The 115,343-nt window shown below is 30.7% G+C and carries 119 protein-coding genes and 1 tRNA gene (2 of these 120 cut by a window edge); 54 read left to right on the top strand and 66 right to left on the bottom strand.

Features of this window, described 5'->3' with window-relative positions; translation table 11 throughout:
* Nucleotides 1-156, top strand: partial view of an SRPBCC family protein gene (locus ACU4C5_RS10610; RefSeq protein ID WP_446844187.1) — the end only. The gene continues 309 nt to the left of window position 1, outside the view; only the last 156 of its 465 coding nucleotides appear in the window; its start codon lies beyond the left edge, outside the window; it ends in the stop codon at nt 154-156.
* Nucleotides 140-1,462 carry a cryptochrome/photolyase family protein gene (locus ACU4C5_RS10605; RefSeq protein ID WP_446844186.1) on the top strand — a complete coding sequence of 441 codons (1,323 nt, stop codon included), beginning with the start codon at nt 140-142 and terminating at the stop codon, nt 1,460-1,462. Before ACU4C5_RS10610 ends, ACU4C5_RS10605 begins: the two co-directional genes overlap by 17 nt.
* Nucleotides 1,463-1,528: 66 nt before the next feature.
* On the opposite strand, the gene murA is transcribed toward ACU4C5_RS10605, so the two are convergent.
* From murA to ACU4C5_RS10590, 3 genes are all read right to left on the bottom strand, one after another.
* Entirely contained in the window at nt 1,529-2,845 is a 1,317-nt protein-coding gene (murA, locus tag ACU4C5_RS10600; RefSeq protein ID WP_446844185.1) for a UDP-N-acetylglucosamine 1-carboxyvinyltransferase, read from the bottom strand.
* Between the two features lie 6 nt (nt 2,846-2,851).
* The gene (locus tag ACU4C5_RS10595) at nt 2,852-3,514 is read right to left on the bottom strand and encodes a DUF4290 domain-containing protein (RefSeq protein ID WP_446844184.1); all 663 of its coding nucleotides are present in this window, start codon (nt 3,512-3,514) and stop codon (nt 2,852-2,854) included.
* Between the two features lie 105 nt (nt 3,515-3,619).
* Nucleotides 3,620-3,913: a DUF493 family protein gene (locus ACU4C5_RS10590; RefSeq protein WP_446844183.1), complete on the bottom strand. Its 294-nt coding sequence runs from the start codon at nt 3,911-3,913 to the stop codon at nt 3,620-3,622.
* 68 nt (nt 3,914-3,981) lie between these two features.
* On the opposite strand from ACU4C5_RS10590, the gene ACU4C5_RS10585 reads away from it, so the two are divergent.
* From ACU4C5_RS10585 to ACU4C5_RS10565, 5 genes are all read left to right on the top strand, one after another.
* Nucleotides 3,982-4,521 (top strand): AAA family ATPase, encoded by a 540-nt coding sequence (locus tag ACU4C5_RS10585; RefSeq protein WP_446844182.1) that lies wholly within the window; start codon nt 3,982-3,984, stop codon nt 4,519-4,521.
* A gap of 2 nt (nt 4,522-4,523) precedes the next feature.
* Nucleotides 4,524-6,428 (top strand): RecQ family ATP-dependent DNA helicase, encoded by a 1,905-nt coding sequence (locus tag ACU4C5_RS10580; protein WP_446844181.1) that lies wholly within the window; start codon nt 4,524-4,526, stop codon nt 6,426-6,428.
* On the top strand, nt 6,425-7,375 hold the full coding sequence (fmt, locus tag ACU4C5_RS10575) for a methionyl-tRNA formyltransferase (RefSeq protein WP_446844180.1): 951 nt from the start codon (nt 6,425-6,427) through the stop codon (nt 7,373-7,375). The genes ACU4C5_RS10580 and fmt overlap by 4 nt, the downstream gene beginning before the upstream one ends.
* Nucleotides 7,376-7,487: 112 nt before the next feature.
* Nucleotides 7,488-7,847, top strand: coding sequence for an HU family DNA-binding protein (locus ACU4C5_RS10570; RefSeq protein ID WP_446844179.1), 360 nt, complete (start codon nt 7,488-7,490; stop codon nt 7,845-7,847).
* Nucleotides 7,848-7,975: 128 nt separating this feature from the next.
* Nucleotides 7,976-8,533, top strand: coding sequence for a YqgE/AlgH family protein (locus ACU4C5_RS10565; protein WP_446844178.1), 558 nt, complete (start codon nt 7,976-7,978; stop codon nt 8,531-8,533).
* On the opposite strand, the gene ACU4C5_RS10560 is transcribed toward ACU4C5_RS10565, so the two are convergent.
* Both ACU4C5_RS10560 and ACU4C5_RS10555 read right to left on the bottom strand, forming a co-directional pair.
* Nucleotides 8,530-9,375, bottom strand: a complete 846-nt coding sequence (locus tag ACU4C5_RS10560) for an aminotransferase class IV (RefSeq protein ID WP_446844177.1) — start codon at nt 9,373-9,375, stop codon at nt 8,530-8,532. The two genes, ACU4C5_RS10565 and ACU4C5_RS10560, sit on opposite strands and share 4 nt — an antisense overlap.
* Before the next feature lie 55 nt (nt 9,376-9,430).
* Nucleotides 9,431-9,823 (bottom strand): START-like domain-containing protein, encoded by a 393-nt coding sequence (locus tag ACU4C5_RS10555; protein ID WP_446844176.1) that lies wholly within the window; start codon nt 9,821-9,823, stop codon nt 9,431-9,433.
* 136 nt (nt 9,824-9,959) lie between these two features.
* Between ACU4C5_RS10555 and ACU4C5_RS10550 the strand changes: the two genes are divergently transcribed.
* Nucleotides 9,960-10,033 (top strand) — tRNA-Met (locus tag ACU4C5_RS10550).
* A gap of 391 nt (nt 10,034-10,424) precedes the next feature.
* Here ACU4C5_RS10550 and ACU4C5_RS10545 read toward each other — a convergent pair.
* From ACU4C5_RS10545 to ACU4C5_RS10450, 20 genes are all read right to left on the bottom strand, one after another.
* A complete protein-coding gene (locus ACU4C5_RS10545) occupies nt 10,425-10,676 on the bottom strand; it encodes a hypothetical protein (RefSeq protein WP_446844175.1) in 252 nt (83 codons plus the stop codon).
* 627 nt (nt 10,677-11,303) lie between these two features.
* Nucleotides 11,304-11,525, bottom strand: a complete 222-nt coding sequence (locus ACU4C5_RS10540; RefSeq protein ID WP_446844174.1) for a hypothetical protein — start codon at nt 11,523-11,525, stop codon at nt 11,304-11,306.
* A gap of 127 nt (nt 11,526-11,652) precedes the next feature.
* Nucleotides 11,653-12,018 carry a YkvA family protein gene (locus tag ACU4C5_RS10535; RefSeq protein ID WP_446844173.1) on the bottom strand — a complete coding sequence of 122 codons (366 nt, stop codon included), beginning with the start codon at nt 12,016-12,018 and terminating at the stop codon, nt 11,653-11,655.
* A gap of 86 nt (nt 12,019-12,104) precedes the next feature.
* Nucleotides 12,105-12,362 (bottom strand): hypothetical protein, encoded by a 258-nt coding sequence (locus ACU4C5_RS10530; RefSeq protein ID WP_446844172.1) that lies wholly within the window; start codon nt 12,360-12,362, stop codon nt 12,105-12,107.
* A 7-nt stretch (nt 12,363-12,369) separates the two neighbouring features.
* Nucleotides 12,370-12,951: a hypothetical protein gene (locus ACU4C5_RS10525; protein WP_446844171.1), complete on the bottom strand. Its 582-nt coding sequence runs from the start codon at nt 12,949-12,951 to the stop codon at nt 12,370-12,372.
* 165 nt (nt 12,952-13,116) lie between these two features.
* On the bottom strand, nt 13,117-15,222 hold the full coding sequence (locus ACU4C5_RS10520; protein ID WP_446844170.1) for a leucine-rich repeat domain-containing protein: 2,106 nt from the start codon (nt 15,220-15,222) through the stop codon (nt 13,117-13,119).
* A gap of 11 nt (nt 15,223-15,233) precedes the next feature.
* Nucleotides 15,234-17,024, bottom strand: coding sequence for a GmrSD restriction endonuclease domain-containing protein (locus ACU4C5_RS10515; protein WP_446844169.1), 1,791 nt, complete (start codon nt 17,022-17,024; stop codon nt 15,234-15,236).
* A 24-nt stretch (nt 17,025-17,048) separates the two neighbouring features.
* Complete coding sequence (locus tag ACU4C5_RS10510; RefSeq protein ID WP_446844168.1) at nt 17,049-18,245, bottom strand: PD-(D/E)XK nuclease family protein; 1,197 nt, start codon at nt 18,243-18,245, stop codon at nt 17,049-17,051.
* An 11-nt stretch (nt 18,246-18,256) separates the two neighbouring features.
* A complete protein-coding gene (locus ACU4C5_RS10505) occupies nt 18,257-20,164 on the bottom strand; it encodes an AAA family ATPase (RefSeq protein WP_446844167.1) in 1,908 nt (635 codons plus the stop codon).
* Between the two features lie 304 nt (nt 20,165-20,468).
* Nucleotides 20,469-20,789: a DUF6804 family protein gene (locus ACU4C5_RS10500; RefSeq protein ID WP_446844166.1), complete on the bottom strand. Its 321-nt coding sequence runs from the start codon at nt 20,787-20,789 to the stop codon at nt 20,469-20,471.
* Entirely contained in the window at nt 20,758-21,300 is a 543-nt protein-coding gene (locus ACU4C5_RS10495) for a hypothetical protein (RefSeq protein ID WP_446844165.1), read from the bottom strand. The genes ACU4C5_RS10500 and ACU4C5_RS10495 overlap by 32 nt, the downstream gene beginning before the upstream one ends.
* Nucleotide 21,301: 1 nt before the next feature.
* Entirely contained in the window at nt 21,302-23,074 is a 1,773-nt protein-coding gene (locus tag ACU4C5_RS10490) for an AAA family ATPase (RefSeq protein WP_446844164.1), read from the bottom strand.
* Nucleotides 23,075-23,773 carry a cell envelope integrity TolA family protein gene (locus ACU4C5_RS10485; protein ID WP_446844163.1) on the bottom strand — a complete coding sequence of 233 codons (699 nt, stop codon included), beginning with the start codon at nt 23,771-23,773 and terminating at the stop codon, nt 23,075-23,077.
* 2 nt (nt 23,774-23,775) lie between these two features.
* Nucleotides 23,776-26,325: an Hsp70 family protein gene (locus ACU4C5_RS10480; protein ID WP_446844162.1), complete on the bottom strand. Its 2,550-nt coding sequence runs from the start codon at nt 26,323-26,325 to the stop codon at nt 23,776-23,778.
* Between the two features lie 10 nt (nt 26,326-26,335).
* On the bottom strand, nt 26,336-27,271 hold the full coding sequence (locus tag ACU4C5_RS10475) for a hypothetical protein (RefSeq protein WP_446844161.1): 936 nt from the start codon (nt 27,269-27,271) through the stop codon (nt 26,336-26,338).
* Nucleotides 27,271-28,968, bottom strand: coding sequence for a CFI-box extended C-terminal domain-containing protein (locus tag ACU4C5_RS10470; RefSeq protein WP_446844160.1), 1,698 nt, complete (start codon nt 28,966-28,968; stop codon nt 27,271-27,273). Before ACU4C5_RS10470 ends, ACU4C5_RS10475 begins: the two co-directional genes overlap by 1 nt.
* Nucleotides 28,969-29,098: 130 nt before the next feature.
* Complete coding sequence (locus tag ACU4C5_RS10465) at nt 29,099-29,296, bottom strand: hypothetical protein (RefSeq protein ID WP_446844159.1); 198 nt, start codon at nt 29,294-29,296, stop codon at nt 29,099-29,101.
* Nucleotides 29,297-29,737, bottom strand: coding sequence for a hypothetical protein (locus tag ACU4C5_RS10460; protein ID WP_446844158.1), 441 nt, complete (start codon nt 29,735-29,737; stop codon nt 29,297-29,299).
* Nucleotides 29,738-29,743: 6 nt separating this feature from the next.
* Nucleotides 29,744-30,139 (bottom strand): hypothetical protein, encoded by a 396-nt coding sequence (locus tag ACU4C5_RS10455; protein ID WP_446844157.1) that lies wholly within the window; start codon nt 30,137-30,139, stop codon nt 29,744-29,746.
* A 120-nt stretch (nt 30,140-30,259) separates the two neighbouring features.
* Entirely contained in the window at nt 30,260-30,418 is a 159-nt protein-coding gene (locus ACU4C5_RS10450; RefSeq protein WP_446844156.1) for a hypothetical protein, read from the bottom strand.
* Nucleotides 30,419-30,758: 340 nt separating this feature from the next.
* Here ACU4C5_RS10450 and ACU4C5_RS10445 point away from each other — a divergent pair, with 340 nt between their 5' ends.
* Nucleotides 30,759-31,499 carry a hypothetical protein gene (locus ACU4C5_RS10445; RefSeq protein ID WP_446844155.1) on the top strand — a complete coding sequence of 247 codons (741 nt, stop codon included), beginning with the start codon at nt 30,759-30,761 and terminating at the stop codon, nt 31,497-31,499.
* A gap of 25 nt (nt 31,500-31,524) precedes the next feature.
* Here the strand turns inward: ACU4C5_RS10445 and ACU4C5_RS10440 are convergent, their stop codons facing one another.
* Both ACU4C5_RS10440 and ACU4C5_RS10435 read right to left on the bottom strand, forming a co-directional pair.
* A complete protein-coding gene (locus ACU4C5_RS10440) occupies nt 31,525-32,220 on the bottom strand; it encodes an LrgB family protein (protein ID WP_446844154.1) in 696 nt (231 codons plus the stop codon).
* The gene (locus ACU4C5_RS10435) at nt 32,217-32,582 is read right to left on the bottom strand and encodes a CidA/LrgA family protein (protein ID WP_446844153.1); all 366 of its coding nucleotides are present in this window, start codon (nt 32,580-32,582) and stop codon (nt 32,217-32,219) included. The genes ACU4C5_RS10440 and ACU4C5_RS10435 overlap by 4 nt, the downstream gene beginning before the upstream one ends.
* 272 nt (nt 32,583-32,854) lie before the next feature.
* On the opposite strand from ACU4C5_RS10435, the gene ACU4C5_RS10430 reads away from it, so the two are divergent.
* From ACU4C5_RS10430 to ACU4C5_RS10340, 19 genes are all read left to right on the top strand, one after another.
* Complete coding sequence (locus ACU4C5_RS10430; RefSeq protein WP_446844152.1) at nt 32,855-33,451, top strand: DUF6134 family protein; 597 nt, start codon at nt 32,855-32,857, stop codon at nt 33,449-33,451.
* A gap of 61 nt (nt 33,452-33,512) precedes the next feature.
* Complete coding sequence (locus tag ACU4C5_RS10425; protein WP_446844151.1) at nt 33,513-34,280, top strand: patatin-like phospholipase family protein; 768 nt, start codon at nt 33,513-33,515, stop codon at nt 34,278-34,280.
* A 38-nt stretch (nt 34,281-34,318) separates the two neighbouring features.
* On the top strand, nt 34,319-34,708 hold the full coding sequence (locus ACU4C5_RS10420) for a hypothetical protein (protein ID WP_446844150.1): 390 nt from the start codon (nt 34,319-34,321) through the stop codon (nt 34,706-34,708).
* Between the two features lie 256 nt (nt 34,709-34,964).
* Nucleotides 34,965-35,972 (top strand): AI-2E family transporter, encoded by a 1,008-nt coding sequence (locus ACU4C5_RS10415; protein ID WP_446844149.1) that lies wholly within the window; start codon nt 34,965-34,967, stop codon nt 35,970-35,972.
* Between the two features lie 135 nt (nt 35,973-36,107).
* A complete protein-coding gene (locus ACU4C5_RS10410) occupies nt 36,108-36,749 on the top strand; it encodes an NADPH-dependent F420 reductase (RefSeq protein ID WP_446844148.1) in 642 nt (213 codons plus the stop codon).
* A gap of 46 nt (nt 36,750-36,795) precedes the next feature.
* Nucleotides 36,796-37,095: a hypothetical protein gene (locus ACU4C5_RS10405; protein WP_446844147.1), complete on the top strand. Its 300-nt coding sequence runs from the start codon at nt 36,796-36,798 to the stop codon at nt 37,093-37,095.
* Nucleotides 37,096-37,223: 128 nt separating this feature from the next.
* Entirely contained in the window at nt 37,224-37,553 is a 330-nt protein-coding gene (locus ACU4C5_RS10400) for a YtxH domain-containing protein (protein WP_446844146.1), read from the top strand.
* Nucleotides 37,554-37,904 carry a hypothetical protein gene (locus ACU4C5_RS10395; RefSeq protein ID WP_446844145.1) on the top strand — a complete coding sequence of 117 codons (351 nt, stop codon included), beginning with the start codon at nt 37,554-37,556 and terminating at the stop codon, nt 37,902-37,904. It abuts the gene before it with no gap.
* Nucleotides 37,901-38,107: a DUF6327 family protein gene (locus ACU4C5_RS10390; RefSeq protein WP_446844144.1), complete on the top strand. Its 207-nt coding sequence runs from the start codon at nt 37,901-37,903 to the stop codon at nt 38,105-38,107. Before ACU4C5_RS10395 ends, ACU4C5_RS10390 begins: the two co-directional genes overlap by 4 nt.
* 268 nt (nt 38,108-38,375) lie before the next feature.
* Nucleotides 38,376-38,825: a ferritin-like domain-containing protein gene (locus ACU4C5_RS10385; protein WP_446844143.1), complete on the top strand. Its 450-nt coding sequence runs from the start codon at nt 38,376-38,378 to the stop codon at nt 38,823-38,825.
* Between the two features lie 202 nt (nt 38,826-39,027).
* Entirely contained in the window at nt 39,028-39,189 is a 162-nt protein-coding gene (locus ACU4C5_RS10380; RefSeq protein WP_446844142.1) for a DUF1328 family protein, read from the top strand.
* A gap of 69 nt (nt 39,190-39,258) precedes the next feature.
* The gene (locus tag ACU4C5_RS10375; RefSeq protein WP_446844141.1) at nt 39,259-39,450 is read left to right on the top strand and encodes a hypothetical protein; all 192 of its coding nucleotides are present in this window, start codon (nt 39,259-39,261) and stop codon (nt 39,448-39,450) included.
* 69 nt (nt 39,451-39,519) lie between these two features.
* Complete coding sequence (locus ACU4C5_RS10370; protein ID WP_446844140.1) at nt 39,520-39,864, top strand: hypothetical protein; 345 nt, start codon at nt 39,520-39,522, stop codon at nt 39,862-39,864.
* 240 nt (nt 39,865-40,104) lie between these two features.
* Nucleotides 40,105-40,647: a helix-turn-helix domain-containing protein gene (locus ACU4C5_RS10365; RefSeq protein ID WP_446844139.1), complete on the top strand. Its 543-nt coding sequence runs from the start codon at nt 40,105-40,107 to the stop codon at nt 40,645-40,647.
* A 24-nt stretch (nt 40,648-40,671) separates the two neighbouring features.
* The gene (locus ACU4C5_RS10360; protein WP_446844138.1) at nt 40,672-41,118 is read left to right on the top strand and encodes a response regulator; all 447 of its coding nucleotides are present in this window, start codon (nt 40,672-40,674) and stop codon (nt 41,116-41,118) included.
* Nucleotides 41,119-41,261: 143 nt separating this feature from the next.
* Nucleotides 41,262-43,817, top strand: coding sequence for a PAS domain-containing sensor histidine kinase (locus ACU4C5_RS10355; RefSeq protein WP_446844137.1), 2,556 nt, complete (start codon nt 41,262-41,264; stop codon nt 43,815-43,817).
* Between the two features lie 199 nt (nt 43,818-44,016).
* A complete protein-coding gene (locus ACU4C5_RS10350) occupies nt 44,017-44,163 on the top strand; it encodes a hypothetical protein (protein WP_446844136.1) in 147 nt (48 codons plus the stop codon).
* Nucleotides 44,164-44,182: 19 nt separating this feature from the next.
* Nucleotides 44,183-44,329, top strand: a complete 147-nt coding sequence (locus tag ACU4C5_RS10345; RefSeq protein ID WP_446844135.1) for a DUF5670 family protein — start codon at nt 44,183-44,185, stop codon at nt 44,327-44,329.
* Nucleotides 44,330-44,349: 20 nt separating this feature from the next.
* Nucleotides 44,350-45,381 (top strand): helix-turn-helix domain-containing protein, encoded by a 1,032-nt coding sequence (locus ACU4C5_RS10340; protein ID WP_446844134.1) that lies wholly within the window; start codon nt 44,350-44,352, stop codon nt 45,379-45,381.
* A 156-nt stretch (nt 45,382-45,537) separates the two neighbouring features.
* Here ACU4C5_RS10340 and ACU4C5_RS10335 read toward each other — a convergent pair whose 3' ends face one another.
* From ACU4C5_RS10335 to ACU4C5_RS10325, 3 genes are all read right to left on the bottom strand, one after another.
* A complete protein-coding gene (locus ACU4C5_RS10335; RefSeq protein ID WP_446844133.1) occupies nt 45,538-46,656 on the bottom strand; it encodes a DUF748 domain-containing protein in 1,119 nt (372 codons plus the stop codon).
* 16 nt (nt 46,657-46,672) lie between these two features.
* Entirely contained in the window at nt 46,673-48,010 is a 1,338-nt protein-coding gene (locus ACU4C5_RS10330; protein ID WP_446844132.1) for a hypothetical protein, read from the bottom strand.
* Between the two features lie 121 nt (nt 48,011-48,131).
* Nucleotides 48,132-48,572 carry an arsenate reductase family protein gene (locus ACU4C5_RS10325; RefSeq protein WP_446844131.1) on the bottom strand — a complete coding sequence of 147 codons (441 nt, stop codon included), beginning with the start codon at nt 48,570-48,572 and terminating at the stop codon, nt 48,132-48,134.
* A 141-nt stretch (nt 48,573-48,713) separates the two neighbouring features.
* On the opposite strand from ACU4C5_RS10325, the gene cls reads away from it, so the two are divergent.
* Complete coding sequence (cls, locus tag ACU4C5_RS10320; RefSeq protein ID WP_446844130.1) at nt 48,714-50,138, top strand: cardiolipin synthase; 1,425 nt, start codon at nt 48,714-48,716, stop codon at nt 50,136-50,138.
* 21 nt (nt 50,139-50,159) lie between these two features.
* Nucleotides 50,160-50,762, top strand: a complete 603-nt coding sequence (locus ACU4C5_RS10315; RefSeq protein WP_446844129.1) for a hypothetical protein — start codon at nt 50,160-50,162, stop codon at nt 50,760-50,762.
* A gap of 15 nt (nt 50,763-50,777) precedes the next feature.
* Here the strand turns inward: ACU4C5_RS10315 and ACU4C5_RS10310 are convergent, their stop codons facing one another.
* Nucleotides 50,778-52,301: a GH3 family acyl-acid amido synthetase gene (locus ACU4C5_RS10310; RefSeq protein ID WP_446844128.1), complete on the bottom strand. Its 1,524-nt coding sequence runs from the start codon at nt 52,299-52,301 to the stop codon at nt 50,778-50,780.
* A gap of 341 nt (nt 52,302-52,642) precedes the next feature.
* Here ACU4C5_RS10310 and ACU4C5_RS10305 point away from each other — a divergent pair, with 341 nt between their 5' ends.
* A complete protein-coding gene (locus ACU4C5_RS10305) occupies nt 52,643-53,701 on the top strand; it encodes a PAS domain-containing sensor histidine kinase (RefSeq protein WP_446844127.1) in 1,059 nt (352 codons plus the stop codon).
* A 109-nt stretch (nt 53,702-53,810) separates the two neighbouring features.
* Here ACU4C5_RS10305 and ACU4C5_RS10300 read toward each other — a convergent pair whose 3' ends face one another.
* From ACU4C5_RS10300 to ACU4C5_RS10280, 5 genes are all read right to left on the bottom strand, one after another.
* A complete protein-coding gene (locus ACU4C5_RS10300; protein ID WP_446844126.1) occupies nt 53,811-54,266 on the bottom strand; it encodes a pyridoxamine 5'-phosphate oxidase family protein in 456 nt (151 codons plus the stop codon).
* Between the two features lie 100 nt (nt 54,267-54,366).
* Nucleotides 54,367-55,260 carry a mechanosensitive ion channel family protein gene (locus tag ACU4C5_RS10295; RefSeq protein WP_446844125.1) on the bottom strand — a complete coding sequence of 298 codons (894 nt, stop codon included), beginning with the start codon at nt 55,258-55,260 and terminating at the stop codon, nt 54,367-54,369.
* A gap of 14 nt (nt 55,261-55,274) precedes the next feature.
* Nucleotides 55,275-55,571, bottom strand: coding sequence for a chaperone modulator CbpM (locus ACU4C5_RS10290; protein WP_446844124.1), 297 nt, complete (start codon nt 55,569-55,571; stop codon nt 55,275-55,277).
* Nucleotides 55,572-55,573: 2 nt separating this feature from the next.
* Nucleotides 55,574-56,467: a DnaJ C-terminal domain-containing protein gene (locus ACU4C5_RS10285; protein WP_446844123.1), complete on the bottom strand. Its 894-nt coding sequence runs from the start codon at nt 56,465-56,467 to the stop codon at nt 55,574-55,576.
* Nucleotides 56,468-56,680: a hypothetical protein gene (locus ACU4C5_RS10280; RefSeq protein ID WP_446844122.1), complete on the bottom strand. Its 213-nt coding sequence runs from the start codon at nt 56,678-56,680 to the stop codon at nt 56,468-56,470.
* 214 nt (nt 56,681-56,894) lie between these two features.
* On the opposite strand from ACU4C5_RS10280, the gene ACU4C5_RS10275 reads away from it, so the two are divergent.
* Entirely contained in the window at nt 56,895-57,785 is an 891-nt protein-coding gene (locus ACU4C5_RS10275) for a phospholipase A (RefSeq protein ID WP_446844121.1), read from the top strand.
* Nucleotides 57,786-57,905: 120 nt separating this feature from the next.
* Nucleotides 57,906-60,812 carry a hypothetical protein gene (locus ACU4C5_RS10270; protein WP_446844120.1) on the top strand — a complete coding sequence of 969 codons (2,907 nt, stop codon included), beginning with the start codon at nt 57,906-57,908 and terminating at the stop codon, nt 60,810-60,812.
* Here ACU4C5_RS10270 and ACU4C5_RS10265 read toward each other — a convergent pair.
* The 3 genes from ACU4C5_RS10265 to ACU4C5_RS10255 form a co-directional block, all read right to left on the bottom strand.
* Complete coding sequence (locus tag ACU4C5_RS10265; protein ID WP_446844119.1) at nt 60,809-61,669, bottom strand: endonuclease/exonuclease/phosphatase family protein; 861 nt, start codon at nt 61,667-61,669, stop codon at nt 60,809-60,811. The two genes, ACU4C5_RS10270 and ACU4C5_RS10265, sit on opposite strands and share 4 nt — an antisense overlap.
* Before the next feature lie 232 nt (nt 61,670-61,901).
* A complete protein-coding gene (locus tag ACU4C5_RS10260; protein ID WP_446844118.1) occupies nt 61,902-62,567 on the bottom strand; it encodes a DNA-binding response regulator in 666 nt (221 codons plus the stop codon).
* Between the two features lie 2 nt (nt 62,568-62,569).
* Nucleotides 62,570-64,228 (bottom strand): tetratricopeptide repeat-containing sensor histidine kinase, encoded by a 1,659-nt coding sequence (locus ACU4C5_RS10255; protein ID WP_446844117.1) that lies wholly within the window; start codon nt 64,226-64,228, stop codon nt 62,570-62,572.
* 217 nt (nt 64,229-64,445) lie between these two features.
* Between ACU4C5_RS10255 and ACU4C5_RS10250 the strand changes: the two genes are divergently transcribed.
* The 4 genes from ACU4C5_RS10250 (at nt 64,446) to ACU4C5_RS10235 (ending at nt 67,874) form a co-directional block, all read left to right on the top strand.
* Entirely contained in the window at nt 64,446-64,994 is a 549-nt protein-coding gene (locus ACU4C5_RS10250) for a GRAM domain-containing protein (RefSeq protein ID WP_446844116.1), read from the top strand.
* A gap of 55 nt (nt 64,995-65,049) precedes the next feature.
* The gene (locus ACU4C5_RS10245) at nt 65,050-66,666 is read left to right on the top strand and encodes an AMP-binding protein (protein WP_446844115.1); all 1,617 of its coding nucleotides are present in this window, start codon (nt 65,050-65,052) and stop codon (nt 66,664-66,666) included.
* 96 nt (nt 66,667-66,762) lie between these two features.
* Nucleotides 66,763-67,452 carry a hypothetical protein gene (locus tag ACU4C5_RS10240; RefSeq protein WP_446844114.1) on the top strand — a complete coding sequence of 230 codons (690 nt, stop codon included), beginning with the start codon at nt 66,763-66,765 and terminating at the stop codon, nt 67,450-67,452.
* 20 nt (nt 67,453-67,472) lie between these two features.
* On the top strand, nt 67,473-67,874 hold the full coding sequence (locus ACU4C5_RS10235) for a hypothetical protein (RefSeq protein WP_446844113.1): 402 nt from the start codon (nt 67,473-67,475) through the stop codon (nt 67,872-67,874).
* Nucleotides 67,875-68,030: 156 nt separating this feature from the next.
* On the opposite strand, the gene ACU4C5_RS10230 is transcribed toward ACU4C5_RS10235, so the two are convergent.
* Nucleotides 68,031-68,426 (bottom strand): hypothetical protein, encoded by a 396-nt coding sequence (locus tag ACU4C5_RS10230; protein ID WP_446844112.1) that lies wholly within the window; start codon nt 68,424-68,426, stop codon nt 68,031-68,033.
* A gap of 150 nt (nt 68,427-68,576) precedes the next feature.
* Between ACU4C5_RS10230 and ACU4C5_RS10225 the strand changes: the two genes are divergently transcribed.
* The gene (locus ACU4C5_RS10225; protein ID WP_446844111.1) at nt 68,577-69,569 is read left to right on the top strand and encodes a hypothetical protein; all 993 of its coding nucleotides are present in this window, start codon (nt 68,577-68,579) and stop codon (nt 69,567-69,569) included.
* Nucleotides 69,570-69,636: 67 nt separating this feature from the next.
* Here the strand turns inward: ACU4C5_RS10225 and ACU4C5_RS10220 are convergent, their stop codons facing one another.
* The 10 genes from ACU4C5_RS10220 to ACU4C5_RS10175 form a co-directional block, all read right to left on the bottom strand.
* Complete coding sequence (locus tag ACU4C5_RS10220; RefSeq protein ID WP_446844110.1) at nt 69,637-70,272, bottom strand: response regulator; 636 nt, start codon at nt 70,270-70,272, stop codon at nt 69,637-69,639.
* Nucleotides 70,273-70,277: 5 nt separating this feature from the next.
* A complete protein-coding gene (locus ACU4C5_RS10215) occupies nt 70,278-72,218 on the bottom strand; it encodes a tetratricopeptide repeat-containing sensor histidine kinase (RefSeq protein WP_446844109.1) in 1,941 nt (646 codons plus the stop codon).
* Nucleotides 72,219-72,270: 52 nt separating this feature from the next.
* Entirely contained in the window at nt 72,271-74,520 is a 2,250-nt protein-coding gene (locus tag ACU4C5_RS10210; protein ID WP_446844108.1) for a tetratricopeptide repeat protein, read from the bottom strand.
* A complete protein-coding gene (locus ACU4C5_RS10205; protein WP_446844107.1) occupies nt 74,517-75,176 on the bottom strand; it encodes a DUF1266 domain-containing protein in 660 nt (219 codons plus the stop codon). Before ACU4C5_RS10205 ends, ACU4C5_RS10210 begins: the two co-directional genes overlap by 4 nt.
* A 3-nt stretch (nt 75,177-75,179) precedes the next feature.
* Nucleotides 75,180-77,669 carry a hypothetical protein gene (locus tag ACU4C5_RS10200; RefSeq protein WP_446844106.1) on the bottom strand — a complete coding sequence of 830 codons (2,490 nt, stop codon included), beginning with the start codon at nt 77,667-77,669 and terminating at the stop codon, nt 75,180-75,182.
* 56 nt (nt 77,670-77,725) lie between these two features.
* The gene (locus ACU4C5_RS10195; protein WP_446844105.1) at nt 77,726-78,787 is read right to left on the bottom strand and encodes an SMI1/KNR4 family protein; all 1,062 of its coding nucleotides are present in this window, start codon (nt 78,785-78,787) and stop codon (nt 77,726-77,728) included.
* An 89-nt stretch (nt 78,788-78,876) separates the two neighbouring features.
* Nucleotides 78,877-79,281 (bottom strand): hypothetical protein, encoded by a 405-nt coding sequence (locus tag ACU4C5_RS10190; RefSeq protein ID WP_446844104.1) that lies wholly within the window; start codon nt 79,279-79,281, stop codon nt 78,877-78,879.
* A gap of 54 nt (nt 79,282-79,335) precedes the next feature.
* Entirely contained in the window at nt 79,336-80,469 is a 1,134-nt protein-coding gene (locus ACU4C5_RS10185) for an adenylosuccinate synthetase (RefSeq protein ID WP_446844103.1), read from the bottom strand.
* A complete protein-coding gene (locus ACU4C5_RS10180) occupies nt 80,470-81,333 on the bottom strand; it encodes a hypothetical protein (protein ID WP_446844102.1) in 864 nt (287 codons plus the stop codon). It abuts the gene before it with no gap.
* Between the two features lie 2 nt (nt 81,334-81,335).
* Nucleotides 81,336-81,686, bottom strand: a complete 351-nt coding sequence (locus ACU4C5_RS10175) for a hypothetical protein (protein WP_165730891.1) — start codon at nt 81,684-81,686, stop codon at nt 81,336-81,338.
* 157 nt (nt 81,687-81,843) lie between these two features.
* On the opposite strand from ACU4C5_RS10175, the gene ACU4C5_RS10170 reads away from it, so the two are divergent.
* The 11 genes from ACU4C5_RS10170 (at nt 81,844) to ACU4C5_RS10120 (ending at nt 91,158) form a co-directional block, all read left to right on the top strand.
* Entirely contained in the window at nt 81,844-82,746 is a 903-nt protein-coding gene (locus ACU4C5_RS10170) for a DUF6892 domain-containing protein (RefSeq protein ID WP_446844101.1), read from the top strand.
* A 171-nt stretch (nt 82,747-82,917) separates the two neighbouring features.
* On the top strand, nt 82,918-83,559 hold the full coding sequence (locus ACU4C5_RS10165) for a putative DNA-mimic protein (protein WP_446844100.1): 642 nt from the start codon (nt 82,918-82,920) through the stop codon (nt 83,557-83,559).
* A 45-nt stretch (nt 83,560-83,604) separates the two neighbouring features.
* Nucleotides 83,605-84,861, top strand: a complete 1,257-nt coding sequence (locus ACU4C5_RS10160; protein WP_446844099.1) for a hypothetical protein — start codon at nt 83,605-83,607, stop codon at nt 84,859-84,861.
* A gap of 56 nt (nt 84,862-84,917) precedes the next feature.
* Nucleotides 84,918-86,045 (top strand): hypothetical protein, encoded by a 1,128-nt coding sequence (locus ACU4C5_RS10155; RefSeq protein WP_446844098.1) that lies wholly within the window; start codon nt 84,918-84,920, stop codon nt 86,043-86,045.
* A gap of 182 nt (nt 86,046-86,227) precedes the next feature.
* Nucleotides 86,228-87,388: a hypothetical protein gene (locus tag ACU4C5_RS10150; RefSeq protein WP_446844097.1), complete on the top strand. Its 1,161-nt coding sequence runs from the start codon at nt 86,228-86,230 to the stop codon at nt 87,386-87,388.
* A 351-nt stretch (nt 87,389-87,739) separates the two neighbouring features.
* A complete protein-coding gene (locus tag ACU4C5_RS10145) occupies nt 87,740-88,495 on the top strand; it encodes a DUF2314 domain-containing protein (RefSeq protein WP_446844096.1) in 756 nt (251 codons plus the stop codon).
* A gap of 36 nt (nt 88,496-88,531) precedes the next feature.
* Nucleotides 88,532-89,137 carry an SMI1/KNR4 family protein gene (locus ACU4C5_RS10140; protein WP_446844095.1) on the top strand — a complete coding sequence of 202 codons (606 nt, stop codon included), beginning with the start codon at nt 88,532-88,534 and terminating at the stop codon, nt 89,135-89,137.
* 67 nt (nt 89,138-89,204) lie between these two features.
* Nucleotides 89,205-89,627: a hypothetical protein gene (locus tag ACU4C5_RS10135; protein WP_446844094.1), complete on the top strand. Its 423-nt coding sequence runs from the start codon at nt 89,205-89,207 to the stop codon at nt 89,625-89,627.
* Between the two features lie 99 nt (nt 89,628-89,726).
* On the top strand, nt 89,727-90,185 hold the full coding sequence (locus tag ACU4C5_RS10130) for a hypothetical protein (RefSeq protein ID WP_446844093.1): 459 nt from the start codon (nt 89,727-89,729) through the stop codon (nt 90,183-90,185).
* An 11-nt stretch (nt 90,186-90,196) separates the two neighbouring features.
* Entirely contained in the window at nt 90,197-90,706 is a 510-nt protein-coding gene (locus ACU4C5_RS10125) for an endonuclease V (protein WP_446844092.1), read from the top strand.
* A 20-nt stretch (nt 90,707-90,726) separates the two neighbouring features.
* Nucleotides 90,727-91,158, top strand: a complete 432-nt coding sequence (locus ACU4C5_RS10120) for a hypothetical protein (protein WP_446844091.1) — start codon at nt 90,727-90,729, stop codon at nt 91,156-91,158.
* A gap of 82 nt (nt 91,159-91,240) precedes the next feature.
* Here ACU4C5_RS10120 and ACU4C5_RS10115 read toward each other — a convergent pair whose 3' ends face one another.
* The 8 genes from ACU4C5_RS10115 to ACU4C5_RS10080 form a co-directional block, all read right to left on the bottom strand.
* Nucleotides 91,241-92,011, bottom strand: a complete 771-nt coding sequence (locus ACU4C5_RS10115; RefSeq protein ID WP_446844090.1) for a hypothetical protein — start codon at nt 92,009-92,011, stop codon at nt 91,241-91,243.
* Nucleotides 92,012-92,172: 161 nt separating this feature from the next.
* Complete coding sequence (locus ACU4C5_RS10110; RefSeq protein ID WP_446844089.1) at nt 92,173-92,547, bottom strand: hypothetical protein; 375 nt, start codon at nt 92,545-92,547, stop codon at nt 92,173-92,175.
* A 93-nt stretch (nt 92,548-92,640) separates the two neighbouring features.
* Complete coding sequence (locus ACU4C5_RS10105) at nt 92,641-93,264, bottom strand: hypothetical protein (protein WP_446844088.1); 624 nt, start codon at nt 93,262-93,264, stop codon at nt 92,641-92,643.
* A gap of 194 nt (nt 93,265-93,458) precedes the next feature.
* Nucleotides 93,459-94,073 (bottom strand): DUF1444 family protein, encoded by a 615-nt coding sequence (locus tag ACU4C5_RS10100; RefSeq protein WP_446844087.1) that lies wholly within the window; start codon nt 94,071-94,073, stop codon nt 93,459-93,461.
* 185 nt (nt 94,074-94,258) lie between these two features.
* The gene (locus tag ACU4C5_RS10095; protein WP_446844086.1) at nt 94,259-94,774 is read right to left on the bottom strand and encodes a GNAT family N-acetyltransferase; all 516 of its coding nucleotides are present in this window, start codon (nt 94,772-94,774) and stop codon (nt 94,259-94,261) included.
* A gap of 283 nt (nt 94,775-95,057) precedes the next feature.
* Nucleotides 95,058-96,656: an MFS transporter gene (locus tag ACU4C5_RS10090; RefSeq protein ID WP_446844085.1), complete on the bottom strand. Its 1,599-nt coding sequence runs from the start codon at nt 96,654-96,656 to the stop codon at nt 95,058-95,060.
* Nucleotides 96,657-96,668: 12 nt separating this feature from the next.
* On the bottom strand, nt 96,669-97,727 hold the full coding sequence (locus ACU4C5_RS10085; RefSeq protein ID WP_446844084.1) for an HlyD family secretion protein: 1,059 nt from the start codon (nt 97,725-97,727) through the stop codon (nt 96,669-96,671).
* Nucleotides 97,728-99,065 carry a TolC family protein gene (locus ACU4C5_RS10080; RefSeq protein WP_446844083.1) on the bottom strand — a complete coding sequence of 446 codons (1,338 nt, stop codon included), beginning with the start codon at nt 99,063-99,065 and terminating at the stop codon, nt 97,728-97,730.
* 98 nt (nt 99,066-99,163) lie between these two features.
* Here ACU4C5_RS10080 and ACU4C5_RS10075 point away from each other — a divergent pair, with 98 nt between their 5' ends.
* Entirely contained in the window at nt 99,164-99,982 is an 819-nt protein-coding gene (locus ACU4C5_RS10075; protein ID WP_208889562.1) for an AraC family transcriptional regulator, read from the top strand.
* A 52-nt stretch (nt 99,983-100,034) separates the two neighbouring features.
* Here the strand turns inward: ACU4C5_RS10075 and ACU4C5_RS10070 are convergent, their stop codons facing one another.
* The 5 genes from ACU4C5_RS10070 to ACU4C5_RS10050 form a co-directional block, all read right to left on the bottom strand.
* Complete coding sequence (locus tag ACU4C5_RS10070; protein WP_446844082.1) at nt 100,035-100,766, bottom strand: SIMPL domain-containing protein; 732 nt, start codon at nt 100,764-100,766, stop codon at nt 100,035-100,037.
* Nucleotides 100,767-100,829: 63 nt separating this feature from the next.
* Nucleotides 100,830-101,315: a phosphoribosylaminoimidazolesuccinocarboxamide synthase gene (locus ACU4C5_RS10065; RefSeq protein WP_446844081.1), complete on the bottom strand. Its 486-nt coding sequence runs from the start codon at nt 101,313-101,315 to the stop codon at nt 100,830-100,832.
* Between the two features lie 86 nt (nt 101,316-101,401).
* A complete protein-coding gene (locus ACU4C5_RS10060; RefSeq protein ID WP_446844080.1) occupies nt 101,402-101,725 on the bottom strand; it encodes a hypothetical protein in 324 nt (107 codons plus the stop codon).
* A gap of 19 nt (nt 101,726-101,744) precedes the next feature.
* On the bottom strand, nt 101,745-102,158 hold the full coding sequence (locus ACU4C5_RS10055; RefSeq protein WP_166382363.1) for a hypothetical protein: 414 nt from the start codon (nt 102,156-102,158) through the stop codon (nt 101,745-101,747).
* Between the two features lie 284 nt (nt 102,159-102,442).
* Nucleotides 102,443-107,449 (bottom strand): DUF4132 domain-containing protein, encoded by a 5,007-nt coding sequence (locus tag ACU4C5_RS10050; RefSeq protein WP_446844079.1) that lies wholly within the window; start codon nt 107,447-107,449, stop codon nt 102,443-102,445.
* A gap of 221 nt (nt 107,450-107,670) precedes the next feature.
* Here ACU4C5_RS10050 and ACU4C5_RS10045 point away from each other — a divergent pair, with 221 nt between their 5' ends.
* The 3 genes from ACU4C5_RS10045 (at nt 107,671) to ACU4C5_RS10035 (ending at nt 112,776) form a co-directional block, all read left to right on the top strand.
* Nucleotides 107,671-109,362, top strand: coding sequence for a leucine-rich repeat domain-containing protein (locus tag ACU4C5_RS10045; RefSeq protein ID WP_446844078.1), 1,692 nt, complete (start codon nt 107,671-107,673; stop codon nt 109,360-109,362).
* Between the two features lie 170 nt (nt 109,363-109,532).
* Nucleotides 109,533-110,177 carry a leucine-rich repeat domain-containing protein gene (locus tag ACU4C5_RS10040; protein ID WP_446844077.1) on the top strand — a complete coding sequence of 215 codons (645 nt, stop codon included), beginning with the start codon at nt 109,533-109,535 and terminating at the stop codon, nt 110,175-110,177.
* A gap of 79 nt (nt 110,178-110,256) precedes the next feature.
* Nucleotides 110,257-112,776, top strand: a complete 2,520-nt coding sequence (locus ACU4C5_RS10035) for a leucine-rich repeat domain-containing protein (RefSeq protein WP_446844076.1) — start codon at nt 110,257-110,259, stop codon at nt 112,774-112,776.
* 98 nt (nt 112,777-112,874) lie between these two features.
* Here ACU4C5_RS10035 and ACU4C5_RS10030 read toward each other — a convergent pair whose 3' ends face one another.
* Nucleotides 112,875-113,051: a BF3379 family histone-like protein gene (locus ACU4C5_RS10030; protein ID WP_446844075.1), complete on the bottom strand. Its 177-nt coding sequence runs from the start codon at nt 113,049-113,051 to the stop codon at nt 112,875-112,877.
* A 292-nt stretch (nt 113,052-113,343) separates the two neighbouring features.
* On the opposite strand from ACU4C5_RS10030, the gene ACU4C5_RS10025 reads away from it, so the two are divergent.
* Nucleotides 113,344-113,964: a toxin-antitoxin system YwqK family antitoxin gene (locus ACU4C5_RS10025; protein ID WP_446844074.1), complete on the top strand. Its 621-nt coding sequence runs from the start codon at nt 113,344-113,346 to the stop codon at nt 113,962-113,964.
* Between the two features lie 4 nt (nt 113,965-113,968).
* Here the strand turns inward: ACU4C5_RS10025 and ACU4C5_RS10020 are convergent, their stop codons facing one another.
* On the bottom strand, nt 113,969-115,012 hold the full coding sequence (locus tag ACU4C5_RS10020) for a flavin-containing monooxygenase (RefSeq protein WP_446844073.1): 1,044 nt from the start codon (nt 115,010-115,012) through the stop codon (nt 113,969-113,971).
* Between the two features lie 97 nt (nt 115,013-115,109).
* Nucleotides 115,110-115,343, bottom strand: the 3' portion of a protein-coding gene (locus tag ACU4C5_RS10015; RefSeq protein ID WP_446844072.1) for a hydrogen peroxide-inducible genes activator. The gene runs 690 nt beyond the window's last position; 234 of the gene's 924 nt are visible here — the last part of the coding sequence; its start codon lies off the right edge, out of view; its stop codon occupies nt 115,110-115,112.

Below are 115,343 nucleotides of genomic sequence, written 5' to 3'. Positions count from 1 at the left end.
GATGGCGGCGTGGAGATGGAAGATATTATAGATTATAAACTTCCCTTCGGAATTTTAGGCCAACTCGCACATCCTATTATTGTAAAACCTAAACTTGAAAGTATTTTTGAATACAGACAACATAAACTTATAGAACGCTTTGGAAACTTTAAATAACACAAAACAATCGGTAAACATATTTTGGTTTAGGCGCGATTTAAGATTAGATGATAATAAAGCCCTTTTTGAAGCCTTAAAAAGTGATAAGAAAGTATTACCAATCTTTATTTTTGATAAAAATATTTTAGAAAACTTAGCTAAAGATGATGCCCGTGTAAATTTTATACATGAAACACTTCAGGAAATAAACCGTACGCTGCAAAATTCTTACGGAAGTAGTATAGCGATGTTTTATAATGAGCCTAAAACCGTTTTTAAAACCCTTGCCGAAACGTATAATATTGACACTGTTTTTACCAACAGGGATTATGAACCTTACGCTAAAACTAGAGATACCGAAATAAACACACTGCTTAATGCTTATAATATTGAATTAAAAACCTACAAAGATCATGTGATTTTTGAGACTAATGAAGTTACCAAGAAAGATGGTAAACCTTATTTAGTGTACACACCGTTTATGAAAACGTGGAAAACCAAATTCAGCACCATTACACTCGATAACTTTGATACTTCAGCCTATTTTAATAATTTAATTGAAGACACAAAACAACCAAATTTAAGTTTAGAAGCTATTGGTTTTTCAAAATCTAATCAGAAAATAGCCCCTTACAAAGTCACTTCAACACTAATACAAGATTACGAAGCTAAACGAGATTTTCCTGCAAAAGATGCCACATCAAAACTAGGAACTCATTTGCGTTTTGGTACGGTTAGTATTCGTAAAATGGTTGCAAAAGCTATAGCTGAAACTAATGAGATATTTTGGCAAGAATTAATATGGCGTGAGTTTTTTACACAAATATTATGGCATTTCCCTGAAACGCTTACATATAGTTTTAAACCTAAATACGACGGAATTAAATGGCGAAATAATGAAGCAGAATTTCAATTATGGTGCGAAGGTAAAACGGGGTATCCGTTAGTGGATGCAGGAATGAGAGAACTTAATACTACAGGATTTATGCATAATAGAGTACGCATGCTTGTTGGTAGTTTTTTATGTAAACATTTATTGATTGATTGGCGTTGGGGAGAAGCTTATTTTGCCGAAAAACTTCACGATTACGAAATGGCAAGTAATGTTGGTAATTGGCAATGGGTAGCCGGTTGCGGTGTGGATGCAGCACCTTATTTTAGAATTTTTAATCCTACAACACAAATTAAGAAGTTTGATAGTGATTTGGCATACATAAAAAAATGGGTTCCAGAGTTTCAAGAACTTACCTATCCTACGCCAATGGTAGATCATAAAGAAGCTAGAGAACGCTGCTTAACAACCTACAAAGCGGCATTAAACTAAAAAGCTCAATAAAAAAAAGCCTTGATACAATATCAAGGCTTTTATATTTTATAATGAAAACTGAGATTAATTACCTTCTACTCTAGTAATTTTAGCGCCAATAGCTCTTAATCTTTCGTCTATATTTTCGTAACCTCTATCTATTTGTTCAATATTATGAATTGTAGATGTGCCTTTTGCAGATAATGCAGCAATTAAAAGAGATACACCCGCTCTAATATCTGGCGATGTCATGGTTGTTGCTTTTAATTGTGATTGGTAATCATGCCCAATAACACTAGCTCTATGCGGATCACAAAGAATAATTTTTGCCCCCATGTCAATTAATTTATCGACAAAGAATAAACGGCTTTCAAACATTTTTTGATGAATAAGCACACTTCCTTTTGCCTGTGTAGAAATCACTAAAACAATACTTAATAAATCTGGAGTAAACCCTGGCCATGGCGCATCTGCAATAGTTAAGATTGACCCATCAATATAATTTTGTATTTCGTAACCATCTTTATGAGCAGGAATGTAAATATCATCACCTCTTCTTTCAATAGTAATCCCTAGTTTTCTAAACACATCAGGAATTTGCCCTAAATCATCCCAACTTACATTAGTAATAGTTAGTTCACTTTTAGTCATAGCCGCAAGACCAATCCAACTTCCAATTTCAATCATATCAGGAAGCATACGATGCTCTGTTCCGCCTAAATGATCAACACCTTCAATAGTTAACATATTAGATCCTACACCAGAGATTTTGGCTCCCATGCGATTTAACATCTTACATAATTGTTGCAAATAAGGTTCGCAAGCGGCGTTGTAAATAGTTGTAGTACCTTCAGCTAAAACAGCAGCCATAACAATATTTGCTGTTCCTGTTACTGAAGCTTCATCAAGAAGCATGTAAGTTCCTTGTAATTTATCGGCTTCAACACCGTAAAAATAATCTTCACGATTATATCGGAATTTAGCGCCTAATTTTATAAAACCTTCAAAGTGCGTATCCAAACGACGACGTCCTATTTTATCACCTCCTGGTTTTGGGATATACCCTTTTCCAAAACGTGCTAATAAAGGGCCAACAATCATAATTGAACCTCTTAATCCTTTTCCGTCTTCTTTAAACTCTGCAGATTCAAGATATTTTAAATTAACCTCATCAGCTTTAAAAGAATATGATCCTTTACCGAGTTTGCTAATTTTTACACCTAGTTTTTTTAGTAATGCTATTAATTTATTAACATCAATAATATCTGGGATATTGTTAATGATTACCTCTTCAGGTGTTAATAAAACAGCACATAAAATTTGTAATGCTTCGTTTTTTGCGCCTTGAGGTTGTATTTTACCTTTTAATTGGTGACCTCCTTCTATTATAAATGTAGCCATATAATGTTAGTAGCGTTTTCTATTATTATTAGTATTACGATTAGTGTTGTTGCTTTTCTTATGAACTGGTTTTTTAGTATTTGAAGTATACTTTTTCTTTGATTTAAGCAAGCTTGTAGCGTCAGATAAGTCTTCTTCTCCTTCTTTTAAGTTGATTTTACCATCAGACAGTTCAAATAAATGATTAAAAATCACCGCATCTTCTACGGTGTCTTTATTCCAATTTAAGAAACATTTTTTCATATGATTAGCAATAGTAAACACCAATGCCTCTTTAAGATCTCCATCTTCCCATGTATTAGCAACGTCAATCATCGTCTTAATATTGTTTCCGTAAAAACGATATTTCGGATAACTTTGCGGGTACTCTAAAGGTTCAGGACTTGCTTGAATTTGTTCTCTAGAAGGTTTATCGTATGGTGAATCTACATCAAGATCAAAATCAGCCATAATAAATAGCTGATCCCAAAGTTTATGTTGAAAATCGGGAACATCACGTAAATGTGGTTGCAAATTCCCCATCACAGCAATAATTGCTTTCGAAACCTTATTACGTTCTTCTTTGGTCTCTTGCGCTTTTGCATAATTAATCATCTTCTGCAAATGTCTTCCATACTCAGGAATAATTAAATGCTCGCGCTCTGTATTGTACTCTAAATTGTCTATCAAAATAAAAAAATGTGTAGTATTTGTGTTTAATGCATGTAGTAAGTTATGCATTAGGTGTGCAAAATACAAAAAAAAATGAATAGTTGAAACTATTCGCCTATAGGATTATAAGCTAATTACACCTTCAACATTAGCACTCACTTCTTGATATTTTTCAACAACGGCTTCTGGATCTTTCATCGTTACATCAATAGAAATACTTGTATACTTCCCATTTTTTGATGGCATCGTTTTAATTACAGCTCCCATATCATTAAATAAACCTTCAATTTCGGCTATTTTATGAGAGTCTGTTTTTACTATAAATTTATATAAATACTCTGACGGCCAAGTCGCTGTATCGTATAATTGACTTTTTAATTTTTTATAAAATTCTTCGGCTTTATTATTATCTGACATTGATTTTTTTTTAGGAGTGTAAAGATACATTTTTAAATTACTACTTTTACAGCTAAAATCTTGCCAAATTGAGTACACATAAAATTGTCATAACAGGAGGACCAGGAACGGGGAAATCTTCTATTATAAATGAATTAAAACATAGAAAGCATTTTTGCTTTGATGAAATATCGCGTCAAGTCATCCTAGATGCTAGAGAAAACGGAACAGAGCAACTCTTTTTAACAGAGCCGCTTTTGTTTAGTCAACGCCTTTTAAAAGGAAGAATAGATCAGTATGATGCGGCTGAAAAAAGCACTTCTGAAATCGTGTTTCTAGATCGAGGAATTCCTGATATTATTGCATACATGGATTATATTGGTGACACCTATCCTGATGAATTTGTTGCTGGATGCTCCGAAAAACCTTATACACAAGTGTTTATTTTAGCGCCTTGGGAAGACATTTTTGTTAGCGACTCTGAGCGTTATGAAAACTTTGAACAAGCCGTTGAAATTCACAAACATTTAGTGGCCGCCTACAAGCGTTTTAACTACCATTTAGTTAATGTCCCCTTTGGAACTATTGAAGAACGTACCAACTTTATTTTAGAATCGCTAAATTTATAGTGATGCAACATCCTATACAAGTTTTAGAACAATACTTTAATCACACCTCTTTTAGACCGCTACAAGAAGACATTATCAATGCGGTTTTGGCAAACGAAGATACTTTTGCTTTGCTACCTACAGGAGGAGGAAAATCAGTATGTTTTCAAATTCCAGCACTTATAAAAGAAGGAATTTGTATTGTAGTGTCACCATTGGTGGCATTAATGAACGATCAGGTAAATCATTTAAACGAAAAAGGCATTAAAGCTATGGCGCTTACTAGCGGACTTTCGTTTGACCGTCTAGATACCCTTTTAGACAACTGTATTTATGGTAATTATAAATTTTTATACTTATCACCAGAACGTTTGCAACAACAACTTGTACAAGATCGCATACAACAAATGAACGTTAACCTTATTGCGGTTGACGAAGCGCATTGTATCAGCCAGTGGGGAAATGATTTTAGACCCGCTTATAAAAACATTTCTATTTTAAGAGAATTACACCCTACAGTAAACGTTATTGCACTTACAGCAACCGCAAAACCTGAGGTAGTTACCGAAATTATTAAAGAATTAGATTTTATAGCTCCAAAAATATTTAGAGCCTCTTTTACACGACCAAATATTGCCTATATTGTTTTAGAAACCGAAGATAAAAACTACAAGTTACTTCAAATTTTAAAAGTACATAAAGGCCCTTCTATTATTTATGTTAGAAATAGAAAAGCCACCATTGAAATCAATAATTTATTGAATGACAAAGGATTTTCGAGCACTTTTTTTCACGGTGGAATAAATACAAAAGATAAAGAAGAACGTTTACACCAATGGACCAATAACCAAAAAGAAATCATGGTAGCCACTACCGCTTTTGGAATGGGAATTGATAAACCTGATGTAAAAACGGTAATTCATATAAACTTACCCGAAAGCTTAGAAAGCTACTACCAAGAAGCCGGAAGAGCAGGTAGAAATAACGAAAAAGCATTTGCGGTTATTCTGAAAAATAAATCGGATGACGACCATTTAAAACATCAGTTTTTAAACAGCTTACCATCTATTGATTATTTAAAACTCATTTACCGAAAGCTCTGTAATTATTTTCAGATTTCTTATGGTGAAGGTGCCCAGGTTTCTCAACAATTCAACTTTATTGATTTTTGTAAAGTCTATAAATTTAAACCTGCCATTACATATAATGCGCTGCAATTATTAGATAGAAATAGTATTATCTCTTTATCTCAACAATTTAATTACAGTAGTAAATTACAGTTTATAGTGAGCAATAAAGCATTGTTTAGCTATATGGAAACACATCAGCAGTTTTCGGTAATTGTAAAATCTATTTTAAGAACCTATGGGGGAATTTTTGAGCATTTACTGAAAATTAATATTTCGTTAATCGAAAAAAAAGCAGGCGCTAGCGAAAAGCAAATTATTGGTGCCTTACAACAATTAGAAAAAGATGAGATTGTAACCTTTCAGTTTTCTAATACAGATTCTGAAATCACCTTTTTACAACCTCGTGAAGACGAAAAAACCATCAATAGAATTGCAAAAAACGTGGTACAACAGCACGAACTAAAACACAATCAAATACAAGCTGTAATTTCTTACACAAGTAATAACGAGCTGTGTAAAAACATTCAAATACTTAACTATTTTGGAGAAGAAAGCAATGTAAATTGCGGGATATGTTCGGTCTGTCTTTCAAAAGAGAAACAAAAAAACAATGTTGATTTCAAAACAATTAAAAACAGCATAATCGTTGCCCTACAATCACAACCATTAACTTCAAGGCAACTTATTGAAACCTTATCCTATAACGAAAAAGAGGTATTACACATCATAAAATTACTGGTAGAACACCAAATATTAGACATTACACCAACAAACACTTATAAATTAAAACACACATGACAGACGGCTTAAAAATTATTTTTATGGGAACTCCAGATTTTGCTGTAGACACCTTAAAAACGCTCGTTGAACACAACTATAATGTGGTTGGAGTTATTACTGCTCCCGATAAACCTGCAGGACGTGGGCGAAAATTAAACGAATCTGCGGTAAAAAAATACGCACAATCGCAAAATTTAAACATCTTACAACCTACCAATTTAAAGGCTGAAGAGTTTATTGAAGAATTAAAAGCTCTAGAAGCCGACTTACAAATTATTGTAGCCTTTAGAATGTTACCAGAAGTGGTATGGCGCATGCCTAAACAAGGTACATTTAACCTACACGCCTCTTTACTCCCACAATACAGAGGAGCAGCACCAATACATTGGGCCGTTATTAATGGCGAAACAAAAACAGGAGTCACCACCTTTTTTATTGATGATAAAATTGATACGGGAGCTATTATTTTACAAAAAGAAATAGACATCACTCCAAACGAGACCGTAGGAACGCTTCACGATAAATTAATGACGCTTGGTAGCGCTTTAGTAATTGAAACCGTAAAACGTATTGAAAATGGTAACATCACCACCTCAGTACAACCACAAAATAGCGATTTAAAAACAGCTTACAAATTACATAAAGAAAACACTAAGATTGATTGGTCGCAACCTTTAGATACCATTTACAATAAAATACGTGGCTTAAACCCGTTTCCCTCTGCTTGGTGTGAGTTAAAAAACAACGATGACACGTTGAATGTGAAAATTTTTGGTATTGAAAAGGAAATAGAATCACATAACCATGAAACTGGAAAAATTATAGCTGATAAAAATGAGTTAAAAATTTCAGTACAAAACGGTTACATTGTTGTAAAAGAAATACAACTACCTGGAAAACGAAAAATGGAGGTGAAATCATTATTAAATGGCTTTAATTTTTCAGACGATGCCAAAGTGCTCTAAACCCTCACTATCACTGAGATGCTAAAAAAGCTACAAAAAAACACACTCTTTATTAACAAACAACAAAAGTTATTAACAATAATCCGAATTTCCCACGCTATTACTTGCATGATTGAATAATCCTTATAATTTTGTAGGAGGATATAACAAAAAACAAGTTAAACCGACAAATCATTTAATAATCAAAAAATACAATTTTATGAACAAAACAGATTTAATCAATGGAATGGCAGAAAATGCAGGAATCACAAAAGCTGCAGCAAAAAAAGCTTTAGATTCTTTATTAATTGATATTGAAGGTGCTTTACAAAAAGGAAACAGAGTATCTTTAGTAGGTTTTGGTTCTTGGTCAGTATCTAAAAGATCTGCAAGAGAAGGAAGAAACCCACAAACAGGTAAAACAATACAAATCAAAGCTAAAAACGTAGTAAAGTTTAAAGCTGGATCTGATTTAAGTAATGCTGTAAACTAATTACACGTTATTTCACATAAAAAAAACCCACTTATTTAAGTGGGTTTTTTATTTTCTTAACGATATGTTAAAAAAATGTTTGGTTTTTTAACATATATGTTTTAGTTTTAGTTGAAATAACCAACGATATGATAACAACACACCCTAAAAAAGGTCATTTATTGATTGCAGAACCATCAATAATTGGCGATATGTCGTTTAATAGATCAGTGATTTTACTTGCCGACCATACCCAAGAAGGATCTATAGGATTTATACTAAATAAACCTTTAAAATACACATTAAAGGATCTAATTGAAACCTCATCAGAATTTAAAATTTTTAATGGCGGCCCTGTAGAACAGGATAATCTTTATTTTATACACAAAGTCCCACACTTAATACCTAATAGTATTGAAATATCTAAAGGTATATACTGGGGTGGTAACTTTGAAGTTGTTTTAGATTTAATTGAATCGCATAAAATAACTGCTGCAGACATTCGCTTTTTCTTAGGATATTCTGGTTGGGAACCTTCTCAATTAGATGAAGAGCTAGAATCTAACGCCTGGGTAGTTTCAAAAAATAGTTATAAAAATGATTTAATTGAAAAAAGCTGCCAAACATTTTGGAAAGAAAAAATGCTAGAATTAGGTGGCGATTACAGCATATGGTCTAATGCGCCAGAAAATCCTAGCTATAACTAAGACAACCTTACGGCAACATTTAATTTCTTTAATAATAATTGCGCAACATCTGTTTCAAATGTCTTTTTACGATATTTTGTAATGGGTTGAATTCCTACAATAATATTTGTTGTGAATAACTCGTCGGCTTTTTGCAATTCAAAAGGAGAGATTGAAGTTTCTTCAATTTCAAAACCTTCTAATTTTTCAATAGCTTCAATGATTTGTTTTCTTAAAATCCCTTTAATGCAACCATCTTCTAATGGCGGGGTCTTAATAAGATGACCTTTAACTAGAAATATATTTCCATTTAAAGCCTCTATAACGTTTTTATTGGTATTAAGCAGTAAACAGTTATCTAACTTGTTTTCTTGCGCGTAAATACTACCTAAAACGTTTATGATGCGGTTGTTTGTTTTCAATGTACTTAACAATCCTGGAGCAACATAAAAATCTTTAAACAAATCTACCGTACAGTCTGCCGAATCTATACTATAAAAATCACTTTCTAAAGCAGATACCACAATACTATAGTTGATGGTTTTAGCAATAGGCATGTATTTTCCACCTTCTCCTCTATCAATATTAAGGCGTACACGAACGGTACGTTTTGATAGGTTATTAGCTGCAATAGTTTTTAATATTTCACTTTGAAGTATTTCCATAGTGAACGACATTGGTATCTCCATTCGTAAAATACGCATTGAAGACATAAGTCTAAAATAATGATCCTCCCAAAATAAAATTTTACCATGTACCACTTTAAGAGTTTCAAAAAGTGCATCACCGTATTTATAGCCTCTATTATCTGTAATTGAGGCGTTGTCGCTTGTTGTAAGGATATCTCCGTTTAAATTAATCATAAAAAAAGTCTCGATTAAAAATCGAGACAAAGATATAATTTATATTAAAGTAAATCTAGGCAGAACCTAAAACTTGCTTTAAACTTGAAACTTGGTTTTCCCAAAGCATCTTAGCTTCGTCTACCTCATCGTCATCAGCGTAATCTGTAATCACCAAAGAAACATCTTTTGTAATCTCATCCACCTGAATTTTTATTTCGAAAAAACAACTTTCACCATCTTCATCATCAGCAAGCCATCTAAATTTTATGCGTTCGCCACTCTTTTTGCTTAGCATTTTAGCTGTTTCTTCGCTTCCATCCCAAATAAAAGTGTACATCTCTCCTCTTGAGTTAACGTTGTCTGCAAACCATTCAGAAAGACCTGAAGGTGTTGATATATATTGATATAATAACTGCGGTGAGGCGTGTATTGGGAATTCTACTTCGAATTTTATTTTATCGTCCATGTGTAACTTTATTATGAGGCTCAATATATACATTAATTATTGAGTTTTAAACTTATTTCATTAAAAAATATTTTTATTGTTTTTTGTTTGTGTAATACAAAATAGTTTATATCTTTGCACCCGCAGAAATGCATATGGCGAGGTAGCTCAGCTGGTTAGAGCGTCGGATTCATAACTCGGAGGTCATGGGATCGTGCCCCATTCTCGCTACATTTATAATCAGTTAAAATTAAACGGTTTAGTTCACTCTAAACCGTTTTTTTATGCTTACACTTAACGCTTTTGTGACTATTTAACGGAATTTGGCACATAATTTGGTACGCAAAAAAGATTTTTCACCGGCTAAAATTTATACTACTAAAGGCCATTTTTAAAAAAGCTCATATCTTTATTTTGCTTTTTGAGACCTAAAAACAGGCAAACTTAAACGTTAAAAAAAATATTTATAGCAAAATCAATACTATAAAAAAGACCTTTTATCTCCTTACCGAAGAAAACTTTTAAAATTATTAAATACTGGCTATAATCCGCATTTTGATAATACTGTTTTATACCAAGATTAAGCAGGCTATTACAGACTTCAACGGATAATGAGCTTACATCATCCTATCCACCCGTATCGCGAAGTATTCCAACAAAAAATAAACCTAATACTAATAGACCATTCAGCTAATTCTTTATTGAATTTGGCTATTATTTCATTATATGTTTTTCCTTCAATAAAATAACCCTCGTTCATTTTTAAGCTACCAAAATTCCATTTCTCAAACTCCTTAAACGCATAACTAATAGCAGTATCTTTTTTATGACTTTCTAAATAAAATACAAGAATATAAGACGTTAACTTCTGCATGTCCCTAAAATTAACTGATAGTTTTTATGATTCTAAAAAACATGTATTCTTTCATTCCATATTACACTTGGAGCGTCATCAAAATTAACAACATCATTCCATACATTTTTCCAATTATCAATAAAATTTTCTTTACAATCTCTTAACGAAGGTATTTCTACAATAAATCTTAAAATTCTATCTAAAAAATCAAGATCTAATTTATTATTTCTAAGGTTTTGAAAACTATTATTACCAGCAGCTATTAATCTAAAGTTTGTTTTTCTGGTTCTAATGATCCTAACGGATAGTAATGCCCTGTTTGTAATACCTATATCAAATTACGCTGAAGTGATTTAGATAAACCTTGTACTTCATCTAAAAACAAAACCCCACAATTTTTAAAATTTGATAAAATTCCTTCTTTATCATTATCATCTGGTTTTTGATGCAACTTTATGTTTTCTAACAACTTTATCGCTGCATAATATTGCGGAAATAACGACACACAATTTTATAAATATTGTTATCTAATTCTGAATAATCAATAAGATGAATATACAAGTCTTTTTGAGAACGGTCTTCTCGCTCTAACTGGAAGCCATTACAAACCAGTTTAATTATTTATTTATTAGACTCGTACAAATCTTAAGCACTGAAAACCTCTTGCTTTCTAACAATGCTTTTAATTTCATTATTGGTTAGGTTATCGGCTTCGTATTGACTTTTTAGATAACTTTTAATATCTGCTTTTATAAGCGCTTCGTTTTCTTGGCGCACAATAGTATTCCCTAAAACATGCGGAATCCCTTCATTATCTAATAACTCAATAAAAACGTTTTCTAACTGTGCTTCTGTGAACTTGTTCATTAGTTTAAACTAATTGGCTATGTTTTTTAATTTTATATAACAAAATTCCAATTTACAATTTCTTTTATAAAAAAAACACCCAATTATATATTATAATCAGGTGTTTAATGGTCTAAATTAAATTTTATTATTTACTAAATTTCCATTTTTTATATTCATCAATTTCAATATGAACAAATTTTAAACATAATGCCATCACTGCTGCATCATCTACATAACCAACTATTGGGATAATATCTGGTATGGCATCAATAGGTGATAATACATAAAGTAATGTTGAACCTACAGCTGCTATTATATACCAAGGAACAACCGTATAATCTCCTTTAAAATAATCTCTACTCATATTGAAAAGCAATTTAAATTCGTTAAGAAACTTTTTTAATTTTCCTTGCTTTTCAAACTTTTCATTTAAATCGTTGTAGTTGTTTAATACGTCTTCTAGGTTTTTTTTGTCAAAATCTTTTCTGTTTTTGTTAAATGTGTTTTTCATCTGTTTTTAATTTTTAGGTTTAATACTATTTTTATGTTTTTTAGTCAAGGTTTTCAGGCATAGAAAAAGACCTTTAACTTTTAAACTTATTTTAAATTATAATTGTTTAGTACTTTCCAAACATATACTTCAGGCCTGTAGGTATCTAATATCAAAAAAGCATTTTCATACTCTTTTCTTTTCATATAATAATTATAAGCTTGTCTAATAATTGTGTTGACTGCTAAGCCACCAACAGTAATTTTAAAATCTGTAGTTTCATTTAAATAAACTGCCAATTCTATTTTATCTGTTTTGGTATTATTTTTTGAATGAAGCAATACCGCTTCATATACTCTCTTCATATTTTATTTATTTAGTTGTCATTAATACTTTTAATTTTAATTCTCCACCAATCATTCTTAAATAGCAATACTGTAAAAGTTCTGGGAAATCCCTTTTTAATTTCTGATACATACCTTCACTATTTTTAGGCAGCGTTTTAGTTTTTAAATATTCTTTAAGGGTTATTATTTCCTTTTTTAAGATTTGTTGTGGTAATGTTGAAACAAACTCTCTCCAAGTCCATTTAATTTCTTTTAAGGTTATAGACAACAACTTACCAGATAGCTCTACATAAGAATTGTTTAGCATAAATTGTAAGTCTGCTTTTCTAATCGCTAAATCTATTGCTGTAAATGGCGCATAAGCCACCATTTTTAATTCACCAGCTTTTTCTTTAAATAACATGACAGAAATAAGTTTATCATTTTTAAATGTTAATCTCCAAACCGGAATACTTTTCAGCATATCATCTGCATCTTTAAAACCATTGGCTAGATTAATACCTCCACAAGTAGAATAGGCTTCTTTTAAATGACTGTAAACTGCCATAGCGTATTGTGCTTTTTCCTTATTGTTTTCTGCTCTTAAAATTTTGATTATTACATTCATAACTATACCTTTTATTGTTAAGTACACTACAAATATATTGGCATTGCTTGGCGTATTCCTTATTTGTTCAGGGCTGAACAAACAGATAAAAACCATTAAATTTTGGGTATAAAAAAAGCTTTCTAGATATAGAAAGCTTTAACAAAAAGTGACGTTATAATTTATTTAGGGAACATATTTTAATTCTATAGAACGGCCAGTAACACTAAGCTCACAATATTTACCATTGTCCATTTTAATCTCTTTTAAATATGATTCGGTTAGAATAAGAAAATTTGAATCTAGTGCTGTTAAAGTATGATCATTAGCATGGAAAAAATTTGTGTTTATAAAACAAGAGACTTTCTTCTTAATATTATCATCTATAAAAACAGCGACCTCCTCCAAACGAGAACTATTTAAATACTCACTCGTAATTCCATTTATATAAGTCTCCTTTTCAAGTGCGGTTCTAAGAATTAAATAATAGTAATCCTCTCTGCCCTTATCTAGATATAATGCATTAGTTACATTGCTTTTATTAATAACAAATGGATAGGCACTTTTCCCAGAAACTATAACAAAAGCAATTGCATTTATATTTTTATATTTTACACCTGCATTTTTTCCTTGAATGCCAAACGCTTCTTCATCTCTATTTTCCTTTTCCTCAATCGTTCTGTTGTTTATTAATACTTCAATATTAGTTTCTGAAAGTTTTAAAACAGGTTTCTTTTTAATCTTATAATCTAACTTAAACACTTTTGAGTGAAATTCATTTAAAAAACGACAAGAGGGAGAGTATTCAATTGATGGTAAAATATTTAAATGAGAGTTAAGTGCGACTAATCTATTTACTTCATTAATATATTTGTAAAAATACAAAGCAACGGTTTCTGGCTTATTGGACTGCACTCTAAAAAGTACTTCCTTATTTACTTCATTCAATTTTATAAAAATCTCACAATTATCGTGATCTACCATACAAGACAATCCATTTTGATATTGGACAAATGATGGCATTTTTATAAAATATATTGAAAACACATATTGAAGGTCAGATAATATTACTTTTAAAGGTAATAGTTCTTGAGTCCAAACAACTTCAACATAATCCTTTAATGTAGTAGATGGTGGTACAACTAACTCATTACCATTATGCTTATAATCTATATCTTCTAAAAAAAACTGAACATTAGGCAAACAATTTTTAGCCTCTGTGTTTCCTAAAAACTCTACAGGAACACCATCTGTTTTATTACCAAGCAATTCTAAATATTCTAAATTTGGAAATCGCTCTAATATAGCATGTAATATTGATGCCGTAATAACCAATTGATTTTCAGATAAAATCAATACTTTTAAATTTTCATGAACACTGTTTTGATCAAAAAACTCATTATTTATTAAATTATAAGATAAATCTAGGCCTTCTAGTTTTTTAGGTAATTCTGAAATATTAAAATTTTGAATTAGATTTTTATTTAAAATCAAATCTTCTAAACCCGTTGGCAGTTCTACTAAATTATCTAAACTATTTATTGTATTGCCTTCTAAATCTAGACTTATAATATGTGGCAGATTTAAATTAATCTCTGATAAATTTTGAATAGTAGTTCCAAAAATTTTCAATGTCTTTAAATTCTTTGGCAACCACTTTATATTGTCATTATAACAATACATTATACTTAAAGTTCCTAGTTGTTTTAATTTAGATAAAAATTTGAAATCAGAATCTGAAAAATAAGTCCAACCAATAGTTAATTCAGTTATATTAGACTCATCAACCCACTCAATTAATTTGCTTAATCCAAAATCTGGAACATTGTCTTGTACTTTATGGTTGTAAATATGTCTTAATTCATTTTCAATTACTAATCTTTCCTCAACTGTGGTTACGAACTTATAAAGGTTAATAAAATTAATTACTTTTTTCCACAAAGCATCGCCTTGCTTGGTTTGTCCCATTTGTAAAGGCATTAAATCACCTCCTTCAAATATCAGGGTATTAATTGCATTAGGTATATTTATTTGGATAGTATCCTCTACCGAAACACCTGTAAAAGATACTATTTCAATATTTTTAGGTAATATAAATTCACTAACATTAGCATGCTTTGATAATAGCTTTTCATTTTCTACATCATACAAATAAAAACAACCTTTATCCTTAATCGGATAAATAAACGTACCTGTAGACAGAATAACATCTAACAGATCTTCATTTTCTTCTGAGTTTAAATAAAATACATTGTGAAATTCTGCCTTATGAATAGAAATGTGATTTGACATAACTCAATTATTTACAATTGCTCATAATAGTCCTTAATCTTTGCGGCCATTAGCTTACGACGCTCTACAAGAAAATCATTATAATCTACATGTGTTGCTTTAAGTAGCGTTTTCGGGATATCATTTAATACAAGGTTATCTTCTAATCCAATTGTAGAATCTAAAGTACTAATATCAAAAATACCCTCTTCAATTTGTGCCTCAACCTTAGCTAAGTAATCTTGTGGTGTTTTCATACCAACTTTAATATTGGTTGCTTGTTCTGTGTACACAAAATTTGCTACTTGGTTATATTGTTTAGGTATAAACCCATTTTGTGCTAAGTATTTTTTAGGAAAAATATGATGTACATCTCCACGCTGCTCAATTAAGCTACTAATCTTCATGCTTTTTGATAAAAATGCTGGTGCATTTCCATAACATTGTGCTGCCAAATACACATTGTAGGCATTGTTATTAACACTAGAGGATTCTAACTGATTTACCAATGAAAATTCCCAAAATCCTTGACCTAAATGGTTTTGTTCCATTTGCTGTAAATACTCCTTAACTCCTTTTTCGTTAATCTGTTTTATGTCCTCATCAATCATAGACTCTGAAGAACCTGAATAACGACTAATTAAAAGAGACATAACCAACCAACGTTTTACATAATGCTGAATTTCTGATTCAGGCATGCTTTCATGACGTAGTTTTAAATATAAAGCATACGAAAAATTCATACTGTTTTTGGAAGATATTAGTTTCTGACTAATTAAACCTGCCGATTTTACCAACATAATAAAACGTTGGTAACTGGTTTGGTTTACAAAATCTGTCAATCCTTCTGAAAGCATATTATAACTACGCTCTGCTATTTCACTCTCATAGGTTCTAGCTTCAAAATTACGACCAGACAACAACGCTACTAAATCGCTAAACTTACCACGACTAAATTTATAAGTGAATGCCACACGCAATACATCTATATAATCTGGAATATATAAATCGTCACTTCCTGTTGCCATCCATTTTGAGGCTTTGTAATAGTCGCTATTAGAGAATACAGTATCGTTATCTAAAATGTGTTTATTGAAATCTTTATCCACTAATAGTCTACAAAAGTAATCGACTAATTTTCGCATTTTATTTCCGCCATAAACCTCATCGGAAGCTATTTTAGACATTACGAAGTCTGCATTACTTAGCACAACTCCTTTTTGGTTGATACGAATAAAAATATCTGTAACCGTATCTATATCTAATGAACTATCTAACTCTATAATACCAACTTGTTTATTTTTAATACGTTTTAAGTTTTCTATACGCTCTTCAATTAAATCCTCATCTGCTTCTGGGTTTAATTTTAAATATTCTCTAATGGCTTTGGTTATAGAAATCTCATCATTAATTATTGGATTAATGTTGTTAATCCACTCAGGACTTTTCTCAAAAGCCTTATTTAAAACTTCAAACTTTTGGGTTAAAGGGTTAAATGCAATACGAATATTAATTTCTTTATAGTTTTTGTTCAATACACGCTGCCCAACTACAGCTGCGGTTAAAGCTGTAATACGCTGTTGCCCATCTATTAATACTTTTTTACCAGCCGATAATTCACCATTTTTTAATTTCACATCAGGATTTCGCCAAGTAATAATATAGCCTACAGGATAGCCTTGATATAGCGAGTCTATTAAGTCTCTAACCTTTGCGCTTTTCCAAACAAAAGGACGTTGTATCTCTGGTATGGCGATTTCGCCAGATTTTATCCAGCTTAATAAAGTTTCTACAGGTTGTTGGTGTACGGAATATTTTGACATTGGTTAAAGCGTGTTTTATATTTTTTATTTTATAGTTTTTTCTTGCTTCTCGTTTTCTAAAAAGAGGTTCAATTTATTGTAAATAGAAAGTAACTTATCGTCTTCTAATTGTTTTAAAATGAATCCTGACAAATCCTGAATTACAGTATCATTTACTGGATAAGACTTATTAGCAAAATGTGCCCAAGAATTATTTTTATTAGTATAAAAATCTTTTACTAATACTTCTTTTTCATCTTCATCAAATTGAATACTGTTATAACGTTCTCTGTTTTTTAATAGGCTTTGTGTAAACTCTACAATTAAATACAACTCTTTTTTCTTAGTAAGCATTTCATCAAAAACAACCACAATCATTAAGTTTTCGTTATTTGAAGATTTAAAATAACGTGCACGTTTGTTTAGTGTACTTGATGCTTTTGGGATATATAGCTTTATGTTCTCTGTACTATCTCCCAAGGTAAGTCCCGCTTTCTCAATTTCGTTGGCTATGTGATTTCTAACCGAAAACTTAAAAGACGCTAATTGATTTATTTCTTTTTGATTTGTAAAATAGAACTCTAATTCTTTTTGCTCCATAACAGGCCTACTCATATTTATAATGTTTTGATAAAAATCTTTTAAAAAGGTAAAATACTTCTCACTTGCTTGCATTACATAATTACCACTATTACACATTACTTCTTCTAGTAACTCTAAATGCGTAATATTTATATAATGTTTAGAATTTTCAAAACCATTATATACACTTTGAGCAATAGGGTGTAAAGACAAAACAACACCAACTTTATTGTTATTATCGTTTGGCATTATCTTTACAGAGTTCCAGTAATCATCTAAATCATTATTTTTAATATGATGATACACTTTGTTCTCTATTATTATAGCTTGTTCACTATTACTTAGTAAAATATCTATCCTACCGCCTTTATTTGTAGAGAACTCTGTCTCAACTTCAAAATCATAAAAACTTTGTAGCGCTTCTTTCTCTATATTTTGTTCTTCAAGTTTTGTTTTAATGCATGCTAACAAACTAGTAACAAATAAATCTTTAAATTTATGCACCTCATTAACTCTAAAATAAAACGCATAAATATTAGACAACACATTCTCGTAATGTGGCTGCTTAGCAATACCTAAAAAGGTTTTGGGTTTGCCTTTTATTTTTGGTATTTCATTTTGGTTGAGGAAGGTTTGAAGTTGTTGTAAGGTTTGTGCCATATATTAAACTACTATAATTTTAATTTTTCAAAAGCATTTTTAATTTCTGAAGGAATTTCAGAAGGCTCTTTAATGTATTCCAATAAGAGTTCAGCAGATTCAATACCTTTTGAAGGCAACCTGTTAAGTGTATCAAAATCTACTTCTTCCGATATACACTTTTCACGAATATTTCTTTTTAAAACTGAATAAAATTTTTGATTACTAATACATTTCGCTTTCTTGACAACTTCACTTTTACATTTTTCCACATCTTGAATCTTAAAAGATAAAGTGTCTTTATAAAAATCGTTTAATATATTTAACCAAACTTCATTTGGTAAAGCGTCTTCTATATCTTGGTCTCCTACGAAAAACATATTATCTTTAATAGCAGCTGTACCGATTACAAAACTCATATCATTATCAAAAAGATAAACCATTTGGCTTTCCGTTTTTTTAAAACCAGCCATCACTTTCTCTAAAATAGTTTTATTTTGACTCCACTTATCTTTGCCTTGTATATTTATAAGTTGAATATTATCTGCTATAAGGGTATTACCTGTATATAATTCATATAATCTAGGTATTAAATATTGCTCAGTATCACCTTCAACAATTAAAAATTTATCATGAAATAAAAAATCGCTATTTTTTACATTTAGCGACGAATAAATTGCTTCTATATCCTTGCAAGAATTAAGCGTTGAATAACCATTATCTTCTTGTTTTACGCTATTTATTTTGTCGAGATTAGACTTATCTATAAATATCGTTGAATGTGTACTAATGATAGGTTGAACATTCCCTTTAGCTATCTTATTTAAAGTATCAAAAAATTCCCTTTGTGCCTTAGGATATAAATGAGTTTCAGGCTCATCAAATGCCCAAATAAATTTATTTACACTATCAGTTGTTGTATCTGCTTTAGCCTTTATTAAAGAAAACCAAATTTGTCTTTTTAAACCCTCTCCTTGATTTTCTAGATGTATAGGTCCATCGCTAAACGTTTTAGTTACCATTACATCTGTAATTTTTTCTTTTACATCGAAATAAACTTTTGAATTAATTTCTTCAACATCTTTAGCAACCTCTTTTATAATATTACTTATTTCTCCAAATTTTTTATTAATAGACTCTTCAGCTTTTTTAGCCAATTTATTTGCAGATTCTTTTAAGGGTTTTAAGTGAATATCTATTTCATCCTTCATTATTGCGTTAGCAGTAGCAGTTATTTCATCTAAACTTGTTTTCCAATCAAATAATTTAAATTCTGGAAAAAAATCTTTATCATCTTTCGCTAATTTATATTCAGACCATTCTAAAGCACAATTATGTTTTGAGTAAATTGCTCTAATCTTTTCAAAATTAGAAAAACGACCTTTACCGTTTTCATTTTTTATTTCCTCTGCTGTAACCTTATCTTCTTTAATTTTTTTATTAATATTTGCTTGACTTAAACTCCATAGTTCTAATGAGGGTATAGCTTCATTCATTAGCAAGTATGATTTAACTCCTTGATGTGAAAATTTTTTGGCAAACCAAAAACTATTACCCTCATTAGAATCTATAGACCAAGCAAGCGGTGTTGATAAATTTAAATCAGAAAATTTTTCAGCTTCTTCATCTTCATACTTGAACTTTCCTATAATAAAAGTTGCATTGTTATCATCAGAAAATATCGGCAGATTCTTATCTATCAATATGCTATTCAATTTTTCTGTTTTTTCAGGTGAATTTGACAAATCACTTTTATAATTGCCTTCTCCTAATGAATTATATTCTGGTTTACTCCCCAACAGAAGGTCTATAGATTGTAATATTGTAGATTTACCACAGTCATTTAAACCAATAAAAATATTAGGGCTATTTTCAAAAAGATTTGAAACAACTGTTTTACAACTTCTATAATTAAAAATGATAACTTCTTCTAAATGCATATTTTTTTTAATAATTCTTAATCTTTTTAAACTACTACTGTTTTAGTTTCTACTTTTGACATTTTTGTTAAAAGTAAATCTCTAAAGCTTTCTAACTTTTTATTTAATTCAATATTCAAATATAATTTTTCTATTATTGTCTTGGCATAATTATTAAAAATTACACGCCTAGCGCTCAATAGTCTAAATACATACTTACACCTAAAGCATATGCTATAGAGTTATTTAAATTTAAGAGCAATCATCATAACCAACGGACCTCTATTTTAAACTGATGGATGCATTATAAACTGTTACTATTTTCTCATCGTTTAGAATTTACTCTAAACACACTTAAAATTAAACCTAAACCAACAATAACATCTACAATATTCCACAACTCGCGTCCTAATGCTATTTTAAAAAACGGCTGAAATAACAAGGCTAAGCCTATATAAATAAATAGTTCAATTTTAGGTTCAACTTCACGGGTCTCATAGGCAAAAACACCAAATATCACAAAAGCTACAAAACGCACAAATTGATAATAGCCATAAGGCATATCCAACACACAAACAAATAGAAAAATTGCTAGAGCTATTTTAATTAACGGATTAGTCGCTTTCATTTTGGTTGAGTATCTCATCTAAAGCATTTTTATCAACATCTTTAATCAACTCAAAACTTGGTAAATCCGTATTCTCAAAAAAATCATATTGAAGCTTTGATAAATATGATTCACTAATAATATCTTCCTCTAAATACTCTTCAAAATCAGGATATACTTTTAAAATAGAGTCATTATCTATTGGTAATTTTGAACGAATAACTTTAAAGAATTTAATTTCGCTATATTCAATAACATTATCAGCCTTAATGGTACTAATAGCAACATCAATTAATGTTAATTGATTGTTTTCAGACAATTCAAAAGTATTAAGTTCTTTAAAGAACAATTTAAAAAAATTATTCCCTTCTGCATTAATTAAACCTGTAAGTTTATTCAACTCTACGTTAATATCAATATCCCCAAACGTTTTATTATTTTTATGCAAGCTCTTTATTAGTTCTACCTCACGTTCATCAATATCACCATCACAAGCCATACAAGAAAACGCTGTTTTTAGTAGTAATTTATTGAAATTTATTTTTTCCATTTTAGTTGTTTTTAAAACCAATACTTGGTCGCTGGTTAGTACTATCTTTTACGCCTTCCATTTTAGCTTTTATAGCAGTATAACTGTTTAACTCTTTAATTGAAATTGAAGGTCTATTTTTCGTTATAGTTTCAATTAGAATTGCATTAGAAATTCTAATCTCTTTATGAAGTGCTTTTCTTGCCGCCTCATCGCAAAGGAACTTTATATCACTTGAAACGTAATTTTCTGTTGATTTTGCTAAAGCAGAGTAGTCTAAACCAACCTCTCTTGGTCGTTTTTCTAGATACAATTTAAACATCAATTCACGTGCTTCAAAATCTGGTGGTGGTAAATAAATAATTTTATCTAAACGTCCTGCTCTTAAAATGGCTGGATCAATTGAATTAGGCCTATTTGTTGCTCCAATAATAAAAACACCATCATCTCCACAATTATTCATTTGTGCCAAAAACTCATTTACAGCACTTGTATTCATATGGTTTACGCTTGAATTATCTCGATTTGGAACAACAGCATCCAATTCATCAATAAAAATAATACTTGGTGCTTTTTCTCTTGCTTCATCAAATAAGCCTTTAATATTTTCTTGAGACTGATTTACAAATTTGCTCTGAATATCAGAAGGTTTTATTTGGTAAAAATTAAATCCAATTTCCTCGGCCATACGTTCTGCAAAAAATGTTTTACCACAACCTGGAGGTCCATAAAGCAACATTCCATTAGGAATTGTTAAACCATATTCCGCATATTTTTCTTTATCATTTAAAGCATTAATAACATCTAATTGGATAGTTTCTTTAAGTTTTTGCATTCCTGCAATGGCTTTAAAACCTTGTCCTTTTTTTAGGTTTTTTAGTTTTGGTTTAGCAGTTTCATTAACAGTTGAAAGTTGTTTAACCTCAATTTCACCATTAATAGCCTGGATAAACTCTTTTACATTTTTAAAACGATTTTCAGCGTTTGGTTGTAAAGCTTTGGCTATTATATTTTGTGTTTGTTCATCTATATTTTTGTCAAACTTTAAAGGCTTTCTACGTTCTTCTACAACAGCGTCTTCTAATTTTATACTATCCGATTTATATTTTGAAATTTCAACAAACCAAGGTGGTAACCCAAAGAGTAAGTGATAGTATAAAGCTCCAACCGAAAACACATCACTTTGCACAGAGAACACTTTATTAAAACTTTCATTCGCTTGATAAAATGAATGTAAACCTTCTTTTAAAAAATTTTTATTAGATTGACTTAAATATCTTGCATAACCAAAATCAATGATTTTTGGAATGGCAACTTTTCCTGATAAATCAGTCATGATATTTAAATTCGTAATATCATTGTGGATTATTGGATTATCTAGGTTATGCAAATAGTTTAAGCCATTTAAAACACCTGAAATTATATCTTTTGTTTCGTACTGATTTAATGTTTTCTCACGTTTCATTTTATCAGCCAAAGTTTCTCCACTAATGAAATTGAGTATTACAAAAGCATATTTTTGATTTTCTAAAAGCAATTCGCCACTATCGTGATACGCAACCAAATTCGGATGTTTAATTTGCTTTAAAATTTCAATTTCTAAGACATCGTCATTACCATCAAACTGTGTTCTATCTAATTTAGAATAGTTAAACAACTTTAACAGCTTAGTTTTCCCTTCTTGATCTTTGACACGATAGGTTTCAGCGTAACTTCCTTTTTTAAGAAAGAAAGTTACGCTGTATTTATTGTCAATATTTTGACCTTTGGATAATATGTGTTTTGTTTTTTTCATTTAAAAAGCTTCCTCTGAATTACTAGGTTTAGTACTAAAATTACCATTCTGTTGTAATATCAATTGATATTCTAAAATGTTATTATTTAATGTTTTTAGGTTGTCTTTTCCAAAATGCTCATTGGTAATAAAGCCACCTTTTAAAATACCACAATCAGTTTTTTTCATTATTTTATTAGGATTCCATCCTTTTCCATAATAAAAGTAAGTTTGATAGGCTCCATTTGGAAACTCAAACATATAAGAACTATTCGCGTTTATATAAGCATGTCTATATACTTTTCCTTTTTTTTTAATAGTTACCAAAACATCAGAATTAGTAGGTGTAGTAACCTTAATTTGAGAGCATCCGTAATCAGAACAAGAATTATTAGAACCAAAACAGTAAGCATAAGGTGTAGCGCCTGTGCGTAAAGAGTTATCTTTATACCTATCATAGATTGCTTTTTCTTCGCGTTCCTTTTTAAGCTTGGCTTCTTTTTTTATTCGTTTAGCTGTTTCTTTTTTTTCACGTTCAATTCTTTTTTGTTCTTTTTGAAAAGCAACTTCTTTAGCTTCTTTTTCCTTTCGAACTTTTATCTGAATTCTTTGTTGTAGCTCTTTTGCTTCACGTTGTTCTTTTTCTGCTTTACTTTCGCAGGAAGAAAATAATAACATTGAACAAAATAGGAAAACAGTACATATAATTCTATTTTTCATAATTATCCTCTTAAAGTCCCACTACCTGTTGGCACTTTTGAACCTCCTCTATCAGAACCACCGCTTCCAAAGTCGCCATTATCAAATATGTCATTAATTATTGGCTGAATACGGTCAATACTTGGTGATTCGTAAATAATAGCTTTACCGCTTTCAATTGAAGTTCTTGCAGCGTTTCTATCTCGCCAGTTTATGCTATCAAAGTCTCTATCTATCATTAACACAAAACCAATTAAATGTTCTAATCTTTCTAATTCGAAAGATAATGAATTGATCACTTCAATTAATTGAGGTGCATTTTTCGTATCTTTTTCTCGAATAGCTTGTTCAATATCTGGACGAAGTTTGTCTACGAGTTGAGTAGTTTGTTCATTTCCTTTCTCTCTATTTACATCTTCGAGACTATGGAAAGCCGTTTTCAATTCTTTTTCTAATTCAGGCCATTCTCTGTCTCCAATAAGCTTATCAATAGTTTTTAGGGTTTTTCTTAAATTTCCAATGGTTTGTTGCTGTGTGTCTGCCGCTTCTTTATTTTTATTGAAGTGATTTTCTATTTCTTCAATTTCCTTTTCAGACTGATTTAATTCAGGTAACTCTATGCCTTTTGCTTTTAAATTGATAATATCATTTTTAGCCTTTTTTAGTTCCTTTTCTAAATAATCTGCCTTTGAATCATTTACAGAATCAACTTTTGTTTCACATTCAAATTCATATGTAAATGCTAAGTGTGGAAAAGTAGCTAAACCAGTGATTTTTTGATTAATATCAATTTTCATTTCAATATCTACTTCACTATTTTCAGGAAGCAAGGAAGGTAAATCACTTCCTGTTATTAAAATTGTATTGATGTGATGATTGTGAATTGCTCTAGAACCTTCACAATCATGTTCTCCTTGATATATTGAAATTTCTAGATAATCTTCATTCATACCAGGTCTTATTTGACTAGGTGTTTTAAGTTTTGATAAACTTCCAGATGCAGGAAGTTGTTTGGATTTATCTAAACCTGTTACAGTTCTAAACTGTAGTCTACCCGAAGATACATCTTGTATTTCTATACCTATATTATAAGGAAGTACAGCACTTCCACCTTTTGCACCTTGTATAATATTAAAATGAGAAGGCTCGCATTCAAGTAAATTACCTTTGTTATCGTAAAGACTTACTGAATAGGTGTTTGATTTACCTTTAGCAAGTTGTACTGTAAAAACTTCCCCAATGGTATTTATTTCTATCTTACCGCTTGACCATCCGCCATCACCTCTAGAAATATCTGCAAATACTTTTTCTGGAATATTACCTTCTGTTTTATCTTCTAAAATTTTAACTGTTATAAACTCTTCTTCTTCAACAGATGTAGCTTCGTAAGAAATATCAAGTTGTATTTTTGAGGTATCTACAACAATCGTTGTTTCATCTTTTTTGATAGTAGAAGCATAAATTGCAGCTCCTTTTGCTACAACTGTCATAGGGTCAACGCTAGTGTCTGGTTTGCAAATTTGTTGCTCTAGCATTCTTCTAACAATAGGCGAATAAGTAGGACCTCCAACTAATATTAGTGCGGAAAGCTTATCTCCATTTAGATTATTTCTTTCTAATAATTTATTACTGATGTCAATTGATTTTTGGAATACAGGACCAATTGCTTTTTCTAATTGCTTTTCTGTAACAGTAAAATCTAATTCGAACTCTTCTCCTTCATCATCTTCTCCTGGTATATCCCCTAAATTGGTCAATATACTTGTCTCATTATTAAACGAAAGTTGTTTTTTTATCTCTTCCGCGTAGAATTTCATTGCAGCTCTTAAAATAGTTCTCTTATTATTATCTTCAAGTAATTCGTCAATAACAAAATTTTCTTTTAAATGAGGTAGAATTATTTCATCTACAATCGCTTCATCTAGGTTTTTACCACCTAAAAAATTATCCCCCTCTGTATCTATTACTTGTCTGATACCATCTGTAACTTTTAGCAAAGCAGCATCAAATGTTCCTCCACCAAAATCATATACGAGCCAAAAACCATCTTTGTTTTCTGAATTCATTCCATAAACCCAAGCAGCTGCTTCTGGTTCTGTAATAATACCTACCTGATCAAAACCGGCTTCTTTTCCAGTAGCTCTTGTAGCATCAATTTGATTGTTTTTAAAAGCAGCTGGAACAGTTATAATAACAGAATTGATATTCTCATCTTTTTCAAAAGATTTTAATGTTTTTAATACCTCAGCCGATAATTCAATAGATGAAAAAGAACGTTCCGCATTTGAGCTTTCATAAGAAGCATCAGAACCCATTGTTCTTTTAAACTCAATAAAAGAATTGTCTTTACTGCTATCCCAATTTTTCATTGCATTTAATTTTTCATTTTTCAATGCGTTAAATGCTGCATCACCAACTTGAATGGCTTTTCTTCTGTTTATATAAACACAAGAAGGCATTGTGTCTTTTAGTGTGGCTGTTCTAATACTTTCTGGGTTTCCATTTTGCATTTTTGAAATGGCAGAATTTGTAGTACCCAAATCTATTCCAAAATCAACTGTTGTTCTTTTCATAATATATTTTTTAGTCTCCTACACTTACTTCAATTTGTGCAGCTTGAATCATTTTTTCGTTAAAATTAACTTGTGGTTTTATTATCCGTGTAATTACTCTTTTTCCTGTTTCAATATCTTCACTTGGAATAAAATTGGCGGTAACATTCAGTCCTTCTTTATATTCTTGTCCAATCATTTCGACTATTTCATAACCACTTGATAAGTAATTTTCTTTAATACTTTTTACTGCACGTACCAATTGTTTCAATCCTTTGGTTTTTGGATCCATTCTATAATGATTGGTCTCCATAGCCGTTAACCTATCTGCTACTTTTAAAACTAATGAGTGGTCATTTTCATTTGTTTGTTTACCTGATAATTGGTCTGTTTTAATTACATCCAATTGTTTTGTTAAGACTTCTACCAATTTATTATCCAATTTCACACTTTCTTCTTCTAAAGCTGTTTTTGTATTTTTAATTTGAGTTTCAACATCTGTTTTATTAGATTGAATTCGTTTACCCAGTAACCAATAAACCAAACCACCTAATATAAGTGTAGCCAAAGTTGCAATTATCCAATACAAACGGTTTTTGCTTAAATTACTATCTAGTTCAGAAATTTTAGAGTTAGCGTTGTCGTCTGTTTGTTTTATTTTTGTTCCTAATTCTGTTGAATTGGTTACAATATTCTTGCTGTTGGTTTGAATGAGTTGATTTAAACTGTCAATAATATTTTCTTGTTTTTCTGATTTGAGGTTTAATGTTTTCAAACCCTTTTTTTGCTGATTTAGAATATACTCTTGATTGTTTAGTTTTTTAGTCAAAGAATTTATTTCTTGTCTTTGTTTAAAAACATTGTTTTTTATAGTTGGTATTTCTTTAACCAAAATAGAATCTTGTTGCTGTTGAGCAAAAAGGTTTGATGCTCCGAAAAACAGAGCTATGAATAAAATTTTCTTCATTATTTTTTGATTGCTTTAATAAATTGATCTAAACCTTTTCGGATTATTAGGTTAATACTTTGTTTGTTTTTTAACTTTTCAACTAAACTGGGTGAATATTTGTAGTAGAATTTTATAAAATATCTTCCAACGATGGTTTTACTTAAAAAATCATCTCTAAAACTTCGTAATTCTATTACTTGAGGATGATCATAATCTCCATAAGCCATTGTAGCTATGTAACAGCCGCTATTACTGCTTGATGATGATGATGATGATGATGATGATGATGTCCCACTTGTTGAGTGAATTTGTCTTCTAACACTTTCGAGTTGGCTATTAATGCCATTTATTGTGGATTTGTTTTCAGAATATCTATGTCGAGTTTGACTATTCATATCAAGTGAACCCATTGATGAAATTGCTGAAACTGCATCTGAAACAATATCTGGGAGTCGTATTAATTTGGCTTTGTTATATTCAAGTCCACTTTGGGATTCATTAACAACGTCTATCACCATTCCAAGAGCATTGCTCACAACGGCACTACTAATATTTAAATAAAATTCATCATTTGAACCTAAAACACTTCTAATATTTTGTAATTTACTTTTACAAGAACTAATCAATGATTTTGCATTAGATATAGTGTCCATTGAGTTTTGAAATGATTTTAATTTCCTTGTAATGAAAGCTAAATCTTCTTTAATCGGTGCAGTTTTAGCCCATTCTTGAATTCCTTCTGTATTTTCTTTAACTCTGTCTTTTGTTTGACTTCCGATCGCAATTGATTTAGCATATTTGAGCAACTGTAACCCTTCTTCACTTGGGTCTTTCGTTTCTTTCCATTCTTCGAAATAATCAATTCCACATTGCATTATCTCTTTTGCTAAATTGTCGGCAATCATTTTGTGTTTTAAGTCGTTTGTACCTAACAAAGATCTTAATAGAGACAAATCATCTTTAGAATTTACGAAAAGTCTTAATCCAAACTCATATGCTTCTTCTTTGTTTTGGTTTCTTTTCTTTTTAGTGCTTTCAATTTGACTTTCAATATTATGAAGTGGTTCTTCTGTAAACTTTTTAGAAAGATACTTTTGTATTGAACCGTTGCAATTACTAAATAATTGTAAGATTTCTGAGCTTGAATATTGATTTTTGAATTGCCTAAGTAATTCATCAATAAACTTCTCTATTTGTTTTTCGCTGTCAATAGTATAGGTTTCGTCTGCAACAGCTTTAATAAAGTTTTTGAAATAATCAGATTCAATTAGTTTTATTTTTGTTTCAATACCTGTTTGAATGTCTATTTGAAAATTACTTATCAATTTAAAGGTTCCTAAATTATTAAAGGATGAGAAATTTTTAGAGGTAACTTCTTTATTGTTTGTTACTTTTTCCCAAATTTCAATTGCTTTTTGTGGATCACCTTGTTTTAAGTATTCAATAGCTGTTTTATCAAAAGGATTTACTTCTGTAAACCAAAATAAGGCGTAGTTTACTTTATCTTGAGCTTGTTGAATGTCTGAAAAAGCTTTATTTATTGAACCTTCAGTTCTTGTAATACAATTTAAAACTTGAAAATCGTAATCCGAATTTATTTCTTTCCCAACCTTTGAGTAGGCTTTTATTTTTCCTCTTTGCTTTTCTAACTCCTTTGCAGTAGCGTTAGATAAAATACCTGCAATTCGGTAAGGGTTATTTTGTATGAATTTCATTTATTGGTTAATTTAAGACTCTAAAATTACCTTGTCTTCAACTAACATCCTTACGGTTTTCCGTAATCCATAAAAAAGAGGAGTAAATATTTAAAAAAATATTAATTCCTCTTTCATAAAGACTAGCAAACTAAGACGCTTTATCCCAATTTATTTTAGCCTTTATACAGTGTACCCAAATCATAGCTATAATAGGGAAGAAAAAACCTCCAAACCCCCAAGCTGTACTATTACGTTTTAACTTTTTAGCTTTATCTGAGCATACAACAGCTCCAATTATTCTTAGTGCAAAACCAACAATATAAATAATCCCTTCTGATCCATCCATTTATTTAAATTTTAAATTTAATTCATTTTCTGCTCTTAATTTCAATTCCTGAAGCTTCTTATAATCTCTTTTATGATTTGATATCTCTTGAAATATCTCTTGAGCATTCTCATTTTTATCTGTACCTATAAATCTATCAGGATGACATGTTTTACTTAATTGTTTATACAAACTTTTAGATAAATTTATATTATCCATTAAATCTCCCATATTAACACCTGAATTTATAGATTCCTTTTTAAGTTTTTTCTTGTCAATATCAGAAAACTCTAAATCTTTATTATTTCTCACACTTATTTTAAAAATAAAAAAGAGTAGCACTACAATTATTAATAACTCTAAAACAGCTATGATGCCTAGGGTAAAGTAGTCAATCCCCAAAATAGAGACTGATGCGTTAAGAACTTCCTCTGTAACTTTTTTTATATACAAACTGCTCATAATTTATTAATTCAAATGTCCTCCAATATTTGCAAAATCTCTTAAAGGCCATTTCAAACCTATATTTCCACCTTTAGAATGAACTTCTAAAGTATCCCATCCCAATGAAATCAGACTCCTTACAAGAACCTCATTGTCCAAAATAATTCGAGCTATTTCAATTAATTCGTGACGCTCTAATGGTTTTCCTGAAAGAGATTTTATACGAAAACCTCCTGACATCCATTTAGAAAAAGCATGTCTATAATTACTTTCACCACGTGTAATTTTAGCCTCTAAAAGTGTCGAAGCTCCTCCACTAATAAAAGCTAGTTTTGCTGATTTATTAAAATCTTTAACCAACCGATAACGATCATAAGCCTCTCCAAACCAATCTGAAATTCTAACTATTTTATACCACATATTTTATACTATATTTCCCCAAATCTACCCCCTATAAAAACAACATCCTTACGGTTTTCCGTAATCCATAAAAAAAAGAGGAATAAATGCTTTTTAAACATCTATCCCTCTACATATAAATTAACCACCAATAGTATCTGTAGGTATTGGTGGTGGTATTTCACCGCCTTCGCCGCAACAGGATTGAGGTGCCATAGGGTCTACAATCCTTTCTGGAGTACAGGCAAAAAATGTGATATAAAAAAATGCAAGAATTAATATAATAGTTATTTTTTTCATGTTGATAAACTTTAAAATTGGACAATAGTATTCCTGTTCGATATTTTTTCGAAACCATTCTAATAAGAGAATACCGTTATAATCAAATGAGGATTATTCCTCTTTGGGAAGTTTAAAGCGCAGTAGTAAAAAAAAGGAGTACTTCCCGATACTAGTCCTAATTACTAGGCAACTTTTATATGAAATTGAAATCTGTAAACCTCATTACACCTAAGGCGGTTATCAATTCTATGCAAATGAAAAAATATTAAATCATAACTATTGGAAATGAATTGGAAATGGTTTGGAAAAATTTCGGAAATTTGTAAGAAACGCATATACACTCATAAAAATCAACATCATGCATAAAAAGCTAATTATAGATGCTTTTAAAAAAACCAAAGTATTAGAAGAGAAAAAAGGCATAAAAAAACCTTCAAAAAGCCACATAGCAAATACGATATCTGATTACTTTGAAAACGAAATACGCGTTGTACTAGGAAGCAGAAGTTTGATAAATTATTACAACGAAGCTATCGCACTGACTCATGAAAATGAAGATATAAAAATTGCTCAAGGAGATGTTATAAACGGACTTTGTAAATACTTAGGTTATGAAGATTATCAACACTTTAATGAAGACATAAAAAAGATAGAGATTGCACCTAACAACATCGTGGTAACACAAAAAATAAAACCTATAACTAAAAACGTTCTAAAATCTAATAAAATAGCACTTCTAGGAGCCTTTATCTTATTAATAATTAGTATCATTTTCATTAGCTACACATTAAAAGACACGACGAGATGGATGGTTTGGAATAATGATCATTATCAAGAAGTCGAATTTAATATTGAAAAATATAACATCAACCAACTTAAAATTTATAACGAAGAACGCATTAAACATTTTAAAAAAGTAACAGCGACATGTAGTACTAGTTTTTTCTCTAAAAAGAAAATCACAAAAATATGGTACGGAAAAAATGAAAATAAAAAGTATGAATATTTTTCTGCTCTTGGCTTACATCCTGAAACAGGAAAAACACTTAAACCAATTACAAAATATATTATTAATAAATACGTCTGCAATGAATATTAAATGTACTTTCTCACCCCCACCTCAACTAAATAAATCCTAAAACAGACAAAATAATAGGTGCAAGAATGGCCGTAAATAAACCATTTAAAATAAGTCCCATACTTGAATAGGCTCCAAAACGCCCGCTTATCGCCATCGCTTCAGCAGTACCAATCCCATGACTTGCAGTACCCATAGAAAGACTTTTAGAAATTGGATTTTTCACTTTAAAGATTTGTAATATTTTAAACCCTGTTATCGATCCAAATATCCCTACAATAATAACCATTGATGCCGTAAGAGACGGAATCCCTCCTACCGCCGTTGAAATATCTATCGCCAAGGGAGTCGTCACCGATTTTGGTGCAATTGAAAGAATCACCACATCTGAAGCGCCCAACCATTTAGCAATCAAAACTCCTGAAATTATCCCAACCGCAGAACCTACTAATTGCGAAACAAGAATAGGAATCATCTGCTTCTTAATTTTACTTAACTGAAGATATAACGGCACCCCAAGTGCTACAATAGAAGGCTTTAAAAAAAACTCAATATATATCCCTGCTTTATGATAGGTTTCATAAGAAATACCCGTTAATTTTAAAACAGCTATAACAGTAACTATCGTAATTAATATAGGATTTAAGAGTACTAAATTGGTTTTATTTTGAAGAGACTTTGCCAACCAATAAACGCCCACAGTAATACTTAATAAGACGTAAGGTTCAGAAATCAATTTCATTTGTTTCCTTTTTTAAATGTCTTAGATTTTATGTTTCGCAATAACTGGTGTGTAAAACTTGTACTTATCAATACTAAAACCGTACTCACAAAAATAGAGACTAATATGGGAACTAATTCTTTTGAAATAATATCAAAATAACACATAACAGCTACTCCCGGAGGAATAAAAAAGAATACCATATGATCTAAAAGAAAATCAGCAATACCCTGTACCCAAGTAATTTTAATAACCTTAAACTGCAGTCCCGCTATTAATAATAACATCCCAATAATGCTGGACGGTATTTTTATACCCGTAAAATAAACAATGCTCTCTCCCAAAGCAAGACATATAAGTATGATGAATAATTGTCTAATCATAATTTTGTGTTTTTACTATACAAAAGTAATATTCTATACGCACATACAACTAGTAATAAGTATTAAACCAAGCTGTTTATTTTTTTTTTAAAAACATTCCATACATAAGCCATAGATACGCCGTAGATACTCCGTAGATGTCCCGTACATAGTCCGTACATAGTCCGTATGTAGTCCGTATGTAGTCCGTATGTAGTCCTTAGTCGCAAACACAATAAAATATTCTCTTTAAAATTTGTAAATTGCAATAACCAAACACTATTCTTATTTTTATGATACGATACCTAATAGGGATATTCTTTTTTATAAGTTTAACAAGTAACGCACAAACTCCCCAAGAAATAACTTTCCATATTATTCACAATAACAAAATTATAGGAGATTTAACAGCGACCAAAACCATTAAAGACACTACAACCTACTATAATAGCAGTACGAATATTAACACTAGAATTATAAAAAACATCCATGTAAATCATGAATACAATGTGGTTTTTAATAAGGGGGTACTCTCAAGTGCAAATGTTAACATTAGGGTTAATGATAAACAGAATGCAAAAACAATCACCACTCGCAAAAACAACAGCTACCAAATTATAAAAAACGGAAAGTACGAAACCCCAATAAACACCAGCATAAACTATGCTACCGTTCAACTTTATTTTGAAGAACCTATACATGTAAGTCAATGTTATTCTGAACAAAACGGAGATTTTAACAGCATAATAGCCATAGGAAATCATACCTATAAAAAAGTGAATGCAAAAAATAACGAAAACCTTTATTACTACAACAAAGGAGAACTCACAAAAGCTGTAATTGATGGCGGACTCATTACATTTCAATTTATAAGAAAAAGCAACCCATAATAATTCACTATTTTAATAGCTAACTTACTACATTTGTATGGTAAACTAATGTAACGTAAACATGAATATCGGATTAGTACTTTCTGGAGGTGGTGCGCGTGGTGCCGCTCATATTGGAGTTATAAAAGCTTTAGAAGAACATAACATTACACCAACTCATATTTCGGGGACAAGCTCTGGTGCTATAATTGGAGCATTATATGCGGCAGGTGTTGACTGGGTTGAAATGCTTCACTTTTTTAAAAATGTATCCATATTTCAAACGTCTAGATACGCGCGTAATAAACCTGGTTTTATAAATTCAGATAAATTTTACAACGATCTCAAAGCATACCTTCCTATTGATAATTTTGAAGCGCTACAAAAACCATTATTTATAACCGCAGCAAATGTTATTGATGGGTCTTTAAAAATTTTCAACCAAGGCGAACTCATAAAACCTATTATCGCTTCAGCCTCGTTTCCTGGAGTTTTTACACCTACAGAAATTGACGGACAATTTTATATTGATGGGGGAACCATAAATAATTTCCCTGTAGAACCACTACAAAAAGACTGCGACAGGATTATAGGCGTTTACGTAAATAGCTTAAAGAAAATTAGCATTAAAGATCTTAAACATTCCTATAGCGTTGTTGAAAGAGCTTATAAAATTAAAATTGCTTCAGAAGCAATGCTGAAATTTCAACATTGTGATATGGTAATTTCCCCAGAAGACATCTTAAATTACGGGACGTTTGATATGACTAAAATTGATGCTATTTTCAACTTAGGATACACCACAACACTAAAACTATTAGAAACTGATCAACAGCTCTTCGCTAAATAATCTAGTTGGCGACAATATATGAACGAAACGCAAAACAAATGAAAAACATAATACTTCTAACCATATTACTGACTTTCACGTCTCAAGTTAAAGCTCAAAATTATGATTTACCGCCAGATCCAAAAAAAGGAAAATGCTATGAAAAGTGTTTTTATTATGAAAAGGAAATTGAATGGAAAGAAATTGATTGCAACAAAATAAAAAAACAGAATCCAGAAAAAACTGAGGAGGAGTTGATGAAATATGAGCAAACAAAAATTAAAATGGAAAAGTATCAAGAAAAGTTAAAAGCTCTTGGTTATAAAATTGATATAACTGGAATCGTTGACAATAAAACAATTCTTGCGCATCATAAATATTTAAAAAAGAAAAAAAAAGCTGAGAGAAAAAAACGCAGAATTGAAAAGAGAAAAGCAAAATCTGAATAAAATACTGCTGCCAACAAAACATAAATTTATTGCTGGCTTCTCGCGGACTCACGAAAATTCCGCTTGAATTTATTACCTGTGATTTATTGCTTAATCAACCATACACAATTCCTTTATTTTACCTAAAAAATGACCGCTTTAAAATTTAGTTGTTTCTAAAAGCGTTAATTTTTTAATGGATATCGCTAATGTACTTTGCTGTAAATATGCATTTTTATTAAAACGAAAACACTTCCGTTTTTTTAAACCTGTAACAATGAAATCTATTAGTCCACAAATTATCAGACAACTTTTTGTACTGCTTCTCATAATCCTTATGGGAGGTCTTATATTCAAAGAAACCCTCCCTTATCTAGGTGGTATTCTTGGTGCAATTACTATTTATGTAATTCTACTAAACCCCATGAAAAAGCTTGTAAAAAAAGGATGGCCGCCTAATCTAGCAGCGCTGTTTTTAATGGTAGCGTCATTTTTATGTATTATGATACCTCTAGTTGGATTAGGGATTATGATGGGACGTAAAATAGAATACGTTGTAGATAATTCAAAAGAAGTTATTAATGCAGGAAAAGAACAATTAGAGAAAATATCGTCTTATTTTAATATAAATATAGCTTCAGAAATTGATACCGGAGCAATGAGTTCTTGGTTATCTGATAAACTTCAAAGTTTTGCCGGAGGAACTTTCAATATGATCATTTCGGTCACAATAATGTACTTCCTCTTGTTTTTCATGCTTACTAACAGACAAAAACTAAAAGAAGCATTATACCAATACATTCCTATTAAAGATGATAGCCTGCATATTATTAGCAAAGAAACGAATGCTAATGTAAAAGCGAATGCTTTTGGTATTCCCTTAGTAGCCGTAGGACAAGGTATAGTGAGTCTAATTGGTTTTCTAATCTTTGGAGTTTCCGACCCCTTCTTTTGGGCAGCAATTGTAACAATTGGCTCTATGATTCCTTTTATAGGAAGTGCGCTAGGTACTGTTCCTGTATTTTTATTAGCCTTATCTAATGGCGACAACTTTCAAGCATGGGGAATTTTAATATACGCGCTTCTAGCTATTGGAGCTACCGATAACATCTTTAGATTATACATCTTAAAAAGACTTGATGATGTGCATCCCCTAATCACCTTAATAGGGGTTTTAGTAGGTGTGCCGCTATTCGGGTTTATAGGATTAATTTTTGGACCACTACTGGTCAGTTTATTCCTAATTATACTTCGAATTTATAAAAAACAATACGGAACAAGTTAAATCAGCAAGCATAGATAACGGATTGCATCAAAAAAGAACGGAAAACAGTTAATTTACATCGTAATCAAATTGTAATTTTGAGAGAGAAGACAAGTAAATCATTCTGTAATTTTTTTCAGAATAAAAAAAGCAATTATGACTATAGGAATAATAGGTAGCGGACATATTGGAGGGAATTTAGGAAAACATTGGGCTAAAGCTGGACATCAGATACTTTTTAGCTCAAGACATCCTAATGAATTAACGCCTCTTGTTAATGCCACAGGAAATCAAGCAAAAGCAGTAAATATTAATGAAGCTTTTGAGGCTAATGCCGATGTATATCTATTAGCTACACCATTTAAAGCAATAGATAATATTGCCGAACTTTGTGCGGGTACCTACACTAACAGTATAATTATAGATGCTACAAATCCATACCCTGAACGAGATGGTACGATGGCTCAAAATGTTAGAGAAGCGAATTATAATGCTTCCGAATATACAGCCATGAAGTTTAACACCGCACGTACTGCAAAAGCTTTTAACACCATAAGCTCTGAAGATTTAAAAGATTATGCCTTTAAAGTTGAAGATAAAATAGCCGTTCCTTTTGCGGCACAAGATCAAAAAAGCAAAGCTATAACACAAACATTGATTGAGGATATTGGTTTTGATGCCGTATGTGTAGGAAACCTTAGCGACTCCAAAATAATGGATCCTGAAGAAGAAATCTATGGCATGTCGGTTTCAAAAACAGAGCTTTTAAATGCTATTCATTCTCAAAAATCATTTTAAAGTTAACAGCTTTAAATAAGAGTATAACAATTAAAAACACACAATAATGAGTACAAAAAAGAAGACAACAGAAACACCTATTTATAATGCAAATATTACAGAAAAAGAACGCAATGCAATAGGTGAAAAAGGACTAAGAGCCGACTCTAAAGATGACAGATTACTATTAGATAGGAAAGAGCCTATCGATTTTCAAGGTAAAGATTTAGATGTCCCAGGACGCACAGAAAGCAAATGGCAACCTGAAAAAAGTATTACTGACGAAGAAAATACAATATATAGCTTAGGAGGAGAACATCACCAAGATTTAGAAGCTCCCGAACGCGCAAACAGTAATAAAAAATAGTGTTATCAACAAGGGCGCGTCATTAACTCAGTTAAAATTTTAAGCGTTTGCGTCAATACAAAACGCAAATAGACCCCACCTTTGTAAAAGACAAGAAAACAACATATTAATTTAAAAACAAGAACAACATGAATAATAACGGAAATACAGTTTTAGGCATATTAGCAGGAACAGCTATAGGAGCAACTTTAGGAATTCTTTTTGCGCCAGATAAAGGTTCGGAAACACGAAAAAAAATTGCAGAAAAAGCAGAATCAGCTAAAGATCAAATTACAGAAACAACTTTAGATCTTAGAGATAAAGCGGCAACAACAGTAGCTTCAAAAAGAGAAAGTTTAGATCATCAATTAGAGCATATTGTTTCTGACGTAAGTCATAAAACTGAAGATGTGATTACAACATTAGAAAAAAAATTATCAGAACTTAAAGCTAAAAATAAAAAACTTCAAAAATCATAAATGGGAATCATTGAAGCATTAGATACCACCAGCTCAAAAGCCGCAGAAACAGGAGAAGCGTATGTAAAAACAACAAAGAAATACTATGAATTAAAGGTGTTTCAACAGTTAGCAATACTCTCTACTTCTGTTTATAAATTGGCAATTTATGGAGTTCTCAGTACACTAGGACTTATTTTTATAGCCATAGCGGGAGCAACGGCAATAAGCGCCTACTTAGGAAGTACTGCTTTAGGCTACCTCTGTATTGCCCTACTCTTTTTTGTAGGTATAGGCGTGGCTTACGCCTTGAGAAAAAAACTTGAAAAGGCAGTCATAAAAAAACTCTCTAAAACTTATTTTGACTCATGAAAAAAAAACATTACAACTCCTTAAAGGAGATTCAATCAGAGCTTCACTTATTACAACTTCAACGTGAAATTCAATTAGAAGAGTTAAAATTAACACGTCATCAATTAAAAGATGACTTGAGTCCTGCCAACTGGATAAGTACCATTTTTAATGGCGTAAAAAAATATGGCTTATTAATGCTACTTCGAAAATTTATGAAATAAGCTCCCGCCAAACATAGGAGATTATCTTACACCAAAATACTATTTTAAAGACACCTGGCACTCATTTCCCGCTACAACTATTGTATGATTGAGCGCTATAAATTCAAAAAAGAACGTCCCCCTTCTTTATACTTTAAATACCTATTGAATGTGCTAAAATTAGAAGCATTTGAGTTAAAAATGCTATCCAATTCGCACTAAATTTGAATATGATATTATATGGGCTGTATCACAAAAGAAAGTCCACTAATTAAAATTTAATTAAACGATGAGTAATTACACTGAAACCATAAGCAACAAATTAAACAGCCTTTTAGAGCACACATATGATGCTGAAAAAGGATACCAAAAAGCCGCAGAACACACCGATCATAACATGCTAAAATCTTATTTTAACAGACGAAGCAAAGAACGTCATGATTTTGGACGACATCTAAAAAACGAAATTATTCAGTTTGGTGAAACCCCAGAAAAAAGTGGAAGTCTTACTGGAAGCGCACACCGAACATGGATGGATACAAAAGCTTTATTTTCTGTAAATACAGCAGAATCTATGCTAGAAGAATCCATTAGAGGAGAAAAAACAGCCGTAAAAGATTATGAAGAGGTTTTAAAAGACACGGCACTGCCGCCTATTACTGCGCAACTATTAACCCAACAAATGAATAGTATTAAATCAGACTTAAATACCATAAAATTTCTTGAAGACCTGAGTTAATACAATTTCAGTTTATATCATAAAAAAGGAGCCTAAAAGGGTCCTTTTTTTTTTTCAAAATCTATATTTAGCTATAAATAAAAATGTAAACGAGCTAATAATCAAATGGATTACGGCAATCTAACGCTATAAAAACAAGCATCTTTGTATAAAGGACGTTGATAAAGTATCAACCGAATTATAACCCTTAAAACAAAAAACTATGTTACGTTGGACAGTCACTTTTATAATATTAGCAATAATTGCAGGAATCTTTGGATTTGGAGGCATCGCAGCTGGTGCGGCAAGCATCGCTAAAGTGTTATTCTTTATTTTTATTGTGCTCTTTATTCTTTCTTTATTTACTGGAAAGAAAAAAATATAAACAAAACCTCCTTGTAAATAGAGATGCAAAGTCAATAACACAACCAATACTTATTAAAAAAATAATCTCATGAAAAAACCAATTTTATATTTAACATACATTTTATTATTCACCGGTTCCATGTCTTCATTCACTAGTTGCAGAGATCAAAAAACAACCTCTGAAAAAGTAGAAGAAAAAATGGAAGATGTTGGTGATGATATTGAAGAAGGCGCAGAAGAAATAGAAGATGAAATTGATGACGCGACAGATGATAATTAATAACATTAATGGGCTTTTTCTATAATAGAATAAGCCCTTTTTTTATTCACATAAAAACATACCAGAACAATGACGAACAAGAATTTAAAAAGTGAGAAAGAGTATATAAAAACCTATCAAGATAAAGGCTATACTAATAATTATATGATGGCCAATCAACAATTAATTAATACTAAAACAAAAACGCCATACAGCCCTATTGATATTTTTGTAGTAGCTAGTCATCGTTTTGAAGGCATGAGTAACCCTTCAGACATGTCTATCTTATATATTATTGAAACAAAAGCGGGAGATAAAGGCACTGTTTTAGCAAACTACAGTCCTACAAGCGATACAAGTACTGCCGAGTTTTTTAAAGCGATTCCTCAAAAGAACATCTCAGAAAAGGCTAATCTGCTAAATACCGAGAACTAATACAAACAGAAATACCCACTACTCACCTCCTACAGACCTTATTCCTTTTTTAAGCAACCTATAAAACACCCAACTTTTCTTTATATTTTAAGTGGCTTTTTAATAGGATGCTTTTTATTTGAGTACCCTTTAAAAAAATATATTCCTATTCATAAAAATACTATATTTATCGAAATATTTTTACACACAAAATGTGTGCTTATTGTAAAGACATAGTATCGTTGTAATTAGTTGCTTTTTATGATAATTAACATCAAATTTGATTATAATTTTATTTGTAAAACTATTTTACAAGAACAATTAGATGCCTTAAAACTAGATTACACCCTTAATAATTTAGGGGAAATTGAGTTTAATAAAACACCTACAGCAGTAGAGATTGCGCAAGTAAAAACGGCTTTTAACAACTATGGCATTGAAATTTTAGCCAATCCCCAAAATATATTAGTACAACGCATAAAAGACCTTATTACCGCATTTATAAATGACTCTGAGATCTCAAGTAAATATAATGTATCTAATTATTTATCAGATAAGTTAAATTATTCTTACGCACATTTATCTGCTGTATTCTCAGAAATCACACATTCATCTATAGAGAATTTTATCATTCTTAAAAAGATTGACCTAGCCAAAACCCTTATTATTCATAAAAATTTTACTTTAACAGAAATTGCTCACAAACTCAATTATAGTAGTGTGGCACATTTATCATCACAGTTTAAAAAAACAACTGGATTAACACCTTCTGCGTTTCAACGTATCATAAAAAAACGAGATTAAATTGAATAATAAAAACATAAAACTATGCCTTTAAACATTATGAATGTAGTTTTAGCCGATGATGATGCGGATGACCGATTATTATTTGAAGAGGCTATTTCTGAAATTGACGTAAAAACAAACCTCTCATTATTTAATGATGGAAAAACACTTATGGACCATTTAAATTTACCTGAAACCATTTTACCAGAAATTGTTTTTTTAGATTTAAATATGCCTATTAAAAATGGAATGCAGTGCTTAAAAGAAATTCGTGACAACGAAAAACTTAAAGAATTATGTGTTGCCATATACTCTACATCATCATCTGAAGAAGATATTGAAAACACTTTTGTAAACGGTGCTAATGTATATATTAGTAAACCAAATAGTTATTCGGCCTTAAAAAAAGCTATTGATAAAGTCATAAAAATGAATTGGCAATATCATACCTCAGCTTTAAATAAAGATAACTTTTTATTACGTTTATAATTATAGGTTAATATTTATATGACCTCAATCGCTAGATTTTTTAACGCAATCCATTCGCCAACATATCAATAGTAAATTTTAAAAAATAGTTTCATTACATTAGCAAGACTATCATCCGTAAACACAAAAAAACCAATTAAAACGTGGTTAAATCATACAAAATATTTATTGTCCTTCTTATTTTATCTATTTCAATGCTTATTTACTTAGGTAGTAATAGCTATAAGCAAATTACAAATTTAGAAAAAACAGCAGAAATGGTAATGCATAGAATGCGTGTAGAAACAGAGATTAATAACCTATTTTCTCAATACGCAATGATGTCTAATAAAGTGTTTGAAAACATATTATTAAATAAGCCTGCCGAACCACACTTGCTAAACACTCAAAAAGAAAACACCAAAAAAACGTTTGAGCAGCTTAGTGTTTTAATAAAAAATAATACCGAGCAACAAAACAACTTAAACGAGCTCTCCAAACTACAAGATACATTTTACAACACACTATATCAACTCAACACAAACACAAAAAAGGAGAAAAACGCATTAAATACCCTATCCCTTTTAACGCGTAAAATAGAGGTGATTAAAGTAGAAATGTTAAACTACGAAAACACATTATTAACTAAACGACAAGCACAGTTTTCGCAATCTCGCCAACTAAATCCAATCTTAATTTTGTTTTTAGGTATGTCTGCTGTATTAACGTTTATCATCTCTTTTTGGCAGATTAATAAACAGCGAAAAGCAAATAATAAAACCACAGCTTTTCTTGAAAGTGTTTTAAAAAATACAGAAAATGTAGTAAGCTATTACACTCCTATTAAAGATAGAAACAATACTATTATAGACTTTAAAGTGGTTTATGTAAATGAAAATATTGAATCTATTTTAGAAACACCTACAACAGATTTAAAAAACAAATTATTATCCGAAGTTATTCCTATTCTCTTTGAAAATGGCGTTTTTGAAGCTTTTGTGAACTGTTATGAAACAGGAAACCTACAATCTTTTGAAAAAGACAACAGCTTTAATGAGCAACACTTTAGATTTAAAACAAATGTTGTAAAATTAAATGATGGTGTTTTAGCAACAGCTATTGATATCACCGAAGAATACGCTATAAACAAAAACTTAGTTAGCACTAAAAACCAACTAGAAACTCAAAATCTTGCTTTATTAGATAACCGCGCTTTTTTAAGTAATATTTTTAAAAGCACTTCAAATATTGTAATGCATTTTAAATCTATTAGAAATAATCATGGCAAAATAATTGATTTTGAAACCCTATTTACAAACGACACTATTACTGATGCAACAGGTGATATTCTTGCAGAAATAAAACACAAAAAAGCTTCAGAATTATATCCTGCTTTTTTTCAGAATGGGGTATTTGAAAAAATGGTAACCTGTATTGAAGAAAGTCGTCAAATTGAATACGAAACGCAATATCACAAGAACGGAAAGAATATGTGGTTTAACGCTACAGCCATAAAACTAAATGATGGCGTTACCATAACTTCTAGAGATATTACGCTTGAAAAAAGTAGAGCAGAAAAGCTAAATGTATTAAATGGCGAACTTGAAATTCAGAATTCAATTTTTAAAGATGCAGAAAACGTAGCAGATATTGGAAGTTATATTTGGTATCTAGACACCGGTTCAGCAATTATATCAGATAATTTTTACCGCATTTTAGGGTATACTCCAAATGAATTTGAGGTCACTTTTAATAGCTATCGCGAATTTGTACATCCAGATGATTTAGAACATTATAATCAACTAGGTATGGATACCGTTGCACACGGAAAATCGAGTATCCATACGTACCGCGTTATCACAAAAAACGGAGATATAAAACACCTTTATGTTAATGGCCGTACTGTTGAAAAAAATGGTAAAGCAGCTTCTGTAGGTGTTATACAAGACATTACAAATCGGGTAAAAACAGAAGAAAAACTTAGAACACGTAATTTAGAATTAAAACGATCAAACGCAGAACTAGAGTCTTTTAATCGTGTAGCAAGTCATGATTTACAAGAACCTATGCGAAAAATACAAATGTTTGTATCAAGACTCTCGGAAGGTGAATTAGATAGACTTTCAGAAAAAGGCCGCATGTATTTTGATAAAATTGATAGTTCGGCAAACAGAATGCAGACACTTATAAAGTACCTACTTGCCTACTCCCGAATTAATCGTACAAAAAAAGATTTTGTAAAAACAGCATTAAATGATGTCCTAATAAAAGTGCTCGATGATTTAGAGGAACGTATAGAAGAATCGGGGGTGGTAATAACAGCTGATACGTTACCAATCTTAAAAGTTATTCCATTTCAAATGGAACAATTATTCACCAATTTAATTTCAAATGCTATTAAGTATCGTAGCACAACTGCACCTTCAAAGATTAATATTACTTGCGAAAAAATATCTAGAAATAAGATCACTGAAGTGTTTGATAAGAAGCGAAAAAACTACTATAAAATAGCTGTAATAGATAACGGTATTGGCTTTGATCAAGAAAATGCTAAAAAAATATTTGGCCTTTTTGCGCGTTTGCATCAAAAAGAAGAATATTCTGGAACAGGAATTGGTTTAGCCATTTGCAAAAAAATAGCGGTAAACCATAAAGGCCATATTGTAGCACAAAGTGAACCACAAAAAGGAGCTACTTTTTGTGTGTATTTACCTGCTTAAATCAATTTACATTCTTAAAAGGCTATAAAATATCTTTCCATAGATGTTATAAAAACATACTAAAACCTGCCAAAAACAAAGGTTTTCACCCCATAATAACCCATTTCCAATAATTTTACAACATAATACTCAAATTATGTAACAGAAAAGGTGTGTGTATTTCTGAACTTTGTAACAACCTAAAAAACAGCAAAAAATTATGAAAAAACACACATCTCAAAGTCTAACAAATTCAAGAGTAGGTAGAAAATGGTCTAAAAAAACTACAGAAAACACACAAACCAAAAGCGTAAACACATCTATAATGAGTGCTAATAAACGTAACAAACAAGTACTTGTTTCCTAAGTTTTTAAAAAATTATAGTATGTCTAAAATATTAACTGTATTAGCTTTCTTTTTATTAGGAATTTGGGCTGTTAGTTTTTTCATCTATGATTTATCATTTATCGCACACCTATTTTTAGTATTAGCAACTTTAGCATTCATCATAAAAGTTCTCAAAGAAAAATAATCCCCCTAAAAAACATCATTATGAAACTTATAGATCTTAAAACAAATAATTTAGCAGACACTTTTAATCAATTTCAAAAAGATTTAGGTGGTCACCTAGATACAAAACATAAAGCGTTTGTTTTAAAACTAGATAATGATAGTGCAAAGGGAGAAATAAAAGGCGTATCTGTAAATGATAACATCTCTTTTTTAGAGTATAATATCACTTTTGAATGCGACACCGTAATTATTAGAAACACCCCAAAAACAAACCCGATTTACTTTTTATATTGTGCTGAAGGGCAAATGAGCCATGGTTTTGGATTGCACAGTAAACAGCGTTCTTTAAATCAGTTTCAAACTGGAATTTTTGCCAGCGATCCTCATAAAACAAGTTGTTTCTTTTTTAGAAAAGGACAAACAATAAGATTCTCAAATATTAGTTTTGACACACAAGCTAATAAAGAAGAAGACCCAACTATTGATTTATTACAAACGCAACTTCTAAAAACTTTTATGCCAAAAGGTGATAAAGATATATTCGCTTATATTGGATCTTATAACTTAAAGATTGCTGAAAAAATTCAACAATTAGAAGCTATCAAACAAAAAGGAATTGTAAGACAATTACTAACCAATGGTATTGTACAGATGATTTTAGCTTTAGAAATTCAACAACACAAAGAAGATACTAAAAAAAGCATTAGTAATTCTGGGTCTTTAACAAGATCTGAAATGGATACAATTAGCGAGTTATCTAATTTTATAAAAAATTACCCCGAAATAAAATATACCTTAGCTTATTTAAGTAAAAAAGCAGGTATGTCTCCAGCAAAACTTCAAGAAGGTTTTAAGTTATTACACAACCGAACCGTATCTGATTTTATAAAACATACTCGAATTGAAACCGCAGAACACCTTTTAAAAACAACAGATTTAAATATTTCTGAGATTGTATATACGGTAGGTTTAACGAGTAGAAGTTATTTTTCTAAAATATTTAAAGAAAAATATAATTGTAGTCCTAAGCATTATCAAGAACACCAATATTCTACAGCTATTACAGCATAACGGCTACATCAATCCACAAAAAACCGCAATACTGCGGTTTTTTTGTGTCTAATTATTTTATCATTCTAACAACTAAATTCTACTAAAAAAATAACGATAAGAGTTTTTAGCTTATCGTTATTTTCTTTTTCAAGCAATTATTTATGATAAGCTTTATCATTCATTTTCTGAACTTTTTTCAGAACGATCTTCGCTTCCTTTTTCAGCATCTTCAAAAGTAACATCATTATCTATAACACCTTTAAAAGCTTCTATCCATCCATTTTTAAAGACATTAAAAAGACTAGGCCATATTTTAGATTCTACATTATTTAAATCTCCTGATAACGGCACCTTTGTAGCGAGAGTATTATTTCCTTTATTTTTAAGGACAAACTTAAAAAAGCCTACAAAACCTTCCCAAAGTGTATTTAAAAATCCGTCTTGTTCTGCACTTATTAATTTTGAATCTTTCAATAAAGGCTTAACGTATCCTGTTAAAAACCCATCGGCAATTGCAATTTCACTAAACACACTAAAATTCCCTTCAGCAAAATCTATTCCTGCATAATAATTAGTAAAATCATTTAATGCGTTTACATCGGCATCTTCTAATGCAAAAGACATATCCATATCTGGAATTTGTTTTACCAAGTCCATTTTCCCATTCAATGTTACGCGTCCTTGCCCAATAGAAACGGCTGTTCCTTTTATTTCTGAAGGCAATTCGCGATTGTTACTTACTACATTTCTTAAATTGGTAGCGGTAAGATTAATCTGGTTTAAATTTAAATCAATATTAGGATCTGCGGTAAGTTGTACAAATGCCGCTTTCCCGTCTATAATTTTAAGATTATTAATAGCAATTGGTACTAAATCGGTTAAAGCTTTCGTCCAATCATTAAAATCAGGATCTTCAGCTTCATTTTTTTGTTGATCTTCAAACACATAAATAAACTGTGGTCTAGTCAGGATAATTTCACTCACAACGCGTCCTTTAAATAACGATTTCCATTCTATAGAAATATCGGTTGTTTCTAATTTTATAAATGGCACTTCAGAACCGGCATCTATTTTATTTAAATACAAACCATCAATAACGTAAGCACCTCTTAATAGTGAAAGATCAATATCTGAAACCTGTCCATAATAGCCTGGGATATCTGCCAAAACACCATTTACATATTTTTTAACCGCAAAAGGAAGTAGTAATCTTACAACAACTAAAATTGTGATAATGATAATTGGAATTTTATAGCGCTTTTTATTTAAGCGTGTTTTTGTTTTATTTTGCATGCAATTTTTTATTAATTTATTTTTCACCATTTCCTGTTAAGGTGGTTTTTAATCCATTTTTTGTATTGAGCCACAGGTAATTAAAAAAGGACTTTGTAGGATCACGTTTTGTTTTAATTTCACCATATCTATAACCGTTTTCATCTGTTTTAGAGCCGTCATTGGTTATAATATTTACTAAGGTAGATAATGTTTTATTGATTCCTAGTTGGTCTTCATTTAAAATAGTGAATTTAAAATCTTCATATTTCATTTTCATATCTCCAGCAGATTTCTCATTATTTCCATGAATAGTAAAATACATCTCATTGATACGTCCCACGGCTCTAACATTTGCCTGAGATTCTAAAAATGGATTAATAGTAAGTGCATCTAAATCTTTTAAAACTATTGAAGCATTAAATCCTGCAGAAGGATCAAACACATTAAAATCCCAATTAAATTTTAAAGGTGCTTTTCCCATAAGCGCTGTTGTGGCTTCAATAGTTGTATTTTTAGTATTTATATTAGATAGATTTTGAATTTTAGCTTCTAAATTTTCAAAAGAAATGGAGACAGGCTCAACATCTTTATCTACACGTTCAGAATAAAAAATATTTAAATCATCAATCAAAAACGAGTTAATATCTAATTGAATAGGGAGCTTTTTAAGCGTTGTCGCATAAAGTTCTTTTTTGGAAGTATCATTTGTTATAAGTTTATCTCTAAAAAGGTGTAATTCTGAAGTATTAAAAACAAAATTACTTGTAGATATCTTAAGACTATCATTTACATTTTTAACTCTAAAACCTTCCGAAGCACCATATGCTACTTTAAAATCTACATAATCATGTTCTTTAATTAATTTCTTGGAAAGTATAGTTTTATTCCATTTTGAGGCTATTGCTAAATCACTAAAATTTAGAGTGGCTTTTTTATAAGAAAGTGCATCTATTTTAAGTGTCTCGTATGAACCTAAATCGAAATACAAATGGGTTAATTCGAGATCTAAATCTGTATATTTGAAAGGTATTTTCTTTTTAACTAACAAACTATCCGTTACAAATTCAGAGAGTGTAAAAGACACCTCTTTAATAGAAAATCTCACATCATCCGAAGTCTTTTTAAAAACTTTTACACGGGCATGTTCCACATATATATTATCCGTTTTTAATTGCTTATTTTTTAAAAGTGACCAATAAGAAATAGCTTTAATGTGCAGTGTTTCTAAACTTATTTCAGCAGCTGTTTTGTTGGCTTCTAAATTTAAAGACGTCAATGTCACATTCTCAAATTCAACATTACCTAATAAAACATTTAAATTTAAATGCGCATAAGTTAGCTCCAAATTTTCAGGTAAATCTGTTAAAATCATAGTAGAAATTTTATGCTTTACGTAAAGTTGCGCACCAAATAGTCCTATCATAAAAACCCCAACTACCCCAAGACTAACTAAGAATAGTTTACTTTTTAATAGCCCTTTTTTATTATGTATATTAGGGTCTTTCGTCATCGGTAAATTGTTTATCTAAGGGTTCTTTTTCTTGCGTTTCACTATCCGATTCTATATATTTTTTAAATGCGGCAGTACTTTTTATTTGTCGGTAATTTTCACCATCTATTATAATTGGATGTTTTAGCAATTGTGGTTCGCTTTCTAAAATTTTAAGCCAATCATGCGTTTCTAAATCGGGTTTATTTTCGCCATAAGTTTTAATAAAATCAGGATGATCTGTTTGTATTAAATCCTTCACATCAACACTTAATCCTTTTGCTAATTCTACCCATTGCGTTCCTGTAACATTTGTTTTTGAAACATCTATGCCCAATAATTTCTTATCGGCTGCATGTGCATAAGCATAAACTTGCTTCCCTATTGAATTTTCAGAATTATAATAAATAGTCATTTTTAATTTGTCTTTTGAAATCACGCTCATAATATTTTTTGATTATAGCGAAAGTTACCTATTACCTCCTTTTAGGCTTAGCGCTATCACATTATTTTGTAACTCAAAAGCATCTTATCCTCCTTTTTTAAGAACCTAATAACTATATTGTAAATACAAAACAAAAATACAATGATACAAACCTTATTATGGATTTTATATGGCATCGTAACACTTTGGAGCATCTTCAGTATTGTACTACATGGTAGCCGTCCTACTAAATCACTAAGTTGGTTTTTAGCAGTAATTGTATTGCCATTTGCCGGACCAATACTTTATTATTTATTTGGAGTAAACAGAAGAAAATTTAAGTTTTTTAGACTGAAACAAACCGAAAAACGAAAACTATTCAATAATAAATATAAAGACATTCATGATTTAGAAAACAAGGTGACTTTTAATTCTACTAAAGAAAAAAAATTAGCCGAACTTATTAAAAACAGTGCTCTTTTATCACCATATAGCGGAAATGATGTAACCATCTTAAACGGAGGTGAACAAACTTTTGATAGTATTTTTGAAGAACTTCAGAAGGCTAAAAAGTTTATTCATTTACAATATTATATCTTTTCGGAAGGGGAACTTACAGCACGTTTTTATGAGATTTTAAAAAATAAAATCGCGCAAGGTGTTGAAGTACGCTTAATATACGACTCCTTTGGTAGTTCGTCTTTTCAAGGAAATACCATAAAACGCTTTAAAGCTATTGGTGTAAAAGCATTTCCAATGATGCCTATTAGATTTGGTAGTTTGCTATTTACATTGAATTATAGAAACCACAGAAAAATAATTATTATAGATGGTACGATAGGATTTACTGGAGGTGTAAATGTGTCTGATAAATACATAAAACCAATTTCTAATCTTGGTATTTGGAACGATATACACTTAAAAATAGAAGGTCCGGCCGTTAATAGTTTACATCGTGTATTTATTAAAGATTATTATTTTGCAAGTAATGAAAAATTACTTTTAAATGAAAAATACCTCCCAAAAACAGCCTCTAAAGGCCATCACACAGTGCAAGTTGTAGCCGCAGGACCAGACTCAAAACATCCCGCAATTATGCAACAATATATTAGCATGATCACCTTAGCCGAAAAATGTATATGTATTGCAAACCCTTACTTTATTCCTAGTACCGCAGTGCTTCAAGCCTTAAAAATCGCAGCACTTAGTGGTGTAGAAGTTCATATACTCGTGCCAAAAAAATCAGATTCTACGATGGCAAAACTAAGTATGTTTTCTAGGTTTGAATCGCTTTTAGAAGTAGGTATTAAAATATATTTAAGATCTGATTTTTCACACAGTAAAATGATTCTTATTGATGATGAAATTGCATCTGTGGGTTCGGGAAATTTTGACTATCGTAGTTTTGAACACAATTTTGAAACCAACGTATTACTATATGATTCTGAATTAACAAAACAAATTAAAAAAGAGTTTGATGAGATTTCTAACCAATATATTTCTCTAGATTATGAGAGCTATAAAAACAGACCGGTTTGGAAAAAACTACTTGAAGGATTTGCTAAGTTTTTTAGTCCATTATTGTAATTCTGAATCAAAATAAAACAAATGAAATTTTTAATATACATCCTAATATTTATGAGTGTAAAACATACAAAAGCACAACACATTATACCCGAAATAATAAAAGAAGAAGCCACTACAGCGCTTTCTTACTATCCAGAACTTAAAAATACGATTATAGAATTCCGTTTTAAAAAGGACATAAAAAAATCAACTATGCTCGCTCAGCCTGTATTTTGGAGCCTTCTTAATCCGCGAAAAAAAAGAAAGTATTTAATTTTAATGAGTCGTAAGTTTAAAATTTCAGGAAAAGAATTTAAAACCGTTAATGTGGATAGTGATATTTTAATTGGTTGGTTAGGGCATGAATTAGGACATATAACCGATTATAAAAATAGAAGTAGTTTAAATCTTATTTGGTTTGGAATTAGGTACGCGCTTTCCGATAATTATATTAAAGAAGCTGAACGCGCAGCAGATTCTTATGCCGTAACATCTGGAATGGAAACCTACATTTTAAAAACAAAACATTTTATATTAAATAATGCTGAAATTGATGCAGCCTACAAAGCGCGTATTAAAAAATACTATTTGTCTCCAGATGAAATTTTATTACTAGTAAAAGCAAGAGAGGCTAAAGAAAATTAAAGCCTTTTATTGTTGTTATTTATTAGAAACTACAAAATCTTCCCATTCTTTAAAACGTTCTTGTCCCATAACACGTTCCATTTTTACTTGTCCGCCTTTTTTCTTATGACTTCCACTCCAATCATGAAATACAGATGGTGATACGGTATGCACTTTTATACCTTCTAAAGCTTTAGAGCGTGCTACTTTATAATTCTTATTAGCTGTTTTCAAAAAATTATCTAAAGATTTTACGAGTTTGGAAGGCTCTATTTTAGAGTCCGTTCCTAAATACCAACAGTGGTAAAAATCATCATTAATCCGGTTTGCACAGAGTGTATATTCGGGAATTTCAATATCAAATTCTTTCTCAAGATATTGTACAGCAGCATTCAATTTATTAACAGATAACTGAGAACCTACGGTATTTAAAAAGAATTTTGTGCGACCTGTAATTTTAATTTCAGCACGTTCAATATCGGTAAACTCAATCGTGTCTCCAATAAGATAACGCCAAGCTCCAGCAACGGTACTAATTACTAAAACATAATCTTGCCCCAATTCAACTTCAGAAATATTTAGCGATGGTGCATGTTGTACTAGCGAACCATCGGGTTGAATATATTCGGGTTTAAACGGAATAAACTCAAAGTAAATACCGTTATTGGTTATTAATTTCATTGCATCTGTTTCGGGCCGTTCTTGAAAGGCTATAAAACCTTCCGAAGCTAAATACGTGTCAATTATAGTTATTGGCTTACCTAAAAGCGCATTAAAACTCTTTTCGTAAGGCCCAAAAGCAACACCTCCTGAGGTGTAAACCTGTAAATTAGGCCATATGTCATGAATGGTATTTAAACCATTATAATCTATCACTTTTTTTAACATTAATTCCATCCAAGACGGGATACCGCTTAAAGCTCCAATATCCCAATCAGCAGCTTTTTCTGCAATACGTTGTATTCGTAAATCCCAATCATCAATTTGAGCAATCTCTTTTCCTGGTTTGTAATAATTTTGAAACCAAAATGGAATATTACTCGCACTAATTCCGCTAATTTCACCTTCTAAAGCATCATTATGCCGTTCTAAATCTGTAGAACTTCCCAGCATCATGATTTCTTTCTCATAAAAATCTGCTGGTAAATCAAAGTTTTTTAAAGCTAAAACTTGTTGAATTCCTGCATTTCTAATTGCAGTAATCATAGCATCGGTTACCGGAATACGTTTATTAGTTTTTCCAGTAGTACCAGAACTTAAAGCAAAATAATCTGGATGGTTTGGCCAAGTAATATCTGTAGCGCCATCTTGTACTTTTTGCCACCAATTTTCGGTAATTTGATTATAATCGAAATAAGGAACCTCAGCTTTAAATTTTGCTTCAGGAGAACTGGAATTTAAAATAGCTTCAAAATTATAGTGGGCACCAAACTTAGTTTCTTTTGCTGTTTCTAATAAATTCTGAAGGACGTTTTTCTGTGCTTCTACAGCATTAAATTCTGAAGACACAATATCCGATCCATGAATTATTCCTTTAATTATATGTCCTATGATTGCCATTATTGCTTTGTTTTATAAATTAATGATATTTATTTAAATTACTGGTCATAAATTATTTAAGAAATAAAAAACGCTTCAATTCAATTATTAAATGACTTGTAAACTTAAAATTCAAAAATCAATAAAAAAAAAGACGCACTTTAGCTGTATCAAAACAATTATTAATGCAAAACCCATGATCATTACAATCTAAAAATGAAAGTTTTAAATATAAAACCTAAATTACGGCATAACAAATTGCTTTTTTTTAATTGATTATATAATCAAGTAAGTCTAAATTCGTATCTTATTTTTTTATATCAACCCTTCTCTAGTAAATAAGTGTATTAAACCCAAAACTCATGGTTCCTAAATTAGATCCTTTCTTTGAACTCTCAATAGACTGTCTCTGTATTGCTAATTACGAAGGCTATTTTGTTAAAATTAATCCAGCTTTTATAGATTTACTAGGATATTCTGAACAAGAATTAAAATTAAAGTTGATTTCAGAATTCATATATAAAGAAGATAAAGAACGTACCGCTAGATATAGACAAAGTTTAAAAAACAATAAACCGTTAATCAATTTTGAAAACCGCTACGTCTCTAAATCTGGAAAATTAGTATGGCTCCACTGGACTTCTATCCCAATGGATAATGAACAATTGGTATATGCGATTGCAAAAGATATTACTCATAAAAAAGAATTAGAAAATGAGCGTATTATTCATTTAAGTAAACTTAGCGAAGTTAATGAGAAACTAAAACAGCTTAATTACACCACTTCTCATGACTTAAGATCTCCTGTAAATAATCTAATTTCTTTAGTAGATTTAATTGATTTAAACAAGGTCACCGATTTAGAAACTTTGAATACGCTTAATTATATAAAAATGTCTGCGGAAGGTTTAAACGCTTCACTAAACACATACATTGAAGCTTTTAAGCATAAAAACATTGCAAATGAAAAGTTAGAAGTGGTACATTTTAATACCATTTTAAAAAAGGTTATAAATTCTATAAATGCATTAGTACAAAAATCTGAGGCAGAGTTTCAATTGGATTTTTCAGGTTTAGAACAGGTGACGTTTAATGCGGCATATATGGAAAGTATTTTTCTTAATTTTATTACCAATTCTATAAAATATGCGCGTCCTGATGTGCCGCTTAATATTTCAATAATGACGACTCAAAAAAATGGTCAACTAATGTTTAAATATTCGGATAACGGTCTTGGTTTCGATATGAAAAAAGTAGGACATCTTATTTTTAAATTGAATCAAAAATTTCATGGTAATGAAGATAGCAAAGGTGTAGGATTATACTTAGTATACAATCATGTTACTAGTTTACACGGAAGCATAAGTGTAGATAGCAAAATTAATGTGGGTACAACTTTTACAATTCAGTTTAAAGGGTAACATTATCCTCAAGAACAGTCTTAATATCATTTAAAAAGCGAGACAATAATATACGGTATCGTTTTGCTTTTATAAAGATTATTCTTTTTTAATAAGTTATTTAACGTGTTTAGTTTAACCGTTTTTTACCCACTTTACTTTTAATCTTAATAATAAAAACTGTAGGAATATCATCTTTATAAATTTTACTAGAAAAATCACTAATAAAGTTCGCTTTGCTGTGCTCCTTCTCTAATATAATATCTTTAATTCCTAGTGAGAATTGGTGTAAATAGGCTTTGGCTTCACTCTCAAAATACTCTTCAAATATACCATGTGATAAAACCGATTTCCAGCTAGTAATATTATCAATATCAGAAACAAGTAAAGATACTTCTGGGTTTTTACGCATCGCATTCATTTTATGTCCATCTCCTGAATAGCAAATTATAGTATTATTGTCTTTATCAAAAAAATAAGTAATAGGTACAATAAATGGCTTTCCATTATAGATATAAGCTAATTGGCCGATATAATTATTTTCTAAAATGTAATCAATTTCTCGCTCTTCTAAATTTTTAAACATAGTCTCTTTATTTAAGGTTGTTATAATTACTTGTGCTAATTTCAGCTATTATAAAACTAAAATTCTCCTTTAATTTACGCATTTAAAAAATTTCAATTTGCTATTTTTTAATGGCTATTTCTGGTATTTTAATAAGTTCAACCGTAGCAGACGCCAAAACAACTTTACCATTGGTAGCTTCAATAGCTTTTCTTATCAAATCATTTAATAAGTGTTTGGTGACTCTTCGCTTTTTATAATCGACGATATATCGTAAATTAAATTGAATCCAATTATCGGTTAACGTTGTAGCTAATGTAGGTTCTACCATAGCGTCTTCTACATAATATTTAGAGACCACCTCTGTCCATTTATCTTTTGATGCTTTTGTATATTCAGAAAGAGTACTTGTAGCAGCATCTATAATTATACTTTTAGCCAATTCGATATCAGAACCATAACGGATTGGTAAATTAAACTCATCCCAAATAAAAGGAAAGTCTTTAGAGTAGTTATATACCGGACCTTTAAACACAAAGGCATTGCTTAGTTTTACAATTCGTCCGGTGTAATTATCACTTTCCACCCATTGCCCAATTTCCATCATAGTCGTGTAAATACTATCCACATCAATAACGTCTCCTTTAATGCCATTAATTTCTATACGATCTCCAGGTTCATACACTTTTACAATAAATATATATACAGAACCTGCAACACTTAAAATTAACTCTTGTAATGTAAAGGCTAATCCTGCAGAAAGTAAACCTAAGGTTACGGTAAAATCTTTAATACTTCCTGTAAAATATAAAACAGTAATGAAACCAAGTATAAAATAACCGAGTAACTCTACCCCTTTTTGTGACTTATAACGCACTGAGGCATTAGCTATATTTCGTTTTAAAAATGTCCTAATAAAATGAATACATAGCAATACAAAAACAAGTATTATAATATATTTAATAATACTCTTCACAAGAGGATAATCAATAAAAAACTGTTGTATCGTGTCCATTATATTAATTTGGCTTATAAATCTTCATAAATCCTTAATTTATTATGAAGTGATGTGATTTCGCTTTGCAGGTTTTCTACACGTTTTAATAAGTTATAAACGGCATCTAATCCTTCTAAATTGATGTTTAAATCATAATGTAAACGTATCATTTTCTCAACCTCATTGATTTGAGTTGTTTTAATATAATCTACGTTTTCTGATACTACAATTTCTATCAGTTCGTAATCCTGTAAGTCGTTAATAAATGTTGGTGGCACATTATAATGTGTGCAAAAAGTGGTTATAGAAATTAAATCTGTTACTTCCATAATTATCTTAGTTTTTGAAGTTCTGTAAATAAGGCTTTCTCTTTATCGGTGAGCGCTGTAGGCGTTTTTATTTGATACGTAATATATAAATCACCAAACTGTTCTGCTTTTTTATACTTAGGAAAACCTTTACCTTTCAGCTTCACTTTGGTTCCGTTTTGAGTTTCTGGTTTAATCGTTAATTTAACTTTTCCTGTAAAAGTATCTACCATTAAATCACCACCTAACATAGCGGTGTATAAATCTAAATCTACAGTAGTATAAAGATTATCCTTATCTCTTTTGAATTTTGTATGATTTTGAATTGAAAATTGAATTAACAAATCTCCATTTGGCCCATTATTGGTGCCTTTGCCACCATGTCCTTTAATTTTAATGGTTTGTCCATTTTCTACTCCTGCAGGAATAGTAATCCTGATATTTTTATTATTTACAGTTAACGTACGTTTATGGTCTTCATAAACATCTTTTAAATCTAACTGAAGCTCTGCATTAAAATCTTGACCTCTAAACCTAGAGGTTCTTTGATAACCTCCTGAAGACTGACCTCCAAACATATTCCCAAAAACATCTTCAAAATCATGTTCGCTATATCCTCCTCTTTGACCAGATTGACCTTGATATGATCTTTGTTGTTGTTGCTGTTTTTTTGCTTGCTCGTATGCTTCTGAGTTCTCCCAATGCTCTCCATACTGATCGTATTTTTTACGGTTTTCAGCATTACTTAACACTTCGTTAGCCTCATTAATTTCCTTAAACTTTTTTTCAGCTTCACTATCATTTGGGTTTAAATCCGGATGATGTTTACGCGCTAATTTTCGGTAAGCTTTTTTTATATCTTTTTCTGACGCTGTTTTGGAAATTCCCAACGTTTTATAATAATCTACAACTGCCATTTATTTTGATTTATGATTTTCAATATGATGTTTGAGTTCTTGCTTTAAAGTCTCCAAATAGTCTTGCAATGCTGTAACATCTATATGTGGATGTTCATCAGAAGGAATGGTAATTGGTTCTTCTAATAAAAACACATATAATTCGGGGTAATTGGTTTCTATATTGGTTGTTAATTTTGTTATATCTGCTAACAACTCTTGCTTTGTTTTCATAGTTAACTTCGTTTATACCTATAAATTTACTAATAAAACAACTTCAATACTATGATTATAATCAGTTTATTATCTATAAATTAATATTAAGAGTCTACAAAAACTGATAATGTTTAAAAAAACGTCTTTTAAACATTAAATAATTTCGCCATCCTAATTTTAAACTACTTTTGCAATATCTTTATAACATACAATACGGTTTACATCACGAGCTATGACTAAAATACTTTCTTTTGTTTTTATACTACTCTTTCTTTTTAGTCTTAAAGCAAGGGCTCAAGACTCTATAAAAGCGACTCCTCAATTCAAAACACTATCTGCCGCATGGGATTTAGATAAAACGAATAAACAAGGAACTTTTAAGCTCACCTCTTATAAACCTATTTATGTAGATGTAGCACGATGGTCTAGCAATCCCAACACCTTACCTTATAGTGAAAACCCAGATCACACGGTAACCGAAGAAGTAAATTACAATAGTTTTGAAGCCAAATTTCAACTCAGTTTTAAAACCAAAGTTGCTGAATCTTTATTCTTTGGAAAAGGAGATTTATGGGTAGGATATACACAAATTGCACATTGGCAAATTTACAATACCGATATTTCTCGCGCCTTTAGAGAACTTAATTACGAACCCGAATTAATGTTTACCTATCCACTTAACTTAACCTTTGCAGGCTTCAACGTTAAAATGGCAGGAATCAGTTTTAACCACCAATCAAACGGTAGAGATTTACCGCGTTCAAGAAGTTGGAATCGTGTGATTTTTAACCTTGCTTTAGAACGTGAAAATTTAATTATTTATCTAAATCCATGGATAAGATTATCTGATGATGAAGATGAAAATCCAGCCATCACTAACTATATTGGTAACGGAAGTGTAACCGCTATTTATAAATTAAGAAAACACACCTTCTATGCAATTGCCACCAATAGTTTTTCTGTTAATAAAAATCGTGGGAGTCTACAAGTTAACTACTTCTACCCTATTAATGAGGGCTTAAATTTACATGCGCAATTATTTACTGGCTATGGCGAAACATTAATTGATTATAACCAATATCAAAATACAATTGGTTTAGGAATATCATTCTCTAATTGGTAAGCTTAAAACGTTCACAACATTTTAACAAAAAACACCTTATAAAAAACACTTACACAGATTAATACTCTCAAAATAACACTATTTTTGTGCGCTTAATAATATCAAGCAATTACAGCTTTAATGACCGCACAAAACACTCGTAAAAACAGACTTCTAAAACTCATAAAATGGGTAGTAGCAATATTAGCTATTCTTATAATTAGTCTTTTTGCTATTCCTTCTATTTTTAGTGATGGAATATCTAATCAAATTAAAAAAGGAATTAATGAGAATCTAGAAACCGAACTTCAATTTAAAGACTCAAACATTTCGTTTTTTAATCATTTCCCGTCACTTACATTTTCTTTTGAAGACGTTAATCTTGCTGGCTCAAAACCTTTTGAAAAGGACACTTTGGTTACCGCTAAAGAATTAGGCTTCGGAATTAACATCTTTAAACTCATGTTTTCTGATAAAGTAGTTATTAATGAAACTTACTTGACGGATGCTAATATTAAACTTATAAAAGATAAATTTGGTAGAAATAATTACGATATATACACTACTTCTACCGATACAATAACGCCTCAAGACACTACTAGTACTGGAATAAAACTAAATTTAAGACATCTTAAAATTGATAATGCAAATATCTTTTATGAAGATAAAGACTTAGGGATTACTGTAATTTCTAAGGGTTTAAACTACAACGGAAGAGGGAAAATTAATGATGGTAAAATAAAATTAGGCTCTAATTTAGACATGAATAATGTGGATGTTGTTTTTGATAATATCGATTATATAAATGGGAAAAAACTTAAAGCCAAATCCTTAACCATTTACGATACCGAAAACCTATCTATTGAGCTCGATAAAAACACGATTTCCTTAAATGATCTTGACGTTAATTTTCACGGAAAACTTGATGTTTTTGAAGATGGTTTTGCCTATAATTTACTTTTTAATACCGAAGACGGTACTATTGAAGATGTGGTTACTGCATTGCCACCTCAATATGTAACATGGTCTAAAAACGTAAGTCTTAATGGCGATTTAAACGCACATTTACGTCTTACTGGCTACACTGGAACTGTTCCTGAAGCTTCACAAATAGCAACAACTATAGTAAAAATTGATATTGACGATGCTACTATAAAACACAGTGACGCAGAGGAAGCTATTAAAAATCTTAACCTGAAATTTAATGGTGAATTACGTGACAACTGGATGGATTTTAATCTAGATACGTTAAACTTTACACTCAATAACGAAGTTACTAAAGGAAAAATATTGCTGAGAGGAAAAGCCGATTCTTTATATATAAAATCTAATATTATTTCGAATATCAACTTAGATATTCTTAATAAAACCCTGAATTTACCCGATTTAAAATTCAACGGCATATTAGCCACAAATGTAAACGTAGATGGGGTTTACCAACCTAAAATATCTAAATTACCAAAAACTAACGGTGTTTTTAAATTATCAAATGGTGTTTTACAAACTTCAGGACATCCAGAACCTATTAAAAATATTCAGTTAGACGCTGTTGCGGAAAACAACGGAGCTACTTACGCCGAGTCATCTTTAACGGTAAATACTTTCAACTTTAGCTTTTTGAATAATCAATTTACAAGTCAGGGTATTTTTAAAAATTTTGATAATTTAAACTATGATTTCAGGAGTAAAGGAAAAATAGATTTTACCACGCTTAACCAAGTGGTTGCCTTGCCTTTTTTAGTGAAAAACGGAGAAATAGATGCTAACTTAAAATTAAAAGGGCAACTTAATACGGCTCAAAATCAAAATTCTCATAGCGGAACACTTGCTATTAAAAACATTGAAATTAAAACAGATGTTTTACAGTATCCAGTTTATATTAATAACGGTGAATTTTTATTTCTGAATGATAAAATGGCCATCTCACAATTGGATATCAAACATCAATCGTCTCGTATGATTTTGGATGGCTTTTTTCAGAATTATATAGATTACGCCTTATACGATAAAGGGGTGTTGCGTGGTGATGTAAAATTAAAATCTGCTAATATAGATATTACTGAGTTTTTTCCGAAGGAAGAACAATTACAGCAAAAATTGGATAGTGTTACGAGTATTAATTCTGTACAGAGTGTTGTTAGTGGCGTTATGCAAATTCCAGAAAATGTAGATATTCTTTTTAATATCGCCATTGATACTCTAAAATATAACAGCTTAAACATCACTAAGCTTTCGGGGAATTTAAACCTTAAAGATGAAGGACTTTTCTTAAAAAACGCGGACTTAAATATGGTAGATGGGACGGCAAAACTTGATGGGTTTTACCAACCGTTAAATGCTAATGAAGCCTTATTTTCAATGGATATTAAAGCCAATAATTTCAATATTGAAAAAGGTTATAATAGCATGGAACTTTTTAAAGAATTAGCACCTGCTGCAGCTCAAGCTTCTGGAGTAGTTTCGGTAGATTATAACTTATCGGGAACATTAGATCACGAAATGACGCCGGTATTATCAGCCTTAAAAGGTGGTGGAGTTTTAAAAGTACACAGCGTGAAATTTGATGGATATAAATTATTAGGTAGAATCTCTGAAAAATCAGGATTTGATGCTTTAAATGATCCTAAAGTTTCAGAAATCACTATTAAATCGACCGTAAATAATAATGTTTTAGAACTGGAACGTTTTAAATTTAAAGTACGTCCGTTTAAATTAAGAGTAGAAGGACAAACAACTTTAGATGGCGAAATGAGTCTTAAAATGCGTATTGGTTTACCGCCTCTTGGTTTATTAGGAATTCCAATAGTTGTGAAAGGAACTAGTGATGATTTTGATATTAAATTAGGTAGTAAATCACCCGATCTTTCGGAAATGGAAGATGATGACGACACTAATTATTCCGAAGAAAAATTACAACGTATGAACATGCTTAAAGATTCAATTAGAGAAGATATGTCTGTGGATCAAATTAATAAATTACAACAGCAAATAGAAAGCATAAAACAAGAAAAAACTACAACAGCTACAGATACTTTAAAGGTGAATTAATAAAAGCTACATTCTATAAACACAGGTAAATGATCTGAGAGTTGACGTGCATGTTCTAGCTGTTCGCAATTGGTTACAAAATCTTTACTTCCAGAAGATAAAAGCTTTGTATGTGTTGGTATATATAAGATATTATCTATCGCGTAATTTAAATAGTTACCCAATTTACAAGCGGTTTTTAGTGTTGTTTTCACCTCTTTTAGTGCGGGTTTAAATCCTACGTTATATAATTGTTCCCATACAGGATGTGCCATTTTCAAATTAAAATCTCCTAAAACAAAAACACGCTTAGAGTTAAGTTTTTCAGCATAAGTTTTTAAATATGTAATCTCTACTTCTGGATGGTCATTAAATTTACGAGAGTGAAAATTAACCACATAAAAAGGTATTGGATCGTTTTTTAAAACAAACTCAGCAATAAAAGGCTCTCTGTAAATAACTTCAGCGAGTGAATCATCTAAATATGCTCTACTTTTTAGTGCCACTTTTGATGTTTTCCATAAAAAGGCATAACGCTCGCTAATATAAACCGACGGACTTTGGGTGGGTATACTTATGCGATAATCCCATTTGCTTCCCATACGATTTAACGCATCGGCAATTTTAGCTACCGCTTGAGCTCCTGCAGGATCTTTAGCAACTACTTCTTGAATAGCCACCACATCATAATCTCTAATAATTTTAGCGATTTCAGTAATTTCATCTGCATCTTTTGTACGTCCTAAATCCCTAATATTCCAAGAAGCAATTTTTAAAGTTTGTAATGTGTCTTTTGAAACCTTACCAAAAGCAATGGCTTTACAAGATAATAGTACCGTAAGTAATATGAGAAAAACGTAACGTAATGGATGCGTCATAATAATTGGAACATAAAATTTTAAAATAGCCTTTCTTTTAAGCTATAGTGCTCATAAAATAGTTTGATGTAAAATAATTACAAAAAAAAAGCACACTTCCCTCAAAGTGTGCAATTCAACCTCCCAATAAGATTAGATCTCAATAAGATTATAATTAATAGTAGCACAAAATTATGCTATCAATTACTAGTATCCTTACGGTTTTCCGTAATTATCGTATTTTTTTTATTTTTTAAATTAGTCCTAAATCTTTCATCTTAGAAACCAGATGAATAGCGTTATTTGCTTTAAATTGAAGACGTAATTTATTTAATTTTTTTTCAATAGTACTTATACTATTAGGTTTATAATTGATGCTTAAAAAGTAGGCACTAATCTCTTTTTGATCTAATCCTAGCGATAATTGTTTTACCAACTCAATATCATAATCAGTAATTTCTAGGCTAGACTTAGGACTTAATGCTGTTGCTACTTGAGGAGATAAAAATTGTTTATCATTTATAATTGCAGTTACAGCTTCTTCTAATTCTGATGCACCTTTACGATCCTTACATACATAAGCATTTACATGATAATCTTTAAATAAATGTCTTACCTTTTGTAATTGATCATTCATAGAGTATACGATAATCGGTAAGTTTTCATAATCTTTTCGTAAAAAAGCGATAAGTTCTTCTCCCGAGCACAAATTACATGTTCTATGGTCGGGTTTAAAAGATAAATCGGTAATTACTAAATCAAAAGGATCGCTATCTAAATCTCCTTTTTTTATTTTCAAAAAAGCATCATCGCAATATTGTGAGCGATGTACGTTAGTAATACCGTGTGAATGCAAAATATCAAGCACACTTTTATTTACATCTTCGTGATCATCAACAATTAAAACTTTTCTAATCATAATTAAATTATTATTTCGGCTTTAAAGCCGTTTTCTATTTCTGATGTAAAAGTAACTGTTCCTTTTATAATTTTTATACGGTTTTCCACATTATCCAACCCTGTATGCTGTTTTAGGTCACATCCTACACCATCATCGGTATATTTAACACGTATTTTTTTCTTATTTAAATCGAAAGAAATAACGGCTACCGAAGCCTTACTATGCTTCTTCATATTAATCAATAACTCTTGTAATACCTTATGTAGCGTTACTTTTTTGATATTAGACACCTCTTCCCAATTTACTTTTGAAATCCCTCTAACAATAACATTTGTAAAGTTATCATTGAACCCAAAAATTAAGTCGTTTAAAATTATGTTAAAATCACCTTCAACATCATTTTCACGCAATTCTTTAGAGATATCTCGTGCACGACCATAAATTTTTTCAGCATCATTTTTAAGAGATTGATCCAGGTTTTTCTCTTTTTGAAGTTTCACCATCAATTGATAAATATCATTAGCCACCTCATCATGTACTTTTTTAGAAATATCAGATTCCGCAGTATAAACTTGTAAAAGACTATCTTTTTTATGTCTAATTTCAATAATGAAATATAAAAACACACCTGCAATAGTAATTAAAACCACTACTGAGAGGTATATTGTTTTCATAACACGCTCTTTTTCTTCTCGTAATTGATGCTCTAAAACGGCTTGTTTATATAATGAATTATCATATTTAATCAAGGCAAACTTATTAATAGTTGCTTTTTCAACATGATATAAACTATCATTGAGTTTTTTATACGCTTTTGCATAACCATCGTTTGAAATACTAGTTAGCAAACCCAAAGCATCACTTTTGTAAGCTACAGAATTAATTTTAGAGGCTAATTCATAAGCTTTCATCGCATATTTTCTAGAACTATCTACGCTATTTATACCCTGATAATATTCTGCTAAATGCGAGTAACTAGTGTATAATGTAGCACTATCATTTACGTTTTCACGTAACTGCAAAGCGGTATTAATAAGCTGTACACCATCAGGCTCATTAAGTTGTGTTTTTACAAATCCTAAATTATCCAAAACCATAGCTACGGTAAGCGTGTCTTTAATTTTTGGTAATAATTGATACGCTTTTAACAACTCTAATTTCGCGTTTTTTGTGTCATAAAATTCTTTATAAATGAGTGATGTATTATTATATATTTTTATACTATCGGAAGTTGTAATTGCATGTTTTAACGCTTCATTATATACCTCAATAGCTTTTGTTATATTACGCTGCTCAACAAACATTAAGCCTAATAAATTATAGAAACTCTTTTTTACAGAAGCCACATAAACTGCAGAATTCTTAATATCTTTTATTAACCTAAGTGCTTTTACCGAAGTAGATTCTGCAGTATCATAATTACCTTTTTTATATTCTATACTCGCTTGATAATACAAAGCATTAACGGCTATAACAAGTTGTTTATCTGTAATAGCAAGATCATAAACCGTTTTAAAATAGTTGTAAGACTGATTTAAATCGGTTGCATTTTGGGGAGATAAAGCCTTATCAGAATAATAAGATAAACTATCTTGTAGGGTTTGACTATAAACATTTTGAGAATAAAAAACACAAAAAAAAGTGCTTACAATAAGGAAAGTATGTAGAAGGGGTTTCATAATTCAAAAATAGAAAAAATAATTAGCTCGCAAGCCTAATTTACAAGTAATACATCTCTTACAATTGTGAGGTATTAAATAATATATAATGTTATTAAAAGAGATTTTTATTTCACAAAAAACTATTAGATTTGTTAATATACTGACAACAGAAATAAGAGAACTCTTATAATAATTTACCATTTTCACAAAAAATATACAAAAAAACCAAACTAACATGATGAAATTAAACTGGAAACAAAGAATAGTATCTGCAGTTTTATATGGTGCATTTTATGCTGGACTTTTATTTTTATTTGATGTGTTTACCGACGACAAACTTTATAGCGTAAATGCTTTAATAATTCAGGGAGTGCTTTTTGGAATTGGTATGGGAATAGCTATGCCTTATGTAAATAAAACGTTTGGAAAACGATTTACAAATACTTTAGGAAAAAATATAACACCAGAGTTAACAGAAAATGAGCACATTGAAGCTGAAGGACCTGTAAATTTATTTCGTGGTATTGAAGCTGTTGGCGGAAAATTATTTTTAACTAACAAAAAAGTAATTTTTAAATCTCATAAAATTAATATTCAAAGTGGTCAAACCAATATTGAATATAAAAACATGACTGAAATCATAACCAGAAAAACAGCTAAACTAGCTGATAACGGAATTAGAATAACCACAAATAATGGAGAGACTTTTGATTTTGTTGTTACCGAACGTGATAATTGGATTAAAAAACTAAACGAAAAACTAGGTCCAATTTCTGATAAATAAAATTAAATTTCACCCACTTTTACTCATAAATCAATTAAAACTCATTTCTAAGGATATGAAATATCAATCATACACAACCATAAACTCAACCACACCTCTACTTGGTGAAACTATAGGAGACAACTTATTAAAAACGGCTAAAAAATTTCCAGATAACGATGCTTTAATAAGTAAACATCAAAATTATCGCGCCACTTATAAAGAGTTTTATGAACAAGTAACACATTTAGCAAAATCACTTTTAGCCGATGGAGTTGCGTTTGGAGATCGCGTTGGAATGTGGTCACCAAACCGTTACGAGTGGACTTTAGTACAATATGCAACCGCTCAAATTGGTGCTATTTTAGTAAATTTAAATCCGGCATACCGCACACACGAATTAAAGTTTGCCATCAACCAATCGGAAACATCTTATATTATTTGCCCTGTAAGCTATAAATCTAGCGAATACAAAAAAATGCTTGAGAATGTTGCCGAAAACTGTTTCTCATTAAAAAAAGTCACCTATTTAGACACTCCAGATTGGGATAATTTATTAGCAAAAGGACATACAATTACAGAGGCTACTTACAATGCTGCAATTAGTAAATTAGATTTTGACCAGCCTATAAATATTCAATACACCTCAGGAACTACCGGGTTTCCAAAAGGCGTCACTTTAAGTCATCATAATGTTTTAAATAACGGTTATTTTATAGCAAGACGTTTAAAATATACAGCAGCCGATAGAGTGTGTATTCCTGTGCCATTTTACCATTGTTTTGGGATGGTTATTGGTAATTTAGCTTGTACATCTCATGGCGCGTGTATGGTAATCCCAAACGAAGGTTTTGATCCTATATTAACTTTAACTGCCGTTGAAGAAGAAAAATGCACCTCTTTATACGGTGTTCCAACTATGTTTATTGCAGAATTATCTTTGCCTAATTTTAAGGATTTTGACCTCTCTACATTACGAACAGGTGTTATGGCGGGAGCCACTTGTCCTAAAGAAATTATGACACGCGTACAATCTGAAATGAACATGAAAGACGTTACCGTGTGTTACGGAATGACAGAAACTTCGCCAGTATCCTTACAAACCACTATTGGTACGCCTATAGATAAACAAGTATCTACCGTTGGAACGGTAATGGAACATTTGGAAGTGAAAATTATTCACCCCGAAACCGGAAACATTCAACCTATTGGAGAAGAAGGCGAATTATGCACCAGAGGTTACTCGGTAATGTTAGGCTATTGGAATAATGCAGAAACCACACAACAAGTTATTGATACCGCACGTTGGATGCACTCTGGAGATTTGGCAGTTATGGATGATGAAGGTTATGTGAGTATTTCTGGACGAATTAAAGATTTAATTATTAGAGGTGGAGAAAATATTTCGCCAAAATCTATTGAAGATTTCCTATACACACACCCCAAAATATTAGACATTCAAATTATTGGTGTACCGAGTGATAAATATGGTGAAGAAATTATGGCTTGGGTAAAAATACATCAAGGTGTAAAATGTTCGGAAGCCGAATTATTAGCCTTCTGTAAAAATCAAATTGCGCATTATTGTGTGCCAAAATTCTGGAAGTTTGTTAATGAATTTCCAATGACGGTTTCAGGAAAAATTAGAAAAGTAGAAATGCGAGAAGTTGCCATTAAAGAGTTATTTTCATAGATAGCTACTACCTCCTATTTTATAATATCACTGAAAACAGTTAGTAAAAAACAAACCTAAAGATCCAACTTTGTAATATCATAAAAACGATATACTATGGATTTTAAAACAATGTTACAATTACCTGTATTAGATACTAAACAGGTTTTAAAAATACTTCAAGAAATAGCAGATATAGAGCGAAATGCCGATAAACCTCGTATGCCAAAGGTTATGATTAGCACACATTCGGGAAGTGCTTCTGGTTTTTTTGTAAATCATGATACTGAAAAACAAGTCATTTTAATATGCGATATTTATGATCGTGAACCCCAATTTCAATATCTAGAAGTACATTCTATCTCTTCTATTTCTATAAGTAATATTAGTAAATACGTTTACCTTTTATCTGACGGAAAAATTCCTTTCACTCCAGATGCTAGTGAAATCCCTACTGTACTTCAGCTTAAAAAAGAAATCAATGCTTTAGAAATAAGTTTGAAAGATGATTTAGAAAAAGAAATTTCTATCCATTTTAATTATGAAGGAACACCAGAAGATCTTGATAAATTTTATGCTTCAAAAGTAGTGGTGTTATTAAAAGAAACACTTTCTAAAATAGCTGTAGATAATTTAGCTAAAGAAGCCTTTACAGAAGCTATTACTACGGTTAATTTCAATTTAGGAACAGAAAATAAATCTGTTTTAGAAAGCGATGTGATTTCAATAACTGTAGATACTTCTAAAGGTTTAAAAAGCTTTCCGAAGACAAAAAAATTACAGGATCAAATAGAAAAATGTTTATAAATAAAAAAAAGAATAATAGTATGTTAGAGTCTAATGTTACCGGTCGTATAGAGTTACTAATTAAAAAAGATAGTAAAACAGAAAAAACGTTTACACTGAGCCAGTGTGACTATAATATTTCACCTAATTATTATGCAGAAGTAGATGAACCAACCATTGTAGAGATTAATCTTTCTGGAGGAATAAATACAGGTCCTGATGCTCTTTTTTTAGAATGGATTAGTAAACAAAAGGGAGAATGGTCTGGGAATTTAAAAATATACAATAGAGATGTAGATAAACCTGTTACAATTATAAAATTTGATAAAATTGTACCGATGAATTGTAGTCAATCTTTTTCAGAATATAGTTCAGGTACTAATGATATTTACTTTAGTTCTATATTGAGAGGCGTTGTTTTAAATGACGTAAAAATGAATTAATACACAGTTAATATTATTAAAGCCTTTAAGATAAATATCCTAAAGGCTTTTTTTTAGTTGAATTTATAAATAAGATGTAGAACCTATAAGAAAGGGAAAACCTATTGGCTTTCCCTTTTGTATTGATTAGTAGAAAACAACTACAAATACATAATTCTACAAATTATTTTCTAAATACTCACGAATGGTCAAATCTATAAAATAACCACTATGATGACCTCCCCAACATGCTGTTAATGAAAACACACCAGCATCTAATTTTAATTCTTTTTTAGCTTCAGCACCTTCATTTGGTATGCAATAAACTTCAATAGAGTTTACACTTTCTGCAAGGGCTTCTTTTCCCATATCGTCTTTACAAACTTCTCTTAAACCATCTGTAAGACGTTGTAAACATACACTTGGTACAAACTTTATATAATCCATTTCAAAAGTATCCCAGTTAATGTGTATTGGTAACTCCTTACCTACAATTTCATTAATCTCTTTTTGATAATCTCCTAAATATTGATCTTCTATTGATTTTGCTGCTCTTTTTTCCTGTAAACCCATGATTAATCTTTTTAATATTATTAATACATCAAAGATATTGTTTGCCTACATTGAAAAAGTGCCACTTTTAAGTGATACTAAAAACTCACTGAATTCAGTGAGTACGCAACATATATATTAAGATATATTTATACTGTAAACTAAAATATTATGAAAACCACAATTCTATCAGTTATCTGTATCTTAATCGTAGTACTTATTGTTTCTGGCTGTGCCAATTATATAGGAATTCCTAAAAAGAAAGCTGCTAGTAATTTAAAAGCCTATTTACAAAGAGAATATAATGGGAAACTTACATTTGACGATTTAAGGCTGTTTTTTAATGCAGCAACTATGGATCCTAACATGTATACTGTTCATATTTTTGATGAAGAAATTCCTGAAATAGAATTTTACACACATCTAAATCTGAAAAATATTTTGGAAGATGACAGCTTACCAATGTATGCAAAATCAGATGCTATGACCTTTGATATTTTATACAAAGAAGCTTTAAAACGTTATAATGTACAACAAGTAATTATAGCTGACTTTAAAAATGAAATTTCAGAAATAATATTTAATTATGAAGTTATTGAATTAAGTTTTAACACCAATTTAAGTCCGGAAGAACTAAACGATATCATCACAAGATTTATAAGTAGATTAAGCCAATCTATTGACGATTTGGATAGCGCATACAACCAAAATTTACTCATTAAAACACCTCAATATCCTGAAGGTTTTATTACAATTTCCTTGGAAGTCGAAAACTTTAAATATAAACTGAAACCTTATTTTCTATCGGAAGACATAACAGGTTTTAAAGCTTTAGAAACACAGATTGAAACCAATATCCAAGCTAAATTAGACAGTACGTTTCCTAAATATAAAATTAATAATTACCGAAAAATATTTATAGATAAATCTTCTTTATCTAAAGGTGCTTGGGTACAATATTTAGATGATAAAACCGTAAAAAAGGACAGCAAAGGAAAATGGGTAAATCCTCAAAAAGGACTTTATATTGTCTATTTTGATTTACAATCTTCATTTATTTATCGTGGAGAAATGATTACCGAGAACAATGACAAAACATCTTATGATGAAGAATTAGAACAAATTACAAATGCTATAGAAGCTGAAGGTCTTATAATTAAATAAATCCTTTATTTTTATAACTACTGAAAAACAAAAGGGCTTGAATATTACTATTCAAGCCCTTTTTATATTAATCAAATAAGCCAGATTCAATGGCATATTTTACAGCTCCTGTTGTCGTTTTAGAACCTGTTTTTAAAAGGATATTTTTTCGATGTGTTTCAACTGTATTTACCGAAATAAATAATTTTTCTGAAATCTCTTTTGATGTAAGTTCTTCCGATAAAAGTGACAATACTTCTTTTTCCCGAGGCGATAACTCAATGTTTTTATATTTCTTACGTTCAAAAACACTTTCCATATAACGTTGTTTTATAATTTCAGAAAAATATTGTTCGTTTCCTAATACAGTTCTTACTGCTTTTTGCAACTCTTCTTTACTTGTAAATTTTGGTACAAATCCGTCAGCTCCTTTTTGTATCACTTTATGCACAGTTCTGTGATTATCTAACATGCTTAACATAATGATTTTTACAGCCGCATGTTTTTTCTTAATTTCAGTAAGCAACTCAATACCATCCATTTTTGGCATACTGATATCGCTAATTATCAAACCAATTTCAAACTGTTTCAATAATCTAATCACTTGTTTGCCTTCGGTAGCTAAATGTACTTCTCCAATCTCTTCCATGTCACTTAAAATAGTATTTATACCTTCCAAGAACATTAAATGATCGTCTGCTATTATGATGTTTATTTTCTTCACAATTTTTATTTTATTGGAATGTCTATCGTAATTGAAGTACCGTGTCCAGGATTACTATCTATATCTAAAGTTCCTTTTACTTTTTGTAAACGCTCTTTAATATTACGGAGTCCGATTCCTTGTTTTTTATTCTTTTTAAATCCTTTACCATTATCATTAACTACAATGTTTAAATGGTCTTCATGCCTAGTGAGTTGTACATCTGCTTCAGTTGCCTCGGCATGTTTTAGCATATTATTTATTAATTCTTGAACAATTCTATAGGCATCTGCTAAAAGATCTTCTGGTAATTGATCAATATCTTCCTCTGGAAAGAAGTACGTTTTAATATTGGTTTTAGACTTTTTAGAGACCTGTTCAATGAAATCGCTTAAGAAACTTGTAAACCCAATTTTAGAAAAAGGTAACGGATGTAATTGATGCGAAAGCCCTCTCACATCTACACAAGCACTAGCTATTGCATTAGCTATTCGTTTAGATTGTGAGGCATCATGATGACTTTCGGCATAATGCTCAAAAGCAATTTTTATACTCGCCAAATCACTTCCTATACCATCATGAATATCGCGTGCTAATCGTGCCCGTTCTTCATCTTGACCTTCCTGAAAACGCTCAATAACAGATAGTTTATGATCTTTCATCATATCTGTAATTTTTTGTTTTGCATTTTCTTCTTGTTGTAAATTTAATTCCTTCTGAACTTTTAGTCTTTTAATATATGACAGTCTTAAGATGATTAAAGTCAATAAAACCAAAATAAACCCAGCAATAAAAACATTTCTAATTAAGCGTTGTCGTTTTACAGTAAGTTCTACTTTTTGCAACTCGGCTTCACTTAATTTTTGCTCATTTTCTAAAAGTTGTATTCTAGTTTCTTTTAATTGAGTTTCGTAACGTTCTTGAATTTTAGCGACATATTTTTCTTTATCAAGCGTATTTTGTTCTGCACGAGTAGTAACGCCTAATTCATAAAAATCTAATGCCTTTTCATAATTTTTGTCATCTTTATAAAGTTGTGCTAAATTTTTATAAATAGAAGATTTATACATTAATAATGACTGCTCATCTCCTATTGCTAAAGCTTTTTGAAAATAATTAATCGCCTCCTTTGTATTACCTAATCTAGTTTCGCACAACCCTAAATCATTTAATACAATTGCTAAATCCGAATTAAACTGAAGTTCCTCTAAAAGCACTACTGTTTTTTTTAAGGCAATTACAGCTTCTTGGCATTTTTCTTCAAGCACAAGCATTTGCGAAAGATTAATATTCACATAAGCTATAACAGCTTTGTTGCCTTCTTTTTTTCTGTAATTCAAAACAGTTTTATAATGTTCTCTTGCTAAATCATATTTTCCTTCTTCTTTTAAGATATTAGCAAAATTAAACAACGTAGTAAGCACGCCATTATCATCACCTAATGCTCTGTATAAATCTGCTGCGCGATCTAAACTTTCAGCAGATTTTTTATAATCCTTTTGAAGTAAATAAAGTGTTGCTATATTTTGATATGCATTGGCTTCTTGTTGTTTATTTTCAGTTTTCTTAGAGTACTTTAAACATTTAACAAAACTATCCATTGCTTTTGGATATTCACCTAAGTTTTTATACCCTAAAGCCAAAACATTGTAGCAGGCTGCCATCCCACTTTCCAACTCAAGTTTTTTAAGTAAAATAATTGCTTTTTCAATTTCGCTTACCGCACTTTTGTAATCTCCAGATACATTTCCTAAATTACCTAAAGCATAAAGCGCTCTAACCGCCTGAAGGTCTGAATCTATTTTTTCACTTTCTGCCAACCACTCAAGCGCAGCCTTTTTAGCCATTTGAGGGTTTGTATATAAGTTTTTCTGATACTCTAAAGCTAACGAATCTATTAATGGAGTATTATTTTCTGCTTGAGCTAAAGCCAAATGCGTGACCCCTAAAAAAAGGACCACAGTCATAACGATATATTTTGTAAGTAAATTCATATAGCAAACAGTAAATTTAACACCTTTAAGCGAAATAGTCTGCTCTTATTCTAGTTTTCATTTCATTTAACATTTCTAGCTCTCCGTTTTCAAATTCTATGTTTAATTTAGAAATGGGTTCTAATAAATTATGTTGAAGAAATATATCCTCTTTATAATTTGTTTTTGCAATTTCTAAATGATCTAATAGGGCCATTTCAGACGGATGATCTTTACTTAAAAACATCGCATTGTATTTGGTGTAATCTTCTATATTACCCAGCCCTTTTGAAGTATCTTTAAATGCTTTCAACATCATGTGATATTGGTCTTTAGGGAAATTAATAAATGTTTCTTTTGGGTAACTTTGCAGTAGATTTTGATACGCAATTTTAGCGTCTTTATATCTTTTTTCTTGTTCTAAAGTATTGGCATAATCAAAATCTAGTTTCCAATCTCTAGTTTCTGGCGCCTCTTTTTTTATGGTTTCACAAAGTGCAATAGTTGCCTTATTATCAAAGCCTGCGGTTAAACATTTTAAAGCTAATTTTAAATAACAGGCTTTGTTAGTCGATAGTTCTGCTGCCTTTTTTAAAGATTCTGCCCCAGCAGTATAATCGAATAACATCCATTGAATGAATCCGTTGTTTCTGTATTCACTAAATCTCGTTGGGTTATCTATTAAATCATCTGCTGTAGCTTTACCCAATTCTTCTGGGTGTTCTAGAAACGTGTAATAGCAAACCCATTGAAATACAGGTTTTAATTCTTGAGGTAAATAACCTTGTTCAAAATTATAGATGGCATATTTATGGCATTCTTCATAATCTCCCATTTCTACAAGTACTTCCACACACATATTCATGGTACTATAATAATCAGAATCATCATCCTCATAAAAGTTGATTTCTTCTTGCATATCTTCAAAAAAAGCCGTGTAATTATTGTTTATTCTATGAATATTCATTCGTAAATTATACAACCAAGGCGCAAAAGAGTGTTTTGGTAACGGATAATCGGCAAGTGCTTCATTAATCACCTCTAAAGCTTCATCAAATCTATGTAATCTAAATAATGCACGTGCTTGAAAAAATAAAGTCTTAAGCGTTGGTGTTTCTCTGCGATGAAACTGTACAACGATATCTAAAATGCCTTGCCAGCTTTCTATTCGGCCATTAACCTCAAGTAAATATTGCAAATACTCACTCATTCTTAGTCCATTTCTAAAAGCCTCGTGGTAAGCATTTACTGTTTGGTTATAGTCTTTTTCAAGGAAAAAAGATTTCGCTTTTAGAACATGAAGTAACGAGTTTTTAGGGTTTAAAGCTAAACCACGTTCTACACAAGCCTCAATAGTTGGTTTGTGTTTGGTATGATAATATCCTGCATTTCCTATCAATAGATATTGATGCTGTGCCGATTGCCACCCTGAGTTAGCTAAGGCTTGCATGTAGGTTTGATACTCTTCAAAATTGGTGTAGTTTTCTTCTGGAAATTCCGGTTCAGGTGGTGTTGCTACTATTTGAGAGACAAAATCGTATCTCATAAAATTCTTAGCAAAATCGGCTAATAATAAACGTGTATGATCTGTTAAATCGAAATGTTTCCATTCTTTATCCCATAGCTTTTTTATTTCTGCCGACCATTTTGACCAAATTTCGACTTGTATCATAGCTAGGTTTTTACCAGCTTGATCTAAACGATCATCTAATTGTAAACCTTTTAAAACCGTTTTATTATGTGTTGCCGATGCTAAATCTAGTAATTCAAAACAATCTGCTTCTTCATCAGCATCACATAATTGTTCTAGTTGTGCCGATTGAATATCCCAAAGTAATAAACGTGCTTCTGTTAATCCAGGATAACATTCTAAAATATATTTTAACGTAATAATAGCTTCTTGAAAGCGTCTGTCTTCTTGAAGTTTTAACGCGTAATGGATGTGTAAGGTTTCGTTATATGAATACGTCATTAATGCCTTTTCATACACCCATTCTTTACATTGTTTATAGTAACTACAAACATATTCGTAATCGGAAGGTAATACTTCATTTATGTCGATTAAAGCTTGTAAATAAGACTCCATAACGTCCATATTTAACTCTTCAAAAGCACCAATATAAAGCATATAAATACGATAATATCTGGCATTATCGGCAAGATTGCTATCACCTATTATTTCAAAATTTTCTTGAATATTGTTTATTACAGATTGTAAAGGCGCATAAAGATTGGCTTTATAAAGTGCTTCTGCACGTTCAATTTGTTTTATAACTTCTGTTCTTGTTAAACTCATTTTTTCCATGTTTTAAACCAATCGGCGTGTTCTATATGTAAACGTTGGTAGCATTCCCAAAGCGTTGCAGTTCCTGGAAATTTACTAACATCTTGTTCTGTTGCTCCTAAAACGTATTCATCACCTAAACATACATTACGGTGAAAATCGCTCCAACTAGAAAAGGTCGATTTGATAGTATCATTAGCTTCTTCTAAACGTAAAATCATTTCATCTGTACCGATAAAACCTAATACGTGACCTAAGCGCATTTGAAAAATATAAAAGGCCATTTCGTAACCAATAAGTTTTTCTTTTTTTAGACTAAAACGGTATTTCCATACCATTTTATAAATGCCTTTGGTTCTTGGGCTTTCTTCGGCATTGTATTTGGCATCAAAATCGGTAGAGGTAATCATACGAAACTCCGAAGCGAGTTTTTCAAATTGATGAGATACCATTTGTCCGCTTTCATAACGTTGTAAACTATTGCGTAAGTGTAAACCAGATTTTATACCAAATAAACTTAAAAGGCGTTTGGCTTGCTTTACATGCATTTGGTCTTCTAAATCGAAACCAGACCAACTTGTTAAATCTGCGTTTTTATAATTTTTCTTTAATATCAAGGCCGATAAATTTAATTGGTCTTGTATTTCGGGTGTTATATCTTGTGTCATTATCTAAGCGTTTAAGTCGTCAACAACTTGTAATAAAGCGGTTGTTAAATCTTCTGAATAGGCTCCAGATTTTGCCATTGCTTGTAATCCCATGCCGTATGAAGCTGCCATTTGAGTGCCTTTTACTAAGTGTACAAATAAACTTTGGCAAAGATTTCCGTAGGTTTCTTGTGCCGTTCCTGGTGCTAAATTAGTATCTAGTAAAGTCATATAAAGTGCTTGACCCATTCGTACTTGCATTCCTGTTTCATCGTCAAGTAACCAGGTTTTAAATTCTTCTATTTTTTCATCTAAAGGTTGTAAAAGTTCGGTATCGTAACTTCCGTTTTCGCTGTAATGTTCTAGATTATGAAGTACAGCATCTACATATTTTTGACTGATTTCTGTAACTTCCATTTCAATTGTAATGGTTTGAGAACCATCAACAGCTGTAGGTGTTTCTGTTGTTGTTTCTTCTTTAAAGTGGACATTGTAAAAAGCTTCAATAGCCGTTACTAATTCTGTTTGATTACTGAAATCGGCTAACTCACTTTGACTATAATCAGAAAGATACTTAGCAGTGTTTACGTTTAGTTTATCTTTTTTTAATACTCTTAAGAAATCGGTTAAATACACTTCGATTTCTGTTGAAATTTTTGTAAAAGCGACATTTTTAGAAGCTTTTAGTTTACATTTTCTATGAAAAGTGATGATACGGTTGATAGCCTTATCTAAGAAATAACTAGTATCATCTTCGCGATCATTAAAATAGGTGGCTGTTCTTACACCTTGCGTAGTTAAAAGATCGGAAACCCAAACAGCTTCTTGTCTAGAGCTGTAATAAAAATCGCCTAAATAATTAAACCACGCTTGAATAATATTCAGTTCTAACGGACGCGCTTCGTTGATATAATGTCCGCCAGCAAACGTGTTACAAATTTTAGCCACACAAGCATCAATACTTTTAAGCGCCCCAATTTCGTTTACACGAGAATAATTTCCTGGTTCAACACATAAAGTAATGAGTGTTTTTGTAATTAACGGTAGGTTTTGTTTTCTAATATCGTCTCTAACATCTCTTGTAGAATAGGCCATTTCTAATAAATACAACTGTAAAATCTCTTGTTGTTCTGCGTTGTATAAATTGAAAAGTTCCTCGCGAGCATCATAAAACGTGCGAACTAAAAATTGATTTAATGGATTTTTAATACTTTCTTTAGTAAAACCATGAAGAAACGCCTTTAAGTTATCTTTAGTTTGAAAAACGTTTTTAATTAAAAATTCACCCGTCATTTGAAAATCCTTATGATCAAAACGCATCACAGGAAGTTTTCCTTGGCGCTCTTCAATCAATAGGTCTGAAAAAATGGTATTATATGTTTCTGTTTGGTTTTTAATACCTGTTTCTGGATGACATGTATTAAACCAAAACGGAATACATTGCAGCGGTAGTGCTTCTGCTGTGTTTTCTGTAAAAATTAATTTGCCATAATCTTTAAAAGCTTCAGAATAAAAATTGCTTCCATCATCGGCAATTAACCAATCTATAAATCTTAAATAGCAAACATCTAACTGTTCTTGCGGTATATTTTTATCACGATTATTAAATAATAAAACATCGCCTGAATCCCATAACATTCTAGGACCTAATGCGGCAATTAACGGATAGAAACCTTCGGCCGTTTTTAGATTAAGTAATTCTAAACTTTTAACGTCTCCAAAAATCAGGCGTTCTTTTATCGCTTTATGTGCTTCATAAATAACTTCTAAGCTATTGTAATAATAGGCTGCTAAATCTGTGGTAAACCAAGGCAACATTAAATCGTAAGCACCAGTAACATATACACGACCGACAGGTAATATGTTATGAAATTTAGAGATGAATTTACGCCAGTCATTATCAAAAAAATGTTCAATAAAATCGTTGTCTATTTTAAACGGAAATTTAGTTATTGTTTTATCTGAATGGACAACTGAATATGTTTCGTTTAAAATTTGGTATCTAATACAAAACTGAATTAGAAAATCAGAACTCAACACATCACGAATATCAAAAATCCGATCCACTAAAAAACGAGCGATAGGAAGAGAGGCTTCCGATTCACTTTGTATCAGCATTTTTAAAACCTGAAATATTTGTATTTTTAAATCTTCAGAAACGGCATCGGTTTGTAAATAACTTAAACTGAAATTTAAAAACTCGACGAGCTTATTGGTGCTTTTTTTATCAGGAAAAACACCTTTTTTTAGTATTGGAACCCAAGACCCAATAAGCTCTAAACCTTCCTGTTCATTGGCATAAACCTTTGGGTGAAAATAGATGTTTTGTGCTGTGTTTTCTGTGAACTCAGCTGTTACACCTTCGTGTTTACTGCTATTTACAGCATTTCTAAAAACATCAGTATCTGTAGCGTCCATTAATTCTAAAACTTGAAGTATTGCTTTTACTTCAGGTGGGGCTAAAGATTCTAACTTTAATTTTGGTACTATTTTTTCTTTAAAAATCGCAGACATGTGCTGGGTATTATTCAAATTATATTGTAATGTGTTTTATTCTTTTTGGGATGATTCTATTCGACGTAAAACCATTCATTTTCTTCAATTTCACCTTCGTCTCCCATTAAACTTTTCAAAAAAGTATTTAAATCTTCAGCTTCTATATATGCAATTTCTTGGTCGGCTCCAAAACGAATAATTTGTCCGGCTGTTCCTTTGGTGTTGGGTGCAAAATCGAAGGCTAGGAAATTCCCGTTTTCTAAATCGAAAAACGGAATCCAATAGGGTGTGGTGTACATTAATAAGGCTTTCCCTTGGTTGGTAGAGTATGTATCCAATAAGTCTTCTTGCGTCCAATCATCATAACATTTTTTCCAATCTTTCCATTTCTTATAAATAGCTTCTGCGCCCATTATGGCACATCTATCAATACCATTATGCAACGTTAAGTATTCCTTTATTATTGCAGGAAAAGGAAAACCAGCTTCTTTTTCAAATTGAGCATAAATGACATCATTGTTAATTGGTGGATTTAACTTTAATCTTTTTTCTGTAATTAGAGCGATAAAAGATTGTGTAACCTCTTTCATGTTAATTTTAGCTTCTAACTGAATAAAAGGGCTTAGAAAATCGGCTTTTTCTTTGGCTAATTTTTCTGCTATAAATTGATTAGGAATAAATTCATCAATAAAAGCACCTGTGTTTTCTTGAAAAGTGATGTGCTTTAAATTAGAAAGAGGCTGAGAGCTATACAAACTCTTATTAAAATTATAAATAGATGGGACAAAATTTTTAACAATGTCATCACTTCTAAAGCGCTGAATATTTATAAACCACTCTTCAAATAGTGGTGTATTTTCTATTTCAACAGTAAAAACAGTTCTGTCTTCTAAAAATCCAATACCGTAGAATTTGGTACTAGATTTATAATCTGATGTAATAAGTGAGAGTTTGAATGATTTTTTTCCAGAGCGTGTTTCAATAGCTTCTAAAAGTGCATCTCTAAACGTAAAAGAGTTCTTGTAATGTTTTGGGTCTTCAAGAATTGGAAGTGTATCTATTTTGATAGGTTCAAAATTGAAATCATCCCATTTTAATAATTTAAAATCTTCTGAATACTTGATACTATTGTTCATTTTCTCTTAAGTTTTTGATAGTGCTAAGTTACTTTGGAATATTAAAATTTTCATCCCTGAAATTAGTGATTTAAAAAAGAGACATGAGTTTAAATACTAATCTTACTTTTTAAAGTATCTTCTAATAATGAAAATTGTGTAGGTTCAATTTGACTCACAGGAAGTCTTATTTTTTTTTCTTTTTCATTCGGATTCTGATATATGACAACCACAAGCTTTCTCTCAACTGCATAAGATTTAAGAGCACTATAAGACACCTCTTTTTTGTCTGTAATTCCGGTTTGAAATACAAAGTGATCTTCTAAAAATTTAAACACTTTAAGGTTTTTATTGAAGACATATAGACTAAAAAATAATATACAAAATGCTATTGAAAAGACAACTTCTATTGATGCAGCTTGTAGAGTTAATAGACTTAGAGCTAACATAAAAAACGCAAAAAACAGTGGTTTGTTTTTTGCTTTAACACTTAATTCAATTTCAATTTTATTCATAATGTGTTTTATAAATTTTTTCCTCTTCTATCTTTTCTACTATTTTTCATGAAATCATTCGGAAAGTTGCTCAATATATTCTCGTCTAGGGCCGTAACTACCATAAACAGTATTAAATTTTACATCTAACTTTTGAAATAAATTCTTGTAAGAAAAACTAGGTAATTGATCAAGACAAGTAATCATTAAATTTTTCTCAATTTTTAAATCCTGATGATGAATAGCATCACAACTTAAAGCATAATTTAATAATTCAACATCTAAAGCTTGCGTTCTAAATTCCCCCTGAAACTCGTTAGTGACGTTTGCTTCATTTTCATTATTCTGCAGTGTTACAGACGCTGTTTTAGACATTGGTCCGTTTCCGTGTCTTGTTTGATAACAACGCGTCACGTAAAAAACAGCTATTTCTGCATCAGTACCTAAATGAGTTTTTATAAGCTGAATTGCATTTTTAGAAGTGGTGTAACTCCAAGTTGTATGCGGATGAAAACCGTGTTGTGTATCTAATAATATTCCTTGGCTGCCTTCAAAAATAAAATGTTCGAATGTTGTTTTTAATTCTGAAAGAGATTTTAAATTATAAAATTTCTGAATAGAAAAACAACTTTCTATAAAATACGCTTCATTATAATCTTTTAGTTCATTTTTGTAATATTCCTGAACGCTTTTTGGCTGACTTTCTAACTTCGTTTCGTAGTAATTTTTGATACTAATTAAGCGTTGTTTTAAAACCCAATTAAACTGCAAATCGTTGGCATACAAATAAACTTCTTCCTTATTTCTAGCAATGGTTGTACCAAAACCCAAACCACAAGAACCGTGATTTTGTTGCTTTTCTATGGCTCTATTAAAAGCAATATCATAAAAAGTGGTAATCATCGCAAGCGGATGAAAATACAGTTTTGGTTGATATTTTTTCAAGAAATTTCCTTCGTCTAAAATAGCCGGTGGAAAAAGTGTCGTATGTTCTGAATAATACGTTGGAACACCCAATAATGTTCCTGAACCAAAATTACTAAACGTATGTGTAAGTGCATCTGTACTTACGGTATGCCCAATTTGATGTCCTCCAGAAAACCGAACCACTAAACTTTCTTTAGTATTTTGTGATGCCAGAAAATCGGTCGTTAACCCTTTTCCAGCATCACCAAAACCTAAATCTATAACAATACTACATTTTGTCATTTATAACATATTTTCAACTTCTATATCATCAGAAGAAGTATTGGTGTTTGTGGTTGCACTAAATGGTTTATGATTTTGAATCACCACATCTGCAATACGTTTTGCTACGGTTTTAAAATCAGCAATTTCTATAAAATTATCTCCTAAAAGCGCTTTCCAATTTCCTTTTCGGTGTTCTGTTTTAGCCCATTCATTATGTTCTAAATGCATATGGAAAACATTGTATTTTTCTTGCGCTTCTTTAATGATAGCTTCTGTAGTAACAGTTTCTGCTTCTTCTGCGCAGGTGTATCTTTTAATAATTTCTGCCGGAATTGTAGGAAAAACAGGTTCATCACCAATGGTGAATAAAAAACCTTTTTGCTGTCTTTTTTCCCAACAATCAATCGAAGTATGACGTGCAGCAAACAAATGCGCCAAATTGTATCCTTCTTGATTGTTTCCGCCACCGCCACCTTCTAAATACACACGCGTTAACCAACGGTCTAACAATTCTGCAGAAGATTCAAATTGACCAACTTGTAAAGGAGCAGCATCATAAATAAAATCTCCAATCCCTAAAAATAATACTTGCGGATCTTCAATTCCTGCTTCCATTAAAGAACCAATAAGATCTGGTAAAGCTTCTTTTACAATATGTTCTGGCACAAAGCCCATACTACCAGTAACATCTAATGCTACAATAATAGAAACCGTTTCTGGATGCTCCTCAGAATCTCTAGATTCTCTAACAAGTGCTTTTGTAGGGTCCATTTCTGCATCTATATTTCTAGACGTAAATATTTCTTCTCTAGACTTATTGCTATAGTCTTTTGTTTTTCTTAATTTTTTATAAGCGTCGTTACTAAATCTTCCTCCTCCCATAATTATAATTCGTTTATGATTCCGCCAAATAAATGCGTGTAACGCTTTTTAGCTAATTCTAATTTAATTTCTAAATTTCTAATCTTTACAGACATTTCTAAGTCTTTGGCTACATAATCTTTTGCATCAAAATCGGATGCTAAAACCAAACTATTTGCGTCTGTCGGACTCATGTCTAACATGTTTTCTTGCTCTCGCTTTAAGCGTTTTAATGACAAGGCTAAATCTTCCGTTTCACGTTTGTACATTAATTGCGCATCTTCTGCAATAGCACTTGCACGATCGTCTCTTATTTTTTCGTTGTTGCGCTTTAATGAATCTAAAAAAGCTGCACTTTTAATTTTATCTTCCATCAAATATATTTTCAACAAAGTTCGGGCTAGTAGTCGTTCTTTTTATCACTGAAAATAATGATTTTATATTTTCGTTATTTAAATATAAATATCACTGAAAACGGTTAATCTATATTCAAGTAAAATAAGCATCTTTGCTATTATTAATAACGGACTTATGACAACCATACATTTATCTTCAACAGCTTTTAAAATCAATACTATTTCTATAGAATTTCCAGTTTCTATAGCAACTTTAAAAAATTGTCTTTCTGAAGATTTCAGAACTTTTAAAGGAAAAGACAACACGCTTTACACCTGGGATAATTCAGGAATTATAGCCTACGGAAATGAAGATTTTATTGAGTCTTTAACTTTAGAATTAGAGCCAGATGGTTATGATTTTAGTCCTAAAAACAAGTTCTCTGGAACATTTTATTTTAATGATGAAGAGATTATCAATTATTATAAAACTCACAAAGCAGAGCATATTGCACTTTTTGAAGGTGATGATTGTGGTGCTTTAGTACTGAATAATATGAGTGCTTGGTTTGATATGGACGAAGACACCGTTAATGCTATTGAAATTAGTACTTATGAACCTTATGACCGATCTGCAGGTATTCCTGAAGACAAATACACGATTAAACCAATAGATGAAGAACAAATTACGTTTGTAGATTTTGGCTTTAAATTATCTATTATAGAAGAATTAATGTATAGCAAAGGCCTATTGAAACCACAATTTGATATTTATGAATTCTCAAAATGGTATAAAGGCCGTAACATAGATATAGATGAAGAAGGTTACGAACCTATTGCAGAAATAGTACAATATTTTAAAGAGTTACCAATCCCAAAACGTTTGGCTACTGAAATTACTGAAATTTACCAAGATGGCGGAAATGATATTTATATGAACCTCTCTCCTTTTTCTGGCGGCGGTGAAGATGATTGGGATATTGAATGTGCCGATGATGCTAAACAATTTCCGAACTTAAAAAAAGCCACTTTATGCTATGCAAAAGACCATGTTTACGATGAGTTTATAAAAATGGGTATTGATGCAGAATCGTTATGATACATTAAAAAAGATTAAAAAGCACGCTAATTAAAGCGTGCTTTTTTTTTGTATTATTCGTCATAAAACTAAAAATTAAAAAAATAAGTATTTATTATTATCATTAATTTCAGTGATAAAACAAAAGCACATAAATTATAATTTTGCCTTGTAAATTAAAACAACAAGATTATGGGATTAGCAATTACAAGTGGCATATTAGCAGATTTTGCAAAAAATGAACCAGAAGGGTACGAAGCTTACAAAGTTATTTTTGAGAATATAAATACAATATTAACAGAAAATGGTGTAGCACCTTACAAAGAACCAGATGCCCTAGAAGGAAAGACTTTATCTTCTGGCGGATTTTCTTATGGTTTTTTACATTATTTAAGACGTTTTGCTGCTCATGTTTGGGAAAATGAATTTGATGAAAGTTGGGTACCAACACCTTTTTCTCCGGAAGAAGAACCAGAAGGTGATGCCATTTTAGAAGATCACTATTCTTATTTGTCTAGCCATCTTTTAACACATTCTGACTCCGAAGGTTTTTACATTCCTGTTGAATTACCTGAAGTTCTTTACGACACTGATAAAGCGCCTGTTCCTGGTGCAATGATTGGATCTTCTTACGATCTTTTAAAAGAATTAAAAAGTCTTACAAAACATTTAGGCATCACTTTAAATGAAGATGATATTATATCAAATTTATCAGAATTAAATGAAAAAATTAAAAACGAAGGTGATTTTTGGATTGAAACATTGGTTTGTGCTACGCTTTTAGATGCTGCTAAATTTAGTATCAATAACAAAACAGCTATCGTCTTTAACTAATCAAATCGCTTTAAGTTAAAGTTACACCTAATAAAAACAACGATCATGAAATTAACAGATAAAGATATACAAGAGATCAAACAAGATTGGAATAATTTAGGGCATAAATACGCTACTGATGTTAATACAATGATTGCGTTTGGAGAAAGTAAAGGATGGGAAAACTGGAAAGGTATAGAACCTAGAGATGAAAGAGATATTTTAACTGATGCAGTATTTCAACTTTTAAAAGAGGCGAATAAAAATGGAACTGTTAATGAGTTTAGAAACAATTTTCCACCAGCGCACTCGCCTCTCATTAAATTTATGAAAGATAAAGGGCAAAGTATTGAGCATTTGCATTTTATAGATCATCAGAAAATTGTTTTTTTAACAGGAACAGCCTATCAAAAAAGACAAGCCTATATTCTTAAAGATAGTGAAACTTTAGAGCTTGATTCATCTATTAGTGCTGTAGGAAAATCGAAACAACAGAATGTATTTGCCATAGCATCAAATAATACTATTGTAACCACACAAGGTTGGGAAGGTGAAATTATAGCTACTTTTAATTTAGATAAAGCCAAAAATATAGGAATTACAGAATTGATTCCTTTTAACGATGGACTCAAAGTTCTTTTAGTATCATCAGACGGTATTTACATTATTTCTAACGCTACTGAAAATTTAATTCACCCCTTACCAGACCCAGAAGATGATGAGTGGGAACCTTATATGGATATGGAAAATGCAACGCTTTCTAATGATAATAAGTTTATCGTTGTGGGCGATCAGTGTTACGACCATAGAATTTTAGATCAGAATGGTACTGAAATTGGGGAGGTTGGCCCGCAATCTTCATATCCGGATTTTTGCTTATTTTCAAAAGATGACAAACAATTAATTACAAATTCATGTCATTTTTATAACGGTGTAACTATTGGTGTAGATGCTTCAAACTTAAAAAACATTAATATTTCAGCTTACGAAGAGAGTGAAGATTATACCCTTATAGATGACGGAATGAGAGTTTATTGTGGTGTAGCAACTTCTAAATATTATATTTTAGGTGATGCTTTTGGATATATTAAAGCGATTGATACCAACGGAAATTGCGTTTGGAAATACTTTTTAGGTTCTACAATCACAGGAATTACAATTTCTGAAGATGAAAACACATTATGGATTGGTGCAGCTTCTGGAATGCTTCATAAACTACAATTAGAAAAAGGAGTTAGAGATAAACACACTATAGGGACTGGTAATCATTACGAAGAATTTAGGTTGATTTTATGGAAAGAAGAGCCAATTATGAAATGGTAAACTACTCTGATTTATTTTTTTTCTAAAAAACACAACCTTTAACATCCTTCTTAAAATTGAAAAATATCTTATTCTATTTCGCTTTATTTTTAGTGACACTTTCGTCTTGTAGTGAAAAAAACTATACAAAATTATATCATGATGATTCATCTAACAACTCAAAAGACACAAAATACCATTTACCTAAAAACCTTCTAAAATTTGAGATTACATATACTTTAAATGAACTAGGCATTCAAAAGGGAAGTTATTATAAAGTACTGAATGCAAACGATACAAAAATCACTATTAACGATCCAATTGTAATTACAAATATATTGGTAGCAGATACCTCTAAAACATTTGTGTTTACAGGTGAAAAAATACCCCAATCGGTTTTTAAAAACTTTAAAAACAGTCTTACTCAAGAAAAAACAAGTATTCCTTTTTTAGAAGATAAAAACCATAAAACACCCTTGTTTTCATTCTTTACAACATCTAATGCTGAAACTGAAGCTTATAATGCGGTCTTAAAAATGCAAGATAGCATGTCGGCTATAAAAACAAAAAAAGAAGCTCAATTAGCTTTAGAAATCATCTCGTTTTACAAAAGTCAGTTTGTGATGTTAAATGAAAATTTTCATCTTTATGTAAAACAGTATAAAATAAAATACACAGTTGTTATTGATCCATTAAAATTATACTCTAACAATAATGGAAACAGTTCTAAAATTGATGGTAATAAAATAAGTCATACTATTTTTCCTCATGAAATTTTTAAAGATAAAGGCGTTTTAAATGACACAGTTACCTTTACAATCTCTAAACCTAACACACCGCTATTAAGTAATTTTTTAGATGATAAACCTATTGAAGGAATTATTTATCAAACGTCTTCTTCTTTAGATGTAGAAATTTTGTTAAATAACTATTCATTATCAAAAGATACGTTAGCATTCACACGATCTGGAACATTTAAAACAATTGCAATTAAGGAATTTAAAAAAACTAAATCTATTGTAGTATTTAATTCTGAAAAGACAGAAAACATACCAAAATTTGAAGAAAAAACTGAAGAATTAAATTTTGATTCCACAGCAATTACAAAAGCCTCCAAAAAAGCCATTAGAAACGAGTATAAAGAGAAATTAAAAAATATAAATCTCCTTTTACAAAAACTTGAAAAACGAAAAGAAGAGTTTTAAAACAAAACATAAACAACTAAAAAACAGCAATAAAAATATAAAAAAGCACGCTAATTAAAGCGTGCTTTTTTAGTTATGAAACTAAAAATCAAAAATTAAGTATTTATTATTATCATTAATTTCAGTGATAATGTGAAGCGATATAACGTATAATTTTACAGTATAAAACTAACACATTCACAATGAAAAATAATCTACTTTACTTCCTATTAATATTGGTCTTATTTTCTTCTTGCAGCAAAAAAAGTTATACCTCTTTATATGATAAAAACGTAAAGCTTATTGATAATGAAAGCAAATATTTCTTATCAAAAAACCTTTTAAAGCTAGAGATTATTTACACCATAAATGAACCACGAGTTCAAAAAAAAGGTATAGATGAAGCGTTAACAGCAAGAAAAACTATAGTTACTATTGAAGATCCAATTCAACTTACTACACTTTTAGTTGCAGATACTTCTCAAACATTTTTTACAACTGGAAAACAATTATCTGAAGACTCTTATGTAAATAGAGGGACTAACGCAAAAAACTTTTTAACTGGTGAAACACGAAGTATTTCTTTAGCAAAAAAAGTAACTTCCAATACACTATCAACAGGTATTTTAACAGATTCAAATATTGAAGCAGACGCTTACCGATCTGTGTTAGAAATTAAAAATAATATCACAAAAATTAAAACAGCAGATCAAGCTGATTTTACATTAAGCTTAGTATATGCTTATAAAAATCAATCTACAATAGCAAATGAAGCATATAAGCCATACATAAAAAAATCTAAGGTAAAATATACGGTTATCATTGATCCTTCGTCACTATATATAAAAGAAGGAAATTGGTCTGAAATTAAAAATAACACAATTTCTCACACTATTTTTCCTAAACATATTTTTAAAGAAATAGGTGTTTTAAATGATGACGTTACATTAAAATTCATAAAAAAAGAAATAGATCCAATTATAAAATCAACACCTCAAAAACCGTTAGAAGGTATTATTTATCGCAATTCTTCACCTGTAAATTTAGAACTAGAAATAAATAACCATTTGCTGGTTACTGATACTTTAGAAGTGGCACAATGGGGAACTATCAAAAGAATTTCGGTTAATGATTTACAAAAAAATAAACAAAATTCCATTTTATTATTCAAAGCAGAAGATACAACTTCAATCACTGATAGTAACATAATAACATTAGAACATACTATAGAGAACTTAAAATTAGAGAGTCCCGAAAGTGTAGCAATTTCTCAAAAGAGAATTAAGAAAGAATATGAGCTAAAGCTAAAAAATATTAATTCACTCATAGCGCAACTTCAAGAGTTAGGAGAAAGTTATAAATAGTAGATTAAAACAAAAAAATCACTGAAATCAGTGAGTAAAAATTAAAATTAAGATTCCATCTTTGTTTACTCAAAATAAGGCGGTTAACTAACAAATGAATCTTAAAGATAAAATAAGCCTATCAACTCACATTTGCTAGATTAACTATGTTTTTACGAAAATTATCTGAATATATTCAATCCTAAAAAATTGATAATAGAATACCTTTTTTGCCCTAAACTAAAAAGGTTATCAATCTTATTTTGAAGCATATATAATGAACAACCCACATAGAGTTTTCTATCATAGATGTAGGAAACTGGGTTGTTTAACTTAAACCCCAAGACAATAAACTAAAAAAACAAAAGGATTATGAGCCAAGAAAATAATATAATCTATACCGAACAAAACGAAAAAATGAAAGCCGCTTATCTTAAAGCGCAATCTACCTTTAATTACTTTTGGCGTGAAATTTATTGGGAAGCTAAAAGAGTTGTTCCTGCACACGATTTAGCTTTAGTAAAAATTCCTTTTCAACAAAAAATTGAAGGAAAAGAAGCTCCTTTAGTAGAACACATGTGGATTAGTGACATTAATTTTGATGGAGAATACATTACAGGTATTTTACAAAATGCACCAAATAAATTAACAAATGTTACTGAAGGTGATACCGTAACCAGAAAAGTATCAGAAATATCAGATTGGATGTTGTCTATAGATCGCAAAACTTATGGCGGATATACCATTCAAGTGCTGCGCTCTGATATGACTGATAAAGCTAGAGAAAGCCATGATAATGCTTGGGGATTAAACTTTGGCGACTACAATACTATTTTAGTGGCACACTTACAGGAAGAGGAAAAAGAGAATCTTATTGAGCATCCAATGAGTAAAATAATGGAAAAACCTGCTAGAGATTTCTTTACAGAAAACCTTGATGTGGTAACTGCTGCAGATGAAAATGGAGTGACAAGATTACATACAGAAACCATTGCAGGAAACAAAACAGCTGTAACTATTTTATTAGAATTAGGTGCAAATAAAAATGCTAAAACCAAAACAGGAAAAACAGCTTTAGATTTTGCCACAGCATTAAACTGGTCGCACCTTATACCAATTTTAAAATAAAATTAATAGTCATCATTTTCAATAAAAAAATTAGAGATGAAAACAATAGCAGACACCTACATATCTGGATTAAAAAGCGCCTATTACAAAGCTAAAGGGAAAGAAATTTGGGATCATTTTGAAAACATAAAACACGGTGCATCTCAAGAGGATTTAGATAAACTAAAAGCAGATTGTCCTACTATTCCTAAGGCATTAATTGATTTATTGCAATATGTAGATGGTACGTATTGGAGAACCTATGGTGACGAAGATATTGCTTTTACCTTATTGGGTTCTGATTTATCTAAATGTCAATATTACTTATTATCATCTCAGCAAATTTTAAAAAATCAAGGTGATGCACCATATAATTTTCAAGATTATTTATATGGAGAATATGATGTCGTAGACATAGATGAAAAAATCTTAAAACATGCAAAAGATCTTAATTGGCTTCACTTTTCCGATTGTACAAATAACGGCGGAACTTCTCAACTTTATATAGATTACAGTCCTTCAGAAAAAGGAATAAAAGGACAAATAGTGAGGGTTCTTCATGATCCAAATGAGTTTGAAGTAATCGCAGATAGTTTTAAAGATTATTTGCAAATGCTAATAGACAATGAATTTCATTTTATTACTGAAGATTCAATAGAATAAAATTAGTGATTAAAATAGATTCACAAGAAAAAATCACCAACTAAAACCCCAAAAAGAGCTATTAATTATGAATAAAAAACTGATTATACCTACTGTTATTCTTATATTTTTAGCCCTGTATAATATTCTTAATTATACCAATAGAGAACTATTTAAAACAGATGAAAGTTACCTCTCATATTCCTCAGACGGCAGTTTAGTTTTGTATATGGAAACCGCAGAAGTATATAACGACGCCTATTGTAAAATTTATGTTTTTGATACAGCAATGTACCCTAACTTGAAAGAAGAAGGCACATTCCCTTCAATATTTCAGAAGAATAACCCCAAAACATTATTCTATATTCCTGTAAAATTTCATGCACGAATTACAAATTTTGATTGGAATGATAAAAGTAATATCATAAATATTACACAAGCATCTGTTAATGATGAAATGCCTTTAAATTATGATATTGATTTAAATAGTTTTAGTTTCTATCAAAAATAATGATACACTACTTATATAAAGAGTCTAAAATTATTTCTGTAATTTCAAATTTAACCTCACCTTAATTACACATAATTAGCCCGACATAAAACCAATACAATGAATTTAGCAAATGCTATCCTAAAAATCCAAAACTTTCAAGTTGTTGACGATTTAGAAGATTATGAAATCAATGAATTCTTTGATACTATTACAGAAAAATTAACGGATATAAGCAAGTTTACAGATTCAGAAAAAGAACAACTTATTCAAACACTTTTTGATTATCTAAAACGGCATGATCCCGAATTAGAAGAAAATTTTTATTTCATCCATTTTATAGAACATATAGACAAGCCAGATTACAAAATTTATGATGCTGAATTACTGAAATTCAATACCGAAAACGGAACGATTACTACTACCCTTTTATTGAATCGGTTTATCAATGGTCTAAAAGAACAGGAACGTAAAAAACATATCGATTTATTAAAATCGATTTCTGAGAATAAGAATTATACCGATTTAGTGAGAACTGAAGCATTGAGTTATTACGAACATCAAACTGAAAAAAGATAAAAACAACAATTATGAAACTTGCTTTTGATACTTATTATTACGACGGAAAAGCGAAAACAATTGCGGTAAGCTTTAATGACTGGGAAGATGAAGTACCTACTCAAATTTACACAGATATTATTGAAGGTGTAGAACCGTATGAACCAGGATCTTTTTACAAACGCGAATTACCGTGTATTTTAAGTCTGCTTAAACAAGTGAATTTAGAAGAAGTAGACTTAATTATCGTTGATGGTTACGTTATTCTAGAAGAAAAACATTTGGGTTTAGGTGGCTATTTGTACCAAGCTTTAGAGCATAAAATTCCGGTTGTAGGTATCGCAAAATCTGAGTTTGTGTCTAAAACAGCGGTGTTTAAAGAAGTGTTTCGTGGCGAAAGTAAAAAACCATTGTATGTCACTTCTATTGGTACGGACAGAGATGAGGTTTGTAACGCCATAGAACGTATGCACGGTAAATACCGAATGCCAACATTACTACAGATTGTAGATACAAAAACTAAAGAAAATACTAAGAATTAATATTTTAAAAAGTTACAACTATGAATAAAAATTTAATTATAACCTCGGTAGATGAACTAAAACCAATGTTTAGAAAAAATTACAGGGAGTTTATTGCAGAAAAGCCAAGGACTGTTATTTTTGAGGAAGAGGAATTTAAGTTATATAATTTTGAAAAGATGATGGAGCTTACCAACATAGATGGAATGGAAGTCAGTAAGATTCACGCATTAACCCCGTATGTTAAAACATTAAGTGAATTTATGAATCCTATATTTAATGATTTAAATGGGTATAAGTGGAGTTTAGAAAAATTAGCTGTAGGTAAAGCTATTGGTGCTAATTCTGAAGGTGATTTATTATTTTTTGGTTGCTATGATAATACTAAAGTACATTTATTTCGTCACGATGATGGCAGTGTAAAGAGAACTAAATTAACCTTGTTTGAAATTATTAAACAATTTTCTGAGTAAATTTTAGGTACTTAGCGTAAATAATAAAAAAGCCCAATTATAAATTTTATAATTGGGCTTTTTAGTTTTTTTATGACTGAAATTATTCAGTATATCTTAAAAACAAATGGTTTTTATTTTTAATGATGTCTGCTATTTTTTCAAATTCAGATTCTGTTGTATTGTACAATTTTGCCAAGTCAGCTAACAATGCTTTTAATTCATTGCCTTTTAAAGGCTCATTTTTAATAAATCCTAAAAATGAAGCACCTATGCCAAAAAGTTCAAAATTGTATTTTTCAAATAAATGTTTTGATAAAGCGTAATTTTCAAAAGGACTTAAATCGGCACTAAAGTATCCATTCGGAAAGCCAGTAAGTCCTTCGTATGGCTTTTCAACAGGAAGTATTTTAAGAATCACCTGTTTGTCTAAAAATGCTAATGGAGATTCATTCATGTTTTCTAAATCCAAAACATCATCTTCAGAATTGTCTATGCCTTTTTCACAAACGGTTTTAAAATCAATGCCTCTTGTTTGTTTCAAAAAGTTTTCTCGGATAATAAAATATTCAGATGGTGTAGAAAGATGTCCCAAATGCTCGTTATCTTCATCATAACAAGCTTCATCAAGTCCAGATAAATCATAGCCATCTGTATCTAGCAGAGAATTGTAATCACAAGCGTGACCACTGGTATATTCGGCTTGACCTAAATCATCAAGCGTTAAGATTATGGTTTTGTCAGGATTATTTTTTTTATAGGTTTGGTAAACCTCCATAAGTTCCTCGTACGACTTTATGTCTTCGATTAAGAAACTGTCAAATAACATTTCCTGATAAGGCTCACGAGTTTTTATTAATTTTTCTATTTTCATAAGTTGCGTTTTAGGTTTGGTAAATCTGCCAATCAAATAGATAAAGATCGTTTTCCAACTAAAAAAACTCCGTATAAGAAGCTTTTTGGTTAATTCTCCGCTGCTTTTAAAGCGTTATAATAAGTTAGAAAGATATTCAATTAAAACTCCATAATCATGTTTTAAACAGCAATACGGCCAATGGCATCCATCTTTTTAAGAATAATAGGTACAAATAAAGCAAATTTAGCATTAAACTCTTCTTGTGTTTTTGTAGTGTTTAAGTTTTCACCCATAGTTATCCAAGTAGCGAACAAAGCATCTTCAATATTTGCATCATCAGTATCTATATTTAAAGCTTTAATAAGATTGAAATTTTCATCTTGACTGTAAAAACCAGATGCTCTAACAATTTCAAAAACGAGCTCAAAAATGCTTCGAGTATCTAAAAGTTCACTGATTTTAACTTCTGTTTCTTTTGAGGCACTTATAGCGTCAAAAATATCTACCATTAAATTTTGTACTCTTCCGTTAATACTAAAGTCTAGATTTTTCAATTTTTCTTTTTTTAAGTTTTTAAAACATCTTTATCGTTAACTATTTAAAACTAACGATAAAGAATTATCTAAGCGTAAATTCTGTTTATCAGCCTATAAAGGAATATGCCCTACAATGTCACAGTTTGTTACTGAATACACAAGGTCTGCGATACGTTCGTTAGGGTTCTCTTCATCATTCCAATTGTATTTGTGTAGGTAACCAAACTTATCTTTTGTCTCTTTATCTGCGTGTTGTGAAATAATCATTAATTCACCATATTTTGATGTAGAAACAAATAAATCTTCTGAGTCTAGCATAGTATGAGCTTTGTTCATTTCTATTTTACTAAAAACGCGTTCACTTGCAAAATAAGGGGAAATAGAAATAAGTGCTTTATTGTCTAAGGCTTCAGCATATTCTAAAGTAGATTCTAAACCGTCTAAGTTTTGATACGCATCATTAAGTAGTTTAGTTCCGTCGTAAATTTCTAAATCATCCATAGTTAAATACACAAAACCATCTGGCGTATCAATACCATAAACAGCAACAATCTTAGAAGGATCATTTTCATTATCACCTTTTATTGCTGTAGTTTGTAGAATCTCACCATCTAAACCTTCCCAAGTTCCTGCTTTTACAATAGGAAAAACTTTGTATTCTCCTTGACTTGCTTTTTCAACGATGGTTTTAATTTCTGTTAAATTATCTTTTCTATTAAGTGTATTAACTTTCATGCTATTTGTTTTATTAGTTATGACAAAATTAAAGACACAAAGAAACTTTTTTATCACTGTATTCAGCCATTTGTTTATTTAGTGGTTTATGTAATTAAGTTAATTTATTTCAGTTTAACACATAAAAAAAGGTATTCACATTTTTGTAAATACCTTTTTATTATTATTCGCTTTGTTAGCGATTTAATATTGAATTATAATGGAATATGCCCTACAATATTACCTTCTTTTACAATAAAAAGAGAATTAGTAATAGGTGCATTTCCAAAACTATCATCCTCCCAAGTATAGTTGTGTAGGTATGCAAATTTATTCATTGTTTCTTCATCTACATCTCTAGAAATAATGGTCATACATGTTCTTCTAGGGATAGATACCAATAATTCTTCAGCGTCTAACATAGCATGTGCTTTTAGCATATGTGTTCTAGAAAGAATTGTTTCGCTTGAAAAGTCGTTTCCGTTAGCTCCAACAGCTTTATTATCTAAGGATGCAACAAATTCTATTCCCGTATCACAGTTTTCTAAATTTTGAAAAGCTTCTTGTGTAATTTGTTTCGGATCCATTGTTTCTAAGTGTTTTTTAGTTAAAAACACAAAGTTCTCTGGTGTATCCATTCCGTATGCAATTACAACTTCAGCGCCATTTTCTGCAGGTATTAAAGTAGCACTCAAAGCTCCTGCTTTTAATCCAACCCAATCCCCTGGTTTTAAAATAGGATATATTTTTTGATCACTATTTTCTGTTTGTTCAATGATTTTTTCTATTGCTTCTTGAGATTTTTCGTTTCCTGAAACTGTACCGCTCATAATGTTGTTTGTTTTATTATTTATTACAAAATTAGAGAAGCAGCTTAGGTTTTTTATCACGGGATTCAGCGATTTTGGGATTTAATTGTTTATCTGTAATGCTTAATAAAATAGATTATAGACCCAAAAAAAGGTGCTACACAATTGTAAACACCTCTTATTTTTTAATAAATAAACATATTATATTAATACTCCAAATACATAATATGATTAGGGTTATAATGTGTTTCTGATATTTTATAATGATGCTCACCTACAATCTTAAATCCTTTTTTATTATAAAAATTTAATCCTTTTTCATTTTCAGTCCAAACGGCAAGCCAAATCCCTTTTTGATTATTTCTTTTTGAAAATTCAACATTGAAATCAAATAATTTAGCCCCAAGTTGCTTTCCATAAAAAGCCTTCAACAAGTATAATCTATCTAATTTTGTAATATTTAAATCGGTTATATTTTCATTCGGACTATCTAATTCAATTTTTGAAAATCCAGCAAGCTCACCATCACTATAAATAAGATAATACGCTACCTTTTTATTTTCAATATCTTCAATAATAGTTTGCGTATGATATGCTTTAGATATAAAATAAAGAATATCTTCTTTAGAAGCGCTATGACCATGCGACTCAGAAAAAGCCTCTTTTCCTATTATTCCAATAACTTCGGCATGTGTGGTATTTGCTTTTATAATTTCAACCATTTTAATTTATTTTCTTTTCCTATTGAACTCTTTTCGCTGTAAAATTATGATTTTATTTCTTCGGAAAAATTTAAATCTCATCTAGAATTAATGTTTGAAGTTGAATGGTTTTATTATCAATACATTGAAATATGCCAAACCCAAAAATTTGTTTAGTAAAAATGTTATGATCATCCTTATAAGCAACATCAGAATAGGTTTCTAAAAAAAAATCAGCCTTATTAAAACGATTCGTTTAAATTTCCCCTATAAACTCATAACAGCATCAATATTTAAAGAATCATTAAATAGGCGTTAATTTATCTGTAATTTTTCTAAGGTGATAATGAAAATGCGGAATTAAAGCAATACCAAGCATTACAAAAATAATAAAGCAACTTAAGTAAATATAGTAATCGCGGGCAAACAAAAGATTAGATTGAACTCCTACTGCTTTTCCTAACATTTTTCTTGCACCTGCAGCAGCTTGTAATTTAGAAGCTCCGTGACTTAATAAGGTTTCCTTGTAATTTTGTAACCGTAGCACAGTTACAGGGTTTGTAATTACAACATCCTCTGCAAAATTATTGTAATGCACACTTCCTTGACGCAAGCCCATAAAAGTAACCAACGCCATACTTAGTGTAAAAGTAAAACAACGATACGAAACCCCAGTTACCGAAGCAGAAAAACCTATTTCAGAAGGAACTCCTGTAGCATAAAAAATAACTATAGAAACAATTAAGATACCATTACCAAAACCTTGAAAAAATAAGGGAAATATAATATCTAGTATTTCTGCTTGATTTCCCAATATGAAAATCATATAGATATGAAAAAATAAAAATGAAGCAAATCCTGTAAGCCAAATTAATCGTATTCTTACACCTGCTAAAATAAATCGTGCCGTTAGTAGTGCTCCAAAAATAACTCCAACTCCATTTATTATCATCACATAACTTTTGTGGTATACATCTAAATTAAGTCCATTGGCAAAGAAGCCAAACGACACGCTAGTATCTCCTTTTGTAATATAAAAAGCGACGAGCATTAACATTCCAATTCTAAAATTTCGATGTTTATATATGCTAAGATCCACATAAGGTGTTTCTAATTTTAATTGCCTAAAAACAAACAAGAGTAATAAAATAACAAAGGTTATTGTTGTTAAAATAATATGTAAACTCTTAAACCAATTATAGTGTTGCCCGTAACATAATATATAAGTCACCGTGGTTAAAGCAGCCGCATATAATACAAAACTTACCCAATCTACTTTATCCTTAATGCGTGTTTTTTCTTTTCTTAATTCTACCCCATTTTTTAAGCAAACAAAAAGCAATACAAAACCAGGTAAACAAGAAAATATAATTAATATAAAAAGGATATTAAAATTGTAGTTTGAAAAAAGAACAGCATCAACAATATAAGAAAGCGGTATGGAGCCAAACATGGTTCCGTACAAACAAGCATAGCTTAACACTCTACTTCTTTGGGAATGAAACTGCTGAAATATCAGATTAAATAAAGTCCCTATAAAAACAAGTGTCAACATTCCGTTTAAAAATCGAAAAACAATTAATAAAATTAAATTTTGGCTATTATAAAGTATCAAGTTTACGAGTATAAATAAGATGCAACACATGGTAAAATATGGTTTGGTAGCAAACTTAGTCGAGATTGTTTTTTCTAAAGAAAAGCCACTCGCTACCCCTAAATAAAACATTATAATAGAAAATTTAATGTCATAAGAATCGGCAGCATAATAACTCATCGCACTATCCATTCCGCCCATATAAATCCCTAAAACAGCAGTTACAGGAACAAGTGTAAGCAAAATTGCAAGTACCATAAGCCATCTTGGAACCCAAGATTTAAAGAAATGGTGATAAGTTGTAGACATAATTTAATTTTATTATTTAGGAACGCTTACCTCGGCATTCATACCAGCACGAAGTTGTTCTAAGCTATTTTCATTATCAGTAAGTTTAATACGAACAGGAAAACGCTGTGTAATTTTTACAAAATTTCCAGTGGCATTATCTGGTGGTAATAATGAAAATTGAGATCCTGTAGCGGCAGAAAATGCTTCTATAGTTCCTTTAAATGTTTCTCCAGGAAAAGCATCAATTGTAATAGTTGCTTTTTGTCCTTCATGCAACGCTGCAATTTGTGTTTCTTCAAAATTGGCTTCAATCCATTTACTTTGATTTTTATCTACAATAAAACCAATGGTTTGTCCTTTTTGCACCAATTGTCCTATTTGTAAATTCTTTTTACCCATATAACCATTGGTTGGAGCAGTAATTACTGCATATTTTAAATCGAGCAAAATTTTATTTAAATCGGCTTTTTTCTCTTGAATTGTTGCTTTTGCAACTTCTATTTGAGCGCCAACATCAGTCGTTTTACTCAGAGACGTTTGATAGCTTCTTTTTACAGATTCAAAATTCGCTTCAGCAACTTTTAGTTTGGTCTGGATGTCTTCAAAACGTTGTGGTGTTACGGCATTGTTGTCTAATAGGTTTTTGTAGCGTTCATACTCCTTTTGCTGTTGATATAATTGTGCTTTGGCCGCATTAATTTGCGATTGATTGATGCCTGAACTTACGTTAGACGTATTTTGATTGCTTTCTAAAACATGCAATTGTGCTTCGGCTGCTCTTAATTTTGCTTGCGCAATATCTTGTTGTACCAAAGCTTCATTTCTATCTAATACAATTAAAGTATCTCCCATTTTTACATGTTCATGGTCTTTGTACTTTACTTCTTGTACATAGCCATTGGTACGGCTCAAAATTGGGTTAATGTATTCTTTAACTTGTGCATCATTTGTTGTTTCATATCTCCAATGATGAATCATAGAAAACACACCCCATAGTATTAATCCGATTAAGATAAATAAGGCGACCAAATAGGTAATTCGTACAAGTATTCTATCTGTCTTTTCGTATTTTTTTAATGCTGTGCTCATTTATAATTTTCCTGATATTTTTAATAATTGATAATAATGTACTTTGGCTGCTATTTGATTGTTAATCAATTCAAAATGGGCCTCTAATTGTTGGGTATCTGCATCAATCAAATCTGTTAAAAGAGATAATTGATTAAAGTAAGTTTGTTTTACGATGCGATAATTTTCTTGTGCAGATTGAATATTTTCTTGCGCAACTTCAATTTTTATAACATCTTCTTTAAAACGACTATAAGCTGTTTTTACTTGCTTTCTTAAATTATCATCCACATTTTCTTTGGCTAATTTTTGTTGCTCTACTGCTATTTCGGCTGCTTTTTCTTTATGCTTGTCATAATAAAGTGCAGAAATATCATAAGACAATTTTATACCTGCAACACCTAATAAATAAGGTGCTTGTTCATAAGGATAAAGTTTAATTTGAGGATATGAATACGTATAATTCCCAAAAAAACCAATCTTAGGAAGTTTATCTGCTTTTAAAGCAACTGTTTTTAATTCACTTAATTCTATTTGTTTTTCAGCCATTTTTTCTAAAGGAGATTCACTAAGCATTTCCGAAACAAAAGTTTCGTAATTCTTATCGATAGCGATGTCTTTTGTCTGAATTGTATCAGACGGAATTAAAAGTGTATCGTCTTCATTTCCTACTAAAATATTAAGAGCTTGCGTTACTATAACAAGGTCGTTTTTTATGGTAACTAACTGTGTTTGAAGTTTCGATAATTGTAATTTTGCTCGTAGAAAATCACTTTTTAATACAACACCATTTTTAAACAATTGCTCAATAAAACGAACACGTTCTGCATTTTGTTTGATATTTTGCTTCACTAAATTTTCATATTGATACGAACGTTGCAGACTTACATAATATTGAATTACTTCTAAATGCAATTGGTCGCTTGTTTCTTCTTCAATATGTTCTAAAAATTCTTTAGATGCTTCAGCTGTTTTAATCGCCGTTTTTGAAGCGCCACCTGCATAAATATTAAAATAAGCAGATACCGACGCATCATAAACACTATGATCTTCTAAAGGAATAAATTCTGCACTGTTATTAATTCCGTTTACAAAAACAGGAATATTTGATAATTTTCCATAAGATGCATCAAAGTTTAACGATGGTAATCTTTTGTTTTTGGCATCGAGGATGTTTTCTTTACCTATTTCCGTTTTTAAATGCTGAACTTTTAATTCTTTACTAAAAACCTCTGCTTTACTCCAAACATCATCTAAACTTAAGAAAACACTATCTTTTGATATTTCTTGAGCATAGCCAAAGGTGTTAAAAAGTACTGCTAAAAAGAAGAATGTTCTTTTTATTAAACTGCTAATCATTTCTGTTTCTATTTTTGAGCAAAATTACCGAGACTATTATAGCTTTGTTTTTTGTAAATAGACAAATATTTACTAATTTGAGCCAAATAACAATTAGGATGAAAAAGGACTATAATCCATTTCAATTTTTAAAAGATGTTGATCATATAAAAGACAGCATTTTTATACATCATACTAAAATTGAAGAGCAATTGCCAATGCACAAACACCATAAACATCAATTATCTTATATTGAAGGTGGTGTCGCTTTTTTAAATACGCCAACCAATTCTTATTTTTTACCAGCACGCCATTTTATTTGGATGCCAGCAGGAATGGAGCATAACGTAGAGTTACGTTCGCCTTTTATTATGGTACGTAATTTATATTTTCCCGTAGATTTGTTTCCTAAAGATCATAAATTAAGAACAATGGGAATTTACCCCGTTACGGACTTAATAAAGGAAATGATTTTGTTTACCGAAGAATGGAAAGGTGGGTTTACAAAAGAACAAACTCATCAACACGAGTTTTTAATTGCTTTGAGAAATGTATTGATGGCAGTTTCTAGAGTTCCAATTCCAATTGCTTTACCAACTACAAAAAATGAATTACTAAAACCTATATTAAAATACATTCATCATAATTTAGAAGAACCTTTAAAACTCAATTTGGTTGCAAAAGAATTCGGAATGAGTTCTAGAAGTTTATCTAGAATATTTAGAGAACATATTGATATTTCTTTTCTTCAGTATTTAAAAATGACCCGCGTAATTAGAAGTATGGAAATGTTATTAGAAACAAACAAGTCTATTAGTGAAATTGCCTATGCTTGTGGTTATAGCAGTATTGGCGCTTTTAGTAATGTATTCTATCAAATATCTCATATACGTCCTGTAGATTTTAGAAAACAGAATTTAAAAAAGGGAGGAAAATAAAGCTATTTTCCTCCCTTTTGTATTTTAATTACTTAAAAAATATAGTAAAATATTAATCTACTTTATAAACCAGCTTCATAGTAATTGAAGCCGTTTTTTCTCTATTTGCTGTATTAAACGTTCCTCCCCAAGAATAGTCTTCTCCAGAATTTTGACCTGTGATTTGAAAAATCCCCATTTTAGCAGATTCTAAATCACTTAAATTTCCTCCAGAAAATTTAGCAATGTTCTCTGCACGTATTCTCGCATCTTCTGTAGCTTTTGAGATCATTTCTATTTTAAGGTCTGCAAGTTTTGTGTAATAATATCTAGGAGCTTTTGAGTAAAATTGAACACCTTGGTTTAATAACTCAGTGATTTCTCTAGAAACCTTTTCTATTTTATCGACTTCTTTAGATTCTATTTGTACAGATTGTGTAAGTTCGTAACCAACAAATTCTTGACCAGCATATTCTCCATTTGTAGTGTATAATTGCTTCGTTTTTTCATTTGTTTTTACAGCACTATAAATTAATTCTTCTGGTTTAATTCCTTTTTTAGATAGGTAATTATTAATGGTGCGTTTCTTTTCTTCTAATGTTAAATAGGCTTGTTTTAAATCTGCATTGTCTGCACTAAAACTTCCTTCCCAAACAATTAAATCTGAAGAAAAATCTGTTTTACCTAATCCCGTAACCTGAATTTCTCCATCTTTTTTATTTCTATCCGTATATGCTTTTCCTAAGAATATAGAAGATGCAACGATTGCTATTCCAAAAATAATTGCGTTTGTATATTGTTTCATAATATTTTATTTATTCTGATATTTTAAACTGATTTTAAATGAAGTCTTAGTATTTCTTTATGTTTATTCATTTAATAACTTCTCTTCTTTCATTATTTTTTTTGCTATTTCGGTTTCATTTTTTCCATTATCTAATGAACCTGGTAACATTATGATACGTTTCTTAATTTTTCCTTTTTCATCTTTAAAAAGAACTTCAAATCGAGAACGCGTTATTCCGAATATTGCTTTTTTTAATTTGATACTAGTAATGTCTTTTCTTTCTATTATTGGTGTTGCAGAATTATTAAAGCTTGCAAATATTCCATACATCAGAAATAAACCAACTATTAAATAAAAAATCGATATGGGTAGTTGACCTGTTTGAAAACTATCAAATGCTGAATAAAGTAAGAAAGCAGAAATTCCTCCATAAATTATTAAAACTCGAGTGATGCTCTTTCCAACAGCCACTTTTGCCATATTTCCAATGATTCCATCTCTTGTTAAAATAATTTTATCTGGTAAAATATGACAAAATCCTGTTTTAGTTTTAAATTGTTTTTCCATTAATTTTCTTGCTATTTTTTAAACTTCATCCTTTTTTTCTCATTAATATTGAATAGCATTTTTTATTAAGATTTGTTTTTTAAACGCTACTCCTCTATTTTTAATCCTGTAAGATTAATTGTTTCATCTTCAACAAGTTGATAAACTCCTTTACCAGAAATGTGTTTGGTAAAAATTTGAACATCATCTCCGTAAGAAACTCCTACATTTACATCAAATATAAATTTGGCATTTTTAAAAGTGAAAGAATTAGTATTAACCTCAACAGAAACGTTAGTTGGTTCTAAGGTAACATCCCAATAACTGGAAGCTTCATTGCCGAATTCTAGGTTCACTAATAAATTGCTCCAAGTTTTATGATGATTAACAATTTGTGCTGCTAATTGGTTTTGTATGTTTTCAATATCCATATTTACTAAATTTAAAATACTACCAATACGTACCTACTAAAAACGTCATTCTTATAAATGCAATGACACTTTCTGACGTTAATTCTAAAGGTGCTTTTAAATCGGTAATTTCGTCTTCATCTACAAAAACGACAAACAAACCGTCTTTAAAAGAAAGTAAAACATTGTCTATTGCTTGTTGCAAATTTGCTAAATCTGTATTGGCTAACTCACCAAATTCTACTTTACCACTTTCTGCTTTTTCTTGTATTTCTGCAGGACTTAAAAACCCAATTACATTAACTTCTGTTCGTTTTTTATTAAAAGCTTCTACTTGATTTTTTACACAACCAATTAATAATTCTTCTAAATTTTTAGGATTTTCTTCTAAAGTAAAAGGCACTTTTTTAACCTTCTTCTTGCCTAGTCTTTTTAGTTGTAACGTTAATTCCATAATATGCTAAATGTTTTTTGCGTTAGGGATTGTCGTGGAAAGCCCACAGTGCGTTAGCACGAGGACTTGCAACAAAAGCCCGACCTCGCCTAAGCGAGGTAACGCCCTTGTTATACCAAATAAACATCAAAATGATCGATTAAATTCGTTTCTTTTTCCTTAATATTTTAATATAAAATAGAACCATAACTAAGGCTATGATTAGATTTTCTATTTCATATTAATAAAAAATAATTCAAATTTATCATCAATAACTTTAAAATTCATTTGGTATTATTTTTAAATTAGCTATTAATCTGTGCTAAAATTGTTGGATCTTGAATTTTATTGTCTTCTGAAAGTAATTTCATTTTAGAAATAATTTCTGCCGATTTTGGATCGTCGTCTACAAATGGTAAAAACATACGACCTCTATGTTGACTATGCACCGGAATTATAGACAATGCTAATCCGTTTTTGCTAACCTGACCACTTCCTAAATGAATACTATATTCGCCAAAGGTTCCTTTAATAAACACAAAACGCTCTTTAACGGTAATGTTTTTAAGCTTGAATAATCTTGCTGATTCTTCTGCCAAAGCAGCACGCATTTGCATGGTACTATGACTTGCTTCTGGATCTACACCACCAACATGAGCAACACTTACCACAAGATCTATATCTCGCATAATTTCACTAAAAATTACAGTCGGAATCTCGGTAAGCGGAATTCTTTGATACGTATCTACAGAATGAAAACAGATATCTTCTATGGTTGGTGCTTCTGCTTCTGAGGGCGAATACCAATCTGCCATAGCATACATTGTTGCTATAAAACCTTTTTTATGATATACTTTTTGCAAACCTTCTTCCATACTTACCGTCCAACCTCTACTTCTTAAAAGTGCTATGGTTTTTTTAGGCTGAATTTGGTGTCCTTGGTAACGTTCGGAACGATTGCTGTGTTCACGTTCATCATCTGTAACTAAATACAACTCTCTAAATACTTGTTTAAAAGGTTGCGTTAAGCGTTCTGCAAATAAGTATTTCTGATACATATCCCATTCTACTGCTTTGTATAAATGAGATGCGTGCGCAATAACTAAAAGGTCGTTTTCTTCTAATTGATGCGTTTTACCGGTAGCATCTGTTAAAACACTTTCATTGTAAAAACCAGAAATTTCTTTTTCTGGAACGTACATTACTAATTTACTCAACATCACTCTTACAATAGGATGTTGCATCATATTATGAATTTCTAGCGCTGTAAATTCATCTTCATTTACCATTGCATTTTCTAATGATAAACGGGTTCTGCTGTATTGTCTAGAAAGGTATGTTTTGTTCTCTTTTAAAGCGATTACTTCCTTATCCTTACGTAATTTTGCAGGAATATTTTTTAACGATTTACCTGCTTTGGTAACCTTAATATCTGTTTTACCAAGATTATTAATTACTAATTCTATTTCTGTTTCTTCTATGGAAATTTTAGCATTCTCCATGATTTTTTGAGTCGCCTTTGCTTCCATTGCCCAACTAAAACGTACACGATCTTGATAACCTGCGTTACGCGATAAATTATCTAAACCAATTTCTACAGCAATCGCTTCACTTTCTTGACGCTGTGCTCCAAATTGCTTGCTCTCTTTTAAGAAATCTTGCAACAGATTGTAACGCTTTAATAAATCTTTTTCTGGTATGGTTTTACTTAACGGAATTAAACCTAAAGCACGCACATAATCTTTGTCTCGCTTGTCTTTAATTTTCTTTAATGTTTCGGTGATTTTTACTTCACCTAACATTACGCTAGAATATAATTTTACTTGTCTATGTCCGTTTCCGTCAGAAATATATTTGGCTGCGTCGTGTAATAATTTCCAATTAGCTTTTCCTATGGTTTTATACACTCTATTAAACCAATCTACATCTATGGCACCAAGAGCAAAATCACTTTTTGGAATGTTAGAATAACGAGAAATAATGGTTTCTTGTTCGCTATTCATACGATCTGATGCGTGTGCTTGAAACCACCAAACGGCATCTTCTAATTTTTCTAAACCTAAATATTCTCCAATAACACCTGTCCATTGTGTTGCATAACAGGCAAGTTCTATCAAACGTTTTTTAGTCACTTTAGAAGCATCTGCACGTGCAGCAAAATCGGCATAACTTTCGGTATCTTTAAAAAGAGATTTTTTAAGCATAGAACTAAAAATAGTTTTTTTACTCTCTCCGTAATAACTATAACCACGCTCAAAATTATCTTTTCCTAAACGTTCTAAAATTCTAAATACATAATCTACACCTTCTACACGATAAATACCATTCATGTAACCTGTTGCAGTAGTTTCTATATCTCCACGTTCTAATTCTGTTTCTAATAAATTGGTTTTTAAGGCTGCAAAAACATGTTTAGGTACGCTGTCTTTTTCTATCCATTTATAATTTATTCTAGAATTATAACCACCGTCCATAAGAGACATTAATTGACGATCATGTAAGGCTTGTAAACATAAATCATCATCATTAATTAAGCCTTTTTTGTAAAGTCTTAAAGTTACCGGCATACTAGGAAAAGGAACAATTCCGGGTCTACTAAATTGTTTTGTAATTACGCTTACATCTGCAGTTGCATTAGGATATTCTATATCTTGTGCAACTAAATACATATAAAAGCTCCAATATTTATGCACTTGTGCTTCTGTAAGAAGTTCCAAGTGATTAATACTTAAACTTGGTACAAGTGGTAAAATGATGTTTGCCCAATTGTACGTTTTTTTATTATAGCGGTAATTAGACGTTTGATATTGTACTAACTTCAGCTTGTCAGGGAAATTAGCAATCATATCTTCCATAACATCTAGCTTAAAATTAGCTATTGTTTTTTCTTCTACATACACTTTATATAGACGTTGTAAAATTTCATTATAAGCCTCAGATTTTGAATTATAACGGTCTTCTTTATCTAAATTTAATCCACTTAAATCTGGATAATATTGTCTCGCAAAAGTGCCTAATTCTTTGTAATCTCCAAATGGATTATTATGATTATTAATGTAACGGATTGCAGCATGCATTTCAAAATCATTAAGCGTACTTTGCTCGTACCAAGCAATCCATAATTTTGCTAAAGGAAGGTTCTGTAAATGATCTTCTGCAGTAGCATCTTCATCTAATCTTTTTATACTACGAATCCCTTTTTCTATATAAGTGGTTGCTATTTCTCCTCTATATAGTTCCGCTTGATATTCGAAATGTTTGTTTTTAGTAACAATTGCTATTAACTTATTTACCTCTTTTATAATCTTATTTGCATCTATAAATTCTTTAAATTTAAATCCTGCAGATTCTGAAGTGGTAATACCTAATTTATCAAAGAAACTGGTCTTTTTCTCGAAACGAGATTGTGGTATATATAATGGTGTTAAGTTATCATAATCTATAGCTCCAAAACCATTACCATAATTAAACTCTTCTGCATTGTCAGAAAATTTATCTAAATAAACTTGTTCATTTTTGGTGATTTTAGGTCGCTCGTTATAAATACGAATTTGATCTTCTACAAAGTTAGACTGTCTATTTTCGTCGTATAAAAGCGTTAACATTTCTAAACCTCCTAAACGTTGATCTATACTTTTTGCTGTTACCAAATTTGTAGCACTGTTTCTTAAACGGTCTGCTGGTAATTTGACTAACAATTTAATTAGTGAGGTACGTAAGTTTTTATGTTTTCGTCTTAATAAATCTTCAGTAATTTCTAAATCTTTATCATATAAATGCATTCTACTAAATAAGTTAAGACCTGTTGCCATTAATAACTCATTTCTGTTGTAGATGGCTTTTCTCGCTAAACCTCTTTCCCAAGAGTTTTCATCGTAATTTAAACGTTCTTTTTTCTCTGTATTTTGTTCGTAATTGTAAAAAGAATAACTGTAATCTTTAGGAAATACTTTACGGATGTAACTTTCTCTAAATTCTGTTGGAAGTATGTCTAAATCATTTGCGATTAATTCTAATTGCTCTTCATTCGCGCCATTGATTAAAAACTGATAGAAATAATAAGATGAAGGCGTAAAACTCCACCAAGAAAATATTTTACTTTCGAAGGTTTTGCCTTTGTCTTCTGCTGTTTTTGCGACTTCAAATAATTTTATGAAGGTTTCATTATCTATGACTACTGTTGATGGTAAATTTACCGCCATCCAATGATCTAAAGCATAATCTTTCCCTAAGTTATTTTTGAAATATTCAACTAAAGAATCGTTTGTTCTATCTGTTGAAGAAATAAAATATAAGGCTAAAATCTTTTTATTTCTATCTTCTGAAGTATAAACAATATCTAAAGCTTTTGCATTGGCTTTATCTACATCTAAAATAGCTATAGACCATAAAGCGACTAAAACCTCTAAGTTATCTTTGCTTTTAAGAAGTGTATCGACATCTTTTAAATCTAAAATTAAAGATTGTGCTAACTCTAGTACACGATTAATAACAGACTTTTTAGGCGTGTCCCAATTTAAACCGAACCAAGTGCTTACAGCTCTCGTAACACTACTAAAACGCGTTAAGTCGTTTTCTAAAACGATATTAATCATATATTTTAGAGCACCAAGACTAGAACTATCTAAAGCCTCTAAAATGGTTTGTCTTAAACCTTCCTGTCGTTGAGCAGCGAGTAATAATTTACCAACCATTTCCCAATGTTTCTCTTCTTCAGAAAGTAATAAGGCTTTAATGATATCTGCACTTACACCACCAATTTCATCTTCTGCTTGAAGAATATCATCTAACAGTTCATCAAACATACCATTGCCATTATGCAATAAAATGGCTAAAAAATAGCTGTTTCCGTGTGGGAAATAGGTGCTATATTGAAACTGCTCTTGTAATGTTAAACCGCCAAATCCTTTTCTGCTTAAACTTAAAAAATGCGAAAAAACTTGTAATTTATTACGTAATGTATCTTCAGTTTTTACAGATCTAAATGCTTTTCTATCATAACCTTTTTGATAAGGTATTGTATCTATAAAGTCCCACATATCGGCTAAATACGGAGTTTGAACAATACCATATAACTGAATTGCTAAACGCATTCCTTCTTCGGTTCGCCAAGGATTTACATTGATAGCATCTTCAGAAACCGCAATGTAATCGGTGATATTATAATAGGTTCTTCTATCGTCTTTATCAATGCGTCCTAAAATTTTAGCTAAAACGCGATAAGGTTCAGAAAATGCACGAAATTCAAACCTATCTATATCTGGCTTTTTATTTTTCTCAATATATTTAGTTGCTTCTTCTATTGGAATCATATGTCTTAATTCTTAAAATCAATTATAAATGCTGATTATTCACCTATTAAAAAATGGATAATAATTGGTTGCAAGATAAAAGTAAGATATCGTTTTTTACTCACGGTATTAGGGGATATTATTCCATAAAAGTTTAACTAGAATTTATAATATCACAGAATACAGTGACAAAACACAGCTGCTTTTAAAATAGGTTTGTAACATCAAAAATAAACAACCTTATGATATTTGCTAAACACGAACTTGGTTTCAATTTTAATAATGATGAAGCATCTTATAAAACGATTAAAGGGTGTAAAAATTACCCAGAAGATTTTTATTATGAGATTTTTGTACTTGCTAAATCTACTAAAAACAAGCAAATTAGAACCGAATGTGCCAATATCATAAAAAAACAAGCACCAGAAGCTTTACAACTAGCCTTTAAGAGTCGAAAAAAAATAACGTTAGTAGAAGATTCTTATTCTTTTAACAAGAAGCTGATTGCTATATTAGAGTATGGCGTACTTTCAGAAAACTTAGACCTTTTTAAACTATACACAATTGTTTGTAAGCGTTTAACACTTTCCATTAAATATTCAAAAAAAGAAATCATTGAACTTTTCATAGAAACACCCCGTCTTTTAAGTCAGTTTAATGGTATTAAAGAATTAACAATTAGCACCTTTAGACAGAAAGAAGGTTTTAGTAACGTTGTAAACAACATAACGCAACTTTCTTCATTAGAAAAACTTGAGCTTGAAATTGATTATAGATACATACCAGAAGAACTAGAACGATTAGTTAGCTTAAAAGAGTTTATACTAGCAGCACCTAATTTGGTATGGGTTCCCTTAGGAATAACCAAGTTAAAAGCACTTAAAAAGTTGGAGTTTAGAGGAAGTTTTCCTTTTGGTAATGACGAGCCTAATCCTAACATAGTTAACTTTACTTGGCTTACAGAACTTACCAGTTTAAAGCATTTAAGAATAGGTTCTTTTACGGTACAAGACCTCTCTGATGTAGAGCTTCCGGCAAGTTTGAAAAAATTAGAGCTTTTTAGGTTAGAAAATATAACCGCTTTACCAGAAACACTTGGTCACTTACCAAAACTAAAAAAATTGTGGCTAAGTGGTATGGAATCGTTAGAACACTTTCCTGCATCTGTTAGTGAATTTAAAAAGTTAGAGGTTTTAGAAGTTATTCATTTATCAAAATTAAAAAAAGTTCCTGCATCTTTTATTTTTGGACCAAATATTAAACGTTTACTAGGTTTGTATACAGAATTTATGCCTTATGGAGTAACACCTGTAACTAAGCTAAAAAGAATCGTTTTCACCAATCCAGAGCTTCTTAGTTTTGTATTGGATAATGCCTTGTCTTTTACTAATTTAAAAGATATAGAAATCACTTGTGAAGCACCACAAAGAAGAAGTCCACTTACGTTTTCTGCATTTAAAAAACTTAAAAACCTTAAGTATAAGTTAGCGCATCATTTAGAATGGGTTTTAGAAGATATTCACGAATGTGAAAAGCTAGAGGACGTTTTTATTTATGGTATATATAGTGGAGCTGATGCTGAAATAACGAACGCTGATGTTGCTAATTTCCCTCAAGCATTTTCTAGAGTAAAGCATTTGCAAACCTTAAGAGTGCACAGTGCAAAAGCACTTGTTTTAAATACAGATTATTTACCTATAAATACAGACAGTCTTACCATTACAGATATAAAAGTCATTGAGCCAGGTGTTGAAGATTTTGAGGTAAATCATATAAAAGTAGTAGGTACACCTATTACCGCATTGCAAAAATTTTATTCGGTAATACGTGCTAAAAAAATTAAGTTAGACGATGTAAACAGTGTTAAAAATGAGACTTTAGATTTTGATAATTTTAAAGACCCTGAAAGCTTTAAAGATTTAATAGTAATGTAAAAGGCTTAGACAAAGCATTAAAAATACTTTGTAATTTACAATCACTAACCATTGATTTTAATAAAGATAATACCGAACAAAACAATGGTTTAACCGCTTATACGCACCATAATTTAAAAAACTTAACCATTAAAAATTTTAATGGTAACACTAATGTTATTAAGTTATTATTGGAGCATACGCCTCATCTAGAATTTTTAGAAATTTACGAGTGTGTAGGACTTGCAGATTTACCTAAGGTTACTTTAAACAAACTAAAAACACTGAAATTATTTTATAGCGACGATATACAGTCTATAGAAAACTTAACAGTGCCCAACATAGAATTTTTTAAAGTTTTATTCTGTGACAATTTTGGTTACGATGCTATGGTTACGGCATCGCATTGGAAAACGCTTAAATTTCTTTGGTTAGAACACATTAGTAAAGATCTTGAAATCTACCCAGAGACCATTGCAGACTTAAATTTAGACACCTTTTTTATTGATGGATTTTTAACTAAAAGACAAATTCCAAAATGGATAGGAAGAATGAAATCCTTACGAGTTTTAGGTATAGAAAGCTTTAAGTACTCCCCATTACCGGAAGAATTAGCCGAATTAACCCAATTAAAAATAATGAGCATTAGAAGGTGTGATTTTACAGAGCAAGTCTCTGATAAATTTGAGAATTTGAATTTAGAGATATTAATTTACAGGTATTCAAAATTTAATGGAAACAATATGAAGTGGTCTAAATTTTACGCATTAGCTGGAAATAAAATATTAAAAGAAGATTTTGTTAACAGAGATGAAAAATATAATCTGTACTGTTAAAGAAATTTAAGCACAACGTACTGCAATCTAAAAACCCTGTTTTCAAAAGAAATTTATACTTTAAAAATTAACGATTATTATGACAAAACCAGCAGAAACACCTGTTTTCAAGTTTTATACAATGGATGAATATTATGAAGACATTAAAAAGTGTAAAAACTTTCCAGAGGATTTTTATTATGAAATTTTTGTGATTGCAAAAGCAACATCTAATAAAAAAAATAGAACAGAGTGTGCTAACATCATAAAAAAACAAGCCCCAGAAGCTTTACAAATAGCTTTTAAAAGTCGAAAAAGAATAACACAAAAAGGAAAGCGTGTAGCCAGAATGATTTCTATTTTAGAATATGGATTGCTATCTGAAGACTTAGACCTTCTTAAATTACATAATCTAATTGGTGGAGGATCAAAACTATGGTTTTTTCATTCTTCGACAGATTTTTTAGATCGCTTGTTAGAACATCCACATATATTAAGACGATTTAACGGCGTAAAAAGTTTAGAAATCCATTTAAAAGATTTTGGTAATAAATATGATAGTATTCTTAATGAGATATCAAAATTAACGTCTTTAGAAGAAATAGATCTAGAAGGTGATTATGAACAACTACCAGAGGATTTTGGTAATTTATTAAATTTAAAAAAACTAAAGCTTGTTGCGCCTTCTTTAAAAAAGTTTCCAAGTACAATGTCTCAATTAACAGCCTTAAAAGAATTACGTATAGAAGGCGATTATTTGACTCTTAGTTCTATAGACAATATGAATCTAACTGATTTTAATTGGCTTACAAACCTTATTACATTAGAAGTATTGAAACTGCGTTTTGTCGGTGTTCAAGATTTGTCTAAAGTTGTGTTTCCAGCAACCTTAAAACAAATAGAATTTTTTTGCTTAGGTGAATTAACAGCATTGCCTAAAGATGTTAGTCATTTAAAGCAACTAAAAGAGTTTCAGGTTTTATCTAAAAGCATAGGTAGCTTACCAAATGGTTTTGAAGATTTACCAAAATTAGAACTTTTTCAACTTAATGCGCCTAAGATAGATTCCATATCGTCTACCTTGTTTTTTGGAGATACGTCTAGATGTTTTGGAGATGCGCCTAGACCTAAATTAGAAACAAAAATTACATATAGTGAAACTAATATAACACCAATGACGGTAGTAAGTCTGCGAGAATCTATAGAAATAGATTCGCCCAAACTACTTAATTTTGTGTTAGATAACGCGTCGTTTTTCCCTAATTTAAAGACGATAACTGTAGATTGTGAAGCACCAGAAATTCCACATAAAACATCATTAGCTGCATTTAAAAACTTAACAACGCTAAATTACAAACTAGAGCATAAATTAGATTGGCTTTTTGAAGGAATTGAGCAATGTAAAAAACTTAAAAATGTAGAATTATACAGATTTCAAGAGTCAGGTACTAGAGATATAAAATTAGCAGTTAGAATTTTTCCTACACTATTTTCAAAAATAGAGCATTTAGAAAACTTAACGATTAAAAATGCGAGTGCTTTAGTTGTAGACACCGACCATTTGCCTAGACAAATTACCAATTTAACGATTTCTGAAATTAAAGGCATAAATGCAGGAACAGAAGAGTTAGATGTGTACAATCTAGAAATTAAAGACACACCAATACTAAATTTACAGGAATTTTATGCAGTAATTAGTGCAGCTAAATTTAATCTAGGACATAGAAATAATGATGTAAATAATGTATTAGATTTTGAAACTTTTAGACATCCAGAGAAAATTGAATCGTTTGATTTTACCAGTGATGTGAGTCAGTTAGAGAGCTTATTAAAAAACTTCGTGAATTTAAAAGAGCTTACCATTACGTTTAAAAAAAATAAGCCAGAACATAACAATGCATTAACAGCCTTTAATCATCCCAATTTAAAAGTATTAAGAATAGATAGTTATAACGGAACTACCGAAGCTTTAGAACGTTTATTAGCCCACACATCAAACCTTGAGTTTTTAGATGTATTTGAAGCCAGAGGTTTTGATGATTTTCCTGCTGTAAATTTACTTCAGCTTAAAAAATTAATAATGCAGAGTGTAGCTGTTAAAACCATAGATAATCTTAAAGTTGAAACTATTAAAGCGGTAAAACTGATCCATTGTAATAACATCAGTGATGAAAGTATCGACGTGATATCGCGTTGGAACTCTTTAAAACATCTTTGGTTAGAAGGTTTAGATGAAAATGGAAGCGCATATCCTGAAACGATTTCTGAATTAAATTTAGAAACGCTTTTTATCAGTGCACATCATAAAGATGAAAAAATACCAACCTGGATTGCGAATCTAAAAAATCTACGTGTTTTAGGAATAAACAATTTTAAGCAAGTTGTATTACCGGCAGAACTTGCATCATTAACACAGCTAGAAGTATTAAGTATTAGCGGTTGTGAATTTTCTGAAAACGTAGCCGAAGAGTTTAGAAACCTTAACCTGCAAAAATTGATATACTGGACCTCTAAATTTAATGGTAGCAATATGAAGTCTGAAATCTATGAACCTTTAGAACATAAATTAGTGTCTCAACGTAATTTTGATGATATAGATAGTGAAGTACCTTTTCAATAGGGCATAAAAAAAGGCCTTTAGAATATAAAACCTTGAAGAATAATTATTATTTTAAAATAAATAATCCTCCTCTTAATATAAAGAGGAGGATTTATTTTTTATTTCTTTGACTCAGCAACAGAAACCTTACGGAATTCTTTTAAAAGTTTCTCTAAAGCTAAAGATGATTTTCTTGCTCTAGTTCCAGCAGCTTTGTTTCCACTTTCTACTTGTAAATTTGCGTCAGTTTGAAATGATTCAATTGTAGCTTGGATGTTTTCAACAAGTTCTTTCATAAGATATATATTTTTAAGTTTTTATTTTGAATAGCGAAAATATAATTATTCCTTATAACATCAACGTTTAAGAGCATAAAATTATACACAGAATTAAAATTTCTTTCAAAAAAACACGAATTTCTTCATATTTGGCGCTTCTATTAAAGAAAATGGAAAAACAAAAATGAATTTTAGCTCTAAAATACAGAGTTCACACTAGAGATCATCTCTCCACTTAAGCTATAAAATCACAGATTTTGCTATCTTGCACCACCTTTTTTAACTCCTATTTTCACCATTAAAACTGATTATGAAAACACATTTAACGCTCTTCTTTTTTCTTGCCATATTTTCTTCTGGCGTAAGCCAAAGGGATAAAAAAAACAATACAGATTTAGTTTTTTTTGATTTATGTATGAATAGTGTAATACATCCTGAATTTGAAATTGAAGACTTTGCGGATAAAAACTATACTTTAATTACTGTATTTGTAAATCGTGGAGATTTAATAGCACAACATATTCAGGCATTAGAAACAGAAACCGATACCATAAGAATACCACGCCTATTATTTGCGTTTACAGATAAAACACAATCTTTATCAAAACCGTGGAGTGCGATGTATTGTAATGAAATTGCTGATGACATAAAAACAGAGTATTATGATAATGGAAAAAAACATTCTGAAGGCATTTTTGATAACGGAAAACCTATTGAAATAAAAACTTATGCTTCAAATGGAATTATAGTCACTCAAGTATTTTATAAAAATAAAAAACTAGATCTAAAACGCATCAACTTTTTTAATGAGACAGGTGATTTAGATAGGTATCAACTTTTTAAATATCACAAAAAAACCATCACTGTTACAACTTATGATAGTTTTAATGACACATTAATAGCTACTGAAAAACAACCTCGCAAACAATAATATATTAGTCTTGTTTTTTAATAAAATCTGCCAAATAACTCGCGTCTTTTGAAACACCTCCTAATGTTGCAGATCCACGCGTGTACATCCATGGCAATCCAATAAAATAAAGTCCGTTAATATTACTCACCCCTCTATGGTTTTTAGGGTAATTTTTAGCGTCTAGCTCTAAACCTTCAATCCAAGTAAAATTAGGACGATAACCGGTAGCCCAAACAATATTTTTTATAGTAGATACTTTAGTCGATTCAAAAAACACATCTTCATTTAAAGCATCTTTTGTACGCCCAGAAGCAATTACATTTTTACGTGATAAAATTTCTTTAACATCAGTACCAATAACGGGTTGTGTTGATGAGTTAATACGTTTTCCTATCCAACTATATTTACTAAAACTTAAAAATCCAACCAATGTAAACCACCACCAAATCGTTTTACCTAAAAACTGTTGGGGTATAGATTTGACAGTAGTATCTCCAGAAAAATAAACGGTACGTTTACCATCTTTTGAAATTTCATTAAGAATTTGATAACCCGAATCTCCTCCTCCAACTACCAAAGCATCTCCATCTTGTAACTGAGTTAAATTTTGGTAATAGTTACTATGCATTTGCATTACACTTTTAGAAAGTTTAGTATGGCAAGGCGGCGTATAAGGGATATGAAATGGTCCTGTAGCAATGACTACATTTTTTGCTTCAATTTCGCCATTTGCATGTATAATATGAAACCCTTTTTCGGTTTTACGTACCGAAGTTACCAAGGTATTTAATTGTACAGGAATATCAAATTTGGCAACATAAGATTTAAAGTAATTAGCGACTTCAGTTTTTGTAGGATAATGTCCTTTTTGAGCGTTAAATTTTAAACCTGGTAAATGGTTATATTCTGTAGGGGTAAATAATTTTAAAGAATCCCATCGGTTTAACCATGAAGCGCCAATTTCTTTTTCGCCATCAATAACCAAAAATTCTTTTTTCATCATTTTTAAATGGTAAGCCATCGCTAATCCTGCTTGCGCGCCACCAATTACTACATAATCTAACATGTTAATTTTATTATAATTCCTTACAAAAGTAGAAACAATATTATACCTACCCAGTATAATTGCAATTATAATTTAAAATGATTTTTTTTACATAAAATCACCTCCAGTTAATTTTCATAAAGTTCTTGTTTTTAACAAATGCTTCGGGTGTTTTTTCTAAAATTTCTAAACGTAATGCTTCAATTAATACATCTTTTGAAAACGAATGATGCATAACAATACTGACTTCTCGTATAGGTTTTGGCTCGTTAAAATGAATGCTACAACCTGGGTCACCACTATTAAGCGCCATTTCTGGAACTAAAGTAAACCCACCGTAATTATCTACCAT

The sequence above is a fragment of the Lacinutrix undariae genome, assembly GCF_052934785.1.
The sequence above is the reverse complement of the archived record's forward strand: the minus strand, read 5'-3'. Positions and strand labels throughout refer to the sequence as shown.

What these genes read in the sequence shown, in the direction of transcription:
- ACU4C5_RS10365 (WP_446844139.1), top strand. Translation starts at nt 40,105, where the DNA reads ATGATAATTAACATCAAATTTGATTATAATTTTATTTGTAAAACTATT.
- ACU4C5_RS10250 (WP_446844116.1), top strand. Translation starts at nt 64,446, where the DNA reads ATGATGAAATTAAACTGGAAACAAAGAATAGTATCTGCAGTTTTATAT.
- ACU4C5_RS10215 (WP_446844109.1), bottom strand. Translation starts at nt 72,218, where the DNA reads ATGACTGTGGTCCTTTTTTTAGGGGTCACGCATTTGGCTTTAGCTCAA.
- ACU4C5_RS10195 (WP_446844105.1), bottom strand. Translation starts at nt 78,787, where the DNA reads ATGAACAATAGTATCAAGTATTCAGAAGATTTTAAATTATTAAAATGG.
- ACU4C5_RS10425 (WP_446844151.1), top strand. Translation starts at nt 33,513, where the DNA reads ATGAATATCGGATTAGTACTTTCTGGAGGTGGTGCGCGTGGTGCCGCT.
- ACU4C5_RS10455 (WP_446844157.1), bottom strand. Translation starts at nt 30,139, where the DNA reads ATGTGGTATAAAATAGTTAGAATTTCAGATTGGTTTGGAGAGGCTTAT.
- ACU4C5_RS10065 (WP_446844081.1), bottom strand. Translation starts at nt 101,315, where the DNA reads ATGGAAAAACAATTTAAAACTAAAACAGGATTTTGTCATATTTTACCA.
- ACU4C5_RS10255 (WP_446844117.1), bottom strand. Translation starts at nt 64,228, where the DNA reads ATGAAACCCCTTCTACATACTTTCCTTATTGTAAGCACTTTTTTTTGT.
- ACU4C5_RS10140 (WP_446844095.1), top strand. Translation starts at nt 88,532, where the DNA reads ATGAAAACAATAGCAGACACCTACATATCTGGATTAAAAAGCGCCTAT.
- ACU4C5_RS10400 (WP_446844146.1), top strand. Translation starts at nt 37,224, where the DNA reads ATGAATAATAACGGAAATACAGTTTTAGGCATATTAGCAGGAACAGCT.
- ACU4C5_RS10305 (WP_446844127.1), top strand. Translation starts at nt 52,643, where the DNA reads ATGGTTCCTAAATTAGATCCTTTCTTTGAACTCTCAATAGACTGTCTC.
- ACU4C5_RS10450 (WP_446844156.1), bottom strand. Translation starts at nt 30,418, where the DNA reads ATGAAAAAAATAACTATTATATTAATTCTTGCATTTTTTTATATCACA.
- ACU4C5_RS10335 (WP_446844133.1), bottom strand. Translation starts at nt 46,656, where the DNA reads ATGCAAAATAAAACAAAAACACGCTTAAATAAAAAGCGCTATAAAATT.
- ACU4C5_RS10185 (WP_446844103.1), bottom strand. Translation starts at nt 80,469, where the DNA reads ATGACAAAATGTAGTATTGTTATAGATTTAGGTTTTGGTGATGCTGGA.
- ACU4C5_RS10150 (WP_446844097.1), top strand. Translation starts at nt 86,228, where the DNA reads ATGAAAAATAATCTACTTTACTTCCTATTAATATTGGTCTTATTTTCT.
- ACU4C5_RS10050 (WP_446844079.1), bottom strand. Translation starts at nt 107,449, where the DNA reads ATGATTCCAATAGAAGAAGCAACTAAATATATTGAGAAAAATAAAAAG.
- ACU4C5_RS10265 (WP_446844119.1), bottom strand. Translation starts at nt 61,669, where the DNA reads ATGACGCATCCATTACGTTACGTTTTTCTCATATTACTTACGGTACTA.
- ACU4C5_RS10475 (WP_446844161.1), bottom strand. Translation starts at nt 27,271, where the DNA reads ATGAAGAAAATTTTATTCATAGCTCTGTTTTTCGGAGCATCAAACCTT.
- ACU4C5_RS10545 (WP_446844175.1), bottom strand. Translation starts at nt 10,676, where the DNA reads ATGCAGAAGTTAACGTCTTATATTCTTGTATTTTATTTAGAAAGTCAT.
- ACU4C5_RS10030 (WP_446844075.1), bottom strand. Translation starts at nt 113,051, where the DNA reads ATGAAAGAACTTGTTGAAAACATCCAAGCTACAATTGAATCATTTCAA.
- ACU4C5_RS10085 (WP_446844084.1), bottom strand. Translation starts at nt 97,727, where the DNA reads ATGAGCACAGCATTAAAAAAATACGAAAAGACAGATAGAATACTTGTA.
- ACU4C5_RS10180 (WP_446844102.1), bottom strand. Translation starts at nt 81,333, where the DNA reads ATGGGAGGAGGAAGATTTAGTAACGACGCTTATAAAAAATTAAGAAAA.
- murA (WP_446844185.1), bottom strand. Translation starts at nt 2,845, where the DNA reads ATGGCTACATTTATAATAGAAGGAGGTCACCAATTAAAAGGTAAAATA.
- ACU4C5_RS10460 (WP_446844158.1), bottom strand. Translation starts at nt 29,737, where the DNA reads ATGAGCAGTTTGTATATAAAAAAAGTTACAGAGGAAGTTCTTAACGCA.
- ACU4C5_RS10095 (WP_446844086.1), bottom strand. Translation starts at nt 94,774, where the DNA reads ATGGTTGAAATTATAAAAGCAAATACCACACATGCCGAAGTTATTGGA.
- ACU4C5_RS10285 (WP_446844123.1), bottom strand. Translation starts at nt 56,467, where the DNA reads ATGGCAGTTGTAGATTATTATAAAACGTTGGGAATTTCCAAAACAGCG.
- ACU4C5_RS10200 (WP_446844106.1), bottom strand. Translation starts at nt 77,669, where the DNA reads ATGTCTGCGATTTTTAAAGAAAAAATAGTACCAAAATTAAAGTTAGAA.
- ACU4C5_RS10470 (WP_446844160.1), bottom strand. Translation starts at nt 28,968, where the DNA reads ATGAAATTCATACAAAATAACCCTTACCGAATTGCAGGTATTTTATCT.
- ACU4C5_RS10435 (WP_446844153.1), bottom strand. Translation starts at nt 32,582, where the DNA reads ATGATTAGACAATTATTCATCATACTTATATGTCTTGCTTTGGGAGAG.
- ACU4C5_RS10090 (WP_446844085.1), bottom strand. Translation starts at nt 96,656, where the DNA reads ATGTCTACAACTTATCACCATTTCTTTAAATCTTGGGTTCCAAGATGG.
- ACU4C5_RS10240 (WP_446844114.1), top strand. Translation starts at nt 66,763, where the DNA reads ATGGATTTTAAAACAATGTTACAATTACCTGTATTAGATACTAAACAG.
- ACU4C5_RS10565 (WP_446844178.1), top strand. Translation starts at nt 7,976, where the DNA reads ATGATAACAACACACCCTAAAAAAGGTCATTTATTGATTGCAGAACCA.
- ACU4C5_RS10105 (WP_446844088.1), bottom strand. Translation starts at nt 93,264, where the DNA reads ATGAAAGTTAATACACTTAATAGAAAAGATAATTTAACAGAAATTAAA.
- ACU4C5_RS10270 (WP_446844120.1), top strand. Translation starts at nt 57,906, where the DNA reads ATGACCGCACAAAACACTCGTAAAAACAGACTTCTAAAACTCATAAAA.
- ACU4C5_RS10035 (WP_446844076.1), top strand. Translation starts at nt 110,257, where the DNA reads ATGACAAAACCAGCAGAAACACCTGTTTTCAAGTTTTATACAATGGAT.
- ACU4C5_RS10345 (WP_446844135.1), top strand. Translation starts at nt 44,183, where the DNA reads ATGTCTAAAATATTAACTGTATTAGCTTTCTTTTTATTAGGAATTTGG.
- ACU4C5_RS10510 (WP_446844168.1), bottom strand. Translation starts at nt 18,245, where the DNA reads ATGGCACAAACCTTACAACAACTTCAAACCTTCCTCAACCAAAATGAA.
- ACU4C5_RS10340 (WP_446844134.1), top strand. Translation starts at nt 44,350, where the DNA reads ATGAAACTTATAGATCTTAAAACAAATAATTTAGCAGACACTTTTAAT.
- ACU4C5_RS10165 (WP_446844100.1), top strand. Translation starts at nt 82,918, where the DNA reads ATGGGATTAGCAATTACAAGTGGCATATTAGCAGATTTTGCAAAAAAT.
- ACU4C5_RS10210 (WP_446844108.1), bottom strand. Translation starts at nt 74,520, where the DNA reads ATGAGTTTAACAAGAACAGAAGTTATAAAACAAATTGAACGTGCAGAA.
- ACU4C5_RS10380 (WP_446844142.1), top strand. Translation starts at nt 39,028, where the DNA reads ATGTTACGTTGGACAGTCACTTTTATAATATTAGCAATAATTGCAGGA.
- ACU4C5_RS10055 (WP_166382363.1), bottom strand. Translation starts at nt 102,158, where the DNA reads ATGGAATTAACGTTACAACTAAAAAGACTAGGCAAGAAGAAGGTTAAA.
- ACU4C5_RS10235 (WP_446844113.1), top strand. Translation starts at nt 67,473, where the DNA reads ATGTTAGAGTCTAATGTTACCGGTCGTATAGAGTTACTAATTAAAAAA.
- ACU4C5_RS10395 (WP_446844145.1), top strand. Translation starts at nt 37,554, where the DNA reads ATGGGAATCATTGAAGCATTAGATACCACCAGCTCAAAAGCCGCAGAA.
- ACU4C5_RS10325 (WP_446844131.1), bottom strand. Translation starts at nt 48,572, where the DNA reads ATGAGCGTGATTTCAAAAGACAAATTAAAAATGACTATTTATTATAAT.
- ACU4C5_RS10590 (WP_446844183.1), bottom strand. Translation starts at nt 3,913, where the DNA reads ATGTCAGATAATAATAAAGCCGAAGAATTTTATAAAAAATTAAAAAGT.
- ACU4C5_RS10485 (WP_446844163.1), bottom strand. Translation starts at nt 23,773, where the DNA reads ATGAAAAATAGAATTATATGTACTGTTTTCCTATTTTGTTCAATGTTA.
- ACU4C5_RS10190 (WP_446844104.1), bottom strand. Translation starts at nt 79,281, where the DNA reads ATGAATAAAATTGAAATTGAATTAAGTGTTAAAGCAAAAAACAAACCA.
- ACU4C5_RS10315 (WP_446844129.1), top strand. Translation starts at nt 50,160, where the DNA reads ATGAAATTTTTAATATACATCCTAATATTTATGAGTGTAAAACATACA.
- ACU4C5_RS10300 (WP_446844126.1), bottom strand. Translation starts at nt 54,266, where the DNA reads ATGTTTAAAAATTTAGAAGAGCGAGAAATTGATTACATTTTAGAAAAT.
- ACU4C5_RS10405 (WP_446844147.1), top strand. Translation starts at nt 36,796, where the DNA reads ATGAGTACAAAAAAGAAGACAACAGAAACACCTATTTATAATGCAAAT.
- ACU4C5_RS10075 (WP_208889562.1), top strand. Translation starts at nt 99,164, where the DNA reads ATGAAAAAGGACTATAATCCATTTCAATTTTTAAAAGATGTTGATCAT.
- ACU4C5_RS10370 (WP_446844140.1), top strand. Translation starts at nt 39,520, where the DNA reads ATGACGAACAAGAATTTAAAAAGTGAGAAAGAGTATATAAAAACCTAT.
- ACU4C5_RS10390 (WP_446844144.1), top strand. Translation starts at nt 37,901, where the DNA reads ATGAAAAAAAAACATTACAACTCCTTAAAGGAGATTCAATCAGAGCTT.
- ACU4C5_RS10205 (WP_446844107.1), bottom strand. Translation starts at nt 75,176, where the DNA reads ATGACACAAGATATAACACCCGAAATACAAGACCAATTAAATTTATCG.
- ACU4C5_RS10495 (WP_446844165.1), bottom strand. Translation starts at nt 21,300, where the DNA reads ATGGAAAAAATAAATTTCAATAAATTACTACTAAAAACAGCGTTTTCT.
- ACU4C5_RS10430 (WP_446844152.1), top strand. Translation starts at nt 32,855, where the DNA reads ATGATACGATACCTAATAGGGATATTCTTTTTTATAAGTTTAACAAGT.
- ACU4C5_RS10420 (WP_446844150.1), top strand. Translation starts at nt 34,319, where the DNA reads ATGAAAAACATAATACTTCTAACCATATTACTGACTTTCACGTCTCAA.
- ACU4C5_RS10480 (WP_446844162.1), bottom strand. Translation starts at nt 26,325, where the DNA reads ATGAAAAGAACAACAGTTGATTTTGGAATAGATTTGGGTACTACAAAT.
- ACU4C5_RS10445 (WP_446844155.1), top strand. Translation starts at nt 30,759, where the DNA reads ATGCATAAAAAGCTAATTATAGATGCTTTTAAAAAAACCAAAGTATTA.
- fmt (WP_446844180.1), top strand. Translation starts at nt 6,425, where the DNA reads ATGACAGACGGCTTAAAAATTATTTTTATGGGAACTCCAGATTTTGCT.
- ACU4C5_RS10175 (WP_165730891.1), bottom strand. Translation starts at nt 81,686, where the DNA reads ATGGAAGATAAAATTAAAAGTGCAGCTTTTTTAGATTCATTAAAGCGC.
- ACU4C5_RS10290 (WP_446844124.1), bottom strand. Translation starts at nt 55,571, where the DNA reads ATGGAAGTAACAGATTTAATTTCTATAACCACTTTTTGCACACATTAT.
- ACU4C5_RS10555 (WP_446844176.1), bottom strand. Translation starts at nt 9,823, where the DNA reads ATGGACGATAAAATAAAATTCGAAGTAGAATTCCCAATACACGCCTCA.
- ACU4C5_RS10160 (WP_446844099.1), top strand. Translation starts at nt 83,605, where the DNA reads ATGAAATTAACAGATAAAGATATACAAGAGATCAAACAAGATTGGAAT.
- ACU4C5_RS10225 (WP_446844111.1), top strand. Translation starts at nt 68,577, where the DNA reads ATGAAAACCACAATTCTATCAGTTATCTGTATCTTAATCGTAGTACTT.
- ACU4C5_RS10530 (WP_446844172.1), bottom strand. Translation starts at nt 12,362, where the DNA reads ATGAAGAGAGTATATGAAGCGGTATTGCTTCATTCAAAAAATAATACC.
- ACU4C5_RS10560 (WP_446844177.1), bottom strand. Translation starts at nt 9,375, where the DNA reads ATGATTAATTTAAACGGAGATATCCTTACAACAAGCGACAACGCCTCA.
- ACU4C5_RS10515 (WP_446844169.1), bottom strand. Translation starts at nt 17,024, where the DNA reads ATGTCAAAATATTCCGTACACCAACAACCTGTAGAAACTTTATTAAGC.
- ACU4C5_RS10145 (WP_446844096.1), top strand. Translation starts at nt 87,740, where the DNA reads ATGAGCCAAGAAAATAATATAATCTATACCGAACAAAACGAAAAAATG.
- ACU4C5_RS10115 (WP_446844090.1), bottom strand. Translation starts at nt 92,011, where the DNA reads ATGAAAATAGAAAAATTAATAAAAACTCGTGAGCCTTATCAGGAAATG.
- ACU4C5_RS10580 (WP_446844181.1), top strand. Translation starts at nt 4,524, where the DNA reads ATGCAACATCCTATACAAGTTTTAGAACAATACTTTAATCACACCTCT.
- ACU4C5_RS10505 (WP_446844167.1), bottom strand. Translation starts at nt 20,164, where the DNA reads ATGCATTTAGAAGAAGTTATCATTTTTAATTATAGAAGTTGTAAAACA.
- ACU4C5_RS10120 (WP_446844091.1), top strand. Translation starts at nt 90,727, where the DNA reads ATGAATAAAAATTTAATTATAACCTCGGTAGATGAACTAAAACCAATG.
- ACU4C5_RS10245 (WP_446844115.1), top strand. Translation starts at nt 65,050, where the DNA reads ATGAAATATCAATCATACACAACCATAAACTCAACCACACCTCTACTT.
- ACU4C5_RS10465 (WP_446844159.1), bottom strand. Translation starts at nt 29,296, where the DNA reads ATGGATGGATCAGAAGGGATTATTTATATTGTTGGTTTTGCACTAAGA.
- ACU4C5_RS10295 (WP_446844125.1), bottom strand. Translation starts at nt 55,260, where the DNA reads ATGGACACGATACAACAGTTTTTTATTGATTATCCTCTTGTGAAGAGT.
- ACU4C5_RS10410 (WP_446844148.1), top strand. Translation starts at nt 36,108, where the DNA reads ATGACTATAGGAATAATAGGTAGCGGACATATTGGAGGGAATTTAGGA.
- ACU4C5_RS10025 (WP_446844074.1), top strand. Translation starts at nt 113,344, where the DNA reads ATGAAAACACATTTAACGCTCTTCTTTTTTCTTGCCATATTTTCTTCT.
- ACU4C5_RS10100 (WP_446844087.1), bottom strand. Translation starts at nt 94,073, where the DNA reads ATGAGCGGTACAGTTTCAGGAAACGAAAAATCTCAAGAAGCAATAGAA.
- ACU4C5_RS10125 (WP_446844092.1), top strand. Translation starts at nt 90,197, where the DNA reads ATGAAACTTGCTTTTGATACTTATTATTACGACGGAAAAGCGAAAACA.
- ACU4C5_RS10275 (WP_446844121.1), top strand. Translation starts at nt 56,895, where the DNA reads ATGACTAAAATACTTTCTTTTGTTTTTATACTACTCTTTCTTTTTAGT.
- ACU4C5_RS10135 (WP_446844094.1), top strand. Translation starts at nt 89,205, where the DNA reads ATGAATAAAAAACTGATTATACCTACTGTTATTCTTATATTTTTAGCC.
- ACU4C5_RS10490 (WP_446844164.1), bottom strand. Translation starts at nt 23,074, where the DNA reads ATGAAAAAAACAAAACACATATTATCCAAAGGTCAAAATATTGACAAT.
- cls (WP_446844130.1), top strand. Translation starts at nt 48,714, where the DNA reads ATGATACAAACCTTATTATGGATTTTATATGGCATCGTAACACTTTGG.
- ACU4C5_RS10375 (WP_446844141.1), top strand. Translation starts at nt 39,259, where the DNA reads ATGAAAAAACCAATTTTATATTTAACATACATTTTATTATTCACCGGT.
- ACU4C5_RS10350 (WP_446844136.1), top strand. Translation starts at nt 44,017, where the DNA reads ATGAAAAAACACACATCTCAAAGTCTAACAAATTCAAGAGTAGGTAGA.
- ACU4C5_RS10020 (WP_446844073.1), bottom strand. Translation starts at nt 115,012, where the DNA reads ATGTTAGATTATGTAGTAATTGGTGGCGCGCAAGCAGGATTAGCGATG.
- ACU4C5_RS10525 (WP_446844171.1), bottom strand. Translation starts at nt 12,951, where the DNA reads ATGAATGTAATAATCAAAATTTTAAGAGCAGAAAACAATAAGGAAAAA.
- ACU4C5_RS10415 (WP_446844149.1), top strand. Translation starts at nt 34,965, where the DNA reads ATGAAATCTATTAGTCCACAAATTATCAGACAACTTTTTGTACTGCTT.
- ACU4C5_RS10360 (WP_446844138.1), top strand. Translation starts at nt 40,672, where the DNA reads ATGCCTTTAAACATTATGAATGTAGTTTTAGCCGATGATGATGCGGAT.
- ACU4C5_RS10440 (WP_446844154.1), bottom strand. Translation starts at nt 32,220, where the DNA reads ATGAAATTGATTTCTGAACCTTACGTCTTATTAAGTATTACTGTGGGC.
- ACU4C5_RS10385 (WP_446844143.1), top strand. Translation starts at nt 38,376, where the DNA reads ATGAGTAATTACACTGAAACCATAAGCAACAAATTAAACAGCCTTTTA.
- ACU4C5_RS10540 (WP_446844174.1), bottom strand. Translation starts at nt 11,525, where the DNA reads ATGAACAAGTTCACAGAAGCACAGTTAGAAAACGTTTTTATTGAGTTA.
- ACU4C5_RS10060 (WP_446844080.1), bottom strand. Translation starts at nt 101,725, where the DNA reads ATGGATATTGAAAACATACAAAACCAATTAGCAGCACAAATTGTTAAT.
- ACU4C5_RS10230 (WP_446844112.1), bottom strand. Translation starts at nt 68,426, where the DNA reads ATGGGTTTACAGGAAAAAAGAGCAGCAAAATCAATAGAAGATCAATAT.
- ACU4C5_RS10280 (WP_446844122.1), bottom strand. Translation starts at nt 56,680, where the DNA reads ATGAAAACAAAGCAAGAGTTGTTAGCAGATATAACAAAATTAACAACC.
- ACU4C5_RS10045 (WP_446844078.1), top strand. Translation starts at nt 107,671, where the DNA reads ATGATATTTGCTAAACACGAACTTGGTTTCAATTTTAATAATGATGAA.
- ACU4C5_RS10070 (WP_446844082.1), bottom strand. Translation starts at nt 100,766, where the DNA reads ATGAAACAATATACAAACGCAATTATTTTTGGAATAGCAATCGTTGCA.
- ACU4C5_RS10260 (WP_446844118.1), bottom strand. Translation starts at nt 62,567, where the DNA reads ATGATTAGAAAAGTTTTAATTGTTGATGATCACGAAGATGTAAATAAA.
- ACU4C5_RS10535 (WP_446844173.1), bottom strand. Translation starts at nt 12,018, where the DNA reads ATGAAAAACACATTTAACAAAAACAGAAAAGATTTTGACAAAAAAAAC.
- ACU4C5_RS10500 (WP_446844166.1), bottom strand. Translation starts at nt 20,789, where the DNA reads ATGAGATACTCAACCAAAATGAAAGCGACTAATCCGTTAATTAAAATA.
- ACU4C5_RS10170 (WP_446844101.1), top strand. Translation starts at nt 81,844, where the DNA reads ATGACAACCATACATTTATCTTCAACAGCTTTTAAAATCAATACTATT.
- ACU4C5_RS10130 (WP_446844093.1), top strand. Translation starts at nt 89,727, where the DNA reads ATGAATTTAGCAAATGCTATCCTAAAAATCCAAAACTTTCAAGTTGTT.
- ACU4C5_RS10520 (WP_446844170.1), bottom strand. Translation starts at nt 15,222, where the DNA reads ATGTCAAATCACATTTCTATTCATAAGGCAGAATTTCACAATGTATTT.
- ACU4C5_RS10080 (WP_446844083.1), bottom strand. Translation starts at nt 99,065, where the DNA reads ATGATTAGCAGTTTAATAAAAAGAACATTCTTCTTTTTAGCAGTACTT.
- ACU4C5_RS10330 (WP_446844132.1), bottom strand. Translation starts at nt 48,010, where the DNA reads ATGATTTTAACAGATTTACCTGAAAATTTGGAGCTAACTTATGCGCAT.
- ACU4C5_RS10310 (WP_446844128.1), bottom strand. Translation starts at nt 52,301, where the DNA reads ATGGCAATCATAGGACATATAATTAAAGGAATAATTCATGGATCGGAT.